Genomic DNA, 86,886 nt, shown 5'->3' on the forward strand with positions numbered 1-86,886 from the left:
CAGCGTGACGCGATTGATCGACACGCTGTTGCTCATGGTCGGTGATGCGGCGAAAGATGTGCTGCGCACCGTCACCACACGTTTGGAGTCGGTTGAAAACACCGTCTGAAGCGCGTTGCCGGCGTAGATCGGGCGTTTGAACGTGTAGGGTGACAGGACTTCTATAATCTCGGATACCTGCGCGACATCGAGAAGTGCTGCGACGCGCGGGAGCACGTTCTTGCCGCTGGACGTCGCCGCTGCAATAACAGTGTGGTAGCCGCCTGCAATCGACACAATCAGGTCAGCGAGGGGCTCGGCCAGACCGTAGTCGTGGTTGTCGTCGTCAGCGACGAGCACGCGCGATGCTCCTGCCAAATGCGCGGCCTGTTCTGCCGCAGAGTGAGCGCTTTGGCCTGCGACCAGAATATCGACTGTGGATCCGATCTGCACCGCGGCGGTCAAGGCGCGCGCCGTATGGTCTGACAGACGTCCATGATCGTGGTCTGCGATGAGGAGTGTTTTCATCATTCCAGCACCAATTCCTTCTAGAGCACGCCTGCTTCGTTCTTGAGCTTGTCGACAAGCTCGGCGACGGATTTGACCTTGATGCCGGCCTTGCGGGCTGAGGGTTCTTCGGTCTTCAGCACCTTGAGGCGCGGGGCGGTATCGACGCTGAAATCTGACGGGCTCTTCTTGTCGAGCGGCTTCTTCTTGGCCTTCATGATGTTCGGCAGCGAAGCGTAGCGCGGTTCGTTCAAGCGCAGGTCGGTGGTGACGACAGCCGGGAGCTTGACGTCGATCGTCTGCAGGCCGCCGTCGACTTCGCGGGTCACGGTTGCCTTGCCGTCGCCGATCTCGATTTTCGAGGCGAAGGTTGCCTGGGCGGTGCCAAGGAGGGCGGCAAGCATCTGGCCGGTCTGGTTACAGTCGTCATCGATTGCCTGCTTGCCGACGATGATCAGGCCGGGCTTTTCAGCGTCGGCAACGCCCTTCAGAATTTTGGCGACGGCGAGCGGCTCAACGGCATCTTCGGTCTCGACGAGAACGGCGCGGTCGGCACCCATGGCGAGCGCGGTGCGCAGCGTTTCCTCGACCTTGGCCGGACCGATCGAGACGACGACCACTTCCTCAGCCTTGCCGGCTTCCTTCAGGCGAAGCGCCTCTTCCACCGAGATCTCATCGAACGGGTTCATCGACATCTTGACGTTGGCGAGCTCAACACCCGTACCGTCAGGCTTGACGCGGATCTTAACGTTGTAATCAACCACCCGCTTCACTGGGACGAGAATTTTCAAAATGCCCTCCATTCATTTCGAATTGCGTTATTCGACATCGCGGCAGCTTACGCCTCCTCGAACTCGACGAGCGTGCCCTGGAAATCCTTCGGATGAGCGAATAGAACGGGCTTGCCGTGCGCGCCCGTCTTGATGCCGTCGCCAAGCACCCTGACACCGTTCTTTGTCAGGGCACCGGCTGCTGCATTGATATCCTCGACCTCGAAACACAGATGGTGGATACCGCCACCCGGGTTCTTTTCAAGGAATCCGGAAATCGGAGAACCCGCTCCAAGCGGAGCCATCAGCTCGACCTTGGTGTTTGGCAATTGGACAAAAATGACCCTGACACCGTGTTCGGGCAGTTCCTGGATGTCGGTCAAAATCGCGCCCAGTGACCGGTACCTATCAGCGGCAATCTCGAGATCTGGAACTGCTATAGCTACGTGATTGAGTGCACCTAGAGTCATGATCCTAACGGTTCCTCCGCTTTCCTTCGAGAATATCCAAGATCGAATTGGCCGCTTCCATGACATTGGTTCCAGGCCCGTAGACGGCGCTCACGCCGTGCTCGATCAGATAGTCGTAGTCCTGGCGGGGGATGACACCGCCTGCCACAACGACGACCTTGTCCGCTCCCTTGGCTCGCAACGCTTCGACGAGCTGCGGCGCCAAGGTTTTGTGACCGGCTGCCAGCGAGGACATGCCGACGATATGGACCTGCTCCTTGACAGCCAGATCGGCTGCCTCATCGGGGGTCTGAAAGAGCGGACCGGCGAGTACGTCGAAACCGATGTCGCCGAAGGCAGAAGCGATGATTTTTGCTCCGCGGTCATGGCCGTCTTGTCCAAGCTTGGCCACCATGATTTTCGGCGCCCTGCCCAGTTTGGCGCTGACCTCGACCATCCGATCCTTGACGCTTGCGAGCTCCGGCTGACCCTCGTAGGCATCGCCATAGATGTTCTTGATAACCTTCGGGACAGCAGCATGGTCGCCAAAGGCTTGGCGCATCGCGTCTGAAATTTCGCCGACAGTGGCGCGCGCCCGCGCTGCATCCACAGCGGCTGCAAGCAAATTGCCGTTCCCGCTTTTTGCGATCTGCGAAAGCACAGCGAGCCTCTCCGCGGCGACGGCCGGATCACGCCGACTGCGGGTGTCTTCAATCCGCTTGATCTGCGCTGCACGGACGACGGCATTGTCGATCGCCAGGATCTCGATGTCCTCTTCGTCTTCCAGACGGTATTTGTTGACGCCGACGATCACCTCGTCGCCCTTGTCGACGGCCGCCTGACGGCGCGTTGCGGCCTCCTCGATCAGCCGCTTCGGCAGGCCTTCGTTGACGGCCTTCGTCATGCCGCCAAGCGCCTCGACTTCCTCGATCAGCGCCCAGGCCTTGTCGGCAAGCTCCTTGGTCAGGCTCTCGACGTAATAGGAGCCTGCGAGCGGATCGACGACCTTGGTGACGCCGGTCTCGTGCTGCAGGATCAGCTGGGTGTTGCGGGCGATGCGGGCCGAAAATTCTGTCGGCAGGGCAATCGCCTCGTCCAGGGCATTGGTGTGCAGCGACTGCGTTCCGCCGAGCACGGCAGACATTGCCTCATACGCGGTGCGGATGATGTTGTTGTAGGGATCCTGCTCCTGCAGCGAGACGCCGGACGTCTGGCAATGCGTGCGCAGCATCAGCGACGAAGCCTTCTTCGGCTGGAACTCCTCCATGATCCTGGTCCAGAGGAGGCGGGCCGCACGCAGCTTCGCCGCCTCCATGAAGAAATTCATGCCGATCGCGAAGAAGAAGGAGAGACGTCCGGCAAAGTCGTCGACATCAAGGCCCTTGGCAATCGCCGCGCGCACATATTCGCGCCCGTCGGCCAGCGTGAAGGCCAGTTCCTGCACCAGCGTCGCACCCGCTTCCTGCATATGATAGCCGGAGATCGAGATCGAATTGAAGCGCGGCATTTCCTTTGCCGTGTATTCGATGATGTCGGCGACGATCCTCATCGATGGCTCAGGTGGGTAGATATACGTGTTGCGGACCATGAACTCCTTGAGGATATCGTTCTGGATGGTCCCCGAGAGCTCGGCGCGCGACACGCCCTGCTCCTCGCCCGCTACGATGAAGTTGGCAAGGATCGGGATGACAGCGCCGTTCATCGTCATCGAAACCGAGACCTTCTCAAGCGGAATGCCATCGAAGAGGATGTTCATGTCCTCGACGCTGTCGATCGCAACACCTGCCTTGCCGACATCGCCCTCGACACGCGGATGGTCGCTGTCATAGCCACGGTGTGTGGCAAGGTCGAAAGCGACGGACACGCCCTGCTGACCGGCGGCGAGCGCCTTGCGGTAAAAGGCATTGGAGGCTTCGGCGGTGGAAAACCCGGCATATTGCCGGATCGTCCAGGGCCTGCCGGCATACATGGTCGCCCGCGGCCCGCGAGTGAATGGTGCGAACCCCGGCAGGCTATCGAGATGGTCGACGCCAGCAAGATCGTCGCTCGTATAGAGCGGCTTGACCTTGATGCCTTCCGGGGTGTGCCAGACCAGCTTGTCGGGCGAGCTCCTGAGCTCCTTCTCCGCCAACGCTTCCCAAGCTGTGCGTGATGTTTCACCCATCTCTATACGCGCTCCTCCAATCCGTGTGGCCGCCCTCGATCGCAGACGTCACACAAATTCCATGATGAGTTCATCGACCGCGAGACTACTTCCAACCTTCGCTGCCAGGCGCTTGACCACGCCTGGACGCTCAGCCTTCAGCACATTTTCCATTTTCATGGCCTCGATCACGGCAAGGGTCTGTCCGGCCTCGACGGCAGCTCCCTCTTCCACGGCAACGTGCGTCAGGACGCCGGGCATCGGGCACTGGAGCATTTTCGACGTGTCGGCTTCCTTCTTAGCGGGCATCAGCGACGCCAATTCGGCATTGCGCGGCGACCGCACCGATACCGACGCATCGATCCCGCGCCAGCGCAGTCTGATCGACGAGGCGATCAGATCAACCTTGATGGCCTCATCTTCGCCGTTCACGTTAAAAACGGCGTGGCTGCGGCCGGGTTGCCAGTTGCTCTGCACCCGAAGCGTCGTGCTGTCCGTAAACTTCACCACGACGGCTTTGCCGTGGGTGTCGAGCGAAAGCTCCATCTGCCATCCCCCGAAGGTGACGACCCACGTATCGCCAATGACCCGGCGATGATTGCCGATTGTGCCCGAAATTTGAGCGGCTCGACTCTGTACGACCTGATTGATGGTGGCCGCCACGGCCGACAACATCCTTGCATCGCTCTCACTCGCTTCGACGCCAACGAAGCCTTCCGGAAATTCTTCGGCGATATAGGCTGTCGTTAGCTTGCCGGACCGAAAGCGGTCCTGCCGCATGACCGCTGAAAGGAACGGCAGATTGTTGCCGATGCCTTCCACTTCGAAATCGTCGAGCGCCGATGCCATGGCATCAATCGCGCCAAGGCGATCGGGGGCCCAGGTACACAGCTTGGCGATCATCGGATCGTAATAGATCGATATCTCGCCGCCCTCGAACACGCCCGTGTCATTGCGCACGATGATGTCGTTGGCTTTCTTGCCTTCCTCAGGAGGTCTATATCGTGTTAGCCGACCAATTGACGGCAGAAAGTTGCGATAAGGGTCTTCGGCATAAAGCCGGCTTTCGATCGCCCAGCCGTTCAGCTTTACCTCACGCTGTCCAAACGTCAGCGTCTCGCCGGCCGCAACCCGAATCATCTGCTCGACGATGTCGATACCGGTGATCAGCTCGGTGACCGGATGTTCGACCTGGAGGCGGGTGTTCATCTCGAGGAAGTAGAAATTGCGGCTGCCATCAACGATGAACTCGACGGTCCCGGCCGAGAAATAGCCGACAGCCTTTGCAAGCGCGACAGCCTGCTCACCCATCGCTCTGCGTGTTGCCTCATCCAGGAAGGGCGAAGGCGCTTCCTCGATGACCTTTTGGTTTCGTCGTTGGATTGAGCACTCCCGCTCACCGAGATAGAGTGTATTGCCCTGCTGGTCGCCGAGGACCTGAATTTCGATATGGCGCGGCTGGGTAACGAACTTCTCGATGAAGATGCGATCGTCGCCGAAGGATGATTTCGCCTCGTTTTTCGAAGACTGAAAGCCTTCGCGGGCCTCCGCGTCGCTCCAGGCGATCCGCATGCCCTTGCCGCCGCCGCCCGCAGACGCCTTGATCATGACCGGATAGCCGATTTCGGAGGCGATCTTTACAGCCTCGCCGGCATCCTCGATCAGCCCCATGTGACCGGGCACCGTACTGACGCCGGCGTCAGCCGCGATCTTCTTGGAGGTGATCTTGTCGCCCATCGCCTCGATGGCCTTTACCGGCGGTCCGATAAAAGCAACGCCGGCCTTTTCCAGTGCCGCAGCAAAGGCGGCATTTTCGGACAGAAAGCCATAACCAGGATGGACGGCGTCCGCGCCTGTCGTTCGGATGGCGTCGAGGATCTTGTCGATGACGATATAGGACTGGGATGACGGCGCTGGCCCGATATGTACAGCCTCATCAGCCATCTTGACATGCAAGGCATTACGGTCGGCGTCGGAATAGACCGCTACCGTTGCGATCCCCATCTTTCTTGCCGTCTTGATGACCCGGCAGGCGATTTCACCTCGGTTGGCTATCAGAATTTTCTTGAACATCAATCTCAGATCTCACAGCGGAATCGTGTCGTGCTTTTTCCAGTGGGGGCTCGCCTGCTTGTTGCGGAGCGAGGCAAACGCCCGGGCGATGCGTCGCCGCGACGAGTGCGGCATGATCACCTCGTCGATGAAGCCGCGCTCGGCAGCGACGAAGGGATTGGCAAAACGCTGCTCGTATTCCTTCGTGCGTGCTGCGATCTTTTCCGGATCGCCAAGTTCGGAACGATAGAGGATTTCGGTCGCGCCCTTGGCGCCCATCACGGCGATCTCAGCCGTGGGCCAGGCGTAATTGAAATCCGCGCCGATATGTTTGGAGGCCATGACGTCATAGGCGCCGCCATAAGCCTTGCGTGTAATGAGAGTGACCATCGGCACGGTTGCTTCGGAGTAGGCGAAGAGAAGTTTAGCGCCATGCTTGATGACGCCGCCGTATTCCTGCGCAGTGCCTGGCAGAAAACCCGGAACGTCGACCAGCGTGAGGATCGGGATCGAGAAAGCATCGCAGAAACGCACGAAGCGGGCTGCCTTGCGCGAGGAGTCGATATCTAGGCAGCCGGCCAGCACCATGGGCTGATTGGCGACGACACCGACCGTCTGGCCTTCCATGCGGATGAAGCCGGTGATGATGTTCTTTGCGAAGGCTTGCTGGATCTCGAAGAAATCGCCCTCGTCTGCCAGCGCGACGATGAGTTCTTTCATGTCATACGGTGTCGCCGCGCTGTCCGGGATCAGTGTGTCCAGCCGGTTCTCTATGCGGCCAGGATCGTCGAAGAATGGCCGGACTGGCGGCCTTTCGCGATTGTTCAGCGGCAAAAAATCGAAGAGCTGGCGTACTGCTTCAAGCGTCTCGATATCGTTGTCGTAGGCGGCATCGGCGACCGATGATTTCTGCGTATGGGTGCGAGCACCGCCAAGCTCTTCGGCCGTAACGATCTCGTTGGTGACGGTCTTTACGACATCGGGGCCGGTCACGAACATATAGGAAGTGTCGCGCACCATGAAGATGAAGTCGGTCATGGCCGGCGAGTAAACGGCGCCACCGGCGCAGGGGCCCATGATGACCGAGATCTGCGGTACAACGCCGGAGGCTTCGACATTGCGCCGGAACACCTCCGCATAGCCGGCAAGCGAGGCAACGCCTTCCTGGATGCGAGCGCCACCGCTGTCGTTCAGCCCTATCACCGGTGCGCCGACCCGCACCGCCATGTCCATGATCTTGCAGATCTTCTCGGCATGTGTTTCCGACAGCGAGCCACCGAGAACAGTGAAGTCCTGCGAGAAGACATAGACCTGGCGGCCGTTGATCGTGCCCCAGCCGGTCACGACACCATCGCCCGCCACCTTCTGGTCAGCCATGCCGAAGTCGACGGCGCGATGGGTCACGTACATGTCGAATTCTTCGAACGAGCCCTCGTCCAACAGCACTTCGATACGTTCGCGCGCTGTCAGCTTGCCCTTCGCGTGCTGGGCTTTGATACGGCTTTCGCCACCGCCCAACCGCGCTTGAGCGCGCAGATGCTCAACGTGAGCCAGTACCGCCTGCATGTAGAGATCCTCCTGATTTGGAGCGATCGTTACACCGTGTCCCCCAAGCGAAGAACCCTTGATCGGGCGTGATTGTGGAATTATAAAAGTGTAATTTGAAAATTGCGAAAGTGCGAAAATGGCGGTCGGGAAGTTGTTCATCGGACGAAAGGTCCGCGAAATCCGCGTTGCGGCAAACGCCACCCAGGTCCAATTTGCGGAACGCCTCGGAATTTCGACCAGTTACCTCAACCAAATCGAGAACAATCAGCGCTCGGTATCGGCACCGGTTCTTCTGGCGCTTGCAGACAAGTTTCACATCAATATTTCAGAACTGGGCAGTGGCGAGAGCGACCGACTGATGTCTGCATTGGCAGAGGCGCTGACCGATCCTCTTTTTGAGGCTTACTCGCCGACGATCCAGGAACTCAAACTGATCGCCCACAATGCACCTGGGTTTGCACATGCGTTGATCGACTGCCATCAGGCCTACAGGAGAAACAGCGAACAGTTGGCCAGTGTCGATGAGGAGCTCGCACGTGGCCTGAAGGACCTGACGCCTTACGAAGAAGTTCGTGATTTTTTCCATTTCCATGACAACTACGTTCATGCGCTCGATGCGTTGGCGGAGCGACTGGCCAAGACAATCGGTCCGACACGCGAGAGGCTTGGCACACTTGCCCAGTACCTGGCGCAGCGTCACGGCATCACTGTTGCCTACGCCAGCGACGATGCACTGCTCCGGCAATTTGACGATCGAACCCGCATCCTGACGATCAACACATTCGCCCCTCTGACCACACAGGTCTTTCAGGTGGCGGTTCAACTGGCCCAAATCGAAGGCGCCGACATGGTCGAAGACGAAATTCGCGATGGTGGCTTTCGCAGTGACGAGGCAAAGGAAATCTGCCGGGCAGGCCTGCATAACTATTTTGCGGGCGCTCTTCTGATGCCTTACGGAGAGTTTCTGCAGGCGGCACAAGCGCTTCGGCACGATGTCGAACTGCTATCGCTGAAGTTCGGCGTCTCCGTTGAGCAGGTCTGTCACCGGCTCTCGACACTTCAAAGGCCCGGCAACAAGGGAATTCCGATCTTTTTCGCCCGCATTGATCGCGCTGGCAATATCACCAAGCGCCATAGCGCGACGAAACTTCAATTTGCGCGCTTTGGATCGGCTTGTCCGCTATGGAACGCACATCAGGCCTTCGAGGCCCGCGGGCAGATCATTCGGCAACTGGCCGAAACCCCGGACGGCGTTCGTTATCTCTCGGTCGCCCTGCAAGTTTCGAAGGGCGGATCGGGCTTTGGTCGGGGTGAAACACGGTTCGCGCTGGCATTCGGATGCGAGGTATCCTATGCGGACTCCTTCGTTTATTCGGATGGGATCAATCTTGGCGACAAGGCGGCGTTCGAGCCCATTGGTATCTCATGCCGGATTTGCGAGCGTGTCGGCTGTCAAAGCCGGGCGCTGCCGGCGATCAAACGCAAGTTGACAATCGATCACCATCGGCGGGGCAAGTTGCCCTACGAACTCAACTAGCGCTCGGCTTGCGGTGTTCGGCACGAAAGCGTGCGAAGATCGCCGCGATAATCTGCCGCTTCGGCGTAAGATGTCCTGACGATTTAAACGAACCTTCCCTCGAATAAAAGCAATCTCCTTTGCCGGCTCGTTTTCACAAACTTACGCCGCCATTGGCTATTGTTAAGTTGAAACGCACAGCCTGATCAAATTGGGGCAGATTATCAAACAGTGCGTCGCGTGCCATATCGTAGCTAGCGGTCCACGTGGCTGAGGCGCCCGTCCTCGTCGCGTCCACGCCATGCACGATTGAATTCAACTTAAGTCCACAAGGATGTTCCGAATGTTCGCCACGCCTTCCAAACGTTGGGTACGGCTCACCGCCGCCCTCACACTTGTCGCCACTACGGCTCTTCCCGTTGCCGTGACACCGACCGCTGCCTTTGCTGCCTCCGCCACTTCCAAGGTTCATAGCGGTTCTCTGCATCAGCACGCCAAGACGCAGTTCGTCACCGTCGACGGTACCAAGCTTGCCTACCGTCGTTTCGGAAAGCAGGGCGGGGTCCCGCTGGTGTTCTTTCAACACTTCCTCGGCAATATGGACAACTGGGACCCGATGATCACCGACGGCTTCGCCAAGAATCGCGAAGTCATCATTTTCGACAATGCTGGCGTCGCCGGCTCCGAAGGCCAGGTCCCGCACACTGTCGAAGGCATGGCCAAGTATGGCATCGGTCTGATCGAGGCACTCCACATCAAGCAGGCGGATATCCTTGGCTTCTCGTTGGGAAGCCTAGTTGCGCAGGAAGTTGCCCTTGAGCGTCCGGATCTTGTTCACAAGGTCATCCTCATTGGCAGTGCGCCGCGCGGCGGCGACGGGATGGCAACCCTCACGCCGGAATTCCAGGCGATGCTCACCAAGAAGTATGAACCGGCCGATACGATCCTTCTGACGACCTTCTTCAACCCGACGCCCGAAAGCCAGGCTGCCGGTCAGAAGTTTCTCGACCGTATCCGCCTGCGCACCGTTGATCGCGACGCAAACCCCGGTCCTGACGTTTACGGGGCCCAGGTCGCCGCATTCGCAGCCTGGGGTGCACCGTCGGCCAACTCGAACGATTATCTCAAGAAGATCAAGCAGCCAGTGCTGATTGTCAGTGGCAGCAAAGATCTGATCCACTACACCAGCAACTCCTACAAGCTGGAAGACAACCTGCCGAACGCCCAATTGGTGGTCTACCCGGACACCAACCACGGTTCCTTCTACCAGTATCCGGAACTGTTCCTGCAAGAAGCAACCACCTTCCTGGATCAGAAGTAAGCCGGTGCGATACGACATGAGCCGACGGAAGCCGGCTCATGTCTCGAGGTTCAGAACCTGTTGATTTGGCCTGACGGAGGAGCAGAGGGCTCGTCTCAGCCGTATTTCGACAAGAGCCATGCCCGTCAACGGGTTGATGATCGGTCTTCTACTTCGTCATGTATCTTCCTGATCCCGGCCTTAGAAGGCAAACCCTCTGTTTAGGCGCCAATAGACGGCGCTGATTGCCAGACCAATCGCGGTGGCGAGGGGGCATTTTATCGAGCCACGCGAACAGTATCCCTGTCATCGCAGCCTATGAGCTGCATTTCGCGGAAACGACATCCAGCCATCCTGGCGTTTTGGCACCGGTCGTTTTGGAGACGATACGGACGCAGGCGCCGGGCTCCAAGACGCCGAATGTTCCGTAACTAACCCCAGGGCCGGCCCGAAGATAAACCTCCGAGTCCGCCTTTAGGATCTGGCCAGGCCGCAGGCTGTCGAACGAGGGCAAGGGGCCCGATGACATTTTTGGCGGATGCAGCTGGCTTGCCTTCGTAAGCCAGCCATCCGGACCGACTTCGTAAAAGACGGACGAGCGGAAATTCTTGATCGCCTTGTCGATAGACGTGTTCAACGTGGGGTCCTTCACCCGTTGTTTTGCGGCGAGGAGAATGTCCTTGGAGGCCGACTCCGTCGATTTCCATCCATCCTTCATATCCGCGAGGGCTTCTGCGATGCCAACCAAATATCTGTAGTTTCCGGTTGTTGTCCCGCGGACCAACTGGGCAACCAACGTGCCATCATCATCCTGAAGCACCTTCGCGAGCGCGATGCGAGCGGCATGACGCGTCGGCGTATCGTTCGATTGAAGATCGAGGACGATCTTGTGCACCTTGTCGGCGATGTCGGCCTGTATCGGGACTGGCGTGGCCGCAACGGAAAGCTGATTGGCATCGACGGAGATAACCTGATTGTTGGTCGCATTCACGACGATCACTTCATTAGCCTTTTCATCTTTGACAGCAACGGTCGCCCTCAACCGCCAGAGAGCAGAATCTTCGTTGGTCCGGAACCGAACGCTGCCCGATCGCTTGTCGGCGGAAAGACCTGGACCATCGATGATGTCTGGATATTGCTTGCAACCATCAACACAAGTGAGTTCAAGATCGTCGAAGACAGCTCCCGCAGGCAATTCCTTCGGAACCGAAATGGCGATTGCATACTCGTTGCCGTTACTGCAATTTTCGATGCAGACCCCCTTTTTCGTGCTGACGAGCTGCTCTACCTGATAAAGCTGAGCTTTTTTTCCATTTCCATTGGCGCTGACAAAGATGGGAGAAAACGTCGACGTCGCTGTTTCCGTCTTGGCTGGGACGGTCAGCGGCTTTGCCTTGGTGGGGAGCTTGAACAAAAACTTGCCGCTCTTGAAGTCCGGGTCGTCCAGCGTGCCGGATGACGGCGTTTGAGTTTCCGATGCGTTGTTCCCGAGAAAAACGTTCAACTCGTCGGAGGTCACGTAGCCGTCGTGATTGGAATCGGCTTCATCGCTCTGGCCCAAAATTGCACTCATCAGAAGCTTCAGGAACCGGCTCTGACTAGGCACCTCCTGATTTTCGCTACCAGCTGTCAGAAAGGCCCGCACTGGCGATTGAGCCGAATCGGAATAGATGAAGTCGGGCGCGACATTGCTGTCATCGTTCGCCCCCTTATTCTCGAAGATTGCACCTCCGAAACAGGCGTCGAACACGAATAGTGCGTGCTTGACCTCCAGCCATTTTGCCCATTCCAAGAACTGACTGCTAGGGAGCGCAGTGGACAGAAAGTCGGGATCGGTCGTCTTCAAGGGAGCATCGACCGGGAGGATGTAACCTATCTTTCTCGGGACGTTCCTCAAGGTGACGGTGCGTGTTGCGCCATGAGCGCTTACATAGACGAAAACCCGCGCCTTCCGGTCATCAGCGACTTTGCGGATGAAGCAGTCAATAACTTCTGAGAAGCTCCGACTGTCGAGATCGAGGTAGAGCGAGACATCGAAGGACTGGCTTTCCAGCGCAGCCTTGAGCGATTCGAGCTCACCGGGAACGTTGTCCAACCTGTTTTGCTTGTACTTCGATTCACCGATCAACAGGGCGTAGCTGTGATCGTAGATGGTGAATTTGAGGCCATCCTTGTCTGGAATGGAGAAATCCGCCGGGTTCGGCGCGGGCGTCGTGGCCTTATCTGGAGCTCTGCAAGTCTCCGCTGCGGCTTGGCCTGAAGCAAGCCATAAACACGACACCAGTGCAATGCTGAAAGCATGAAAACGCCGCAAGCCGCCCTCCACACCGCTGAGTAGTTGGACCTCTGCCCGGTCGATTGCGAATACCGATACGGTCAAACCGCAATGCAAACGGATAAAAGCCCAATATCTCTTACGATTCAATAGCTTTTATCCATAAGAGAAATATAGACGGGAGTTAAGCAATTTCTCTTTACTACCGAAGGAGTTGTATTATAGTCCGCCGAAGACAATAAAAAATTGAAGCCAATATCCATTCTTTAGGTCGTAACGCTGTTATCCAGCGAACGTATAGTTGTGCGTAAAAACAACGATTTTGTTCGGAGGTAGGCATGAGAAGACGGTGGCGACTGAAGCTTGCACTACTTGTTGCATCCGTCTTCACAGCAATTGTTCCGTTGCACGCCCTCTTAGCGGAGGAGACGAGGACGGAAAGCAGTTGGACCGATCTTCCCGACGACAAATCGGAAGATGATTCCAGAGCGGCGCTGTTTGCGGAGTATGAGATCCCAGCCTACAACCCGGACGCCCCGGAAAACAAGAACGAAACCTTAGCAATCCCAACCGATTTCGCGTTTCCAAGAGATGCAAGAAAGGATCGGTTGAATCACGACACACCACGCGTGAACAGCATTTTTGGTATCGACATCAGCCACTATACGAAGCCCGACCTCGACATGACCCTTCTGAAGCAGAAGGATGTCAGATATATCTATATCAAAGCGACTCAAGGCGTTTCTTCCAAAGACAAGCTCTTCAAGAAGTTTTGGGCGGACGCTGGCAACCTGCCGGCGAGCATCGCAATTCCGCGAGGCGCATATCATTTCCTCTCGTCTGCCTCGGACGCATCCGGCAAGGCGCAAGCGAACGCCTTTGTCGACTATGTCAATCTCCACGGCGGCCTGAAAGCCAGTGACCTTCCTCCAGTCGTCGATTTGGAATGGGATGTTTCGAAGGGTAATCCTGACCGCTGGGTTGGCCATTCCGCCGATGAGATCATTGCGAAGACTTTGGAATGCCTCAAGCAGATTGAGGCCCGCACCGGTCGGCGCCCGATTATTTATACCGCGAAGTCCTGGTTCTCGTCCAAAACCATTCCTTTGTCGCGGATCGGAGAGTTCAAGGATTATCCGATTTGGATTGCTGACTACAATCCAAAGCGAAAGTTCGACGAAACCCCCGCTGTCCTTCCAGGTACGACCACGGTCATTTGGCAATTTACTGATCGTGCGGTGATCACAGACCTGTCGGACGACGGTTTTGACAGTTCGATATTCTACGGGTCGGACGCTAAGTTCCGCGAGACGTTTGGGCTCAAATGAAAGTGGGGCGCGCACACGCCTTCTTGTCCAAGCTTTGCGCCGTCACGGCGGTGGGGTTTTCTTTTGCCTATTCCACGGCCGCGATGGCTGGAGATTGCCCGAAGTCGCTCGCAAACACTCCTTATTGTGACAAGTTTATCGTCTACAAGCCTCCAGGCTCGCCGGTCGATAAACGAATAAAGGCCTATATCCGGGATGATAGCAGCGATCTCGAGGTTAGAAGCTTCGCATTCCTGGTTTCGGTTTCGCAGTATCCCAAATTTTCGGATCCGAAACAGCGCATCCTCAGGTCTGTTCAGGCAGATCTTCCAAACATCGTCGAGTTTCTGAAGAATCAGGGATTTGATGAGATTGTCGTACTTAAAGACGAGGAGGCGACAAAAGATGCGATCAACTTTTTTCTTGAGCAATATCTCCTTACCCAGGTGACGGATTATCATCGCCGCTCAAGATTCCTTTTCATGTACGATGGCCATGGTGCGGAAGGGCCATCTCAAAATGACGCTGGCGCGCTGGCTCTGGCGATGACCACGGGCGATGCGGATGCGGATCCATCCCACAGCTACTCTCTGGATGATCTGCAAAGTCGACTTCGCAAGATATCCAACCAAGCCTATCACACGCTTGCCCTCATAGGTTCCTGCTACTCGGGCGGTATATTCCCGATCTCTACCAACAAGGGCGAAAATCTCAGCTATCCGCGAGAGCCCGGGTCGCACGCCGTTACCGCGGCGAAGGCGCACGAGCTTGCACGAGGAGCACCCGATGGCAAGGGAACAATATTTTTCGAAAAGCTCCTGGAAGCGATCAACGATCGGGCAATCGATAAGAACGGAGCCCAGTTCATATCGGCCAAGGATGGCGCGCCCCAGAAAGTCTTGGGTACGACCATTGTTCGCCTGGGCCAGGTCGTGGACGCAATGGACATAGCGTTGGAGGATCTCGAGATCCCGGACACCGATCCAACGCAATATTTTCCACAGCTCCGCGTGGGATCTTTGGTTTCCGATGATACCTTTAACGGCGCCTTCTTCTTCCTCGCTCCGATGGAAGCAGAGCAGCAGGCGAGCACCAAAGGCGATGAGCTGCCACCGCAAGCGCTGGATTTCCAAACGACCGGATCGGCCATTATCGGACAGCCCAGTGTCAAAGTGTTCTCACCGCCGGAAGACTATTCAATCCGGGGAGCAAATTTTAGCCAGGTTGACGGCGTACCTAAGATCGACGCTGCCGCTAAAAGTGGCGCGCTCAATTTCCTTTACGAGCGGGCAAGCGTTGGCTCTGACCAGAAGGACGATAACTTTCAGCGATACCGTGCTGATGCGGCCAAGGCCGAATTGCCGTTCGGGGCGATCCATGTCTTTGACTGCAGTCCAGCTGAAAGCCAAGTGAAGAACCTTCTTGAGGTTGCTCCACCGGACAAAGCCTTGCTGCCTGTGACCGTCGATCTGGAGTGGTACAAGGAGGCCGGGTCACCAACGCTCGACCCCTGCGCTTCTGACCGCAACGGTGTACGGGCCAATCTGAAGGACCTCCTGCTTCGGCTGCAGAAAGCCTACGGAAAACAACCGGTCATTTACGCCTCACGGCAGGGGATCGGCGATATTCTTCAGTCCGACTTCAGCCAATATCCTCTTTGGTATGCGGAGCGGTTGCATGACGATGCACCGGGATATCCCGGCGACAACCCTTGGACGATCTGGCAGATTACAAAGGAAGGCAAGATTGACGGGTTCGAAAAGCCCGTCGACTACAACGTGTTCTTTGGAAGCAGAACGCAATTTTCGACATTCGCCGCCACCGGCCAGAATGCCGGTCTGCAAGCGGCTATATTGCCGGAAAAGAAGTGACCAGAGATGCTGAAGGTTTCCGCCATTGCCGTCATGATCGGCCTTTGTGTAGTCAGCCACGGATATGCAGCCAGCTGTGAGGCTGTAACAGCCAAGCAGGTCGCTGCGGCGATCTCTGACGGAAACCCGCTAGATGGCTTGGAGAAGTATCTCACGAAGAAGCTTTCCAGACCGAGATATTTTGAGAATGGGAAGTGCACTGATCCAGCGAAAGACTTGAAGCTGTATCCGGGGATACCCTACCATGATTGCAGCTATGAAAATGGCGGCCTGCACGGCTGGGCGCGCGTTGCCATCATCCCTCCGTCTATCCTTGCCGGCTGGATCGATAGCGCTTGCAGATTCAAGGGGCCGAAATGCCTCTCCCAAGTCACGGCCTACAGCTGGTGCTCCAACCAGCTTTCGTTTCCTATCGCCGGAAACATCATCGAGCCTGGAAGCTCGGGCGGGGGGAGCGACGACAGCTCTCACAACTTCATTTTCCTGCACGGTATAACCGTGCCGCGCCCCGCTTGGATCGGTGCCGCTCAGGATCTCGACGCTGATGTGCAGCGGAAAAACCTCGCGCCGTTATCAGACATCGAACAGCCGACCATATTGACAGCGCAGGTGGCACGGCCAGCTGGTATCCGACGCGAGATCTATACCGAGTTCGCGCCAGGGCCAAAAATCGATGGCTTAGGAAATTCATGCCCGCCGTCAAAGAGAGGTCCGGCATGGTTCACTGCGTCACGACAAGCGCTCGTCGATGCTTGGGAGAAACCCCACAACATCATGTTTGATGCCTTGGCGAATGCCCTCGAAAAAGGCAAGAGCGCCGGCGTCGTAGCGTGCTCGCACTAGACGAGCAAGATCGTGTCGGATTGCGCCGATGAGGCGCTACGCGTTCCTCAATTGCTGTCGAGGAGCGTTTCGCGCCTACCTGCTTCAACCCGTCGCCCCGCCATCTAAAGACTTTTTATAGGAGATTAACGAGGCTCTGCGGAGGAACCCTCATCGCATCGCCTCGTGTAATCAAACGGACCAACAATCGGATAGGCTCTCTGTCCGTCGAGTGATCAAGCCGCCCGACGGAAAGCTTCGCCACCCAGCCTGCCGACCCGGAAGCGACGGATAAGGTTGAGCAAGGCTTCGGTGTCGACTGCAAGAGCTTCCGCTGACGCGGTGGTCTCCTCGGCCATAGCCGCGTTCTGCTGGGTGGCAGCATCGAGCTGATTGAGCGACGACGAGATCGAGCGGAGTGTCGTATCCTGCTCGGATGCGCTGTGGGCGATCTTCGACACAATATCGTTGGCGGCGTTAATCTGGTTCGAAATGCGCTTGAGCGCCTCGCCGGCTTCGCCGACGAGCTGTACCCCGCGGTCAACTTGGGTCGATGATCGGCCGATCTGGTCTTTGATCTCCTTTGCTGCCGCGGCCGAACGCTGTGCAAGCTCACGCACCTCCTGGGCGACGACGGCAAAACCCTTGCCACTGTCGCCGGCGCGTGCAGCCTCGACTCCGGCGTTCAACGCGAGTAGATTGGTCTGGAAAGCGATCTCGTCGATGACGACGATGATTTTTGCAATCTCGTCCGCAGACTTCTCGATGCCGCCCATTGCCGCGATCGCCTCGGAGACAATCGTGTCGCTGCGCTTTGCTTCGCTGCTGACCGCATGTACGCGCTGGCTCGCCTCACGAGCCCCTTCCGCCGTCTGTCGAACCGCGACAGTCAGCTGATCAAGCGCAGCCGAGGTTTCCTCCAGGCTTGCGGCCTGGCGCTCCGTACGCTGCGACAGCTCGTTTGAGGCCCGCCGGATTTCTTCCTTGGCGATACCGATGTCGTTGCCTTTCATATTGACCTCAGCCATGGCGACTTCAAGCTGCGACATGGCGTCGTTGAAGTTGCTGCGAAGGGTGATGTAATTCTGGCCAACATCGGCGCATCGAACCGTCAAGTCGCCTCGGGCGATATCCTCGAGCGCTCGGCCGATTGTCGTGACAACATGTCGTTGGGCGGCGGCTTCCTCCTCCTGCTGGTGAAGGTTCTGCTGGCGCTCATTATCGAGCTCTTCTTGCTGTTCCCTTTGGCGCCGCTCCAATGTATGGCGGTCGCGGATCTTGTCCTGCAGGGCAGCCGTCGCTTTCGCCATCAAGCCGACTTCGTTGCGCATCGTCAGATGCGGGACTGGGTTTTTGATGTCCTCGTTAGCCACATTTTGAAGTGCAGAGTGTATATCGGCGAGAGGCTTCGTAATGTTGCGAATGCAATAGGCGGCGACCGCAATTCCAATGAGGAAGATAAGGCCACACACAATCGATGCGTCGCGGATCGCGGCATCGATCTTGGCCTGGAGGTCATCGAGATAGACGCCTGTCCCAAGGTTGATCTTCCACGGCTCGAACGCGATCGCGTAGCTCCCCTTTTGCGATGCCTCTTCCTGGGGCCGGCCGGGCTTGTTGATATAATAGTAGACCCGCCCGCCACCGGCCCTACCCTTCTTCAATAACTCGCGCGTATAGAAAGTGCCTTGCTTGTCGACCGCATCCCATCCGCTTGTGCCGATGAGCTTGGCGTTCGGATGGATCACGTACTTGCCATCATAGTCGACCGCGAACAGATAACCGGCAGGGTCATATTTGACCGCGCTCAACATCTTAAAAGCTTCCGAAAGCGCCTGCTCATGGGTCAGTTCGCCAGCTTCCTCGCGTTGCTCATATTTCTTCAAGATCGAAATGCCCGCCTCGACCTGTGATCGCAGCATCTCGAAACGTTCTTCATATATCGCGTTCGACTGCGAGCGGATGCCAACGTAGGTCGACACGGCAAATACAGACATGAGTATGCCAACCAGCGCAAAGAGCTGGTAAGAAATCCGAAGATTTTTCACGGTGTTAGACTTTCAAAAAGTGAGTTGTCCCCCGGCCGCGGATGACTTGGCGTCGAGTATTCCGCTGCCTCTGAATGAAAGGATTTGGGGATAAGACTAATTACCGTTTAAGAGGCATGGTTCTTTTTTGGTTAATCGACGGGGGCATGAACGCGCGGGGTCACCCGCCACAGAGTTGCGAGCCCGCCCAAGCTATGTGCAATTGCGGATTCCGGCCCACTGCAGGTTTGGCTCATGTCGACGCCGCGTGCACCTATTTGAGGGCTCCATGAATGACAGTGGAGCAATGGCGCCAGGATTCACTGATCGATGATCTGTACACTTGCCGTACGACCCGCGACCAATCTAGTGTCATTGGGGACCTGATCCAACACGACGCGGACCGGCACACGTTGGGCAAGCCGTACCCAGGCAAAGGTTGGCGTTACATTCGCGAAGGTGCTTGACGTATCCGAGCGCTCCCGGTCTTCGATCCCGCCGGCAACGCCCGCAACACGGCCTTTGAGGTCGTCCTTGCTGCCCATCAGCTTGATGATGGCAGTGTCACCAACCCTGATGCGATCGAGTTTATTTTCCTCGAAGTAGCCGGCGATATAATAGGAGTCATCGTCAATCAGCGCCGTGACAGTCGCGCCCGCATTGACATAGTTGCCCGGCTGCAGCGAGAAGTTTGTAAGGATACCGTTGACCGGCGCTCGGACCGTGGCGCGGTCGAGATTGAGCTGCGCGGCATCGCGGGAGACGATGGCTTGATCGAGCGCCGACTCGCTTTGGTTGACGGCGGTCTCCGCCTGCCGAATCTTTTGGCGCGTTACGGTCCCGTCTCCGAGCTTCTGGTAGAGATCGAGATCGCTTCTTGCCATTTCAAGCGCGGCCTGGGCGCTTTTAACTTGCGCTCGTGCCTGGCGAAGAGCCAGCTCGAAGCGGGCGGTGTCGATACGGAAGATGACATCGCCTTTTTTGACGGTCTGGTTGTCACCGACCTCGACACTGCTGACGAAGCCCGAGACATCCGCAGCGACGTGGACAACATCTGCTCGAACCTTCCCATCTCGAGTCCAGGGATCGTTCATGTAGTAATCCCACAGATGCCATCCTAGGACACCTGCGAAGGCAACGACGATGCCGGTCAGCGCCAAGCGACCGAGCAAGGACAAGAGAGCTGTCATGAAAGCATCCGATTGATTGACAGCGTCGTGGCGCCGAGCAGGCAAAAGTACATCGCCGTATCAAATAACGGCTGATGGAGAACGAAGCGATAGAAGCCGATATAGCCAAGCAGCCGCTTCAATAACGCGTTGAGGAAGAAGCAGCCGAGCGCGATCACGCTCAGCGTCGGGATGTACACGCCATATATATTCACGTCGGGGTTCATGCGGCGGGCTCCTTGAGAACGACGGCATCGGCTCTTGTTGGCATCCGGTTTTCGTTCGCACCGAAGCTGGCTGCCAAGGGGAACAGATTGTATCGCAGGGCAGTTAGCGCTCGCCTTGACTTGTCGACGCCTGACTGCCCGCCCTCACCGAGAATCGTCAGGGAGCGGTCGAGGGTACACAGCAGATCAGCACCCGGCAGAGTATCGCTTTGCCGCTGCTTCTTTTGATAGAAGCTCGCGACGGCCGAAAGGACATCGTCGACGACGAGACGACTTGCATGGGAGAGATGCGGCCTCTGGCGCTGCAATTCCATTGTGTTCAGACCGTTACGCAGGTCTTTCAAGATGTCGTTTCGAGCGGCGGCGGAATGGGCCGGCAAAGTTGTCAGCCGAGGCGCAAGCAGCCCGAGCCGGTCGACCATTCGGTGAACCAGGCCATTTCCAACGGATCTGTTGGGGCCGGTCGCGGACATCGTGACATCCTTCCAACCGGCGCGCAGAAGCCGAATAGCGCTCCACTCGGCGCTGACGCCCCTGACCAGCGCTGCTACCAGAAACGCGACAAAAATCCCGATCAGGGTCGCGATATTGCCGTTGGCAAAGTTCTCAAAATCCAAGCTCGGTGTTGCCCGCAGCGACAGCATGCTCGGGATATTCGTGGCAATCCCCATCCCGATGAGAAAGGTCGAAGGCTTTGCCATGAGGTAGCCTAGCGGCAAGAACAGGAGCCCCAGTGCACAAATGAGAGGGAGGAAGCCGTCAATGAACGGGACGAGTGCGAATTGAAAGACGAAGGATGCCACCAGAGCGATGAGGGTCAGTATGAGAAATTTCTTGATGATCGGCACAGCGTTGTCGGCTGCTGCAAAGAAGCAGGTAACAATCCCAGCAATCACCGGCGCGCCGGCGCCGCTCGGCCATGCGGTAGAAATCCAGATCGCCGTCGCCAGCATAGTCGCCAGAGCGGCCGCGAATCCCGAAAAAGCCGCCATTTTAAAATCACGATGGCTCGATGGGATGAGCAGCCGCTGATCGACGAAGCGCACTCCCTCGAAACTGCCCCGCTTTCCAGAAACGATCGTTTTGTGGAGGTCGAGGCAATCGCTCCAGATCTGGGTCAAGTCGTCAATGCGGGCCGCCACGGCATCCATGAGCATTGCGCTCCACGGGGACGCCGAGGTTGCTTCATTCTGCGCCGCCGAAGTCAGTTCTCTGAGCGCGCCCTTCCTCTCACCGTCAAGCGGCTGTCGGGTGGAAAGCCATTCCGAGAGTCCCAGGAGGAGCGCTTCCAGTGCGGGCATGGGCCTATCACCCGCCGCACGTGATAGGGCGGCAAGTGCATCATGCAAGCCGGAAGCGATGGGCAGAGATGCCACCATCGTATTCTGAAGTGTTCTCGAAAAACCGACCAACTCTTTGTGTTTCGAGGCGTCGTAGAAAACATGCATGATGAGAGATCGAAGTTCGACGGCGTCGGCAGCCAGGCGTCGTTTGCTCGAGGCCAGGTGCTCGTTCTTCTCGCGTCGCAAGACGTCGAGGAACAACCCAGCTCCGTCGCGGAGCCATTTGTCAGTTCGGTCCGATAATTCGGACCCGACGTGGCGGGGAAAGATAAGACGGTTGATGATAGCCGCGCATATGATGCCGACGGCAATCTCAATCACCCTGGAAGTGGCGTAGGTAAAAGCCGTGTCCGGGCTATCGACGATCGGAAAACTCGTCAGCGCCGTCGTATAACCGGCAAGCATGAAACTGTAGCTGCGCGGTGTGCGGTCAAGCAAGCTGAGCGCCAGGCATGCTCCCACCCATAGCGAGATCGCGAGTGTGAGGAGTTCGGGCGATGTGAAAAGGTTCGGCACAAGGATCAGCGTCATCGCGCCGCCTGCGACTGTGCCGAGTACTCGATAGACCGCCTTTGACGTACTGGCGCCGGCCAGGGGATGAGCGACGATGTAGACGGTCGTCAGCGCCCAATAGGGATTGGGGAGATCAAAGCGAAACGCGATCAGCAGCGCTAAAGCGGCCGCTGCAAATGTCTTGATCGAGAAGAATACATCTGCAGCACGGAGCCCAAACCACCTACCGTCATTGACCATTGTCGACGTCTTTCCTCAGCGCGGCCGACACGGAGTGTGGCTCTTCAGTCTCGGTAGCGCAGAGGGATCCTCGCAACAGCCGCGGCCCAGGAGTCCGGATCGCTTTTTTCATACTTTGCTGCATGCTAAATTCCATTAGATGGACTATACAAGATGCGTGAGTTCGCCCGCGAATTCCGGTCAACACACATCGAAGACACTGCTTCGAGTCAACTGAGATGTTGAATTCAATTGTTTGCAGGCTTGCAATTTCCTGCGATAGTTCGTTGAGTGGACCTTTTTGGCAGGGATTCCGGATGAGTGGACCAATGGACGGACAAGGGCAAGTCATCAAGAGGGTTGCAGCGATCCTGTCGGCAATAGCCCGGCGTGGCAGCGACGGCGCTCGGTTGGTCGATCTGGCAAAAGAAACCGAGATCGCCCGACCTTCGATACACCGTATCCTGCAAGATTTGGCCGATGTCGGATATGTCCGCTATGTCGATGGCCGCCGATATGCCCTCGGCACGATGCTATATCCGCTCGGACTGGCTGCACCCTCACCCATCCTTCAGCCCGCAGCGGTCGAGGCGGTAGCGCGGCGGCTTGCCGAGAAGACAGGTGATACGATTTGCGTCGGAATACGACAATCTGATGCTATCCGGTATCTCGTGAGAGCTGACGGCAGCTATCCGATAAGAGCCCAGGTCGTTGACGTTGGCCAAGTCGTCCCGATGGGATCGACATTCAGCGGAATCGCTTTACTGGCTTGGGATCCCGCCGAAGACGTCGCGAATTGCTTGATGGCAAACGAGACTGCGCGGCTTGACGCCGACAGCGTCGAGGCACGCCATCGGTTGAAGCTGATCGAGGATCAACTTGTTCAAGTGCGCACAACAGGGTTCTGTCTCTGCCGCGATATCGTCTGGCCCGGAGTCTCAGGCATCGCAGCGCCGATTCCATCGAGAGCCGGGCGCCCTTACCTCGCTGTTGCATTAACCGCAGTCAATGAGAGGTTGCCGGACGAACGTGCCAAAAACCTTGCTCCACTTTTGACCGCGGCCGCACAGGAGATATCTCACTATTGTGTTTGATCGGACCGCGATAGGGTTTCGCTGAGGCGTCCGCGGTTCAGGCGCCTACCGGGCCGGGCTGGTTATTTTAGCCGTCAGACGCCAATTTTCTTCAGGAGGGTAGATACGAGATCGGAAACCTCACGCTGCCGGAGAATACGGGTGTCGCGATCGGTGTCTCCCCCCAATTCGAATTTTGCCACTGCGACAGCACCGTCCTTGTTGAAGCCTTCGGTGCGCTCGTCATCAACGAAGTGCTGGGCCAACAAGGCCAGGCTTTCGACGATAACCTCCTTGTGTTTGCCTTCAAGCGCTTTGATGAATTCGTCTGCGGCTGCATCGACGCCACCATCATAATGCTCGATGCAGTAGACGAGGTCGTGAGCGTCTTTTCGCTCAGCTCGCTGATTGAAAGCATAGGCCTTCAGGCATGCGAACGCTACCAGGTCAGCATAGTGGAGGTCGACCGTCGCAACGCCATCGTCCCCGAGAAGTTCGGCCGAGATCTTTCGCGTTTTATGATGATCGAAGACAATTGCCGAATGCGGGATGTTCATGGCCGATACGCTGCCTTCCGTGGGCAATTCAACGACCTTGCCGCCTGACTTGTCAGGATCATCGGCAAGGAGTTCGATTGCAACCTTCGTACCACCAGTACTGATCTCCCAGCGCCAAGAAACAGACTGCCCTTTCGTGTTTGTGCCGCGGGTCAATCCAAGCTTTTTGAAATTGTCTTCAAGACTGTGGTACGCCTCTGTCTCGTTGAGCATCTGGAGCTGGATGACGACGTCAACATCGCCGGTTCCAGCGTGCGCCGGAATTTCGGGAGGCTTCTTCTCGATAAGATAGCGAGGCGTCAAACCGCCCACCAGGAAGATGGAGTCGCGCCATGGCCCCAACCCGCGAAGAAGCGTGACCAGGACCCGTTCGCAGTTCTCGGTGACCTGATTGCTGTATCCCTCGGCGGTCGACGGTTTCGTCATCTTAGACTCCTAAAACTTCTTTTCTAAGGTGTTCGGCCATATCCTTTGATCGCCCCTCGCCTCGCAAGAGGTCCAGATAGACCTGCAGGGGGCTCGCAAGCCAAAGACCCGCCCGTTTCTCTTTGAAAAGAAACTCAGATCGGGAAGGCGTCTCAATCACGTCGAGATTTGCACCCTCCGTGACAGCTCTGACATCAAGATGCTCCAGAACGATGTCGGTCTTTTCGCCGGGCGCCATACGGCAAGCTATGCGATTGATAGATGAAAGGTAAGGCGAATATTCCTGTGCCGCCTTGTCTTGGGTAAGCACATACTCGGCGCCAAGAGCCCCGCACTCGGCTTCAAGCTTGTTTGCAATGGCGTCGGCACCTTTTCCGGGAACGTAGAAGCGCCGCCGTTTAATCCGCGACCCCTCTTCCACATGCCGCGCCCAGCTGTCGAGCAATGAGGTGGTGTCCAACAGGCGGCGCTCTTTGTTTGGACCCTGGCCGCGAGCAGACACCCATTCTAGGCGCTCCAACGCGCTTAGTGTTTCTGAAGCGGTTCCGAACGATACCTGCGCCCGCTCCGCCAGTTCGCTGACGCCGAACCAGTCTCCGTGATCCAGGATAAGGGCATGTAAGATCTGGGAGCGCTTTCCTGTAAACAGGGATCCAATCGTTCGCTCCCCAGACTTCGGGACGGGCCGCTCGACATAGAGATATGCGCCTGGCGCTGGGACAAAGAGGCTTCCGCCGTCGTCGAAGTACCCGACCTCCTCCTCTCGAAGCAACTGGCGGGCGCCGACCGATATCGAGCTCGCTGCGAGAACCGGGACGACAGTCTTCATGCCCTGTTCTTCGGCGTCCTTCTTGGCAGCCAGGAGGCGCCACATCGCCTCTCGGACATCACGCGGATATACGACCGACTTGCACTCGACGAGCAAGACAATGTCTTTGCCGGCGACTTCGGCTTCCACTGTAGCGTCGATTAAGTGGCGGCTGAGACGCGGCTCGACTTCAAAATGGGAGACCGATACCTGGGGCAGTTTCTCAAGCGTTTCAACGAGGGCGTCTATTGCTCTTCGCGCGTGGTCTCGCTCGCTTAACTCCATTTTTTTACCTTTTTCACTGCGCAGTGAAAATTCAATAAATCACCCAATCTTCAATGTCACGGCAATTTTCACTGTGCAGTGAAAATAAGTGAAACGACTCCCGGGCTGCTAGCCCCGGGGCGTCCTGCCCATCGGATAGAATTCCAGGCCTCTCCCGGAGAGCGTCACCCGATGCGACGTCAATTTTCCTTGGTGGCAACGATGTCAAAGTCGATGCCGACCGGAAGGGCAACGTATTGACCTGAATTCCATGGCCCCCGGCCGACGCCGAATTCGGTCCTGACAATGTCTGCGTGGCCAACGGCGTGGGCGATTGAAGAGTCGATCTTGACCGTGAATGGCAAGACCACCGGCTTGGTGACGCCCTTGAGGGTCAGATTTCCCGCCGCCTCGAAAGAGTCACCACCTTTGCCGGTCACGGACGTCGTCTCGAAAGTCGCCGTTGATGAGTTAGCAACGTCAAGCCAGTCGGCACCCGGGAGAGTGGCGTCGCGTTGTGGGTCTCCGGTCGAGACGCTCGAGAGGTCGACGGTGATCTTTATTTTGGCTCCCTCTGGGTGAGAAGGATCGAAGCCAATTGCTGCGTCGAAGCGGGAGAATGTGCCTTTGAAGGATGCGCCCGTCTGCTGGCCCGAAAAGCTTAGGGTGCTCTTGCCTGCGTCAACTTTCCATGTCGGCGCCTCGGCATTGGCAGTCGCTGCGGAGACCACTATGGCTGCAGCCACAACGGCTGTAGGCCATTTTAGCAACGCTTTCATGACGTCTGGTCCTTGGTGCGGGCGTTCAGTCTCCTTTCGGTCCTATCTGGAAGCATCCGGAGGAGCACGTCATCCCTGATGATGAAATGATGGCGAAGCGCTGCGACCGCATGCACACTTACAAGAGCGATGAGCGCGTATGCCGCGTAGGCGTGGACGACCTTGAGTGCGGCTTCGACAGGAGCCTTGTCGGCGAGCGCCGAGAACATTGGAAGCTCTGGCCAAGGAACGAGGCCAAACAGCACGGTCGGGATCGCGAATACGGAACTCGACACCATTGCCCATCCCGTCAGGGGCAGACCGAATAGGAAGAGATAAAGCATGACGTGTCCGCCATGGGCAGCGGCCTTTTCGAGCCTTGGCATCTCCGAAGGAAGATCTGGTGGCTGATGTGTAAGCCGCCAGATCAGGCGGAGCACCGCAGCCAGCAGTACCGTTATCCCGATGGATTTATGGAGTTGATAGATCTGGAACAGGCGCATGGGATCCAGTTTCCCATGGACCATCACCAGTCCCATGATCGCAAGGGCCGCGATTCCGAGAGCCATAACCCAGTGAAGGATGATGGCGACCGTCGTATAGCGGCTGCTGGTCCGGCGGCTCATCGGTTTAAGGCTGTTGAACGAACGCGCCGGCGATGCGCAATGTGATGTTGTCTGCCAGAACCGGAAGCGCCTGCGTGATTCCAAAGTCGCCACGCTTGAACGCGCCGGTCGCCTCGAAGCCGACGGTGGTCGACTTGTCGACCGGACTGGTACCCGCTCCAACGAGATGAGCCTTCAGCGTCACCGGCTTCGTCACACCATGCAGTGTCAAGTCGCCGACGATTGTCGCCGAGTCTTCGCCGGATTTCGTCATGGTGGTCGATACGAACCTCGCGTTCGGGTACTTGGCGGCGTCGAGCCAGTTCGCACCCTTAAGCTCCTCCGTCAGCGCCGGGACGGTTGTGAGGATCGTATCAACGGGGATGGTAACGTCGAGCTTGGCAGAGGAAGGCTTTTGGGCGTCGAGGGCAAGCGATCCAGAAGCTCCGGAGAAAAAGCCCGAAAAGTCGGTGAACCCGAAATGGGATATGGAGAAAATCACCTGCGTATGTGCCGGTTCGACGGCGTATGCGCCCGTCTTCACCTCTTTCGGATTTTTCGAGACTGTCTGCTCGGCCATAGCGCCAGATGTAAGCGATGCGACGAGGCAGCCTGTCGCGGTGGCGGCGAGGAGGTAGTTCTTCATGCTGGGTTCCTTAATGTGATTGCGGCCGTCCTTAACGCCAGGAGGGGGACCACCGAGGACGGGTTAGATCGCCCTCGATGGCGAACGGTACACTGGGTCGCGTTTTTATTGGCTCAGGCTGCGAGTTGGGCGATCTGGGCGTTTGCGTTGGCGATGGCGGCTGCCTTTGCCTCCTCGCCCATTGCCAGGCCCTCGGCGCGAATGACCGTCACGTCGGTGAGACCGATGAAGGCAAGTACACCGCGCAGATAGGTTTCGTGGTGCTCAAGGGCCGCCGCCGGGCTGTCGCCGGTGTAGACGCCGCCGCGCGATGAGGCGATGTAGACCTTCTTGCCCTGAGGGATGAGCCCTTCGGGGCCGTTCGCCCCGTATTGGAAGGTCCGACCGGCGACGCAGACGCGATCGATCCAGCCTTTGAGCTGGCTTGGGACAGAGAAGTTGTACATGGGTGCCCCGATCACAATGACGTCGGCTGCAAAGAGATCATCGATATAAGCACTGCCGGCCGCAAGATCTGCGCCGAGGCCCGGATCGGTTACCTGTCCACCCTGCAAAGCCGCCATGTGCCTGTCGGACAGATGCAAACCGGCGTCTACAACCAGGTCGCGATAGATCACGTGGGCGCCTGCGTGAAGTTCCTTCTGGCGCGTGACGACGGCTGACGAGAGCGAACGGCTGACGGAGTAGCCGCCGAGAATACTCGAGTCGATGTGGAGGATGTTCATGTGGACTGGGTCCTTCTGGTTTCCGGGCGGAGCTGATGACTTTTTTGCGAGGAATTTTTTCAAGAGGTGAAACATGACGGCGAAGCTGTCACATCGCCTCCTCCCTGGAAAGCCGAGATGTTCTGGGATATAGTATCAATAAAACTGGGAGATCGGATGGAAGGATGGATGCCAGTGCCCTTGCACGGATCTGACGTGTCGCCGCGGTCAGATGCTTCCCAGGATGGAGTTGCATCGGGTTTCCTCGGTCAGCTAGTACAGATCATGTGAGGTAAAAATGCTCGACGGAGTATCACTTGACCAGCTTCGAATGTTCCTGGCCGCAGTCGAGGAGGGTAGCTTTTCGGCTGCTGCGCGAAAGGTGTTTCGGACGCAATCTGCTGTCAGCGGCGCAGTAGCGAACCTGGAGGCGTTCATAGGCGTGCCGCTGTTTGACAGAAATGGTCGGTATCCAAAGCTGACGCCGGCTGGAAATGTCTTGCTTGTCGATGCCCGCGCGGCGATCTCTGCCGTCGATGGCTTGAAAGCGCGCGCGAAAGGCATTGCGGGAGGTCTGGAAGCGGAGCTGTCGGTCGTTGTCGATGTATTTCTCCCGCTCACAGAGATCGCTCAAGCTGCGCGAGAATTCAAAGCAATGTTTCCAAACACGCCGCTGCGGCTTTATACCGAGGCGCTGGGGGGTACGATCCAGCCAATATTGGACGGTCGTGCCACGGTCGGACTTGTGGCGTCGCATCCGATCGTTCCGAGCGGCATCGCGAAGGAGCAAGTCGCTGAAATCGCCTTTGCCATGGTGGCGGCTTCGGATCATCCGCTTGCCAAACTACACGGTGTAATTCCAGCTGAAGAGTTGGCGCGGCATACCCAGCTGGTTTTGACGGATCGGACCGACCTCTCCGAGGGTCGCGAATCCGGTATTATGTCACCTGTCACCTGGCGACTGGCCGATCTATCAGCGAAGCATGCCTTCATTCTCAGCGGACTTGGTTGGGGCGGCATGCCGCTGCATGCTGTACAAGAGGATATCGACGTAGGGCGCTTGGTTGAGCTACGCATCGAGGACGTGCCCTATGGTGGGATTGCCCTGCCGATCCACGCCATCTATCGCGAAACACATCCACCGGGTCCGGCGGGAAGATGGATAATTGAACGCATGAAAAGGTCTCTGAACGCCAAGGGAGAGATTTCTGCCGTTGCTGCTGAATAGATTTGTCAGGCATTGTCTGGCGTGCGCAATGGGCCACGGGAAGGGCGTCTGGCCGTTTGTCAGCCGTAGGATTACTGCCCATTCCTTCGGACCCTGCGGCCTCTCCGCCCTGACGCAGGTATGCTCTGATATTTGCGTCCGCGATTGGCGGTTCACGCGGGTTTTCTAGGGGATAATGTCGAGGCGCATGCAATCCCTTTTTCAGTGGGTGACGAAATCGACGGCCGGCTGATCAGGTAAAATTCCCGATGTTGACACTGTCCATCTGCGGCTTATATTGACAGTGTCCATATTCAAAGGATCGTCTTGGCTTATCATCATCGCGACCTGCGCCACGCGCTCGTGAATGCAGCGATTGAAATCGTCACCGAAGAGCAGGCATGGGAGTTCTCCCTGCGGGAAGTTGCGCGGCGTGCCGGCGTGTCGCATAATGCGCCGTATAATCATTTTCCTGACAAACGCGCGCTGCTGGCGGAGGTCGCTGCAAGTGGCTTCCGGCTCTTGCAACAGCATCTTTCTAAAGCGATAGCTGGCGAGGCGGACCCAGAACAGGCGCTGTTCCGCCTGGCCAATGCCTATGTCCGTTTTGCAAACGGCAACCCGGCTCTTTATCGTTTGATGTTCGGCCCGATGCTTGCGGACGGACCTCACCAAAGGCCGGATGTTACGATAGAAGCCGGTGCGGAGGCAAAGACGGTGTTGGTCGGCCTCTTAAAGCGCGGTGGGGCGGCGGCTGTATTTTCGTTCGACGCGGACGATGAAGAAGGATTGGAAGCCGTACATCTGACCGTATGGGCGGCGCTGCATGGCCTAGCTTCGCTCATGGTCGATCGGAAAGCGGAGACAAGGTTGCCGGAAGCCAAGTTGGCCGACTTAGTCATCACTCTTCTCTTGGACGGCCTGGCAAAAACCCCAAATTTGAGAGCATCAAGATAATGGCTGAAACCCTTTCAGGAATGGAACTGCGCTCGACCATCACGTCGGACGCCTGGTTGGAACTCGCTTTAATCACACAAGAGGCGACCCTTCCGGAGGCTGGCGAGGTACTGGTGCGGATCGACGCTGCGCCAATCAACCCGGCAGATCTCCTTGTGATGTTCGGTCCTGCGGATCCCGCCTCCTTTGAGTTTCTGGAACGAGACGGGAAGGCGCTCGTCAGGGCCAAAGTCCCAACGGAAAAGTTGGCGAGCGTGGCCGCAAGGCTTGATCAACCCCTCGCGGTTGGCAATGAAGGCGCCGGCGTCGTCGTCCAGGCCGGGGCCGGGGCCGAGCATCTGTTAGGCCGCTCGGTCGCCCTACGAGACCGCATGTTTGCCGAATATCGCACGACAAAGCTAAGCGATTGTGTCGTGCTGCCAACCGGATTGGCCCCTCGGGATGGTGCGTCCGCATCGATCAACCCAATGACCGCTCTTTGCATGGTCGACACCATGAAACGCGAAGGACATTCCGCAATTGTTCATACGGCAGCCGCATCCAGCCTTGGTCAGATGCTCAACCGCCTATGCGTGGCCGATGGCATTCCGCTCGTCAACATCGTTCGCAGTGACGAGCAAGTGGTGCTGCTTCAAGAGGCGGGCGCCACCCATGTCGTGAGTTCCGCGTGGAACGACTTCCCTGCCCGATTGCTTGAGGCGATCGAACAGACGAACGCCACTCTTGCCTTCGATGCGATCGGCGGCGGCACGATGGCGTCCGATATCCTTCATGCGATGGAGATCGCGCAATCACGCAAATCGGCACATTTCAGCCGGTACGGATCGCCCGTTCATAAGCAAGTCTACGTTTACGGCATGCTTGATCCCAGTGATCGAGTGTTGAGACCCAACATCGGCACAGCGTGGAGCGTTGGTGGATGGCTGATGAGCTGGCATATCGAGAAGATCGGCGCGAACGCCACCGATGCGCTGCGTTCGCGTATGTTGGGCGAGTTGACGACTACATTCCGGACGGACTACGCGGCGGAGATTGCGCTTGCAGATATATTGAACCAGAGCGAGATCGCTCGATACCGGCGGCCGGCTACCGGCAAAAAATTTCTCGTCGTTTAAGGAGATACTGATCTTCGTTAACCGGAGTAGCAACCTCATCATAGGTCGTTTCGCGTTCTGAGCGAGATAGCAATCATCGCGGCACGTCGATGGCAAACGCGCCAATCCGCGGTGCCATAGGCAACGAAGTGATTGGCTGGCGATCGCGCGTAAGCGAAAGTCGGCCGACTTGCCAGTGCCTCAACCCCTTACGATACTGGGCGTCCCGGATGTGGAGGTGGTTGGATCATTCCGTCGTATCCGTGGCAGCCGCTTGAGTCTACGTCTTGAACATAGGAAGATCTACCCTGCGAAACCCGTGACGCGGGGACCATCTGTCGACCGCAGAGCGAATTTAATGCACACTAAAATGCCGCTCGCGGACGTCACCATGCGCTCTTGCTGGAATTCGAGCAGAGAACACCCTAGTCACCAATCATATCAATGAAAATTCCTGCTCTTCACCTTCAACGTATCGATATGAAGGTCAGGCACGAACATGTCGCGTGGGGTTACAACCGGCTTCGGTTTATCCCGTGGATCCGGACCTGCCCCATGGGAAAACTCATCGCCGCGCCCGGTCGGCAGCCTGAACTCCGTATCCCTATCGGCCAGCCCGACGAGATCACCTGAGAGGTCGAACAGTTGATGTGCGACGAGATGGACAACCTCCCCTTCCCGCTGGATGCGGCCGTTGATCGCCATCATCGACGATCCCAGCACGATGCGCCTGCGCTTCTCGAATAATGTCGGCCACACAACGACGTTGGCCGGTCCCGTCTCGTCCTCGATGGTGATGAACATCACACCCTTGGCCGACCCTGGCTTTTGCCGCACCAGCACGAGCCCCGCCGTGTAAACCCACCGGCCGTCCCGAGCACTCATAGCCTCTGCACAAGTGATGATGTTTCGCTCCGAGAGATCCTTGCGCAGGAAGGCAACAGGATGCTGGCGCAGCGTCAGCCCGGTATGGCTGTAGTCCTCTATGACGTTGTGTCCGTCGGTCATTTGCCGAAGCGCCACCTCTGGCTCCTGCTGCTCCGCAATCGCCGTCGCTTCGCGCTCGGCCGCGGCGGCAAACAGGGGCAAGGGCTCGTCGCGCAGCGCCTTGATCGCCCAGAGCGCATCGCGTCGTTCGAGTTTCAGCGAGGCTAAAAACGCATCGGCCTCTGCCAGCTGGACAAGCGCTTCCGTCGGAACACTGGACCGCCGCCACATGTCATCGACAGAGGCGAACGGGCTGTTCATGCGGGCCGCGACGATGCGAGCTGCATCCGCGGCCGCCAGCCCCTTGACCTGGCGAAACCCAAGTCGCACGGCATGCCGATCACTGCTGCCGATCCTTTCCAGCGTGCAGTCCCAGCGCGAGCGGTTGACACACACCGGCCGCACCTCAACGCCATGCTTGATCGCATCGCCAACAATCTGGGCAGGCGCATAAAAACCCATGGGCTGACTGTTGAGAAGGGCTACGCAAAACACATCCGGATAGTGGCACTTGATGTAGTTCGAGGCATAGGCAATCAGCGCGAAGGAGGCGGCATGGCTTTCCGGAAAGCCGTAGGAGCCAAAACCTTCGAGTTGCGAGAAGGTCTTTTCGGCGAACTCGGGCGAATATCCGTTCTTGACCATCCCCGAAACCAGCTTGTCCTTGAAGCGCGAGACGCCGCCAGTGAACTTGAAGGTCGCCATGGATTTGCGCAGCTGGTCGGCCTCGCCACCGGAAAAGCCGGCGCAGACCATGGCGACGCGCATCGCCGACTCTTGAAACAGCGGCACGCCGAGCGTCTTGCCAAGCACCGCCTCCAGCTCCGGCGTCGGATAGACGACGTCTTCCTTGCCCTCACGCCGGCGGAGATAGGGATGCACCATGTCACCCTGGATTGGGCCCGGCCGCACGATCGCCACCTGCACGACGAGATCGTAGAAGGTGCGTGGCTTTAACCGCGGCAGCATCGCCATCTGCGCGCGGCTTTCGATCTGGAAGGTACCAAGCGTGTCCGCCTTGCGGATCATCTCGTAGGTGGCGGGATCCTCTTGGCGGATCGTCGCAAGATCGATCGCCTCGCCTTTATGCTCCCGGATGAGATCAAAGGCTTTGGCCATGCAGGTGAGCATGCCGAGCGCTAGGACATCCACCTTCATGAATTTCAGTGCCTCGACGTCATCCTTGTCCCATTCGATGATCTGCCGGTCTTTCATCGTCGCCGGTTCGATCGGCACGAGGTCATCAAGCCTATCGTGGGTCAAGACAAAGCCGCCGGGGTGCTGACCGAGATGGCGCGGCGCCCCCATCAGCTGCTGCGCCAGTTTCAGGGTGAGCGCTAAGCGCCGGTCGTCAGGGTTGAGATTGAGCTCGCGGATATTCTGATCCGGGACCTCCTCCGACCAGGACCACATTCCTGACGATAGCGCTTTGATGACATCCTCCGGCAGGCCGAGCGCCTTGCCGACATCGCGGATTGCGCCCTTGGCCCGGTAACGGGTGACGGTCGCGCAGAGTGCCGCCTTGTCCTTGGTATAGGTTTTGTAGATCCACTGTATAACCTCCTCGCGCCGTTCATGCTCGAAGTCGACATCGATGTCAGGCGGCTCGTCGCGTTCCTGGCTGACGAAACGCTCGAAGAGGAGATCATTGGTCGAGGGATCGATCGATGTGATGCCGAGAATATAGCAGACGGCGCTGTTGGCGGCCGATCCCCTGCCCTGACAGAGAATGCCCTGGCTTCTGGCAAAGCGCACGATCGAAAACACGGTCAAAAAGTAAGGTGCATATTTCATGGTGCGGATGAGATCGAGCTCATGCCGCACAGTCTTCAACACATCCAGCGGCAGTCCCTCTGGATAGCGATCCGGCACGCATTCCCAGACATAATGCTCCAACGAGGCCTGGGCATCCTTGCCAGGTACGATGGCTTCCTCCGGATATTGGTAGGTCAGTTCCTCGAGACTAAATTTGCAGCGCCGGACGATCTCCATCGTTCGCGCCAGGGCTTGCTGGTGGCGCGGGAACAGACGCTCCATTTCTTCGGGCGGCTTCAGATAACGATCGGCATGGCGCTCGCGCTCGAAACCGACATCGTCGATCGAGGTGTTGTGCCTGATGCAGGTGACGATGTCCTGCAATTGCCGCCGGCCCGGCTCATGAAACAGCACGTCGTTGGTGACGACGGTCTTCACCTTGAACCGCGCCGCCATGTTGGAAATCTCGTGCAGGCGCATCTGGTCGTTCGGTCGTCGGCGCAGGCAGAGTGAGACATAGGCGCGATCGCCAAACAACCCCGCCATCTTGCGAAGCTGCGCCGCGCATGTGGCATCCGGCAGATCCGGCACGAGAATGCCGATCATGCCGTCGGAATAGGCGATGACGTCATCCCAGTGCAGAATGCAGTTGTTCTTGCCGCCGCGCGACTTGCCGAGCGTGATCAGCCGCGTCAGACGCGAATAGGCGGAACGGTCCGTCGGATAGACCAGCAGAGACATGCCGTCAGCCAGATCGAGACGACAGCCGACGACAAGCCTGACGCCTGTCGCACGCGAGGCTTCCAGTGCCCGGACGATCCCGGCCAGCGAATTGCGATCAACGACGCCGAGTGCCTCGATCCCCAAGATCTTGGCGGTCTCGAACAGCTCTTGCGCCGAGGATGCGCCCCGCAGGAACGAGAAATGGGTCGTGACCTGAAGCTCGGCATAGCTCATGCGAAGATCCCATGCAGGTACCATTGCCGATCGCCCGTCTCTGGATCGACGCCGTCCCCGGAACGGAAAATCCAGTAGCGCTCGCCCGCTTCGTTCTCGACGACATAATAATCGCGGACGGCTTCGAACTCGCTGTCGCGCTTCCACCACTCCCCGAATATGCGCTCTGGCCCATCAGCGCGCACGACATTGTGCCGGCGGCCGCGCCAGGTGATGCTTCGTGGCGGATAGTCGGGCATCAGGGCGATCGCCGTAATGCGGTCGGGCCTGTCGAGCAGTCGAACGGGTCGTTGCCAGTGATGCGTCCAGATCTCACCGAGCGGCTCAGAGGCAGCAGCGACACGCCGGACGCTGCGCTCGGGGACATCCGACGCGACGGGCGTCAAGCGGTAGACGCGCTGGCCGCGGTTTCCAAGGACATCGATAAGAGGCGTGATGTCCGTCGTCTCTTCCTCGACCAATGACGACGAGCGCTGTTCCTCGTCCAGTGCTTCGGACATGACGGCAACGAGCGTTAGCTTCTCGATCCCGAAACCCGGCTCGATCTTCTCCGTCCGATCGCGAAACAGTTTTGTCAGCCATGCGACATCCCGGGCAGGCTTGGCTGTTCCGGCACGGATCGCCTGACGCGTGCCGTCGACCTTGTCAACGATCAGGTCCGTGCGGCGAACGCCGAGGCCACGGCGCTGAAGTTCGCCGACAAGCTGCGTGACGAGCCTTCCAACATATTTGTTGATCGTCTCGGCCGCACCGATTGGCTCGGCGAATGACCGCGACACCTCGATCCACTCGGGCGCTCTTGCCGGCTCGATCGGTTCGGACATGCGGTCAAACATCTGGTCCAGACGGCGCCCGATCTCGGGTCCGAAACGCAATGCCAGCGGGGCACGAGCCGTGTTCGCCAGTTCGCCGATCGTCTGGAAGCCCAGCGTCCTCAAGTCGGCGACGATCTTTTCCGGAAGGCGCAGCAGCGAAAGCGGAAGCTTCTCGACGGCGCGGACCGTGCCGCCCCTCGGCACGATGACGGTCTCCCTCTTGATCGCCCGCGCGCAGGCATGAGCGGCGCCCCAGCTGTCGGCGACGGCGACGCGGGCAGTCAGCTTCCTTCCTAAGAACTGGTTTGCGATCTTCGTCGCCATGGCGAGTTCTCCGCCCTGAAGGTGATCGGCGCCCTCGGTATCCATGACGATGCCATCGATCCCGTCGATGGCGACGATCGGCGAATACACGGTCAATGCCCAAAGGGTGATCCGTTCAAGAGCAGCAGCGTCCGCCGCAGGGTCGGCCTCGACCATCATCAAGTCGCGGAAAATCGCCTGCGCTTTCGCGGCAGGCATCCCTGGCCTCACCCCCGCTTTGCGAGCGGCCGCATCGGCGGCAGCGACCCATCGCTTCGACCCCGACTTGGCGATCACGGCAATGGCCTGTTCAGGCGGAATGGAGGGATCCGCGCGCCGTATTCGATCCGTCGGCAGATCGGGAAGATAAATGGATACGACCCTTGTCATCACACGCTCTCACGAGAAACTCAGCACACTCACCCGCTTTCACGCGCATCAATTCCAGAAACCATTGAGCCCTGCCCACCCCCGGTACCGGCAGTGCCTCCGACGGCATGACGCTGACGCGCCATCTCGTCGTTGACGCCGTCGGCTGGCCAAAATCATTCGCCTCCGTCTGCCGTCTCCAGCGGCGGACGGCGATGGCCATGGTTCCGGTCTTTTCCGCGACGAGCTGGAGACGCCGCGAGGCCGTCATCGGCAGTCGAACGAGTTCTCCGACGACGACGCCTAGGCCGCCGAAGGACAGGCACTCCTCCATGCTCGCCAGGACGTCTTCCTCCTTGTCCCCCTCGACAAACACGACCCGGTCGGGATGAAGGCCGACCTGTGCCAGCGCTGGCATGAAGAGGTCTGGTCTCGTCAGGCACCATGCCACCTGCCCCTTTGTCCGGGAGGCTATTCCAGCGACGAAGAGCGCGGCCGCCGCCCCATCGACGGTGCCTGAGCCGCCACCGGCAAACTCGTGTAGCGCTCCATAAGCAAGGCCACCGCCCGGCAAGACCGCATCGATCTCTGGCACGCCGAAGGGAAGACATCCGGCACGTCTGCCCTGCGCGCCCTCCATCGACGCGATGCGTTCGCGCAAATCACAGATCACCCTCTCGCGGGCAGCAGTCATCATTCACGGCTCCCTTCAAGGTCGCGTTGGCGGTTTCGACATCATGTCGGGCGGCGATATGTTCACTATCTGTTCCGTCAGTGATAAAGAGTCAAGCGGTCCCCGGCCTAGGAATATTTCCCCACCATTAGCGATCCTGAAGATTCCAAACGGAATCAATCGTGTAGAGCTAAAAATTATTTTGACTCATGTTTCTGAGTGCTTAGGCCCTGCCGGTGGATAGCGGGGACAGTCTTCAGATCGTCGTCATGTTCTTAAGCTTTCTGTGCTGCACTCCAAGGCATGATAAAGCCACCCAGATCAAAACCGCTCCTACGTGACAGCGAAGCTCCTCTCCGCTCGAAGCCGCGCAGGAAACGCAATCCGGCGCAGCCACAGCTCCTCTTCGATCCGATGCCCGACCGCGTCGAGCCGGCGCTTGCTGAGCTGAAGGCGAAGCCCCCAAGCGGCGATCAATGGAGCTGGGAGCTGAAATGGGACGGCTATCGCCTGGCGGTCCATATCGAGCCGACAGGGATCCGCATCCTCACTCGCGGCGGCCATGACTGGACGCACCGGTTCCCGGCGATTGCAGAGGGAGCTCACGCGCTCGGGCCGGCAACCATGATCATCGATGGCGAGGCAGTTGTGCTCGACGAAGAAGGCCGGCCGGATTTCGGGTTGCTGCAGCAGTCACTCGGCGTTTCCGGCAAGGCAGCTGGCAATCGTGCCTCCAACGCCGTTCTCTACGCCTTCGATCTTATCTATCTGGACGGCCACGATCTGCGCGGGGTCGAATACCGGTCGCGCCGCCATCTTCTTGAGGACACGTTGAGCGGCTCAGCGGGTGACGTGAATGGAGCCATTCGTCTTTCAGAGACGTTCGACGCAGATCCCACTGTCTTGCTGGAGAACGTCTGTCGCCTCGGCCTCGAAGGCATCGTCGGCAAGCATCTGGATCAGCCCTATCGCTCCGGCCGCACCGGCGACTGGGTAAAGGTCAAATGCGTGCAGAGCGAAGCGTTCATGGTCGTCGGCTATGAGCCTTCTGCGGCTTCACCGGGCGGTTTTGGCTCGCTCGTGCTCGCCGCCTACCGGGACCATGATCTCGTCCATGTCGGGAGCGTTGGCACGGGCTTTAAGGGAGCCGAGGCTATCCGCCTGCGCAAGATGCTGGACAAGCTGCGCTGGAGGCGAAAACAGCCGCCCGTTCCCTATCCCGGGAAAGCCGACATTGTCTGGGTGGAGCCGACGCTGATCGCCGAGATCGAGTTTCGGGCGTGGACCGGCGATGGCAAACTGCGCCATCCATCCTACAAGGGCTTGCGGGAACGTCAGGACAATTCCGACGTTTACAAGCTCGATTAGAGAGCCGGCGCAACACGCCGGTACAAACTGCATTCGGTCGCAACGGAGGGGATTGCTGCCATGTGTAATCTTTATCGGATGGAAGACAAGGACTGGGTCGCGAAATGGGCCCAGGATGCCGAAAGCCTGATCAACCTGATGCCGGCCTATCAGATGAACCCTGACCAGATGGGGCCGATCGTCCGCAACACGGCTAACGGAAAGAAGCAGCTTGTGCATGCGCGATGGGGCCTGCCCTCTCCCCGCTTCGCACTCGAGAAAGGCGCTAAAGCCAAGGCCGAAAAGCTCGCAGCCAAGGGCAAACCCTTCGACCTTGAAGAACTGATCCGCATGGAACCCGACCGCGGCACGACCAACGTCCGCAAGCTGAATTTCCCGCATTGGACGCGGTGGTTCGGTGTCGAAAACAGGTGCTTGGTCCCGGTGACGAGTTTTGCCGAACCGGATCCGACAAGCCAGGAAGCTGGCGGCAAGGTGCCGAATGCGTGGTTTGCCCGGGACGAGGCGAAATCGCTTATGTTCTTCGCCGGCATCCATGTGCCGCAGTGGACGAGCGTCCGCAAAGTCCGGGACGGGCTCACAACCGACGACCTCTATGGCTTTCTGACTACGGATCCCAACGATCTCGTGAAGCCGATCCACGAGAAGGCCATGCCGGTATTGTTGCTGACAAAGGACGAAACCGACATCTGGATGCGGGCGCCATGGGACGAGGCAAGGGAGCTTGCTCGACCACTTCCAAACGATGCGCTGATAATCTTGTCGCGTGAACCGTATGGATCATCGATCGTGTCGAAATCCGGCGAACCGGTGGCGCAAGACAGTCTGTTGTGATTCGCTGGCATTCCAGGCCCCTCTCACTTACTCTTCCGCTTCTTCAACGGTTCGTCTGACAGTTCGATCCATACAGGGGCATGATCGCTTGTGTGCTCCCACCCGCGCACGTGCCGGTCGACCTCTGCCTTCGACAGCCGTGATGCCGCCTCGGGACTCAGCAGGAAGTGGTCGATCCGCAATCCAGCATCGCGGGCATAGGCATTACGAAAATAGTCCCAGAAGGTATAGATGCGTTCGTTTGGATGCAGGTGGCGCAGAGCATCGGTCCAGCCTTGGTCGACAAGGTTCTTATAGGCCTCGCGGACTTCCACGCGAAACAGCGCGTCGTTCGTCCAGCGTTCCGGCTTGTAGACATCGATCTCCGTCGGCATGACATTGTAGTCGCCCGCGAGCACGACCGGAACTTCAAGCTCGAGCAGCTCCGCCGCATAGTCGTGCAGCCTCTTGAACCAGCGGAGTTTGTAATCGAATTTCGGGCCGGGATAAGGATTGCCGTTCGGCAGATAGAGCCCGCCGATGACGATGCCGTCGACGATCGCCTCGATGTAGCGGCTGTGTTCGTCTTCCGGTTCGCTGGGCAGAGCTTTTCTCGTGAGATGAGGCTCCTGACCCTTGGCAAGGATCGCGACGCCGTTCCAGGACTTCTGGCCCTGCCAGACGGCACCATAACCGGCTGCTTCGATCGCCTTTATTGGAAACTTTTCCTGCGGCGCTTTCAGCTCCTGCAGGCAGACGACGTCCGGCACGGCCTCCTCAAGCCATCGGAGGAGGACTTCGAGCCGGCCGTTGACACCGTTGACGTTATAGGTGGCGAGCTTCACGGCCTAGTGTCGGGCGATTTCCGCTTCGACCTTCTTGCGAGAGTTCCCGGCGTTTTTCACGGTCTTCTTCACCGTGTCCTTCGAGACAGCTTCCTTCTTTGCCTCGTAACGGACTTCATGATCCTGTCCGGCCGCGACCTTGGCTCGATCCTGCGCTCTGCCTCGGGATGTGGTTGCCATTTGCAGTCCTCCTAGTAATTTCGGTCACCGGAAAACGAACGCCGATTCAAGAAGTTCCGGCCGCCCGCGGTGCGAACAAGTCAACCATCAAGCCTATATGCTGTCCGCAGCAACGATCGATCCCGCGAAATCGGCAAACGCGCGTGCCTTTGCACCTGCCAGCCTGCCGGTGGCGAACACCGCCCAAAGATCGATCGTCGGAAGTTCCAGTCTTCTAGGACGCGCTGCACCGTGCCCATCGGCCAGTTCCGGCGCAAACATCCAGTCGGAGGCAACCGCGAGGCCTATATGCGACAGGACGGCGGTGCGAACCCGCGGACATGAATTTACGGATGGATAGTGTGCAGCGGTTCCATCGGCGGCGCCTGTTCATTCAGGCACTCTACAAACGGGGCTCTCCAACCTCCAAGAATATCTTCAGAGCTTAGCTTGTTCGACGAAACTAAAACGCAATGCTCTGCCGTCTGCCGCGACTATGGCATCCATCTCCTCTACGAGCGCATCGCGATCATCGACACCGCGCAAGAGACGGCCAGCCAGAGTATCGAAACGTCCGGCAGCGATGTCGGCAATCAACAGCGCAGCCCGTGACGGTTCGATGTTGACACCATCCTCAAAAAGCTTCTGGATTCCGGGCAAGTACGTTTTCCCGGCCTCCGACGATAGCTGCAACTCGGTCATTGCCGTGCGAACAAGACCGGGATCGACGGCGAATGCGCGCACGTCGTTGCCAATGGTTGTGTCGTTCAGACACTCGGTGAGACGCATGATGGCGGCCTTGCTGGACGCGTAGCCAGAGCCGTGAGGAAAGCTGTTGCCCGTTCCGCCACCAACGAGGTTTACGATCCGACCGTTCCCCCGCGCCAACATCATGGGGGCGACCGTGCGGCAGGTGTTGAATGTACCACGAAGATTGATCTCGACATCCCGCCACCAAACAAGGGGATCACAGTCCCAAATAGGACCAAAGCCCTGAAATGAGCCGTGGTTGTTGATGAGAATGTCGATCGGGCCCAATTCGCTCGCAACGCGAGCAAAGGCACTTTCAACGGCGGCAAGGTCAATCAGGTCCGTCGAAACAGCGATCGCTTCACCGCCCGCTTCCTCAATGAGAGAGACTGTTTCCTCAATCTCGGTGGCCGTTCGCGCCAACACGGCGACCTTCGCCCCTTCCCTAGCCTGCTGTAGAGCGATCTCTCGACCTATTCCTCTGCCGCCGCCTGTTACGACGGCGACCATGTTTGAAAGGCGGGCCATGTTTACTCCTACTGCGTTTTAAAAAATCGATCTGGATACACAAAAATATGTGTGCCTCGGCGGCTGATGGCAATGACGGCGGCTCGACTTCGATTTCGCGGTAACGGCCAATTTCAAGGCATCGTATCAGGAGCCGCTGGACGACGCGCTGGCGCATGACCTTCGTCGCTTTCCTTTGCAGTAGATGGAGAAAACATGGAAAATGTGGCAGGTGACGTGAGATGTCTAGTCAAGAAAGCCCGCGAGGTTCCATGTCCGAAGCCGATTGGTTGAGTCATCTCCTGCAAATCGTCAGCGTCACCGGCCAACTCGAGGTCCGGTGTTCATATGGCGCACCATGGCGAGTTGCATGGCCGCGGGCTGCGGCGAATGAGATCCCTTACCACGTGATCGTCAAGGGTCGGGCCATCTTCGAGCATCCGGAGACCAAATCGACGAAAGAACTTTGCGCCGGAGATATCCTATTGCTGCCTCGCGGCGCGGCGCACGTGCTCCATGATGGCAGCGGGGAAACACCCATAGCAACGCGACAGCACCGAGGAACTGCCGGCTGGATGCTGAGCGAGAACGATAGCCACGACGAGCAACTCGATCTTTTGTGCGGCCGATTTTTCATCGCGCCGCCCCATGACCGGCTGATGCGCACGTACCTGCCTACAGATGTGGTGGCGCATGCAATCGACCGTCGTGAAGTGGACGGTGGGGGCTCCGCGGCTGATCAACTGACCAGTCTGGTCGGGTTGATGCGCATGGAGGCGGCCGGCGACCGGGCGGGTGGCCGCGCGGTTTTGAACGCCCTGTCGTCAGTTTTGTTTACCCTTGTGCTCAGAGCGGCAAGTGAATCGGAGAAAGCTCCCGAGGGTCTGTTGGCACTCGCCGGTCATCCAAGACTGGCGCCCGCAGTCACCGCGATGCTCGCCGATCCGGCAAAGCCTTGGAAATTGCCCGATCTGGCAGATCTGTGCGGCATGTCGCGCGCCACGTTCATGCGGCACTTTCAGGACAGGCTGGGCTGTTCCGCGCTAGACCTGTTGACGGATCTGCGCATGAGTCTGGCGGCCAACGAGCTCAAGAAGCCGACGATCAGCACCGAGGCAATCGCCGAAACGGTCGGCTATCAATCCGTTTCGGCATTCCGGCGCGTCTTCGCCGAGAAGATGGGAATGACGCCGGGCGAGTGGCGCCGACTGGCGCAAACCGGTGAAAAGCGCGCCGGGTAGATACGAAATACACGAATGATCCTTTTGAGCATCATATCGAGCTAAATCAGTCTCGATAATATCGCCGTTGCCCGTAAATTGGTTCCCGTTATCACTTGATGAGGGAGCCACCCAATGAACGACATCAACAACGCAATCACCCAGACCGCGCCAACCAACGCCGTCATCGAAAACATCCTGAGCCGCAGTGCCGCAAAGTATTACGACGCCACCGCGACGTTGAGTGACGACAAAATCCGCGATCTGGTGCGCATCGGCACATCGGCGCCGACATCCTTCCACCTGCAGAACTGGCGGTTCATCGCCGTCCGTACACCTGAAGCCAAGGCCCGGCTCCATCCGATCGCGTGGAAGCAGCCCGCGATCCTCGATGCCGCCGTAACTTTTATCATCATCGGCCAGCTTGCCGACGCCAGCACCGTGCCCCAGCGCCTGGCGCCGGTCGTGGAAGCCGGCATCATGCCGGCCCACCTGGTGCCGGAATGGGAAGCGCCCGCCCGCAGCCTCTATGACCATCAGCCGCAGCGGCAACGTGACGAGGCGGTGCGCTCCGCAACCTTCGGCACGGCGGCGATCATCTATGCGGCGCGCTCGCTCGGCCTCGGTTCGACGCCGATGATCGGTTTCGACGCGGAGGCCGTGCATCGCGAATTCGGCCTCGCCGACGATGAAATCCCGGTGATGCTCCTAACCGTCGGGCCCGAGCGGTCCGGCAACTGGCCGCAGAAGCCACGCCTGCCCGTGGCCGACGTCCTGTCCTTCGCATAACCGAAAACTCAATCAACATTTATGGAGACTACCATGACCAGAACCACTGTTCTGACGCCGGAACAGGTGCCGGCTGCATCCAAGGAAACTCTTGATGCCTTCACGAGAAATATCGGCTTCACCCCGAACATGATGGCGGCCTTCGCGCAAAGCCCGATCGCCTTCAACGCATGGGCTGCCTTGCTTGGCTCGCTCAGCAAGACGCTTGACGTGAGGACCCGGGACAGCATCGGCCTTGCTGTCTCCGAAGTGAATGGCTGCAACTATTGTCTCACGGTTCACAGCTTCACCGCCGAACATATGGCCAAGCTGCCAGCCGACGAGATCATTTTGGCTCGCAAGGGCCACGCCACTGACCCGAAGCGGGATGCGGCGGTGCAGTTCGCGCGCAAGGTTATCGAAAGCCGAGGACAAGTCAGCGATGCCGATCTGAAGGTTGTCCGCGATGCCGGGTTCACCGAGGCGAACATCATCGAGATCGTCGCTCTGGTCGCCATGTACACGCTGACGAACCTGTTCAACAACGTTTTCGATCCGGACAAAGATTTCCCCGCCGTGACCCCGGCCGGCGCGATCTGAGTCTCGTCTCTCGCAACCTCATGAAGCTGTTGGGATCAATCCCATGAACATTCTCCACATCGATAGCAGTCCGCGCCAGCAATCACATAGCCGTCAGCTTTCGGCGGCCATCGTCGAAAAGCTTCTTGAGGTTGCGCCTGGCGCGGATATCATCCGGCGTGACCTTGGCGCCGATCCCCTACCTCAGACCGTAGCCCTTTATGCCGCCGCACTGGCGTCGCCGGCTACTTTGGCGGCCCCGCCGGCCGGGTCGCTCGATCTTTCCGAACAGCTTATCCGGGAACTCGAAGCGGCGGATGCGGTCGTCATCGGAACGCCGATGCACAATCTGACCATTCCCTCGGTCCTCAAGGCCTGGATCGACCAAATCCTGCGCGTCGGCCGCACGATGAAATCGACTCCGGCGGGAAAGGTCGGACTGCTCAATGACCGTCCTGTGTTTGTCGGGGTCGCTTCAGGCGCCTTCTACACCGGCGAGCGCGCCAACCAACCGGATTTTCTGACACCCTACCTGTCCCTGTCGCTGAGCTCGATCGGCCTGAAGACGCAGCAATTCTTTCCGCTGCAAGGCACCGCGTTCCTCGACTGGGAGCACGCGGCAGCGGCCCGGCAGGCGCTTCTCGCCGCCCTCGATTTGTCAGTCTTGCCGGGTCCCGGAGTCATCCAAACGAAGATTGTGCTGCCAGCGGAAGCCGACGGACGATAGCCGAAGTTGCGTTCCTCGTCAGCACGCTGGCGGCCCGGACATCTCAACCATTCCGCCCCGACGGGGCACCGAGGAGGCCTTTAGATGCGTGAAACAACACTACCCCTTCCGCAAATCGGTGACAGGATCACCGAACGAACGGCTCCACCGGACGACGCCGCTCTCCGTGCGTGGATCGGACCAGAGGGGTTCGCCCGTTGGTCCGAGCTACGGACCTGGATCGACGAATTCTACCCGGGCGTTTTTGTCCCGGACTGGCTTTACGGTGGCAAGAACCGCGGCTGGTCCTTGCGCTACAAGAAAGCCAAGGCCTTCACCACTCTTGTCCCGGAGTACAAACGGCTTTCGGCCCTCGTGGTCATGGGCCGGGCGGAGCGAGAGAAATTCGAGGAGCGGCGCTATGCCTGGCGGCCTGAACTGGTCACCCTCTACGACAACGCCAAAACCTATATCGACGGAAAATGGCTGACGCTTCCCATCTCGGATGGAAGCGATCTGCAGGATGTCAAAGATCTCCTGCTGATGAAGCGCCCGCCGGTATCGAACGTGTGATTTCCAAATATCGCGGCTCGTCCGTCGGCATCCAATCAAGCAAGCCACAGTCGAGCGGCAGCTGCCTGCACGAGGCCGATATTGGCTCGTGGTCCCCAATTCATCTTCCAACGCAACGGAAATAAGGAGTAGGTCCCATGAAAGCGATTGTAGCAACCAACCCGGAGACAGGGCTTGCCGGTTTAAGACTGGTGGAACGTCCTGAGCCGACGGCCGCCATCAACGATGTCGTTGTCAGGGTTCATGCGGCGGGGTTCGTCAATACCGAACTCGAATGGCCGTCCACCTGGACCGATCGCACCGCGCATGATCGGACGCCGGCAATCCTTGGTCATGAGGTGGCTGGCGTGGTCACGGCTTTGGGTTATGGCACCACGGGACTGTCGATCGGCCAGCGGGTATTCGGCCTGGCGGACTGGTATCGCGACGGCACACTCGCCGAGTATGTCTCCATGGAAGCGCGCAATCTGGCGCCGCTGCCGGGCGATGTCGATTTCACCGTCGGTGCCAGCCTGCCGATTTCCGGGCTGACAGCATGGCAGGGTCTGTTCCAGCATGGCCGACTTCAAGCGGCGCAAACTGTTCTGGCGCATGGCGCCGCCGGCGCCGTCGGCGCGATCGTGACGCAGCTTGCAAAAGAAGCCGGCGCCTATGTCATCGGTACCGGGCGCACTGCCGACCGTCAAAAGGTTCTCGACTTTGGGGCGAAAGAATTCGTCGATCTTGCAAACGACAGGCTCGAGGACATAGGCGGCGTGGACTTGGTCTTCGACGTCATCGGCGGCGAGATCCAGAAGCGGTCAGCGGCGCTGCTTCGGGCCGGCGGAACGCTTGTGACCGCCGTCGGGCCAACCGATGTTCGGCCTGCAAACGGATCCACGGTTGATTTCGTGGTAGAGGCAGATCGAAACCAACTGTTCGAGATCGTTCAGCGGGTCCGCGATGGCAGACTACGTACAAATGTCGGCAAGATCACAACTTTGACCGATGCTGTCGCCGCGCTGACCTCAACAGAACGGCGCGCAGGGAAAACCGTCATCCGCGTTCTGGCCTGATCGATGCCGCGTCTGGGGCGGCCAGCAATTCTGAGCGCCCCAGTCGCCTGGAAGGGTATCGGACCGGCCGCGCCCTAATCGCCAAGCCAAAATGCGCTGAATACTATTTCGGCGGTTGTAATTCGGTCGCCGCCCTTTGCGGTGTTGCAGCCTGCCTTTGAAGGTTGGGCCAGTTCCGATCAAACTCAACCACTGGACGGAATTGACTTGATCGCCCAGTCTACGAAAGCCCGCAACTTCGGAAGCCGTATCCGTTGGCCGGGATAAACGATGTGCATAGGCCGATCGCCCGATGCAAACTCTCTCAGGATCGGAACGAGCCGACCGGTTTCAAGATAGCGCGCAACCGCTAACTCGCTCGCCCGGATGATCCCGCCGCCGGCAAGTGCAGCTTCGACAAGGGCGTGACCGTTGTTAACAGTCAGTCGGGTATTAGGCTGGACCTGCCGTTCTTCGCCATTTGCTTCTGTAAACGTCCAATTGGAGGGCGCCGGGTAGTTATGAAATTCGTAATCGACGCAGGTGTGATGAAGCAGATCGTCCAGGACCCGCGGCACGCCGTACCTTTCGAGATAATCGGGCGAAGCGCATGTGACGAGGCGAAACGGCGTCAGCGGCCGCGCGATAAGCCCCGAATCCGGCAGCTTCCCGATCCGGATGCATACATCGAAATTTTCGGCCACGAGGTCGACAACCCTGTCATCAAGCACCAGTTCGATCGTGACCTCGGGGTACATCGTTAGGAATTCCGGCAGCTTGGGCGTCAGCACGGCGGCGCCGATCTCGACAGGGGCTGTTATCCGAAGCGTTCCTCGGGGATCCCGCGCCGTCTCGGCGACGATCGCGTCGGCTGCGTCCACGGCTTCCACCGCACGCTTGCACCCTTCGAGATAAAGTCGTCCGGCCTCGGTCAGTGTTTGAGCACGGGTTGTTCGTGTGAGCAGTGGCACGCCGAGAGATTGCTCCAGTTCTCCAACGTGGCGCCCGATCATCTGAGACGACACCGCCAGCGCCGCACCGGCTGCTGAAAATGAGCCAAGCTCCGCCGTTTTGACGAAAGCAATCATCTTTGTCAGCCGATCGGCCATCTTCTAAATCCCCGGAAACAGGCCCTCTCTGCGAGCACAGGCGATCGTGGCAAAGCGCACGGCCGCCTCCTCTTGCTGATGTTTCATATCGAGCAAGGAGGCGCCCGTGAAGCGGCTTCAGGCGGCACACGCTCCACCAGTCTTCAGGATCGCCTCAATCCGGCGGGTCAACCTCAGGGCCTCGGCAAAGCCGGCGACATGGGACGTCGAGTTCCGGATGTCGTCACGAAGCGCGGCATAGACGCCACCGACATTCACGGCTGATGACGGCAAGCTTAACAGCTCTCTCTCGTCCACGTCCATTTCCTTCCCGTTGATGTGCAGGCTGAGCCGGCGAGACTGGAAGCCTCGCGCCGCACCCCCCTGCAAGTTGAGCGTACCTTTTTCGCCGACGACCTCAAATCGGAACGGCGCTTCGGGATTGCGGCCGCCGGCGACCTCTATGCATACGGAAACGCCTTTAGCCGTGGCGCCCTGGAACAGAAGATGGTCATACGTCGTCCGCTGTTGTTCCTGTCCATGTTGGCCAACGGTGATGGAAGGATACTGGCGCGACACCATGCTGTTGAAGGCAACGGGCTCGTCTAAAAGGTTGAATGCCAGATCGAGCGTATGAGCGCCCTGTATGGTCACGAGGTTGGCGAAGTTTTGCGGGTTTTCCAGATAAACATATGGGTCTGGAACCTCTGGTCCAAAGCCAGTGGTCGATGAATAGATGTTCGCGCTCAGCAGGCGGCCGATGACGCCGCCTTCGATCAGCTCGCGAGCGCGTTTGACGGTGGGGCTGCCTCGCAATTGCAACCCGATCGCCGTGTGAACGTTCGCAGCGTCTGCAGCCTTGCAAAGCTCTTCCGTTTCCCGTTCGCCCGCACCAAGCGGCCATTCGCTGTAAACGTGCTTTCCGCTCTCAAGCGCCGCGAGGATCATGTTTCGATGATCTGGGACCCGCGTGGCAACGGTGACGATGTCGACATCTGTAGCGCGGGCAAGATCAAGTCCATTATCGTATGCCCTGACGCCATAGGCTTTCTCCGCTTCATTGGCCGTCTCCCGAGATCTGGTGGCGACGGAGACCAGCTCCAATCCCGATAGTCCCTGAAGCGCCGGTATGTGGGATTCTCTTGCCCAACCGGATTTCGCATTCGCTCCAATGACGCCAACTCTCAGCGCTCTCATCGCATTCCTCCTAGATGAAAATCCCGTTCGCATGGACTAATGCCGATCAGTCCCGGAAATCGGTGCTGCGGGTGACGTCCTCCCACGCATCGGTCTCCGCACGCACGTCATCGAGTTTCTGGCGCAGCTGGTCGAGCGCGTCGCCGCCGATCAGCAGATGAACCGGCGGATGCTCGGCTTCGACGGCTTTGATGATCGCTTCCGCGCCACGGGCCGGATCGCCGATCTGTTTGCGGTGGCCGGCAGCCGTCCCTTCTCGGGATTTCCCGGCCGTGTCGTTGTAGTCGTCGATGACGATCGACGAAAATTTCATCGACTCCGGCCCACGAAAGTCCGTTCGAAAAGCACCTGGCGCAACCACGGTGACGCCAATGCCGAGCCCCGCGACTTCCTTTGCCAGCGTGTCCGACATGGCTTCCAGGCCGAATTTGACCATGTGGTAGTAACCGACGCCCGGATAGGTAACGAGGCCGCCGATCGAACTGACATTGACAATGTGCCCTTGCCGGCGCTTACGCATGCCAGGCAGGACTTTTTTGATCAGGTTGACCGGGGCGAACAGATCGGTCTCGAAGAGTGCCCGCATTTCAGCTTCCTCGCCCTCCTCGATCGCGGCCAGGTAACCGTAACCAGCATTGTTGACGAGGACGTCGACGCGTCCGAACTTGTCGATTGCGGCCGCGTAAGCTCTGTCGATCTGGTCTTGCTGCGTGACATCGAGAGACGTGATGAGAACCGCATCGCCATGCTTGTCAGCGAGGTCGCGAAGCTGGTCCGGGTTCCGAGCCGTCAACGCCGCTCGGTATCCGGCCTGAAGAACCTTTTCTGCGATCGCTCGACCCAGGCCTCTGGATGAACCGGTAACCAGCCATACAGCGTTTTTATCGATCATGACGAATTCTCCATTGATTATGCGTTAGATCGCGCAGTCCCGGCTTTCTCAGCCAGAACCAATGCAGACAGGAGCAATTCACTTAAGTCGACTCGGCGCTGGATGTAGCCGCCTCGCCTGAAGAGGAGTTCCAACTTTTGGTTTCAAATCCTGCGATGGGAGTGCGGAGCCCCTGCGCATCAGGGCGAAGAGGCGACACAGGGCGCGGAAAATACCTTCAGGTTGGGAACTCTCCGAGCCACAGACTTCAAATTTCAGCGAACCCGTTCTTCATTCTACGGCGCGACTAGGCTAGCAAGGCAAAAGAATGATCCGACAGTCCAGGCGCAATCTCAGACTGGGCGACTGAGGGCCGGTTTGATCTCAAGATCGTCGGATCAATATCGCTAACGGCATCATGACAGGTGAAACATGGTCGACATCTCCCTCGAAACACCCGATCAGACGGACGCGCGCCTCAGGCGTCTTTTCCCTCGCACAACCTTGCGCGAGTTCGATCAACCCTACGGCTTTGTCGAATTCGGTTTGGACGAATTCCCTTCGCACGTGTTCGCTGATGCTCTTGCCCTGATCCGGAACGAACATTGCTGGAGCCAGCTCGTCCCGACGTCGAAGGGAGGCGAGCAGTTCAAGATCTTCAGCTTTCATTTTCCGCCGGACGAAGACAATAGCGGCTTCGTCGGCTGGCTCGCATCGCACTTGAAGAACAAGTTTGGCACCGGCGTCTTCGTCATCTGCGGGCAGGATACTGGCCACGGCGGCATCTATGACTATTGGGGTTGCCCGATATCGCTTGCTGACGAAGTCTCTACCGAGTTAGCGTCCCTCAGAGCGTCGGGCGCCTGAGGACTGATATGTGTTTAAAACGAGACGCTCGAATGGTGGGATTTCTTCCGACCTTCGATATGGCGAGGGACTAAATGGATCGGCTTTCCGAGCTCGAGATGTTCCTTGCGGTCGTCGAGACGGGCGGCTTCACGGCAGCCGCCCGGCGAGCCGGCACGTCACAGCCGGCAGTGAGCAAAGCGATCGGTACGCTTGAAGATCGCCTCGGCGTTGCGCTTTTCAATCGCAGCACCCGAAACGTCACCCTGACCGACCAGGGGCGAAGATATTTCGACCGAATGAAACCTCTGCTCGAGGAGATTGAAGACGTCAATCGAGAAGCCATCGGCAGCCGCGCCGATATGTCGGGATCGATCCGCATCGCGGTACCCACCACGTTCGGTCGACTACACATTCTGCCCATCATTCCGAAGTTGCTGGCCGCATATCCCGATCTCCGAGTGGACCTGGTTTTGTCAGATCTTCGACGGGACATGGTCGAGGATCGGGTCGATCTGGTGATAAGAGTGGGGGCTGTCGAGGAGCCCGATGCCATCGTCAAGCGCGTAGCAACGACCCCCCTCGTGTGCGTCGGCTCGCGGCAATATTTCGAAAAGCACGGAGTCCCCTCAGAGCCCGCCGAACTGGCGCATCACAATTGTCTCGTATACGGCGGCTTCGAGGAGGCAGCGAATTGGCCGTTCGTCGGCCCGAAAGGTCATTTTAGCGTCGCTGTGCGCGGTAACCTGACCTCCAACAGTGTGGAGACGATCCGGGCAGGTGTGCTCGCCGGCGTCGGAATTGCCCTGTTCACAAAGGCGTCGCTTGTCGGCGAGCTTTCGCATGCTGATGTGGTGACTATCCTCAACGAATATGTCCAGGCCACCAGAGACATCAGCTTTGTCTGGCCCAAACGTAGGTTGGTCTCCGCCCGGGTCCGACGCGTGACAGACTTCTTGGCCGGGTCCCTCGAAGGGCAGTTCTGACTCATCAAACGTTTGGCAACGCGGGATTGGTCGCCCTTGGACCTAGTAGCTATTTATTCCATCCGAATATGAATATCATACTGATTTCATTGGTTATCGCTGTTTTCGGCATGCGCTATGAAAAATGATCGTCGCAATCAGAAGGAACGATCATGAACATTTCACTTACGGGCCGTAGCGCAGTCGTGACCGGGTCCACCGCAGGCATTGGCCGGGCGATCGCACAAGGTTTGGCGCGCGCCGGTGCCTCAGTCGTTATCAACGGCCGCAGCGAGGGCCGGGTCGCCACCGCGGTCGCTGAGATCAAGGCGCTCTTCCCAAACGTCGGGATCACCGGAGTCGTTGCGGACGTGGCAACGAAGGAAGGCATTGCGATCCTCGCGTCCGAGGCCCCAAATGCGGATATCCTGATCAACAACGCCGGCACAGCCAATCCCAAGCCGTTCTACGATCTCACGGACGAAGACTGGCTGAGCCTGTTTCAGCTCAACGTCATGAGCAGCGTTCGTGCAGCGCGTCATTATCTGCCTAAGATGACGGAGCGCGGCTGGGGCCGGGTCGTGTTCATCAGCAGCGAATCAGCGCTCGCAATCCCGAAGGACATGATCGACTACGGGATGACAAAGACAGCGCAGCTGGCGATTTCGCGAGGGCTTGCCGAAACTGTTGCCGGAACGGGCGTGACGGTCAACTCGGTGCTTCCCGGTCCGACGAGTTCAGAAATCATGTCGAACTGGATGAAAGCAACGGCCGCCTCAGAAGGCATTACTCAAGAACAGGCTGAGCTGAACTTCGTGAAGACCATGCGGCCAACCTCGCTGCTGCAACGGTTCACGACGACGGAAGAAGTGGCCAACATGGTCGTCTATCTGTGCTCCGAGCAGGCATCCGGCACGACCGGGTCCGCCATGCGCGTCGACGGCGGCGTGCTCAGGCAGATCGCCTGAACCGTCCATAACCGTAGCTGTTAGGAACAAGACTATGGCCACATCACAGAACGAACTGAAGCGTCCAGATTCACTACCTACCCATGACCTCACCGGACAACACGTGGTTGTTGTCGGCGGGAAAACAGGAATAGGGCTCGGCATGGCTCAGGCTGCTCACGCGGCGGGAGCGAGGGTGACGGTCGCCAGCCGGCGCTCGGCCTCTGTCGCAGACCATCCGGAGCTAGCACCTTTCGAGCAACTGGTGCTCGACATCAGTGATGAGGACGCCGTCCGGGCAGCCTTCAACGCCATCGGTAGTCTGGATCATCTGCTCGTCGCCGCAGGTCCGACCGACGGCAGTTGGGGTGCCTTCATGGACGAAGACATGCGGGGCGTGCGCAGCTATCTCAACAGCAAGTTTCTTGGCTCCTGGGCATGCGCACGCTATGCGGCTCCAAACCTTTCCTCCAATGGGTCCATCACCTTTCTGACTGGAGGGATCGCGGCGCGTTCGAAGATAGGCATGACGGCCGTCACGTCGACGTTTGCCGCCGTCGAAGCACTGGCGCGCTCGCTGGCACTCGAACTCGGACCGATCAGGGTGAATGCTATTCGGCCCGGGTTCATCGACACCGATCTGTGGAACTTCTTGTCTCCGACAGATGCTGCGGACGTCCGTGAGAAGGTGCGGACCAATTTCCCGGCGCGCACGATCGGCTATCCGGCCGATATCGGCCATGCTGCCATATTCCTGATGACCAATCCGTATGTAACCGGCACTGTCCTTGAGGTCTCTGGCGGCGAGACGCTGGTCGACTGGTTGTTCTAGGCGCCTGCAACCCGGCTCGTCTCAGCTCCAGCACGGCGGGGTCCCGATGTTATTTTTCAGCGCCTGCGTGAATGCCTTGACCTTGGCAGGCGGTGCCTGGAGGGCGCGCAGGAGGTAGATACCAGAGGGCTTCTCATTCCATGCCTCTCCCGATATCGGCAGGCGTACAAGATCGCGTGCTTTGACCGACGGTCCGGAAACCCAGCTTGGCATAAACGCAATGCCCATCCCGGCCAAGGCTGCCCCGTTCAACGCTTCAAAATCGTCGGACCGGAAGACGACTTGTGCACAAGCCTCTCCCGTTGGCGCGCCGAGAACTGCAGACCATCCCAGAAGATCGTTGCCATGCAGCTTGTCGAGAAGGCGATGATTGCGAAGGGCTGCTTCAGTTTCCGGCACGCCATGCTGCTCAAGATAGGCAGGGCTTGCAACGAGGATGCGATCGTGCGGTGCCAGTTTGGTGGCGATCAGCGTGCTGTCCGATAGCTCGCCCATTCTCACCACAAGATCCAGACGCTCCGCGACCGGGTCGGCCAGCCTTTCCGTCAGATCCAGCTCGACATGTAAGTCTGGATATTGCCGTGAAAGCGACGCCAGAACGGGAATGACATATCGCTTTCCGAAGGTCGGGAAGCAGGCGATCCGTAACGTACCGCTGACCGCGCCATCGAAAGCTGCCACCTCGGCATGCGTATCGGCCAGGTCATCGAGCAGGCGCTGGGCTCGCTCAAAAAGGTGACGCCCCGCATCCGTCAACGACAGTGCCCTTGTCGAGCGGACAAGGAGCGGGACGCCCAAGTCCTGCTCAAGCGCATCGATCTGTCGAACGATAGCCGAGGGCGTGACAGCCCGGCGCCGCGATGCGGCCGAAAAGCTACCAGCCCGAACGACATCGACGTAAACCGCCAGATGTTCAGCGAAGCGTGGATCCCTCATCTTTGCCTACGACGCAAAACCGTTCCGACCATTCAGTTGGTTATCATCCACGGTCATCAGGCGCACATTCCTTCTCGTCAACGGGCAATTTGCTCACCAAACAGAAGGAACACTCCGATGGTCAAGGTCCTCGATACAATTCTCTCACAATCCGCCTATTCCGCAGAGATCGACGTTCCGCTCGAAAAGGTCAACATCGCCGATTGGCTCTTCACCCTGCCGGAAGCGGAATATCTGCGCTGCTGCCCACCCGACCACATTGCAGCCGGCGTCACTTGGACCGATGACGGCCGTAGGATGTCGATCAATGTCGAACAGATCGGCTCGGGCCTGGTGGTACAGCACTATGTCGCCGAGGTCGCCGAACCAGCCTATTGCCGGATGAACTCGATCTCCGACGTCTTCACCGCCAGCGGCAGAACCCAGGTCAATGTCGTCTGGGAACTGATCGCGGAGAAGATCGACGACAGCAGGACGCGCTACACCAACAAGGTCACTGCTCATCCGACTGAGGCCTTCATGAGCTTCATTCAAGAGCATGGGGTCACTTACGAAGACGCTGCAGCTGCCCGTCAGGCCGCAGGTGGAGACCATAACCGTCGCGAAACGCCGCTGTTTGCCGCGAGCATCGCCCGTCGCGCACTTTCGAAGTAAGGGGCCTTGCGATGAAAGCGATTATATTCGATGACTTCGGAAGTGCCGACGTGTTGCGGCTAGCGGATGTCCCTATGCCCGAAATACGCCCGGACGATCTCCTGGTGAAGGTGATGGCGGCAGGCGTCAACCGGGCTGACCTTCTTCAGCGGGAAGGCGTCTACGGCTCTCAGACTTACGGCGATAGCAGCATTCTCGGCCTTGAGGTCGCAGGAGAGGTGATCGCAGTCGGAAGCGCCGTCAGCGGCTTTGCCATTGGTGACCGCGCCATGGGGATTGTCGGTGGCGGCGCGTATGCCCAGTATGCGCGGCTCGACAGCGGCATGGCTGCTGCCATCCCGCATGGCATGTCCTTCACTGATGCGGCCGCCGTCATGGAAAGCTTTGTAACCGCCTGGGAAGCGCTAGCACATCTCGGGAGGATCGCGGCGGGAGAGACCGCCCTCGTGCATGCTGCCGCAGGCGGTATCGGATCGGCCGCGGTCCAGCTTGCTAAGTCGAATGGCGCCACGGTGCTCGCCACCGCATCCGGCAACAACATCGAGAACGTCCTGAACCTCGGCGCGGATGCGGTGTTCGATTACAGGAAGGTCGACTTCGAGGCTGAGATCGTTGACGTGACAGCCTCACGCGGTGTGGACCTGATCATCGACTTTGTCGGCGGGTCCTATCTCGCCCGCAACATCCGAAGTCTGGCGCCTGGCGGCCGGCTTGTTCAGGTCGGACTGTTGGGGCGTGACGACAACGCCATCATTCCCCTCGCTACCCTTCTTCACAACCACCTGCAAGTACTGGGGACGGTGATGAAATCCAGATCGCGCGATGGGAAGAGAGCGATGGTTCGGCGGTTCAGGGACCAGGTTCTGCCTATGATGGGGAAGGACTTCCGCCCCGTTGTGGGCGCGCTCTGTCCGCTCGCGACTGCCTCGGATGCCCATCGTCGGATGGAAGCCGGCGGCGTATTCGGCAAGATCGTTCTCTGTGATTTTCATGAGTAATGCCGGAATCCGGTGCCTTAGAGCTCTTGATGGGAGCTGGACGCACGACCCGTAAAGCAGTTGACACCAAGGCGCTGAAAATACGTGATAACGTCCTGTATCCCATATAGGACCAGCCAAATGAACGACGTTACTGAAGTTAAAAAGATGCCGCCCTTTCCGTCAAGAGGGTTGCTGATCGCTTCCGCGAACATGTTGAAATTCGTCGGACACTCCGGCTTTGAAGCATTGCGATTAGAATGGGATCTGCAAGATTCCGACGCCGGAGCGGGAAATAGTTTGATGGCTAGGGCCACGTCGCTCGCAAGCTATGCCCTGAAAAATCCGGAGCTCCGTACGCCCGATGGTAATTACATTCAGTCCGAAATTGTCGCGAAAGCAGGCGAGATCTACCGCAACGGTTGGATGACGAATATCAGCGAAAAAGAGCGATCCGCTTTCAAGATGGCCTCCTCAAATGCGGGTTCGATGAACGACGTTTCAGAGTCTGGCGTCATTGCTGTGCCGGCAGGGGATTTGTTGTCAACTACCCCGGCAATTTCCCCCGTGGTATCGCCTCAAAGCAGCCCCTTGAAACGCAAGATCTTCATTGTGCACGGGCACGACGAGGGGGCGCGGGAAACCGTCGCGCGCTTTCTAGAAAAGCTGGAATTCGAAGTGATTATCCTTCACGAACAGGCTAATCGCGGGCGAACGGTGATGGAAAAAATAGAGGCGCATGGTGATGTGGGCTTTGCCGTCGTGCTTCTCACACCAGATGATGAAGGCCGAAAGATCGATGGAACCCTGCAATTCAGAGCACGTCAGAATGTCATGCTCGAACTAGGCTATTTCATAGGTCGTCTCGGAAGATCAAACGTCTGCGCGCTTACACGTGGTAGCGTTGAGCTGCCGTCTGATTTCGCTGGTATCGTTTACCAACCTATGGAAGATGGTTGGCGGGCAGCCGTCGCGCGCGAGCTTGCGGATGCAGGCTTCGAAATCGACTGGGAAAAAGTTTCCCGATCCTGACCTCGCAACTATTCATAGAAACCACTGTTGTCGACGCGAACGTTGACGCTGTCGCGAATTATCAGCTGCGGCTCAATGACACGTGCCTTCATTGTTGCTGTATAAGGATAGGCGTCAGACAAAATGGCACCCATATCGTTTCGAATATCCGATCTGGAGCCATACTGAAGCTCGACGTAAACGGTGCCATCCACAGCAAGCTCGATGAATTCATCATCAACAATGGTGATTGTGTATTTGTTTACCTCATGGCCGTCGACCGACGTGTGCGTTGACAGCTCATCGAGCTCTTGCAAGGTCTCCGAGAGCAGCGTGTCCAAGACAGCATCGAATACCTCTGCCCTCAACGAGCGATGCACCTCTTCGCGGCAGGCTCGAGCCGCCTCATAGATGTCCAGCAGACCATCAAGGGAGTCGTCGACGAGCACGCGGATATTTTCATCGTCGTCGAGAATAGTGTTTTCTCGCACGTGCGTTGAACGGTTGAGGCGGTCAATGGAGTTTAGCAGTGGGCGAGCGATCTTACTGACATCGAGTTTCAAGACATTCTCTACGAAGTCTGCTGGCAAAGCGCCTTGCACGATATAGGTGACCCGCTGCATTCGGGTCGGTCCTTTAGTATCCTTGACGAGCTCGTACCAGTTGCACGCAGTCACGCGTCGATCGGGAGCCATTGAATGAAGCACGTGACCTGTTAGCTCACGAATGGCCGCCGCACAAAGATTGCCTCGGATTGGATTGTCACTTTCACCGACAAGGAAAGCCCCCTCAAGCACGGTCCTCATGAAAGCGTCGTCGGGATGTTCGGCGGACAGCAATTCCCCTTTCGCACGAATCTCCAACCAGTCTGGGACTTTGTAGGGCATAGCAATATCGCCTGTTCATCTTTTCGTGCTGTGGAAGAGCACCGTCAATTAAATTTGCAGATGCTCGGCTTTGCGAAATGAGGCCAGCACATCCGACGAAAACCAGAATACAGGGGATCGGAGACCAAACCCTCTGTCGCTCTGCTCACATCTATTAATGCGTCACCGTGCGCACGATCCGGCTGGTGGGGAAAGGCACGACCATGCGTTTGCCCAACTCTGCGGAGGCGTGGATGAGGATGAAACTGTTAAACGGTGTTCCAAAACCTTCGGCGATAAACTCAACGATATCGCCGTTTTTGTCTTCCAGCCGCAACGTTCCAGGGCGCGACATACGTCTGCCGCCAAGGGGCACAAATTCCGCAAGCGGGCTCAATCGATCAATCTGGTCGGGCAATTTCAACGAACCGAAGCGCTTCTGAAAAAGGGGGGAAAGCTCGGCTCGGCGAACGGCGGAGCGCATCCCTAGGACAGGACATATCTCAACCGGATTGAGAACGATGACAGCGCAAGCGCGCTCGTTGCGCCGGACGTATTCCCGCATGGAGGCATAGGCGGACGCGCCAAATTTCTTGCCGAGCGCAAGGGGAACCTTGATACTGAATGCACTATCCGCAGCCATTTCAGAAAAGCGCTTATCCTGGAACAGCACGACAGACGCGAAAATATTCGCCTCGCGTTCGAACTGGTCGGAAACGTCAGGTGACAGCGACTTGTCGCAGTCCTGGATCCAGCGAAAAAGCCTTGATTGATGCGGAATGTGCTTGTGGCCCGCCTCGTGCAGCTTGAGGAAATTCTGTTTAGATTCGGCGACCGTCTCATCGATATGGATCAGGTCTTCTTGGACGTCGAAGATACCTCGAACCTTCTCGATCGCAGATTTGATGAGGCCTGCCGCCCGCTCTCCGAACTCGCGGGCATGCCGGATGAGCGAACGTGGATCGAACGCGCTCATCGGCGCGACGCGAAGCTGCGCGGCGCCAAGCAGGTCAGGGACCGGCGTGGGTAGCCGGTCCCATGCGCTTGCCTTGTTCAACAGATCGGTCGCTGCACGATGAATTGCTACATACTCACTCGCAGTGAGCGAACTGTCGTCAGGCTTCAAATGGTCAATCCTTCTTCGAACGCAAATAACCAAGGTATTTCAACAGTTCGGACTCTTCGGCTTGCGTCAGGTTCAATTCAGCAAAAGTCGCAGCCCTCCCGTGGCGCTCAAAATCGGTACGCGTCGTAGTTATATAACCTGCTAACTCCATCAGTTTGTCGTAGTCCACGCCATAAAGGTTCGCGAGGGCATAAAGGATGTTTGGGGACGGCTTCTGAATCTTTCCGTTCTCAATCTGGCTTAGATAAGCATTTGAGACTTCTTTATTTGTCGCCTCTTCGACTCCGCGAAGAGTAAGCTTTCTATCTGTGCGGATTGACCCGAGATATTCTCCAAGGGTGACTTTCACGGCTCTCCTCTTTCGATGACAGCGCTTCGGGCGCCAGCGCTGCCAGTGGATTTCGCGGCGCAAGTCATTTTATCTCGAATGCTTGATAAGTCAAGCATGCGTCTCATTTGCTATCTTTATCAAGCATGCTATTTTATTGCTTGACATACTTAGCACGCTTGAACGATGATGCACGTACTGACCAGCCGCGGTGGATTGGTCAGCCAAACCACAAACCCACGAGGGTAAAATGCACATCAACGGAAATGAAAGCCCGATCTCTCGCATTGAGGATCTTCTCGAAGACATCCTGGATGAGATCGTCGAACTGGAAGCCTACGCGAAGGATGGCAAGCGCCCGCCGCTGGCAAAGGGCTACCGCTTCAAGATCAACGACAAGTCGTTCGTCTGGGACAAGCCGCACATCACCGGTCGCGAGGTCCTTATCCTCGCTGGCCTGACGCCTCCGGAGAACTACACGCTCCGCGTGAAGCTCGCCGGCCATAAGCCGCAGAAGGTGACGCTCGATGAAAAGATCGACCTTCGCCATCCGGGCACCGAAAAGTTCCGCGCTATCCGCAAGGAACAGACCGACGGAGAAGTTCAGGGGCGGCGCGATGCGCCGCTCCTGGGCGCCGACATGGCGTTTCTGGAGGCCTACGGGCATCCCTTCGACATCGTCAAGGATGGCTCGACCTGGGTTATTCTCCATGATTTCCCGGTTCCCGCATGCTTCAACCACAAGAGTGTTTCGCTCGCGATCCGGATCGAACAGGGATACCCGATGACGCAGCTCGACATGCTGTATGTCTTTCCCAAGCTCAGCCGCACCGACGGCCGCGCAATCCCTCAGACGCAGGTCGAGCAGCCGATCGAGGGCAGGATCTTCCAGCGCTGGTCACGTCACCGTTCCGGCTCGAACATCTGGGTGCCCGGCGTCGACTGCCTTGAAACCCATGTGATCCTCATTGAGGAGATTTTCGAGCAGGAGGCATCCCGATGAACGTCACCCTCAGCATGTCGGTCGATCAGCATGCCCTGCTGGCGGCCCATCTTTTCCCTGGCGACGGCCTTGAGGCTGCTGCCCTCCTTCTATGCGGTGGCACCAGTCATCAGGGACGCTATCGCCTTTCGGTTCGCGAAGTCATCCCCCTCAATCACGACAAATGCACCCGAAAGATCGACCGCATCTCCTGGCCGACCGACCTTATCACCCCTCACCTTGACCATGCCGAGGAGCTCGGTCTCAGCGTCATCAAGGTCCATTGCCACCCTGGTGACCACCCGTATTTTTCCGAGGTCGACGATGTCGGCGATGCTGAGTTGCTGCCGGTCATCCGGGCTTGGGCTGGCGCAGCGGTTCCTCACGCCAGCATCGTCATGCAGCCAGGTGGTCGCCTGTTCGGCCGCTACCTCTATAAGGGGGACGATATGCTGCCGATCGACATGATCAGCGTCGCAGGGCCGGACATCAGGCTTTTCCCTGCCTTGGCGGAAAAAGCTGCAATTCCATTCGGGCAGTCGCAGGATCAGGCGTTTGGCGACGGCACGACAGCCACGCTTGGCAAGCTGCGCGCGGGCATCGTCGGACTGTCGGGCACCGGTAGCCCTCTGCTCGAGCAACTCATCCGGCTGGGCTTCGGGGAGGTCGTCATCATCGATCCAGATATCATCGAGGATCGCAACCTGAACCGGATCCTCAGCAGCAGCGTCGCCGATGCTCAAGCCAAACGACTGAAGGTCGACGTGGCAGATACCGCCGTTATCGCCACGGGGCTTCCGACCGCCATCATCAAGGTGCCGGCCGACCTGATGTCACCGGCGGCAATCCACGCGCTGTCGGTCTGCGATGTAATTTTCGGTTGTGTCGACACCCACACGGGACGCTTCGCAATGAACCTCGTTTCGACATATCACATCATCCCCTATTTCGATGTCGGCGTGATGATCGACGCCGCGGGACACGGTGATATGAAGGGGCGGATCCGAGACATCCTGGGGACGGTTCACTATGTCGTTCCGGGGCGCTCCAGCCTGATCTCGCGAGATGTCATCTCCCTTCAGAAGGTCGCTCAGGAAGGCCTAGCTGCCTCCGACCCAGACGCCGAAGCACAACAGGTGCGCGACAAATACTTCCGCGGCCTCGCGGTCAGCAGGCCGGCAGTTATCAGCATCAACATGTTCGCGGCAGCGCTCGCGGTGAATGACTTCCTCGCCAGGATCCATCCCTATCGGGATGCCCCAAATAGCGAGGTCGCGTCCGTTGAATTCAGCCTCGGCCAGATTCGCCTGACGCCCGACGAGGAACAAGAGGACTGCGCTCTCCTTCGCCCTTGGCTCGGCCACGGCAAAATCTCGCCTCTTCTCGGCTTGCCCGAACTGTCGGAGCCGCGCTCATGACGTGGCTTTCAGACGCCGGTCAATACGTTGCAGGAACATTCCGTGCATTGCTACGCCGCCCCTACCGCGCCGTGATCCGCGAAGGCAGCATGCCCAGGTACGTTGCCCCGAAAACCCTCTATATTCTAAACGAGGATGGCGACCCATGGCAGGCGACGATGATATGCCCTTGCGGATGCAACGCTGTGCTCGAAATGAACCTGGTGCCTGATGAAAAGGCAGTCTGGCTTGCGAAGGTGGAAAAGGATGGAACTGGCACGCTCCACCCATCCGTGTGGCGGCAGGTCGGCTGCCGCTCTCATTTTTTCATTCGCAACGGCAGGATCCGTTGGTGCGATTGATGCGCTTCATCGACGGATCGGAATCTCCACAACTGGACGCAGCGGCTCGAGCTGCGTCTGGTAGCGCCGAACGATTTGATCGTAGAGATCGGCGACGCGCTTCGCCTTGACGCTAACAACCAGCGCATAGCGCAATTCGTCGTCCGGCTCGAAATCCCGACTTTCGAGGCGCGCATTGTAGTGGATGTCAAAAGCTGGGTTGTGCAAGCTCTTACCCAGGAACCCGACAGACGCGTGCAGAGTATTTTCCCACTTCCAGGCGTCACGCCGAAGATCACCTTCCGTCAACCCCTTGTGCGCTTTGCCGAAGAAGCTCTGCGTATCCGCATGCAGCTTGCTGTCATCCTTCCGCTTGTCATCTCGTGGTCGGAACGCGATCTCAAGTCCAGCGCGCGTGTAATTCCCGGGATGATGAGGATCTGTCAGCGTCTTGTAGCAGATCGTCGCCGTGATCTGGACTTTGCCCGTCATGTCCTCAAGGGGAACCGGTATCGGTGCTCGCACGTAGCTCCGTGCCGAAATGGTGCCCTGATAGATGACGCGCACGGTGTCGTCATCGCATAACAAAATATCATCCATCGTCCTGGCGACCCGACCCCGTCCCACTTCTTCAGCAGCGATCGGAGACTCCTCGGCTGTATGGACGAGCAAAGCGCGCACAGCGAGCATGTCAATATTGGCGCCAAGGTGCGCCTTTATGCCGGCGGCCACCCGCAACAGGCTTGGCGATGCAAATGACGTACCGCCGGTGACCTCAAGCTGTGGTCGCCCATCCAAGCTTGCAACAAGAAATGGGCGCTGCAGTGAACCGCCAAACTCAACGAGATCAGGTTTGATCAAGCCCGGGCTTCGACCCGGCCCGACCGAACTGTATGGCGCTCGTGCCCAGGCAACGTCAGGGCTGTCGGCGGCGCCAACCGCCATTGCGTTCACGCAATCGGAGGGCACCTGGATCCTGTTGAAGCCGAGCGCCGCATCGCGCTCACCATCGTTTCCAACGGCAATCGTTGCCAGAGTATCGTTCCTCGCAAAGCGATCATCGAGTACCGCCGTCCAGGCATGAACGTCGTCATCCTCGATGGGGAGGTGCGGTCCAAGGCTGATATTGACGAGATCGAACTGTCGATTGAGCAGTGTCTGATCGATCCGGTAAAGCACCTCGTATAGCCCTTCAGGATCCTGGCTGGGGTCGGTGTCGAGGACACGATAATGTTCAACCGGGGCGTAAGGTCTCGCTATCGGCTTGGTCGGGTCGATATGACCGAACAAGAAGGCGGACGTGACATGCACGCCGTGACGGCGAAGATCCTCATGTGAACTGCCAACGCCGGTCGTATCGATCGGTGTTGTCCAGGCCGTTAGTGGATGGTTGTCGGGAACACCACCGTCGAAGATGGCAACTCTGATGCCAGGATCCAGCGCTGGCTCCGATGGATATCGAATTTGCGGTGAAGGCGTCGCCGCTGCCCGTATCGTTGGCCGCAACACGCGAAGGGTGGGCATCTGTCGGAGCGCTCGGACGGCCGCAAAAGTCGCAATGTCTTCTGCACGCTCGCTCGGCGCAGTCAGCTCAACAAAGCAAAGACCACCCGCGTAAAATCGATTCTCCATGGGAGCGTCGATTCCAAGCTCCGCAAGATAGCTGCGGAACGCGCCAACGATTTTCTGCTCGCCGAGAAGCTCGTCCGTGTGAAGCACCGCCTCAAAGGTCACTTTTCCCGTGTCAGGCAGATGTCCCTTTAGCTTGTCCTCTGCGTCAGGAGCACCGATTTCCTCGATGGAGATGATGCCGTTCGTTGCGGGGGACAAATTGTTCCACTGTGGAAGCGCAGAGCTCCAGTTGCGTAAAGATGCCCTCGGACCCATCACGAAGATTTCCGTGGTCAAGGTCTCTTCAGCCGGTCGCCCAAGCGATCGCTTTTGGGGAGTGATCGATCGTGTACGGCTCCCAACCGCCTCGACGCCGACCTGCCGAAACAGCTCCTTCGGATAGAATGATTTGGCGATATATTCTGGATTGAGAACAACCGACAAAACAGCCTTATCGTCCGGGCATGCCGCCGCTGGCAGCCGGTCAACGAAGGAGACCGCGCGAGTGAGCATTGGCGCAAGGCGAGACCGGGATTCTGCAAACGTGTAGGGATGCTGTTTGGGAGCCCCGCCCCTGACGCCAGTGACCGAGGATACGAGGCGCTCGCCTTTTCCGAGTAGGAAATTCTGTTTTGCCATTATGTACCTCTGCGTTTGCGTGCGGTTGTTTCTGGCTGCGAATGGCTGCGCAGCGTGTCCCGGGCGACCCCTGTCAACTTTTGCACATTTCGCTGGGAAAGCCCTGCATCGACCAGCATTGTTGCGAGACTGATGCGCTCAGCCTTGGGAAGCTCCTCGGGCGAAATCAGAGACTCGAGATGGACGTCGAGCGCATCCCCTGAGATAGCTGCTGCCCGGCGGGCGCGCTCAACGGACTGCCTGACATCGCTAAACGATTGCCCGTGGAGTGCAACCGATAGGATCTTCGCCCAGTGGTCGGCTTTGCTCTCGTAGGGCTGAAGCAGGCCATTGACGAGTTCAAAGATCGCCTGGCGTTCAGGCATAGGAAATTCGACCTTCATCTCGAAACGTCGCCAAACGGCGGGATCGAGCAAATCTGGATGATTGGTAGCAGCGAGCAAAAGTCCGGAGGCCGGCCAGTCGTCAATCTGCTGCAACAGCACAGTGACGAGCCTCTTCAGTTCACCGACTTCATCGCGGTCGTCGCGACGTTTCGCGATCGCGTCCAACTCATCGAGCAATAGCACGCAATCTGCTTGCTTGGCGTAATCGAGGACCTGTCGGAGATTTGCACCGGTACGGCCGAGATAGCTGCTCATGACCGCGGCAAGGTCAAGTATCATGAGGGGCTTGCCAAGGCGCTTGGCCAACCATCTTGCAGCAAGCGTCTTGCCGACCCCGGGCGGGCCGACGAAGAGAGCGGTCCGGGTCGGATCCAGTCCGGCCGCGTCCAGCGCTTCGAGGCGACCACGCTCGGCGATCAGCTGGTCGAGCGCGGCCGATACGTCTGCGGCTAGAACTGGAGAGTGGTCGATCTCGATCACCTCTTCAATCTTCAAAAGATGGAGACGAGAGTCGGAGTCGACCGGCATCGGAATCTCCGCCATTCGACGAAGGGGAGTGTCTTTCGAAGGCGCCTCACGAAGCAGAGCAGTCAATGAATTGGAGAGCTCTGGCTTTTCCCCACGTGTCTTGCGCGCGATGCGCTGCACCAGCATTTGGATATCCTGAGCCCGACCTGCGAGCGCAAGGCGCGCAAGGCTGATGATGTCGGAGTCGAGATCCGCTTTTGCCGTCGTCATGTATGGAAATCCTCGTATGCCTGAAACCAGTCTCGTCTAAAGTGGACGAAATTTCAATAACAGACGGTAAATTTCTTCCACATATATATCAACCTATTGCAAATGCTGTAATTTATGATGGACTAGCGTTGTCGCGTTTTTAATTTTTTCTTTATGGGGTCCCGCATGCTCTATTTCGCCTACGGTTCCAATATGGATCCGGCTCAGATGATTGAGCGTTGCCCAAATGCGAGGCTGGGAGGTCTTGGCTTCCTACCGGATCATATCCTCTGCTTTCCGCGTCGATCAATGAAGCGTGGCTGCGGTGTGTCATCCATCCAGCCGCAAACAGGTCATGACACTTGGGGTGTTTTGTGGGAGCTGGATGACAAGGATCTCGCGGCTCTTGACAAGAACGAGGGGTACCGTCCCGATCGGGACCCGCTGGCAAACGCCTATAATCGGGTCACCGTCACGATCAATCATGGGGGCAGCTGGATCGAAGCAGATACCTATATCGCATCCCCACAGCAAGGCACGCATCTGCCCAATATTGCTTACCTCAAGCATCTACGCGATGGCGCGAGCCATCATGCGCTGCCAAACGCCTACCGGACATTTCTTGCTGGCCTGCTTGATGACGGGTCAGGTTAAACCGGCTCCGGTTGTGATTTTGATCAAACGCCCTCCCCCGCCCTAATAGGTATCCATACGGCGATCGCCTGCCAGATCCGTTGGATTTTCGGGCTTGTGAATGTAGGGGCCCCTTATTCCCGAAACGATCTTGATAAAGAAATAAATGCAGTACGTAAAAATCACGCGCACACAGCACCCAGTCGGCCATGGCGGCTTTCATTCCGGACTGATCTCGACAGTCGAGGGAGCTCCCGACGGCATCCACACAGCAAACGAACCTCCCATCGCAAATTTTTCCTACGTGTACGATTGTGGCTCGGAGCGAAGCGATGCCTTCAACAGCGAACTATCGCTCTATCGTGCAGCATCTTCCGGGAAAACGGACATCCTTTTTGTTTCGCACCTGCACGCCGATCACATCAATGGCATCGATCGCCTGCAGGCGATGGCGCCGGCCAGAACCGTCGTTGTCCCTTATCTCGATACCGTAGAGCGCCTCTTGTTCGTGCTTTCAGATTTTGTGCAGGGGACAGCTTCCAGGTCCTCACTCGATTATTTTGAAGATCCTGGAGCCTGGTGGCGTTCGAGAGGTGCGGAGCGAGTTATTTTTCTGCAACCGGGCACGCCCAATGATGCCCCACCTCCCCGAGGCGGAGAACCGGATGGCCCATTAGATGGTCCTCGACGCGGTCGCCAGATAGAGCTCGATGATGCGCCGAAAAAGGAAAACCCTGCAAGCCGTTTAGCAACTCACTTCCGCCCGCCGCATGGCGCGACCGGCGCGAAGCTCGTCCGCGGCAACCCGGCATCCGATCAAAACGGAAATGGTGCCTTCATCGCTGCGTCGGGCACCTATCTGCAGCTGGAGTGGCAAGACTTCCCGGGCGCATGGCACCGCGCCGATTGGATCCTTTTGCCTTACGTTCATCCGGTCGTCGATACTTCCCGCAAGCGGTTTCTAACGGATCTCAAAAAGGCACTCGGCGTCCGCGGAAACGACGAGGTCAAGCTTGCCTACCGGCTGCTGGAAAAATTGCGCGACCTCGAAAGTGCGAAGGTGCTGATAGATATCTATAACCAGCATTTTCCCGGAGGACACAATGCGGTTTCGATGTCCCTTTACTCCGGGCCACTGTCAAGGCGCGACGGAGAAAGCGGTGATCGTGTCTTCACGTCGAGACAATGGCAATCCTATCTGGACGAGCCAGCCTTCGGCCGATACCTGTGGCGTCGGGACGGTATCGGTTGGCTAAGCACCGGCGACGCAGCACTGCGGCAGCATAAATGGCGGCAACCTTGGCAAGACTTCTTCGCGGATTTCGGCGACCGGATCGCGGTTATGACTTTGCCGCACCATGGCTCAGCCAACAATTTTCACCTGGACATTCTAGGCTTCGAAGCCCTGCTATTTGCCCTTGCGACCACTGTGGAATCTCGAAACCGTGTCGCTCGGCTCAGAGAAACGCTTGGCGCGGTGGAAAGCAAGGGCATCCAGACACGTGTCGTCGATGACGAACGATTGGCTCGCTTCACCGTCAACTGCGAGCGCAACATGTCCTGATTATCATGCACCATGCCAAACCGACCGCTGGCCAGGGGCGTGATGACTACATGCGCGCTGCATTCGGTCAAAGGTTGATAGCTGCCACTAAATCACGCCCCACGCCCGAAACCTCCCCCTCCCGGTCATCTCCCTCAAGCCCAGCTCCAAAACAATCCGCCGCGCCGCCTGCGGTGTGACGTCGAGCGTTTTCGCCACCATGCCGGCCGACACCAACGGTTTTGCCATCACCAACTCGACCAGCTCCGGCAGTTTTGAAGACGTCCGCCGCCCCTCCATTTTTCGATCGAACAGCGTCCGAGCCAGCGTCAGTCGATCATGCTCTTTTTTTCCGATCTCGGCGGCCGCGAGAAGCCCCTGGGTGATGGCGAGGAGCCGGATCTCCCGATCGCGATGCCGGCGGCGGTCTACGGGAATGGTTTTGAGACCGAGATTGATGGCGGCGAGGTGAGCGCCTGACGTGATGCCGGCCTGGCGGAGGATCGAAGCGCAAAACAGCCGGCCAAGCCAGGGAGCGTGCTGGAGCACGGACAGTTCGTTCCAGGCGTCGAGGGCAATGATGGTCTGCAGCATCGCCGGCAGGTGTTCGGCCTGGCGCAGCACACCACGCCATTCGTCGAGCCGGGCATCCTCGTCCCAGTCGAGATCATAGATCATCGGATCTTTTTCGGCACGGCCAGCCGTGGCGCGGTTGGCGTCGGCGCCGCTAGCCCGCGTGGCGTCCTCAATGGCTGCCGACGATCGCGCCAGCGTCGCATCGATGGCGGCGATATCGATACCCGGGAGACTGACGCCATCACCGTCGTCTTCCCCCTCCCCTTCCTGATCCATTTCCGCGACGGCGCGACGCATGACGCCGGCCGGCTGGAGCGATTGAGGGTCGACGGGATTAATGTCTGACGTCTGTCGCAGAATTCTGATACCCTCTGGGGACAAAGCCCAGTTCGGCGACTGCGCGGCAATGCGCCGGCGGGTCCTCAACACGTCGCGGGCGATGGTCAGTTCGTGGGTCGGGGTGCGGGTATCGCGAAAGGCGTCGTGGAGAACGAGGTCTTCGAGATGCACGAGTTCGCCGTCGATCCACAGCGAGGCGCAGGCGTCGGCGAAATGCATCCTCTCGAACCAGCCGGATCCGACGCCTGAGCGGGCGATGCGCTCGTCGAGACGGGTGAGCGCGATGCCGGCGTCAAAAGCTGGCCCGATCAAGTTTGAGATGGGCAATTTCGCGAGGTCGTAAGCCATTGATATTATGGTAAATGATTTGCTAAAGGAACTCTATCAGAATTTTGCGGTTCCTCACATCGTATGATTGATAGTTGAGGCTATAACCATCGATAACCACCGTTTATCGATGGTAGATTGATTTCGCGCCGCAAATCAGAAAAACAGTGTCTGTGGACGGCTGCATCGCCAGCCACATCCCTGTTTCGGAGACCGCCGTGACGTCGACCACCTCGAAATCCGCCGTCGAACGCCGATCGGAAGAACTCGACGCCATCGCCGCCGTCTTGCCGATCGAGCGCCGCGACGAACTCGCCGAGCTGCTGACTGACCAGGATGTCGAGACCCTCAAGCACCTCGTCGAACGCGGTATGGGCGACAATACCCTGCGGGCACTCACCTCCGATCTCGCCTATCTCGAAGCCTGGGGACTCGCCGCGACCGGAAAATCTCTTCCCTGGCCGGCGCCCGAGGCGCTGCTGCTAAAGTTTGTGGTGCACCACCTCTGGGATCCGGAGAAACGTGCGGCCGATCCGGATCACGGCATGCCTGATGACGTCGACGACAACCTTCGGCGACAGGGCTTTCTGAAATCTACAGGCCCACACGCGCCGGCCACCGTGCGTAGGCGGCTAGCCAACTGGTCGACCCTGACGAAATGGCGTGGGCTCGACGGCGCCTTCGCCTCCCCTGCCCTCAAATCCGCCATTCGTCTAGCCGTGCGTGCCGTGCCCCGGACGCGTCGCCGTAAGAGCGCTAAGGCGGTGACCGGCGACGTGCTGGCAAAACTGCTGGCGACCTGCGCGACCGACAGCTTGCGCGATCTCCGTGACCGGGCGATCCTGATGGTCGCCTTTGCCTCCGGCGGCCGGAGGCGCAGCGAAATCGCTGGACTGCGACGCGAACAGCTGACCGACGAGCCACCGATCGAGGTGCCCGACTGCCCTCCCCTCCCCTCCTTCGCCATCCATCTCGGCCGCACCAAAACGACATCAGGCGAGCAGGACGACGTCGTCTATCTCACAGGCCGACCAGTTGAGGCATTGAATGCCTGGCTGGTGGCAGCGAAGATCGACAAGGGCAGCGTTTTTCGGGCGATCGGCAGGTGGGGGACCGTGTCGCGGCGGGCGCTCGATCCGCAGTCGGTCAATGCGATCATCAAGCAGCGGGCACAGATGGCAGGGTTGGACAGCGGGGATTTTTCGGCGCACGGCCTGCGATCGGGATATCTCACCGAGGCGGCCAATCGCGGTATTCCGCTCCCCGAAGCGATGGAGCAATCTCGCCATCGATCGCTGCAGCAGGCGTCGAGCTATTACAACAACGCCACACGGCGAAGCGGACGCGCTGCCAGAATGCTGTAAGACTCACCTATATGACTGAACATATCTGGTTTCCGGCCTTTCAAGGTTAGCTTGATCCACATTGTTCTCGAGACGAGAAGATCGTGGTGATTCTATTGCTGTTTCCCCAACTGATGTGTCGTGATTGTCGTGCTATACTCCAGCATGTTCCGAACTTTATCCTGGCATTTGCTAATATAGGCGATAATTTCAATCGGGCTCGAACTGCATTGTGCAGCCAGGCACCTGGGGGAAGCGAAACATGGCGAGCGTGGAGGAGCGAAAGCTGCCGACAAAGTGGTCATCCACAGCGAAAATTCGTGTCGGTATAATGGTTGGTCTGGCGCTAGTAGTTGCAGTTGTCGCTTACCTTAGCCTCCGTAAGCCCGACGTAGTCGTGCTGCCAGGTTTTCCCCCTCAATATCCACCATTTCAGACATGGCCAACTCCCAGAACGTTCGATGGTCCCGGTACACTTTTCTCATTGGAAGAAGGAAACTTCAGCTTCCTCGGCAACCTGAAGATCAAACCCGTAGATGCCGGTGACGAAACGTTTCCGAGTTTTGACGGTGTAGTCGACTGGGGCGGCTCTGTTTTGGCGCATTTCATTGGCATCGGAAACGGTGCTCTAAGTTCAAGTTCTTCAATTCAAGTCTCCCTTGCCTTGCGCGGCGCACATCGCTGGCGCCTGGACCCAGACCAGCAGGCGAACGCCCTTGCGGGATGGTTCCGCAAGAACAAGGATAAGTCGCCGTACCTGGTGGTCGAGAGTGTGTCGGTGACCGGAATTTCATATCAACTTGGATCGACGCAAGATTTCACTGGTAAAGCCGGCTCAGCTTGGGAGACCGGGGACGCGACCGCCACCGCAACGAGGGATTCGTCGGGCCACTGGGTGATCGACGTCAACTATGCCAAACCCCACTACCTGTTCTATCGTGTCAAAAAGGTGGAGGCACTGCTTGGCCTTAATGAGCCACAGATTGTGCAGCACGACATCGAAGGGCCTTTGAAATGGTCGACCGAACCCGCTCAATCTGGCGACAATCAGGTTTCCAATTAACACCTTTCATTGCATCTGCATTATTGTCTTTTGGCTTGTCCGTCGGCGCGTTCGCAGAGGATGACGTGACCACATTGTCGCTAAAAGACCCTCGTTACGGCCGACTGGCCGAAATCCAGCGCTCAATATGTGAAGGACATCCTACGCACGCCTGCGACGTCGATCGGTCGACATGCATTGCGACTCTCAATGGCCACAGCATCGAAGTCAGCACTGACGACAGGGCGAAACTTCACGAGCTCTTTGGGGAGGTCTGTAGCACGCGGGCGACCCCCTATGAAATTACTGGACTCCACTGGCTTCTACAGCAGCGGCTCGCGAAAATTACAAAAGGCGCAACTTCACTCGGAATTCGCCTCCCCGACAACATCGTGTTTGGTGCTCTGCCGATAAAAGAGGTTGGCGCTGAGGTGGCTGGTGGTTCGACGAACGGCGATCCCGTCATTCTGATAAACGTCAGGTTTATCGAATTCGCCGCAATGATGTCCGATCTGGCCTTTCAAACCGTTCCATACGTATCGTCAGGCCCCGAAAGCCAGTCCTTCGACCTCTCGGAAGAAGCCAACGTAAAGAACCTGGAAGCTCATCCGGAGTTTGCGGAGCGGCTTTTTGCTATCTTGAATTTGTTCCGAAAAGACGAACTGCCAGAGAGCAACGATTTTACGTCTTCTCAGGCTGGCAAGAACCTCTCGCGGTTCATGATGCCGGTCTATGCTGAGGGGATGGAAAGTTTCGCAATGGCCCATGAAATTGGACATGTGTATTATAATCATGGCGCTTCCGGCCTGAATCTAGCGAATCTGCCGACCTACCTAATGGATTATTTTGGTTGGAAAGACAGACCGGTCAGTCAAATGATTGCCGAGCTCGAGGCAGATTCGTTCGGCATAAAAATAGTGCAAGAGCTCGAGGACGAGGCGTTGAAAGCTGAGGGGGAAACAAGTCCCTATGGATGCAGTTTGAGTGCCGTTCGCTTTTATTTCGTTGCACGGAGAATTCTTGGAGAGGCTGCGATCAGTGCGAACCAATCTGAGCCTGAAGGACCAAAAGAGATCGAGACAAACAACGATCTAATAAGGGCAACAGAATGTGCCCAAACGGCCGGATGCCGAGTTCGCGATCTCCCAGACTTGAGCGACGGCCTTCGCGATGCTGATCAACATCCATCCGACAGCTTCAGAAGAAAGGTCGTCGAACAAGTCCTATTTCAGCGTGCTGCCAAGGGCCTGCTTCAATGGGAGCTCGTTTGCGAGATGGCTAGCGCAAACGTCGAAATGTTGTGGAATCTATCTAAAGACGAGTACTACTCAAGAAAGCCGTGGAACGAGTGATGCGGGTTGAGCGTCGATCTAACGGTCCAGAAAGACCGCGTTTATCTTCATCTTCGTCCATAATCGTGTATCGATATTTCCTAAAGAGGTTAGGCGCAGACGTGGGGATAAAGACCAGAGAAGCCATATTGGGCGAAGCTCGGCTCATGGCTCAAAGCCATGGATATGCCGGCCTCAACATGCGCGCTGTCGCGGACGCTGTCGGTATCAAAGCAGCCAGCATCTATCACCACTATCCGAGCAAAGCCGATTTGGCGGTTGCAATCGCCGAACGATACGCGCAGGACATGGGAACATGGCTCAAAGGTATCGAAACCGATAAATCCGATCCATTCGATAGTTTACGCGAATATCCGTCGGCTTTCAGAGCCACCTTGCAAAACGGGAATCGGCTTTGCCTGGCGAGCTTCATGGGGATCGAATATGCCGACGTGCCACAAGCCGTAAGCCTGCAGGTTCGCGCCTTTGTAGACATCAACGTCAAGTGGCTCCAAAGGCGTCTGATGGCCGCCAATTGTGAGACGGTCGAAGTCTGCGGAAAATGGGCGCTTGGAATCTTCGCGGCGGTTTCCGGAGCCCAGCTCCTGGCACGCAGTTGCGCAGACGTTTCACTGTTTGACACATTGATCGAAAGCTATCGGGCGGCAGGCCTACTCCCGGCGTAAACGCGTCCTGATGGCATCGATCCCAGTTACCAGGCAATAGCAACGCTGCCTGGCGATAATCTTGCGGGCCGCCAGTATTCGGCGGGCCGCATCTTCCTCTCAGCCCTTCTCCGGGCTTTTGCTATACCAGTTCGGACAATTTTGCTGGGTCAAACCCCTTGAGACCGGCTGTGTCCCCGGTCCGAACCTTCGTTGGCCAGTCAGCGTCGCTGATCAGCGCACGCCCGACTGCAATGAGGTCGAATTCGTCGCGCTCCATCCGGGCAAGAAGTCGATCGATCCCGGTGCTAGTTGACGTTTCTCCACCAAACGACTTGATGAATTCGCCAGATAATCCGACAGAACCTACGCTGATGGTGGCTGCCCCGGTTAATTTCTTTGCCCAACCGGCGAAGTTCAGACCGCTCTCACCATCAATCTCCGGGAACTCCGGTTCCCAAAAGCGCCGCTGCGAGCAATGAAGGATGTCAACACCCGCATCGACGAGTGGCTGCAGCCAATCGGCCATCACTTCAGGGGTTTCCGCAAGACGGGTTGAAAAGTCCTGTTGCTTCCACTGGCTGATGCGCAAGATGATCGGAAAGTCCTCGCCAACGGCTGCGCGGATCGCCTTCACAGTCTCGACGGCAAAACGCGATCTCTCCTTAATCGTGGCGCCTCCCCAACGATCGGCTCGCAAGTTTGTGCCTTGCCAGAAAAATTGGTCGATCAAATATCCGTGGGCGCCATGAATTTCCACGACGTCAAAACCCGTTCGTTTTGCATCTGCTGCTGCCTTGGCGAAAGCGGCGATCGTATCGGCAATGTCGCTTTCTGTCATTTCGACACCACGGGGTTGATCCGGCGCCACCAGCCCGGACGGGCTTTCTACCGGGCTTTCAGGAGCCCAGTCGGCGGTACCGACGGTCGAACCCGTATGCCAGATCTGGGGTCCCATTCGCCCACCGGCTTCGTGGACCGCATCGATCACACCTTTCCACCCGGCAAGCGCAGCGTCTCCGTGGAAGAACGGGATCCCAGGCAGGTTGCGCGACGCTGGACGATTTATAACCGTCCCTTCAGACAGAATAAGACCAACACCGCCCGCGGCTCTGCGACGATAATATACCGCGTTGGTCGCGCCGGGTATTCCCTCGGCCGCTTGCCCTCGGGTCATGGGCGCCATCACGATCCGGTTCGACAACCTCAAAGACTTCAGATGGAAGGGACGAAAAAGAGTATCTGTTGACGCGGTCACTGCGCAGCTCCGTTGTTCTCTGGAGCACCTGAGGTATAAACCGGAAACCTAGTCGTCAATGAGGTACTTTGAATAGCCTAGGTTGCCTTGAGGATACCTTAATGTTTAATCCAGAAACCCAAACCTTCACGGTCGATTGCCCCAGCCGCGTATTGTTCGAGCAGATAGCGGACAAGTGGTCGATGATGATCATAACCGTGCTCGACGCCGGCGCCGTCCGGTTCAATTCAATAAAACGGCGACTCGAAGGCGTGACGCAAAAGGCGCTCACACAATCGCTGCGTCGGCTCGAGCGCAACGGGCTGATCACCCGTAGAGTGCTCCCGCTCTCCCCCGTCGCGGTGGAATACGAACTCACGGAGCTTGGCCGTAGCATTCAACCGCTATTACTCGCGGTCTACGATTGGACGCTCGAAAAGATGGCTGAGGTCGATGCCGCACGGCATCGTTTCGACAACAAAATAGGCGCGTAACTGAGTCGCGGATGCAGCACAGGAGCAGTCCTAACTTGTAATCTGCGCAGAAACTGGGGTTTCTGCAATGTTTTCGCCAGAAGTTTATGAACAGGTTTTTCCCGGCGTTTGGTGCCGCAAAAGCCCGTAACATAAGGAAATATGAGCGCCTGCGTGTGAGTAGAGCAAATCCGATTAAGGGTCTGTTAACCTAAAATATCTTGCTGTCCTCCGAGAATCGATGCTTATTGTCAGCATCGGAGCAAACGCAAAATTCCGCTCGTGAGCGACACTAAGACTGATCAAGGTTAGAGATGGCCAAAATTGCTAATAGCGTGCCTGATGCCCAAGAGGACCTCATGGGCCTTATTACGAGGCATTCGCATGCGCTTGCGGGGCAACTGCAGTCTCATCATATCAGCGTTTTCCCGCCGCATGCCGAGAAAACTATCCGCTATTTCCAGCCGTCAGAAGCGTCGAAGCTCCTTGGGGTAAAGGAGGTCCACCTCCGGAATATCGCCAACGACTTGGCTGACGATCTGGACGTGAACACCGGTCCAGCCGGTCGGCGAAGCTATTCAGTGCTTGATATTCACAAGATTAGAAGCCACCTCGACAAAACAGGGCGCGGAAATCGACGTTATCTGCCTCATCGTCGCGACAATGAACAACTGCAAGTCATCTCTGTGATGAACTTCAAAGGCGGCTCCGGCAAGACGACAACTTCCGCCCACCTTGCGCAATATCTGGCGTTGCGCGGCTATCGCGTCCTTGCAATTGACCTTGATCCGCAAGCGAGCCTATCCAGCCTTTTCGGGGTCCAGCCCGAGACAGATGTAGGCGAGAATGAGACCCTCTATGGGGCTATTCAGTACGAGAACGCTCGCCAGATGGGGGAGATCATTTCGGCGACCTACATACCGGATCTGCATCTGATCCCGGGAAACCTTGAACTCATGGAATTTGAGCACGAGACGCCAAGGGCGCTTTTGTCGCGCAAGGGCGACGGTACGATGTTCTTTGATCGCATCAGCGCCGCGCTCGATCAGGTCGCGCACGGCTACGACGTCGTGGTGATCGACTGCCCTCCCCAGCTTGGCTACCTGACGCTATCCGCCCTCACCGCAGCGACGTCGGTGTTAATCACCGTGCATCCACAGATGCTGGACGTCATGTCGATGAATCAGTTCCTCGCGATGACATCTGACCTGCTGCGCGAGATCTCGAAGGCGGGGGCGAGATTCGACTTCAACTGGATGCGCTATTTGATCACACGCTACGAGCCGGGCGACGGTCCTCAAAACCAGATGGTCGCTTACCTGCGTTCCATATTTGGCGAGAACGTATTGAATTATCCGATGCTGAAGACGACCGCTGTCTCCGATGCTGGCCTTACAAACCAGACCCTCTTTGAGGTGGAACGAAGTCAGTTTACCCGCGCCACCTATGACCGCGCGCTAGAATCGATGAATAGCGTCAACGGCGAAATTGAGACGTTGATCAAGAGAGCTTGGGGGAGGACATGAGCAGAAAAGATCTCCTGCGCACGCCGCAGGCATCGACCACGCCGGCGCCAGAGCGTTTGGCCAAAACTAAAGTGCTCCCCATGCTCCACTCAGCGCCGCCAGAACAGACGGCAGCGAACAGATTGACGCGCCAGGTCGGCGACAATCTTCGTGACGTCAGGATTCGCGCGGAACGAGCCGAGGAAATTGAACGACGTTTGGCGGAGGGCCAGGCCGTTGTAGAGATTGACACCGACGATATAGACCCCTCCTTCATTCAAGATCGGATGGAAGGAGATATCGAGGGGCTCCTTGCGTCGATCCGCGAACAGGGCCAGCAGGTGCCTGTGTTGGTTCGCCCTCACCCGCAAACCGCGGGCCGATATCAAGTGGCCTTCGGCCACCGACGCCTCCGGGCACTGAAGGAACTTGGCTTAAAAGCTAGGGCGGTCGTCCGCGAACTCACCGATGAGCAGTTGGTGATCGCGCAGGGTCAAGAGAACAACGAGCGACAGGATCTAACCTTCATTGAAAAGGCGCGGTTTGCATCTCGCCTCCGCGAGCGCTTTCCTCGTGAAGTGATTGTGTCGTCAATGTCGATCGACAAGGGTAACCTGTCGAAGATGCTTTCGATCGTCGATGCTCTTCCAGCGGAACTTATCGATGCAATTGGGGCGGCGCCCGGCGTCGGCGGGCCGAGCTGGCAACAGATGGCGGATCTGTTCGAAACGGCTTCGGACCCCGATGGTCTTGTCCGCTACGCAAACTCTGCTGAGGTGAGAGCTCTATCGTCTGCGGATCGCTTCAAAGCAGTCCTTATGCTGAAGCCCCGCAAAGAGCCGCGCGGGCTTCCCGCTGTGGTATCCACACCGAACGGAGAGCGTTTGGCCGTAGTGAAGCAGAGCAAGACAAAGGTGGACATCACGTTCGACAGGAAGGCGACGCCAGAATTCGCGGCCTTCGTGCTCGAGCGGTTGCCAGGGCTCTATATGGAGCACCAGACAAAGCAATCGAAGACCAAGGAGTGATAATCGCAAAAAGAAAAGGCCCCAAACGTCGCCGTCCGGAAGCCCAATCTCTTATCTAGCAATTTGAGAATCGCATTTTCCGGAATCATCGTCAAGAGTCTTTGGCATCGTTTTGGTGAGCGCTTTTCTGTTGCCTTTTGAAGGGTGAGAGAAATGCAGACGGGAAATGTGACGACGCCTTTCGGGCGGCGGCCGATGACACTTGCGCTTGTGCGCCGGCAACAGGCCACCGCCGAGATCCGGCCTGGCAAATCTGTAGACAAGTGGAAGGTCTTTCGAGATGTTTCGACCGCCTATAATCGGTTGGGCGTACAATCGAATAGCCTGGCCGTATTGCATGCGCTCCTCGGCTTCCATCCCGACGGCGAGCTTCGCCAAGACGCTCAATTGGTTGTCTTCCCTTCCAACGCCCAGCTTTGCCTCCGAGCTCATAGTATGGCCGGAGCGACGCTTCGGCGTCACATAGCGGTCCTCGTCGATGCTGGATTGATTGTTCGCAAGGACAGCGCCAATGGGAAGCGGTATGCGCGCAAGGATGCATCTGGCGAGATCGAGACCGCGTTCGGTTTCGATCTGTCTCCCTTGCTCGCTCGGTCGGAAGAGCTCGCAAACCTTGCTCAGCAGGTCGCGATGGAGCAATCGGCCTTCAGGAAAGCGAAGGAGAACTTGACGATCTGCCGTCGCGACGTACGTAAACTTATAAGTGCCGCGCTGGAAGAGGGCGCAGAGGGCGACTGGCAGTCGGTCGAGGATGTTTACGTCGAATTGGTAGGGAGAATTCCGCGCGCGCCGTCTATCGATCAGATAGCATCGATCCTTGATGAGATGGAGATGTTGCAGGAAGAAGTGCTAAGCAGATTGAATATCCAGACAAATTCCAAGAATCCTAGCACCAATGATGCTCATACCGAGCGCCACATACAGAATTCAAATCCCGAATCCATCAATGAATCTGAACCGTGCTCTCGAACAGAGCAGGGGGCGACGCCGAGCGAAACAATCAGGCGTCCTGCGGATCCGGTGAAGGCGTTTCCCTTGGCTGTGGTTTTGAAGGCCTGCCCGACCATCGCTGACTTCGGGCCTGGTGGCGCGATCGGAAGTTGGCGCGATATGATGGCCGCTGCAGTGGTGGTCCGGTCGATGTTGGGAATCAGCCCGTCGGCGTACCAGGAAGCGTGCGATGTCATGGGGCCAGAGAATGCAGCCGTTGCTGTTGGTTGCATCTTGGAGCGGACTAATTTCATTAACTCAGCGGGTGGATACTTGCGCGATCTCACAAGAAGAGCCCAACGCGGCGAATTCTCGCTCGGCCCTGCGATCATGGCGCTCCTGAAAGCCAATTCTCCTGCATTTCGGATAACCGGATAGGAGTTGTAAGCTTACAACTGGATTAAGCACCTGAAAACAAACATGTTTTGGACGTGGCGCAATTATGAACTTCTTCTTGTGGGTCAATTGGTCGGTTGAGCCCGATAAGGGGTCCTTTCGACTCCCATACGCGGGCAATGGTTTCCTTGCGGCCCTGGTACCCTTGCGACAGATCTGCAAGAATCAAGTCCTTCGGGTGTGTGCCTTAGCAAAAGGCGTAACATTCCAACGCAATCATTGGCGTTGTTTAAACGTATGCTCAATGCCGTGGAAACGCCGTGCACGAACACCGGCGGCATAGTCAGCGGCCGCTGCAGCAGCACCCTTGCCCAGATTGTCGTAGCATTTGAGGAAGTGCGGTTTGAACTCGTCGAAGAGACCCAGCGTATCATCCGATACAAGAATTTGGCATCGCAAGCAGGTGAGGCGCCAATGCCGATCGTCGGCGCATGAATGGTAGCGGTGACCCCTCGTGCCAACGTTTTCACGGTTCCCTCAACGACGATGCCGAAGGCGCCAGAACCGCCGACGGCATGCACATCTCGGCGGATTTTCGACGTCTTTCCCACGGAGCGGCCAACCGAGCGATAACCCTCTGCCGTATGGACCTGCTGCGACATCAACCCGATACGTCCAAGGACCGGAATGCCGCGCGCCGTCAGGAAGGCGATGGTCTCGACTATCTCGGCTCCGCCTTCAAGCTTGACGGCGTCGCAGCCCGTCTCCTGCAAAATGCGGACTGCATTCCGAAACGCCGCTTCTTTCGACCCCTGATAGGTTCCGAACGGCATGTCGACGGCGACACAGGCGTGCCGGACGCCGGGCATCACCGCTTTTCATGAGCGATCATCATGTCGAGGGTGACCGACGTCGTCGTTTCCAGTCCATAGAGGACCATTCTCACAAAATCTCCGACCAGCAGAAGGTCACAATGCTCGTCAAGCAGACGGCGATCAGCGTTGTATAGGCGGTCAGGCAGCCAATCGGAGTCGTGCTTTTCATGCTGGCGATGCGGGAAGGCGTCAGCCGCTTCTCAAAACCAGTGGCACTCATCGGTCCGATCCTTTGCCTGTCTGCGTTTTCACGCCGATCACCTGGTTTCGAGCAAGCATGTGCTTCCGATCCGAACGAAAAGGGCCACCACTACCGGGTCGTTGACCTCAACAATCGGCTTCAGTGTGCCAGCATCCCTGACGGTCACCACTTCGGGGTTGGCCAGAGGTTCGCTGCGGAGGAATTCGGTCAATCCGCCATCCAGGTCGGAGGCGCCGGTGAGGCCCCGTCCAAAGCCGTTCGGCCTCGCAAAGCGCGCGAGGAACCGCCGCCGCCGCATGCCGCTCGGCTTCGCTCACATAGACATTCCGGGAAGGGAGAGCGAGGCCCTCTTTGTCACGGAACGGATAACACCCGCAGGCAGCGCCAGGTCCGCGAGCATACGTTCGTTGAGGACGTCCTGCTGGTAGTCTTTCTTGCCGAGATAGCCGGCCTGTGGCTGTACGATGTTGAAGAGCTTGCAGACAACGGTAGCCACGCCGGCAAAATGGCCGGGAAGGACAACCACCTTGAGTTCGCGCGCTAGGTCGGGAAGTTCGATGACCGCCACCATCGGTTGCGGATACATGTTCTCGCGCCGGAGGCAGGGCAGGGGGTTAACCCTCCCGAAGTTGGCCTTCGGCATTAAAATGCACCTGTTGAGACGCTCGCAGCCAGTCATCGCGACAGGGCGGAGCTTGTCTAGGATGCTAGGAAACCGCCGTCGACGGGTAGCGTCACCCCGGTCACATATTCCGACAGTGACGAGGCAAGAAAGAGGCAGGGTCCGACCAGCTCCTCCGGCTGACCAGCGCGTCCAAGTGCAACCCTGCTCAAAAGGGCTTTTAAACGCTCGGGATTTTGACGAGTGGATTCAGTCATCGGTGTCTCGAAAACGCCGGGCGCGACCGCATTGACACGGACCCCATCGGAGGCCAGATCCCGAGCCATTGCTTGTGTCAGCGTTCTGATACCACCCTTGGAGGCGGAATAGCCGAGTGCGTTGTCGACACCGATAAACGAGGCAATCGAGCCGACATTGATGATCACGCCTTTCGTTGCTCGAAGATCGTCGAGGAAAGCCATTATCATATTGAAGCTACCGTCCAGGTTGACTCCCAGAACTCGTCGCCATGTTTCCGAAGCTCTGGGGCTATCCACTCCTTCGCGCACGACAATGCCTGCATTGTTCACGAGGATGTTGATTGGGCCGGCCAGGCGGAGCTCGGCCGATGCTGTCCGGCAGGCAGTTTCACTGGAAACGTCAAGCTCAAGGCACACGGCCCTGCCTCCCGCGTCATTGATGATTTCCGCTGTCTCTCGAGCGGTTGCCTCTCGAATATCTGTTGCGATTACACGGGCGCCGGCCATTGCAAAACCGATTGCAATCGCTCGCCCGTTTCCTTGACCCGCACCCGTGATAAGCGCCGTCTTGCCATGAAGCAGTCCTTGCACGTCAGTCATAACGAAGCCCTCAACTGTGATGGCACACCTGTTTGTGGGCAACGTAGTCGATTGGTCATTGTAATCGTCCTGTCGGCACGCGCTGGGCGGCATCCAGCACGGCTTGGCGAGCCGGATGCCGTTGCGCTCGCTATTGTCCGAGACGAGCGATGTCGCCAGGCAAGATCTCTTTCGCCCGTCGGTTCTTGACTTCAGGAAGCTCATCGACCTTTTTCCGCCACGCGGCCAGCGTGGTCAGTTCAGGCGAGAAGGGCAGGCCGGCGATCTCACCGAACAGCAGGCTGATGTAGAGCGTAATGTCAGCCATCGAAAACGTGTCGACGGCGACATAGGGCTTGTCCTTCAGGAGGTTGTCGAAATAGGCGAGCCCGCGGACGGCTTCCTCGCCCCGACGCAGTCCCCATTCCTTGCGGTTCGGCCACTCCGGCATGCGCCACGGCCCAAGGGTCTTGCCAAGGCCGGCCGTCCCGTAATGGAAGAAGTCATCGAGAGGTTCGAGCAGCAGCTGTTCGACGCGGCGCTGCATCATGAGGATGGTGGCTTTTTCGCGCGAATTCTTGCCTGTGAAGATCGGATTTCCGTCGAGATTATCGAGGTATTCGGTGATTGCCGTCGACTCGGAGAGGATGAAACCGTCATCCAGCTCCAGGAGCGGGATCTTTCCGATGGGGTTTTTCGCGAGGAATTCCGGCTGCTTCTGCGCAGCGGAAATGAGGTCGACGCTTTCGTACTCGATTTTGTCTTCAAGACCCTTTGCGGCCAGGACAATGCGGATACGGGCGGCGTTGGGCGCACCGTTGCGATCATGGAGTTTCATGAGAAGTTTCCTTTTTAAGAGCCTTGCGGCCTAAACTTAGCGGACCCCCTTTGTATTTTTAATATGCCTGAATCTGCTCAGGCTGTTTAGTTTGACTAAACACTCTGATGCCCATCATAGGAATTTGCCCAGGAAGAGTGTCTGCCTTGCTCGAGTTGGCGGGAGAAGGTTCATCGGAAGCTGTTGCCGGATTTTCGATCGACTTGTCGCCGAGACGAGCGGGACCGCTTGGCGTTTGGATGCCGGATGGCCGATTGGCGATGACACGATGATTTGCCCGGCGCAACCGATTCCGCTTACGGCGCGCCCTCCTGCGCTGAAAGCGCCAGACGTCTACAGATGACAGCCAGACAGATTGGCCGTCGCCACCAACGCCCCGACATCGTGGATGTTAGAAGAACGCGAACGCAATACCTGTCGCGCGTCGAATGTCTATCCTGAGAACGTCAACAATGAATGAAGCCTTACCAATGACCGGCAAGCCCAGTCCGGTGTCGAAGGACCAAGCAATCCATCACAGGCTTCCCAATTCTCCGGATGCGATGATCCTTGTGTGTCCGCCGATCCGGAAGCGCTGGTCGAAAAATGGTCCGGCAGCAAAGATCCGGGCGTTCCGGCCAAGTTTCTGGCCCTGTGTCGCGACATAGTCGACAAGCCCGCCGCCGTTGGCGAGTGAGGCCGCGACACAGGCATTGCCTCCTCCGCAGGCAGCATCCTCCAGCACACCGATGCGCGGTGCAAATGACCTCACAACGTAATCTGCGTCGCTCTCAGGGTATTCGGCAAATATCGTCATTCCCGACACGTCATGTTCGAGGCTCAATTCCAGAATTGACTGGAGCTCCGGATCGGCCTTCAGAACCATCGATGCCTTCTCAAGGCGGATGATGATCCACTGGGCGCCTGCACTGACCCGCTCGCATGTAACAGCTTTGACCTTAGGTGCCAGGCAAGCGAGAGCCGCAAACGTATCTTCGGCGCCAAGTTTCTCGATCTCGGCGCGGGCGGGCGTGTAAACGCTGATGACGGGATCACCGTCAGCATCGGACAGGTCGAGATTGACCAAGCCCGCTTTGCAGTGCTGGACGAAATGAGATTTGGTTTTTAACGTCGGGTTTCGCTTCAACCGGGCTGCCAGCGCGCCAATCGAGGGATGACCGGCGAATGGAAGCTCGCAACGCGGCGAGAAGATGCGAAGACTATAGTCGCCAGTTCCCGGTCGCGGTTCGGTGACGAAAGCGGTTTCCGGAAGACCCAGCCACGATGCCATCTTCTGCATCTTATGTTCATCGAGGCCGTCAGCGTCATGAACAATTGCGACCGGATTGCCATCCCCTGCAATGGCGGAAAAGACGTCGACAATATCGAATTTGAACATGGTCTCCAGCTTCCCGGGGACTCCGGGCACCATGCGGGCGTCCTCCCCACGCTGATACTGACGGACACCCGACGACGCGAACAGGCACAGAAAGCCGATTTGGTACCCTGTACAGCGGTCGCCGTAGTGCTGGCCCTGGCGGATGGGCACTTCCGCCAGCGCCGATAAGCTCTTTGTCGCTGATTGACAGCATGACACTGGACAGCCATCTTCAATGGTCGACAGTGGCTATACAGTGATCTCATCACATGAACGGAAATGGGCGTGGCGGGGGTGGCGACCCACTCTATCGTAAGATCGCTGCGGAGATTGCAGACGCAATCCATTCCGGAACCTTGAAATATGGCGATCGCCTCCCTTCGATCCGGGAGCTGAAGAGGATCAAGCGAGTTTCAATTCCAACGATACAGGAAGCGTTGCGTTTGCTCGAGGATCAGAGCCTCGTGGAAGCGCGCCAAAAGTCCGGTTATTTCGTCCGCTTTCCGCCCAGCAAACTGAAAACGCCCACGCCGGGACGAGTAACCGGCCGTCCGGCGGCTGTCGACGTGATGCAGATATCGGCGCCCATCATCGATGCTTCTTCCAAACCCGGATTGTTGCCGTTTGGTGCAGCTGTACCAAGTGCGGAGCTCTTTCAAACGGAACGGCTGAGAAATGCAGTTGCCTCCTACCTGCGCAAGAACAGTGCAGCGATCGGCCACTATGGATTTGCTCCGGGCGCAGCGTCTCTTCGCAGCGAAGTCGCCAAGCGCGCTTTGCTTTGGGACTGCCAGCTCGATCCTTCAAACATTGTCATCACCAATGGCTGTGTCGAGGCGGTGGGGCTTGCGCTTCGAGCCGTTACCAAGCCGGGCGACATCGTGGCCGTGGAGACACCCGGTTATTACGGCTTCATCCAGATGCTGGAGATGCTACATTTGCGCGTGCTCGAAATTCCGAGCGATGTCGAGGGCGGGATATCGCTTGCCCATCTTTGCGACGCGGTTGAATACCATGACGTCAGGGCTTGCCTCGTCTCGACAACCGTGACCAATCCGTCGGGTGCTACGATGAGCCTGGAAGCAAAGCGCAGCCTTGTTGCGATGCTATCCGAGCGCCGAATTCCGTTGATCGAAGACGCGACCTTCGCAGATCTGCATTATACGGGCCAAACCACGGCGGCGAAGTCTTTTGATAGCCAAGGCAATGTCATCTTATGCGCCTCGCTGACGAAGACGATCGCCCCTGGTCTCCGCATCGGCTGGATCGATGCGGGTCGCTATTCCGATCAGGTCTCGCTGTTAAAGCGCATCTCAAGCATCGGCCAGCCGCCAATCATCGAGGGAGGATTGGTGGAGTATCTTGCAGACGGTGGTGTCGATCGGCATCTAAGAACCCTGCGTCGTCGGCTGAGTGATCAGCTCAATCAGCATCTGCAAGCGATCGAGCACTACTTGCCGGCAGGTATCAAAGCTCGCAGGCCTTCTGGTGGCTTCCTGCTCTGGCTGGAATGGCCAGAACATATCGACGTTCTGAAACTGCATGCGGCAGCGTTGGACGTTGGTATCGGCCTCGCTCCCGGACCGTTGTTTTCCGCAAGCGGCCAGTTCCGCAATCATATGCGTATCAATTGCGGCCAGGTTTGGCGGCCGGAGGTCGAACGCGGATATCAAAGCCTTGCCCGTCTTGCAACGCAGCTCTGACTCGGACGTCCGAACACAGGGTGACCGCGCCTTATCGGTGCAGCCCCTGCATAGCGGGTCGCGCACCGAAGTGGTGCACACATCTGTACAGGTCTGATTTCAGACTTCCTGTCGCTGTGCAACGACACATTGATAGCAGAGGATATTCCAGACATTTCCGGAGAACCCGATGAAATCTTACCCCAGGTTCAAGGCTGCGGCATGCCATGTGGCGCCGATTTACTTCGATGTTGACGCAACCGTTTCAAAGGCGATCTCTTTGATCGCTGAGGCTGCGGACAATGGTGCTGCCCTTGTGGCATTCCCGGAGGCCTTTATCTGTGCCTTTCCGGTGTGGTCCGGCCTTCGTTCGCCCGTTCACAACCACGATTTTTTCACCCGCATGGCAAGCTCGACGGTCGAGATCCCGGGGCTGGAAATCAGGCGCCTCTGCGACGCTGCGCGACACTATAACGTCGTCGTTTCCATGGGACTGAACGAGGGGACCAGGAACAGTGTCGGCTGCATCTGGGATACCAACATTGTCATCGGCAGCGACGGTAGGATCCTCAACCGGCACCGTAAACTCGTTCCGACCTATTGGGAAAAGCTGACCTGGGCGAACGGTGATGGAAGCGGGCTCCGGGTCGTCGACAGCGCGGTTGGCAGAATCGGTGCTCTTATCTGCGGCGAAAACACCAATCCGCTGGCACGCTACTCCCTTATTGCCCAGGGGGAACAGATCCATGTCGCCTCCTATTCTCCCCGCTGGCCCACTCATCCCGTTGGCGATGCCGGTGGCTATGATCTCGACGCGGCCATTCGTATTCGTTCGGGAGCGCATGCATTCGAAGGGAAACTGTTCAACATCGTTGCTTCCGGTTTCCTGAGCGATGCTGCAGCCGATCTCGTTTGCCGCGGGGAAAAGGAGGCCCGCGATCTTTTGGAAAGTGCCCCCAGAAGCGTGTCGATGATCCTTGGACCCGCAGGCACGCCGATCAGCCAGACGCTTAGGGATGAAGAGGGTGTCGTCTATGGTGATGTCGATATCAGCCAGACAATCGTCCCCAAGCAATTTCACGACATCGTCGGCTACTACAATCGCTTCGACGTATTCGATCTGCGGGTCAATAACGCGTCGCATGATCCCTTGAAGTTCGCCAAGCCGTTCGGGGATGGTGAAACTTTGTTTAATAGTCAGCCGGGATCTGCCGACGACGTTGCTCTGTCTTGGCCTCCCGGCCTTGATCTCGCATAGGCGGGGCGGTTTCCATGAAAATCATCAATGTGATGAGCGACACGCAGACCAAGCCGACGGACGGGATGCGACGTGCTATTGCGCAGGCGGACGTCGGCGACGAGCAGGGCGGGCTCGATCCGACGGTCAATCGGCTTTGCCGGCGGGTGGCGGAGATGCTGGGTTTCGAGGATGCGCTCTTTGCTCCGTCCGGGACGATGTGCAACCAGATCGCCATCCTTGTTCATTGCGCGGCCGGTGACGAAATCATCTGTGACGCCAGCTCGCATATCGTCAATACCGAAGGGGCGGGAGCGGCAGCTCTCGGTGGCGTTGCCATTCGCCCGCTTCATACCCCGACCGGAATTTTTTCCGGCATCGACGTGCGAACCGCTGTTCGCACCAAAACGCGCACCAGCCCCCAGTCGCGGATGGTGGTTGCCGAGCAGACAGCGAATTTTCTTGGCGGTCGCGTCTGGAGTGTTCCGCAGCTTGCGGAGGTGACCGCCGCAGCGAACGCCAATGGCCTGACAGCTTTTCTTGATGGCGCACGCCTGTTCAACGCAGTGATTGCCACCGGAACGGCGCCGGCGGACCATTGCGCCGGAGCGGGTTTCGACAGCGCATGGATCGATTTGAGCAAAGGTCTGGGCTGCCCGGTCGGTGCTGTCCTTTGTGGGTCAAAGCACTTCATCGAGGACGCGTGGCGATGGAAATACCGGCTTGGCGGTGGGATGCGTCAGGCCGGCATCCTGGCCGCGGCGGGACTCTATGCCATCGACCACCATATCGAGCGTCTGGCTGACGATCATGAGAGAGCACAATTGATTGCCCACGCACTCGGTGCAAGAGA

Annotated in this window: 77 protein-coding genes and 3 pseudogenes (1 of these 80 running past the window's edge); 39 read left to right on the top strand and 41 right to left on the bottom strand. The window is 58.0% G+C overall.

What is annotated here, in order from left to right; genetic code table 11:
• The 6 genes in view from AC13RC_RS25215 to AC13RC_RS25240 are tightly spaced (at most 48 nt apart) and all read right to left on the bottom strand, a layout consistent with a single transcriptional unit that may run on beyond the window.
• Positions 1–507, bottom strand: partial view of an electron transfer flavoprotein subunit alpha/FixB family protein gene (locus AC13RC_RS25215; protein WP_488558886.1) — the 5' portion only. 426 nt of this gene lie to the left of the window's left edge; only the first 507 of its 933 coding nucleotides appear in the window; its start codon is at positions 505–507; the stop codon falls past the left edge of the window.
• A gap of 20 nt (positions 508–527) precedes the next feature.
• Positions 528–1,277 (bottom strand): electron transfer flavoprotein subunit beta/FixA family protein, encoded by a 750-nt coding sequence (locus AC13RC_RS25220; RefSeq protein ID WP_488558806.1) that lies wholly within the window; start codon positions 1,275–1,277, stop codon positions 528–530.
• Positions 1,278–1,324: 47 nt separating this feature from the next.
• Entirely contained in the window at positions 1,325–1,726 is a 402-nt protein-coding gene (gene mce, locus AC13RC_RS25225; RefSeq protein ID WP_488558807.1) for a methylmalonyl-CoA epimerase, read from the bottom strand.
• A 4-nt stretch (positions 1,727–1,730) separates the two neighbouring features.
• Complete coding sequence (gene scpA, locus AC13RC_RS25230) at positions 1,731–3,869, bottom strand: methylmalonyl-CoA mutase (RefSeq protein WP_488558808.1); 2,139 nt, start codon at positions 3,867–3,869, stop codon at positions 1,731–1,733.
• Between the two features lie 48 nt (positions 3,870–3,917).
• Positions 3,918–5,921, bottom strand: coding sequence for an acetyl-CoA carboxylase biotin carboxylase subunit (locus AC13RC_RS25235; protein ID WP_488558809.1), 2,004 nt, complete (start codon positions 5,919–5,921; stop codon positions 3,918–3,920).
• Positions 5,922–5,933: 12 nt separating this feature from the next.
• Entirely contained in the window at positions 5,934–7,466 is a 1,533-nt protein-coding gene (locus AC13RC_RS25240; protein ID WP_488558810.1) for an acyl-CoA carboxylase subunit beta, read from the bottom strand.
• Positions 7,467–7,584: 118 nt separating this feature from the next.
• On the opposite strand from AC13RC_RS25240, the gene AC13RC_RS25245 reads away from it, so the two are divergent.
• A complete protein-coding gene (locus AC13RC_RS25245; protein WP_488558811.1) occupies positions 7,585–8,985 on the top strand; it encodes a helix-turn-helix domain-containing protein in 1,401 nt (466 codons plus the stop codon).
• 322 nt (positions 8,986–9,307) lie between these two features.
• Positions 9,308–10,285 (top strand): alpha/beta fold hydrolase, encoded by a 978-nt coding sequence (locus AC13RC_RS25250; RefSeq protein WP_488558812.1) that lies wholly within the window; start codon positions 9,308–9,310, stop codon positions 10,283–10,285.
• A 295-nt stretch (positions 10,286–10,580) separates the two neighbouring features.
• Here the strand turns inward: AC13RC_RS25250 and AC13RC_RS25255 are convergent, their stop codons facing one another.
• Positions 10,581–12,689, bottom strand: coding sequence for a caspase family protein (locus tag AC13RC_RS25255; RefSeq protein WP_488558813.1), 2,109 nt, complete (start codon positions 12,687–12,689; stop codon positions 10,581–10,583).
• A gap of 188 nt (positions 12,690–12,877) precedes the next feature.
• Between AC13RC_RS25255 and AC13RC_RS25260 the strand changes: the two genes are divergently transcribed.
• From AC13RC_RS25260 to AC13RC_RS25270, 3 genes are read left to right on the top strand one after another with little or no spacing between them, the layout of a single operon-like run.
• The gene (locus AC13RC_RS25260; RefSeq protein WP_488558814.1) at positions 12,878–13,867 is read left to right on the top strand and encodes a GH25 family lysozyme; all 990 of its coding nucleotides are present in this window, start codon (positions 12,878–12,880) and stop codon (positions 13,865–13,867) included.
• The gene (locus AC13RC_RS25265) at positions 13,864–15,717 is read left to right on the top strand and encodes a glycoside hydrolase family 25 protein (RefSeq protein WP_488558815.1); all 1,854 of its coding nucleotides are present in this window, start codon (positions 13,864–13,866) and stop codon (positions 15,715–15,717) included. Before AC13RC_RS25260 ends, AC13RC_RS25265 begins: the two co-directional genes overlap by 4 nt.
• A 6-nt stretch (positions 15,718–15,723) precedes the next feature.
• Positions 15,724–16,560 carry a hypothetical protein gene (locus AC13RC_RS25270; RefSeq protein WP_488558816.1) on the top strand — a complete coding sequence of 279 codons (837 nt, stop codon included), beginning with the start codon at positions 15,724–15,726 and terminating at the stop codon, positions 16,558–16,560.
• A gap of 215 nt (positions 16,561–16,775) precedes the next feature.
• Here AC13RC_RS25270 and AC13RC_RS25275 read toward each other — a convergent pair whose 3' ends face one another.
• From AC13RC_RS25275 to AC13RC_RS25290, 4 genes are all read right to left on the bottom strand, one after another.
• Positions 16,776–18,587: a methyl-accepting chemotaxis protein gene (locus AC13RC_RS25275; protein ID WP_488558817.1), complete on the bottom strand. Its 1,812-nt coding sequence runs from the start codon at positions 18,585–18,587 to the stop codon at positions 16,776–16,778.
• Between the two features lie 299 nt (positions 18,588–18,886).
• On the bottom strand, positions 18,887–19,756 hold the full coding sequence (locus AC13RC_RS25280; RefSeq protein WP_488558818.1) for an efflux RND transporter periplasmic adaptor subunit: 870 nt from the start codon (positions 19,754–19,756) through the stop codon (positions 18,887–18,889).
• The gene (locus AC13RC_RS25285) at positions 19,753–19,962 is read right to left on the bottom strand and encodes a DUF1656 domain-containing protein (RefSeq protein ID WP_488558819.1); all 210 of its coding nucleotides are present in this window, start codon (positions 19,960–19,962) and stop codon (positions 19,753–19,755) included. Before AC13RC_RS25285 ends, AC13RC_RS25280 begins: the two co-directional genes overlap by 4 nt.
• On the bottom strand, positions 19,959–22,058 hold the full coding sequence (locus AC13RC_RS25290; protein ID WP_488558820.1) for an FUSC family protein: 2,100 nt from the start codon (positions 22,056–22,058) through the stop codon (positions 19,959–19,961). Before AC13RC_RS25290 ends, AC13RC_RS25285 begins: the two co-directional genes overlap by 4 nt.
• 308 nt (positions 22,059–22,366) lie before the next feature.
• Here AC13RC_RS25290 and AC13RC_RS25295 point away from each other — a divergent pair, with 308 nt between their 5' ends.
• On the top strand, positions 22,367–23,131 hold the full coding sequence (locus tag AC13RC_RS25295; protein ID WP_488558821.1) for an IclR family transcriptional regulator: 765 nt from the start codon (positions 22,367–22,369) through the stop codon (positions 23,129–23,131).
• A 74-nt stretch (positions 23,132–23,205) separates the two neighbouring features.
• On the opposite strand, the gene AC13RC_RS25300 is transcribed toward AC13RC_RS25295, so the two are convergent.
• The 6 genes from AC13RC_RS25300 to AC13RC_RS25325 form a co-directional block, all read right to left on the bottom strand.
• On the bottom strand, positions 23,206–24,093 hold the full coding sequence (locus AC13RC_RS25300; protein WP_488558822.1) for an antitoxin: 888 nt from the start codon (positions 24,091–24,093) through the stop codon (positions 23,206–23,208).
• A 1-nt stretch (position 24,094) separates the two neighbouring features.
• Entirely contained in the window at positions 24,095–25,186 is a 1,092-nt protein-coding gene (locus tag AC13RC_RS25305; protein ID WP_488558823.1) for a type IV toxin-antitoxin system AbiEi family antitoxin, read from the bottom strand.
• Between the two features lie 179 nt (positions 25,187–25,365).
• Positions 25,366–25,944: a YceI family protein gene (locus tag AC13RC_RS25310; protein ID WP_488558824.1), complete on the bottom strand. Its 579-nt coding sequence runs from the start codon at positions 25,942–25,944 to the stop codon at positions 25,366–25,368.
• The gene (locus tag AC13RC_RS25315; RefSeq protein ID WP_488558825.1) at positions 25,941–26,549 is read right to left on the bottom strand and encodes a cytochrome b; all 609 of its coding nucleotides are present in this window, start codon (positions 26,547–26,549) and stop codon (positions 25,941–25,943) included. The genes AC13RC_RS25310 and AC13RC_RS25315 overlap by 4 nt, the downstream gene beginning before the upstream one ends.
• A 4-nt stretch (positions 26,550–26,553) precedes the next feature.
• Entirely contained in the window at positions 26,554–27,174 is a 621-nt protein-coding gene (locus AC13RC_RS25320; protein WP_488558826.1) for a YceI family protein, read from the bottom strand.
• A 113-nt stretch (positions 27,175–27,287) separates the two neighbouring features.
• Complete coding sequence (locus tag AC13RC_RS25325) at positions 27,288–27,899, bottom strand: FMN-dependent NADH-azoreductase (protein ID WP_488558827.1); 612 nt, start codon at positions 27,897–27,899, stop codon at positions 27,288–27,290.
• A gap of 277 nt (positions 27,900–28,176) precedes the next feature.
• Between AC13RC_RS25325 and AC13RC_RS25330 the strand changes: the two genes are divergently transcribed.
• Together AC13RC_RS25330 and AC13RC_RS25335 are read left to right on the top strand one after the other, a co-directional pair.
• A complete protein-coding gene (locus AC13RC_RS25330; RefSeq protein ID WP_488558828.1) occupies positions 28,177–29,106 on the top strand; it encodes a LysR family transcriptional regulator in 930 nt (309 codons plus the stop codon).
• Between the two features lie 306 nt (positions 29,107–29,412).
• Positions 29,413–30,042: a TetR/AcrR family transcriptional regulator gene (locus AC13RC_RS25335; RefSeq protein ID WP_488558829.1), complete on the top strand. Its 630-nt coding sequence runs from the start codon at positions 29,413–29,415 to the stop codon at positions 30,040–30,042.
• 1,535 nt (positions 30,043–31,577) lie between these two features.
• On the opposite strand, the gene AC13RC_RS25340 is transcribed toward AC13RC_RS25335, so the two are convergent.
• Genes AC13RC_RS25340 through AC13RC_RS25350 form a run of 3 tightly spaced genes read right to left on the bottom strand, consistent with a single transcriptional unit; the run spans position 31,578 to position 37,016 of the window.
• Positions 31,578–34,835, bottom strand: a complete 3,258-nt coding sequence (locus tag AC13RC_RS25340; protein WP_488558830.1) for an error-prone DNA polymerase — start codon at positions 34,833–34,835, stop codon at positions 31,578–31,580.
• Complete coding sequence (locus tag AC13RC_RS25345) at positions 34,832–36,343, bottom strand: Y-family DNA polymerase (RefSeq protein WP_488558831.1); 1,512 nt, start codon at positions 36,341–36,343, stop codon at positions 34,832–34,834. Before AC13RC_RS25345 ends, AC13RC_RS25340 begins: the two co-directional genes overlap by 4 nt.
• Positions 36,264–37,016 carry an ImuA family protein gene (locus AC13RC_RS25350; RefSeq protein ID WP_488558887.1) on the bottom strand — a complete coding sequence of 251 codons (753 nt, stop codon included), beginning with the start codon at positions 37,014–37,016 and terminating at the stop codon, positions 36,264–36,266. Before AC13RC_RS25350 ends, AC13RC_RS25345 begins: the two co-directional genes overlap by 80 nt.
• A gap of 282 nt (positions 37,017–37,298) precedes the next feature.
• On the opposite strand from AC13RC_RS25350, the gene ligD reads away from it, so the two are divergent.
• Positions 37,299–38,363, top strand: a complete 1,065-nt coding sequence (gene ligD / locus AC13RC_RS25355) for a non-homologous end-joining DNA ligase (RefSeq protein ID WP_488558832.1) — start codon at positions 37,299–37,301, stop codon at positions 38,361–38,363.
• Positions 38,364–38,423: 60 nt separating this feature from the next.
• Positions 38,424–39,197 (top strand): SOS response-associated peptidase family protein, encoded by a 774-nt coding sequence (locus tag AC13RC_RS25360; RefSeq protein ID WP_488558833.1) that lies wholly within the window; start codon positions 38,424–38,426, stop codon positions 39,195–39,197.
• Positions 39,198–39,220: 23 nt separating this feature from the next.
• Here AC13RC_RS25360 and xth read toward each other — a convergent pair whose 3' ends face one another.
• From xth to AC13RC_RS25380, 4 genes and pseudogenes are all read right to left on the bottom strand, one after another.
• Positions 39,221–40,021, bottom strand: coding sequence for an exodeoxyribonuclease III (gene xth, locus AC13RC_RS25365; protein ID WP_488558834.1), 801 nt, complete (start codon positions 40,019–40,021; stop codon positions 39,221–39,223).
• Positions 40,022–40,024: 3 nt separating this feature from the next.
• Positions 40,025–40,201: a DUF3606 domain-containing protein gene (locus tag AC13RC_RS25370; protein WP_488558835.1), complete on the bottom strand. Its 177-nt coding sequence runs from the start codon at positions 40,199–40,201 to the stop codon at positions 40,025–40,027.
• Between the two features lie 93 nt (positions 40,202–40,294).
• Positions 40,295–40,531: pseudogene (locus tag AC13RC_RS25375) on the bottom strand (LysR substrate-binding domain-containing protein); the annotation flags it as partial.
• Between the two features lie 87 nt (positions 40,532–40,618).
• The gene (locus AC13RC_RS25380) at positions 40,619–41,458 is read right to left on the bottom strand and encodes an SDR family NAD(P)-dependent oxidoreductase (protein ID WP_488558836.1); all 840 of its coding nucleotides are present in this window, start codon (positions 41,456–41,458) and stop codon (positions 40,619–40,621) included.
• Positions 41,459–41,709: 251 nt separating this feature from the next.
• On the opposite strand from AC13RC_RS25380, the gene AC13RC_RS25385 reads away from it, so the two are divergent.
• From AC13RC_RS25385 to AC13RC_RS25410, 6 genes are all read left to right on the top strand, one after another.
• Positions 41,710–42,678: an AraC family transcriptional regulator gene (locus AC13RC_RS25385; protein ID WP_488558837.1), complete on the top strand. Its 969-nt coding sequence runs from the start codon at positions 41,710–41,712 to the stop codon at positions 42,676–42,678.
• A gap of 114 nt (positions 42,679–42,792) precedes the next feature.
• Positions 42,793–43,446 (top strand): nitroreductase family protein, encoded by a 654-nt coding sequence (locus tag AC13RC_RS25390; RefSeq protein WP_488558838.1) that lies wholly within the window; start codon positions 42,793–42,795, stop codon positions 43,444–43,446.
• A gap of 33 nt (positions 43,447–43,479) precedes the next feature.
• Positions 43,480–44,025: a carboxymuconolactone decarboxylase family protein gene (locus tag AC13RC_RS25395; RefSeq protein WP_488558839.1), complete on the top strand. Its 546-nt coding sequence runs from the start codon at positions 43,480–43,482 to the stop codon at positions 44,023–44,025.
• 43 nt (positions 44,026–44,068) lie between these two features.
• Entirely contained in the window at positions 44,069–44,731 is a 663-nt protein-coding gene (locus AC13RC_RS25400; RefSeq protein WP_488558840.1) for an FMN-dependent NADH-azoreductase, read from the top strand.
• 84 nt (positions 44,732–44,815) lie between these two features.
• Positions 44,816–45,283 carry a DUF3788 domain-containing protein gene (locus AC13RC_RS25405; protein WP_488558841.1) on the top strand — a complete coding sequence of 156 codons (468 nt, stop codon included), beginning with the start codon at positions 44,816–44,818 and terminating at the stop codon, positions 45,281–45,283.
• A gap of 137 nt (positions 45,284–45,420) precedes the next feature.
• Positions 45,421–46,338, top strand: coding sequence for an NADP-dependent oxidoreductase (locus AC13RC_RS25410; RefSeq protein ID WP_488558842.1), 918 nt, complete (start codon positions 45,421–45,423; stop codon positions 46,336–46,338).
• A 185-nt stretch (positions 46,339–46,523) separates the two neighbouring features.
• Here the strand turns inward: AC13RC_RS25410 and AC13RC_RS25415 are convergent, their stop codons facing one another.
• From AC13RC_RS25415 to AC13RC_RS25425, 3 genes are all read right to left on the bottom strand, one after another.
• Positions 46,524–47,426 carry a LysR family transcriptional regulator gene (locus tag AC13RC_RS25415; protein ID WP_488558843.1) on the bottom strand — a complete coding sequence of 301 codons (903 nt, stop codon included), beginning with the start codon at positions 47,424–47,426 and terminating at the stop codon, positions 46,524–46,526.
• Positions 47,427–47,543: 117 nt separating this feature from the next.
• Positions 47,544–48,635, bottom strand: coding sequence for a Gfo/Idh/MocA family protein (locus AC13RC_RS25420; protein ID WP_488558844.1), 1,092 nt, complete (start codon positions 48,633–48,635; stop codon positions 47,544–47,546).
• Between the two features lie 13 nt (positions 48,636–48,648).
• Positions 48,649–49,494 (bottom strand): oxidoreductase, encoded by an 846-nt coding sequence (locus tag AC13RC_RS25425; protein ID WP_488558845.1) that lies wholly within the window; start codon positions 49,492–49,494, stop codon positions 48,649–48,651.
• Positions 49,495–49,905: 411 nt separating this feature from the next.
• Here AC13RC_RS25425 and AC13RC_RS25430 point away from each other — a divergent pair, with 411 nt between their 5' ends.
• The 4 genes from AC13RC_RS25430 (at position 49,906) to AC13RC_RS25445 (ending at position 53,063) form a co-directional block, all read left to right on the top strand.
• Positions 49,906–50,340, top strand: coding sequence for a DUF6196 family protein (locus AC13RC_RS25430; RefSeq protein WP_488558846.1), 435 nt, complete (start codon positions 49,906–49,908; stop codon positions 50,338–50,340).
• A gap of 74 nt (positions 50,341–50,414) precedes the next feature.
• A complete protein-coding gene (locus AC13RC_RS25435; RefSeq protein ID WP_488558847.1) occupies positions 50,415–51,305 on the top strand; it encodes a LysR family transcriptional regulator in 891 nt (296 codons plus the stop codon).
• 152 nt (positions 51,306–51,457) lie between these two features.
• Positions 51,458–52,252 carry an SDR family NAD(P)-dependent oxidoreductase gene (locus AC13RC_RS25440; RefSeq protein WP_488558848.1) on the top strand — a complete coding sequence of 265 codons (795 nt, stop codon included), beginning with the start codon at positions 51,458–51,460 and terminating at the stop codon, positions 52,250–52,252.
• Positions 52,253–52,286: 34 nt separating this feature from the next.
• Entirely contained in the window at positions 52,287–53,063 is a 777-nt protein-coding gene (locus AC13RC_RS25445; RefSeq protein ID WP_488558849.1) for an SDR family oxidoreductase, read from the top strand.
• Positions 53,064–53,084: 21 nt separating this feature from the next.
• Here the strand turns inward: AC13RC_RS25445 and AC13RC_RS25450 are convergent, their stop codons facing one another.
• On the bottom strand, positions 53,085–53,999 hold the full coding sequence (locus AC13RC_RS25450) for a LysR family transcriptional regulator (protein WP_488558850.1): 915 nt from the start codon (positions 53,997–53,999) through the stop codon (positions 53,085–53,087).
• A 117-nt stretch (positions 54,000–54,116) separates the two neighbouring features.
• Here AC13RC_RS25450 and AC13RC_RS25455 point away from each other — a divergent pair, with 117 nt between their 5' ends.
• From AC13RC_RS25455 to AC13RC_RS25465, 3 genes are all read left to right on the top strand, one after another.
• On the top strand, positions 54,117–54,653 hold the full coding sequence (locus AC13RC_RS25455; RefSeq protein ID WP_488558851.1) for a hypothetical protein: 537 nt from the start codon (positions 54,117–54,119) through the stop codon (positions 54,651–54,653).
• An 11-nt stretch (positions 54,654–54,664) separates the two neighbouring features.
• Positions 54,665–55,651, top strand: coding sequence for an NAD(P)H-quinone oxidoreductase (locus AC13RC_RS25460; protein WP_488558852.1), 987 nt, complete (start codon positions 54,665–54,667; stop codon positions 55,649–55,651).
• Between the two features lie 120 nt (positions 55,652–55,771).
• The gene (locus tag AC13RC_RS25465; RefSeq protein ID WP_488558853.1) at positions 55,772–56,662 is read left to right on the top strand and encodes a TIR domain-containing protein; all 891 of its coding nucleotides are present in this window, start codon (positions 55,772–55,774) and stop codon (positions 56,660–56,662) included.
• An 8-nt stretch (positions 56,663–56,670) separates the two neighbouring features.
• On the opposite strand, the gene AC13RC_RS25470 is transcribed toward AC13RC_RS25465, so the two are convergent.
• From AC13RC_RS25470 to AC13RC_RS25480, 3 genes are all read right to left on the bottom strand, one after another.
• The gene (locus tag AC13RC_RS25470; RefSeq protein WP_488558854.1) at positions 56,671–57,528 is read right to left on the bottom strand and encodes a pPIWI-associating nuclease domain-containing protein; all 858 of its coding nucleotides are present in this window, start codon (positions 57,526–57,528) and stop codon (positions 56,671–56,673) included.
• Positions 57,529–57,682: 154 nt separating this feature from the next.
• Positions 57,683–58,633, bottom strand: coding sequence for an ImmA/IrrE family metallo-endopeptidase (locus AC13RC_RS25475; protein WP_488558855.1), 951 nt, complete (start codon positions 58,631–58,633; stop codon positions 57,683–57,685).
• 4 nt (positions 58,634–58,637) lie between these two features.
• Positions 58,638–58,982: a helix-turn-helix domain-containing protein gene (locus AC13RC_RS25480; RefSeq protein WP_488558856.1), complete on the bottom strand. Its 345-nt coding sequence runs from the start codon at positions 58,980–58,982 to the stop codon at positions 58,638–58,640.
• Between the two features lie 229 nt (positions 58,983–59,211).
• Between AC13RC_RS25480 and AC13RC_RS25485 the strand changes: the two genes are divergently transcribed.
• The 3 genes from AC13RC_RS25485 to AC13RC_RS25495 are packed head-to-tail and all read left to right on the top strand — an operon-like array spanning position 59,212 to position 61,702.
• A complete protein-coding gene (locus AC13RC_RS25485) occupies positions 59,212–59,964 on the top strand; it encodes a multiubiquitin domain-containing protein (protein WP_488558857.1) in 753 nt (250 codons plus the stop codon).
• The gene (locus AC13RC_RS25490; protein WP_488558858.1) at positions 59,961–61,361 is read left to right on the top strand and encodes a ThiF family adenylyltransferase; all 1,401 of its coding nucleotides are present in this window, start codon (positions 59,961–59,963) and stop codon (positions 61,359–61,361) included. Before AC13RC_RS25485 ends, AC13RC_RS25490 begins: the two co-directional genes overlap by 4 nt.
• Positions 61,358–61,702: a ubiquitination-like system serine protease family protein gene (locus tag AC13RC_RS25495; RefSeq protein WP_488558859.1), complete on the top strand. Its 345-nt coding sequence runs from the start codon at positions 61,358–61,360 to the stop codon at positions 61,700–61,702. Before AC13RC_RS25490 ends, AC13RC_RS25495 begins: the two co-directional genes overlap by 4 nt.
• Positions 61,703–61,708: 6 nt before the next feature.
• On the opposite strand, the gene AC13RC_RS25500 is transcribed toward AC13RC_RS25495, so the two are convergent.
• Both AC13RC_RS25500 and AC13RC_RS25505 read right to left on the bottom strand, forming a co-directional pair.
• Entirely contained in the window at positions 61,709–63,589 is a 1,881-nt protein-coding gene (locus tag AC13RC_RS25500) for a S8 family peptidase (protein ID WP_488558860.1), read from the bottom strand.
• A 341-nt stretch (positions 63,590–63,930) separates the two neighbouring features.
• Positions 63,931–65,055, bottom strand: coding sequence for an AAA family ATPase (locus AC13RC_RS25505; RefSeq protein WP_488558861.1), 1,125 nt, complete (start codon positions 65,053–65,055; stop codon positions 63,931–63,933).
• A gap of 165 nt (positions 65,056–65,220) precedes the next feature.
• Here AC13RC_RS25505 and AC13RC_RS25510 point away from each other — a divergent pair, with 165 nt between their 5' ends.
• Together AC13RC_RS25510 and AC13RC_RS25515 are read left to right on the top strand one after the other, a co-directional pair.
• On the top strand, positions 65,221–65,688 hold the full coding sequence (locus AC13RC_RS25510) for a gamma-glutamylcyclotransferase family protein (protein WP_488558862.1): 468 nt from the start codon (positions 65,221–65,223) through the stop codon (positions 65,686–65,688).
• Between the two features lie 145 nt (positions 65,689–65,833).
• Positions 65,834–67,231 (top strand): MBL fold metallo-hydrolase, encoded by a 1,398-nt coding sequence (locus tag AC13RC_RS25515; protein WP_488558863.1) that lies wholly within the window; start codon positions 65,834–65,836, stop codon positions 67,229–67,231.
• An 87-nt stretch (positions 67,232–67,318) separates the two neighbouring features.
• Here AC13RC_RS25515 and AC13RC_RS25520 read toward each other — a convergent pair whose 3' ends face one another.
• Complete coding sequence (locus AC13RC_RS25520; protein ID WP_488558864.1) at positions 67,319–68,473, bottom strand: RHE_PE00001 family protein; 1,155 nt, start codon at positions 68,471–68,473, stop codon at positions 67,319–67,321.
• Between the two features lie 197 nt (positions 68,474–68,670).
• Between AC13RC_RS25520 and AC13RC_RS25525 the strand changes: the two genes are divergently transcribed.
• From AC13RC_RS25525 to AC13RC_RS25540, 4 genes are all read left to right on the top strand, one after another.
• Positions 68,671–69,816: a site-specific integrase gene (locus AC13RC_RS25525; protein ID WP_488558865.1), complete on the top strand. Its 1,146-nt coding sequence runs from the start codon at positions 68,671–68,673 to the stop codon at positions 69,814–69,816.
• Between the two features lie 241 nt (positions 69,817–70,057).
• Positions 70,058–70,858, top strand: a complete 801-nt coding sequence (locus AC13RC_RS25530; RefSeq protein WP_488558866.1) for a hypothetical protein — start codon at positions 70,058–70,060, stop codon at positions 70,856–70,858.
• Positions 70,810–72,189, top strand: coding sequence for a hypothetical protein (locus tag AC13RC_RS25535; protein ID WP_488558867.1), 1,380 nt, complete (start codon positions 70,810–70,812; stop codon positions 72,187–72,189). The genes AC13RC_RS25530 and AC13RC_RS25535 overlap by 49 nt, the downstream gene beginning before the upstream one ends.
• On the top strand, positions 72,189–72,854 hold the full coding sequence (locus AC13RC_RS25540) for a TetR/AcrR family transcriptional regulator (protein ID WP_488558868.1): 666 nt from the start codon (positions 72,189–72,191) through the stop codon (positions 72,852–72,854). The genes AC13RC_RS25535 and AC13RC_RS25540 overlap by 1 nt, the downstream gene beginning before the upstream one ends.
• Before the next feature lie 121 nt (positions 72,855–72,975).
• Here the strand turns inward: AC13RC_RS25540 and AC13RC_RS25545 are convergent, their stop codons facing one another.
• Positions 72,976–74,091, bottom strand: coding sequence for an NADH:flavin oxidoreductase (locus AC13RC_RS25545; RefSeq protein WP_488558869.1), 1,116 nt, complete (start codon positions 74,089–74,091; stop codon positions 72,976–72,978).
• Positions 74,092–74,192: 101 nt separating this feature from the next.
• Here AC13RC_RS25545 and AC13RC_RS25550 point away from each other — a divergent pair, with 101 nt between their 5' ends.
• The 4 genes from AC13RC_RS25550 to repC all read left to right on the top strand — a co-directional run bounded on the left by AC13RC_RS25550 (position 74,193) and on the right by repC (position 78,444).
• The gene (locus AC13RC_RS25550) at positions 74,193–74,564 is read left to right on the top strand and encodes a winged helix-turn-helix transcriptional regulator (RefSeq protein WP_488558870.1); all 372 of its coding nucleotides are present in this window, start codon (positions 74,193–74,195) and stop codon (positions 74,562–74,564) included.
• Positions 74,565–74,857: 293 nt separating this feature from the next.
• Positions 74,858–76,069 carry a plasmid partitioning protein RepA gene (gene repA, locus AC13RC_RS25555; RefSeq protein ID WP_488558871.1) on the top strand — a complete coding sequence of 404 codons (1,212 nt, stop codon included), beginning with the start codon at positions 74,858–74,860 and terminating at the stop codon, positions 76,067–76,069.
• The gene (gene repB, locus AC13RC_RS25560; RefSeq protein ID WP_488558872.1) at positions 76,066–77,076 is read left to right on the top strand and encodes a plasmid partitioning protein RepB; all 1,011 of its coding nucleotides are present in this window, start codon (positions 76,066–76,068) and stop codon (positions 77,074–77,076) included. Before repA ends, repB begins: the two co-directional genes overlap by 4 nt.
• A 153-nt stretch (positions 77,077–77,229) precedes the next feature.
• On the top strand, positions 77,230–78,444 hold the full coding sequence (gene repC / locus AC13RC_RS25565; protein ID WP_488558873.1) for a plasmid replication protein RepC: 1,215 nt from the start codon (positions 77,230–77,232) through the stop codon (positions 78,442–78,444).
• A 234-nt stretch (positions 78,445–78,678) separates the two neighbouring features.
• Here the strand turns inward: repC and panB are convergent.
• The 6 genes and pseudogenes from panB to AC13RC_RS25595 form a co-directional block, all read right to left on the bottom strand.
• Positions 78,679–79,497: pseudogene (gene panB / locus AC13RC_RS25570) on the bottom strand (3-methyl-2-oxobutanoate hydroxymethyltransferase).
• Positions 79,498–79,534: 37 nt separating this feature from the next.
• Positions 79,535–79,690: a hypothetical protein gene (locus AC13RC_RS25575; protein WP_488558888.1), complete on the bottom strand. Its 156-nt coding sequence runs from the start codon at positions 79,688–79,690 to the stop codon at positions 79,535–79,537.
• A gap of 103 nt (positions 79,691–79,793) precedes the next feature.
• Positions 79,794–80,158: pseudogene (locus AC13RC_RS25580) on the bottom strand (pantoate--beta-alanine ligase); the annotation flags it as partial.
• A 20-nt stretch (positions 80,159–80,178) separates the two neighbouring features.
• Entirely contained in the window at positions 80,179–80,940 is a 762-nt protein-coding gene (locus AC13RC_RS25585; protein WP_488558874.1) for an SDR family NAD(P)-dependent oxidoreductase, read from the bottom strand.
• A 130-nt stretch (positions 80,941–81,070) separates the two neighbouring features.
• Positions 81,071–81,757: a glutathione S-transferase family protein gene (locus AC13RC_RS25590; RefSeq protein WP_488558875.1), complete on the bottom strand. Its 687-nt coding sequence runs from the start codon at positions 81,755–81,757 to the stop codon at positions 81,071–81,073.
• Positions 81,758–82,271: 514 nt separating this feature from the next.
• Positions 82,272–83,135, bottom strand: coding sequence for a PhzF family phenazine biosynthesis protein (locus AC13RC_RS25595; RefSeq protein WP_488558876.1), 864 nt, complete (start codon positions 83,133–83,135; stop codon positions 82,272–82,274).
• Positions 83,136–83,383: 248 nt separating this feature from the next.
• Here AC13RC_RS25595 and AC13RC_RS25600 point away from each other — a divergent pair, with 248 nt between their 5' ends.
• From AC13RC_RS25600 to AC13RC_RS25610, 3 genes are all read left to right on the top strand, one after another.
• Positions 83,384–84,817: an aminotransferase-like domain-containing protein gene (locus AC13RC_RS25600; RefSeq protein WP_488558877.1), complete on the top strand. Its 1,434-nt coding sequence runs from the start codon at positions 83,384–83,386 to the stop codon at positions 84,815–84,817.
• A 169-nt stretch (positions 84,818–84,986) separates the two neighbouring features.
• On the top strand, positions 84,987–86,054 hold the full coding sequence (locus AC13RC_RS25605) for a carbon-nitrogen hydrolase family protein (RefSeq protein WP_488558878.1): 1,068 nt from the start codon (positions 84,987–84,989) through the stop codon (positions 86,052–86,054).
• Positions 86,055–86,068: 14 nt separating this feature from the next.
• Positions 86,069–86,886, top strand: an 818-nt coding sequence (locus AC13RC_RS25610) for a threonine aldolase family protein (protein ID WP_488558879.1), incomplete at its 3' end; no start/stop codon positions are given.

This window comes from Martinezella sp. CNPSo 3890 (genome assembly GCF_057784455.1).

Excerpts from the sequence above, each read along its gene's own strand:
- AC13RC_RS25310 (WP_488558824.1), bottom strand. The coding sequence starts at position 25,944 with ATGAAAGCGTTGCTAAAATGGCCTACAGCCGTTGTGGCTGCAGCCATA.
- AC13RC_RS25395 (WP_488558839.1), top strand. The coding sequence starts at position 43,480 with ATGACCAGAACCACTGTTCTGACGCCGGAACAGGTGCCGGCTGCATCC.
- AC13RC_RS25370 (WP_488558835.1), bottom strand. The coding sequence starts at position 40,201 with ATGGCAACCACATCCCGAGGCAGAGCGCAGGATCGAGCCAAGGTCGCG.
- AC13RC_RS25470 (WP_488558854.1), bottom strand. The coding sequence starts at position 57,528 with ATGCCCTACAAAGTCCCAGACTGGTTGGAGATTCGTGCGAAAGGGGAA.
- AC13RC_RS25260 (WP_488558814.1), top strand. The coding sequence starts at position 12,878 with ATGAGAAGACGGTGGCGACTGAAGCTTGCACTACTTGTTGCATCCGTC.
- AC13RC_RS25445 (WP_488558849.1), top strand. The coding sequence starts at position 52,287 with ATGGCCACATCACAGAACGAACTGAAGCGTCCAGATTCACTACCTACC.
- AC13RC_RS25550 (WP_488558870.1), top strand. The coding sequence starts at position 74,193 with ATGTTTAATCCAGAAACCCAAACCTTCACGGTCGATTGCCCCAGCCGC.
- AC13RC_RS25595 (WP_488558876.1), bottom strand. The coding sequence starts at position 83,135 with ATGTTCAAATTCGATATTGTCGACGTCTTTTCCGCCATTGCAGGGGAT.
- AC13RC_RS25380 (WP_488558836.1), bottom strand. The coding sequence starts at position 41,458 with ATGGCCCGCCTTTCAAACATGGTCGCCGTCGTAACAGGCGGCGGCAGA.
- AC13RC_RS25485 (WP_488558857.1), top strand. The coding sequence starts at position 59,212 with ATGCACATCAACGGAAATGAAAGCCCGATCTCTCGCATTGAGGATCTT.
- AC13RC_RS25350 (WP_488558887.1), bottom strand. The coding sequence starts at position 37,016 with ATGACTGCTGCCCGCGAGAGGGTGATCTGTGATTTGCGCGAACGCATC.
- AC13RC_RS25415 (WP_488558843.1), bottom strand. The coding sequence starts at position 47,426 with ATGGCCGATCGGCTGACAAAGATGATTGCTTTCGTCAAAACGGCGGAG.
- AC13RC_RS25420 (WP_488558844.1), bottom strand. The coding sequence starts at position 48,635 with ATGCGAACGGGATTTTCATCTAGGAGGAATGCGATGAGAGCGCTGAGA.
- AC13RC_RS25235 (WP_488558809.1), bottom strand. The coding sequence starts at position 5,921 with ATGTTCAAGAAAATTCTGATAGCCAACCGAGGTGAAATCGCCTGCCGG.
- AC13RC_RS25535 (WP_488558867.1), top strand. The coding sequence starts at position 70,810 with ATGGTCGACCGAACCCGCTCAATCTGGCGACAATCAGGTTTCCAATTA.
- AC13RC_RS25405 (WP_488558841.1), top strand. The coding sequence starts at position 44,816 with ATGCGTGAAACAACACTACCCCTTCCGCAAATCGGTGACAGGATCACC.
- mce (WP_488558807.1), bottom strand. The coding sequence starts at position 1,726 with ATGACTCTAGGTGCACTCAATCACGTAGCTATAGCAGTTCCAGATCTC.
- AC13RC_RS25270 (WP_488558816.1), top strand. The coding sequence starts at position 15,724 with ATGCTGAAGGTTTCCGCCATTGCCGTCATGATCGGCCTTTGTGTAGTC.
- AC13RC_RS25515 (WP_488558863.1), top strand. The coding sequence starts at position 65,834 with ATGCAGTACGTAAAAATCACGCGCACACAGCACCCAGTCGGCCATGGC.
- AC13RC_RS25315 (WP_488558825.1), bottom strand. The coding sequence starts at position 26,549 with ATGAGCCGCCGGACCAGCAGCCGCTATACGACGGTCGCCATCATCCTT.
- AC13RC_RS25540 (WP_488558868.1), top strand. The coding sequence starts at position 72,189 with ATGCGGGTTGAGCGTCGATCTAACGGTCCAGAAAGACCGCGTTTATCT.
- AC13RC_RS25435 (WP_488558847.1), top strand. The coding sequence starts at position 50,415 with ATGGATCGGCTTTCCGAGCTCGAGATGTTCCTTGCGGTCGTCGAGACG.
- AC13RC_RS25440 (WP_488558848.1), top strand. The coding sequence starts at position 51,458 with ATGAACATTTCACTTACGGGCCGTAGCGCAGTCGTGACCGGGTCCACC.
- AC13RC_RS25410 (WP_488558842.1), top strand. The coding sequence starts at position 45,421 with ATGAAAGCGATTGTAGCAACCAACCCGGAGACAGGGCTTGCCGGTTTA.
- AC13RC_RS25495 (WP_488558859.1), top strand. The coding sequence starts at position 61,358 with ATGACGTGGCTTTCAGACGCCGGTCAATACGTTGCAGGAACATTCCGT.
- AC13RC_RS25600 (WP_488558877.1), top strand. The coding sequence starts at position 83,384 with ATGAACGGAAATGGGCGTGGCGGGGGTGGCGACCCACTCTATCGTAAG.
- AC13RC_RS25320 (WP_488558826.1), bottom strand. The coding sequence starts at position 27,174 with ATGAAGAACTACCTCCTCGCCGCCACCGCGACAGGCTGCCTCGTCGCA.
- scpA (WP_488558808.1), bottom strand. The coding sequence starts at position 3,869 with ATGGGTGAAACATCACGCACAGCTTGGGAAGCGTTGGCGGAGAAGGAG.
- AC13RC_RS25430 (WP_488558846.1), top strand. The coding sequence starts at position 49,906 with ATGGTCGACATCTCCCTCGAAACACCCGATCAGACGGACGCGCGCCTC.
- AC13RC_RS25305 (WP_488558823.1), bottom strand. The coding sequence starts at position 25,186 with ATGGAGTTAAGCGAGCGAGACCACGCGCGAAGAGCAATAGACGCCCTC.
- AC13RC_RS25330 (WP_488558828.1), top strand. The coding sequence starts at position 28,177 with ATGCTCGACGGAGTATCACTTGACCAGCTTCGAATGTTCCTGGCCGCA.
- AC13RC_RS25455 (WP_488558851.1), top strand. The coding sequence starts at position 54,117 with ATGGTCAAGGTCCTCGATACAATTCTCTCACAATCCGCCTATTCCGCA.
- AC13RC_RS25450 (WP_488558850.1), bottom strand. The coding sequence starts at position 53,999 with ATGAGGGATCCACGCTTCGCTGAACATCTGGCGGTTTACGTCGATGTC.
- AC13RC_RS25245 (WP_488558811.1), top strand. The coding sequence starts at position 7,585 with ATGGCGGTCGGGAAGTTGTTCATCGGACGAAAGGTCCGCGAAATCCGC.
- AC13RC_RS25605 (WP_488558878.1), top strand. The coding sequence starts at position 84,987 with ATGAAATCTTACCCCAGGTTCAAGGCTGCGGCATGCCATGTGGCGCCG.
- AC13RC_RS25490 (WP_488558858.1), top strand. The coding sequence starts at position 59,961 with ATGAACGTCACCCTCAGCATGTCGGTCGATCAGCATGCCCTGCTGGCG.
- AC13RC_RS25345 (WP_488558831.1), bottom strand. The coding sequence starts at position 36,343 with ATGACAAGGGTCGTATCCATTTATCTTCCCGATCTGCCGACGGATCGA.
- AC13RC_RS25325 (WP_488558827.1), bottom strand. The coding sequence starts at position 27,899 with ATGAACATCCTCCACATCGACTCGAGTATTCTCGGCGGCTACTCCGTC.
- AC13RC_RS25460 (WP_488558852.1), top strand. The coding sequence starts at position 54,665 with ATGAAAGCGATTATATTCGATGACTTCGGAAGTGCCGACGTGTTGCGG.
- AC13RC_RS25250 (WP_488558812.1), top strand. The coding sequence starts at position 9,308 with ATGTTCGCCACGCCTTCCAAACGTTGGGTACGGCTCACCGCCGCCCTC.
- repB (WP_488558872.1), top strand. The coding sequence starts at position 76,066 with ATGAGCAGAAAAGATCTCCTGCGCACGCCGCAGGCATCGACCACGCCG.
- AC13RC_RS25530 (WP_488558866.1), top strand. The coding sequence starts at position 70,058 with ATGGCGAGCGTGGAGGAGCGAAAGCTGCCGACAAAGTGGTCATCCACA.
- AC13RC_RS25510 (WP_488558862.1), top strand. The coding sequence starts at position 65,221 with ATGCTCTATTTCGCCTACGGTTCCAATATGGATCCGGCTCAGATGATT.
- ligD (WP_488558832.1), top strand. The coding sequence starts at position 37,299 with ATGATAAAGCCACCCAGATCAAAACCGCTCCTACGTGACAGCGAAGCT.
- AC13RC_RS25585 (WP_488558874.1), bottom strand. The coding sequence starts at position 80,940 with ATGACTGACGTGCAAGGACTGCTTCATGGCAAGACGGCGCTTATCACG.
- AC13RC_RS25400 (WP_488558840.1), top strand. The coding sequence starts at position 44,069 with ATGAACATTCTCCACATCGATAGCAGTCCGCGCCAGCAATCACATAGC.
- AC13RC_RS25265 (WP_488558815.1), top strand. The coding sequence starts at position 13,864 with ATGAAAGTGGGGCGCGCACACGCCTTCTTGTCCAAGCTTTGCGCCGTC.
- AC13RC_RS25240 (WP_488558810.1), bottom strand. The coding sequence starts at position 7,466 with ATGCAGGCGGTACTGGCTCACGTTGAGCATCTGCGCGCTCAAGCGCGG.
- AC13RC_RS25465 (WP_488558853.1), top strand. The coding sequence starts at position 55,772 with ATGAACGACGTTACTGAAGTTAAAAAGATGCCGCCCTTTCCGTCAAGA.
- AC13RC_RS25390 (WP_488558838.1), top strand. The coding sequence starts at position 42,793 with ATGAACGACATCAACAACGCAATCACCCAGACCGCGCCAACCAACGCC.
- AC13RC_RS25290 (WP_488558820.1), bottom strand. The coding sequence starts at position 22,058 with ATGGTCAATGACGGTAGGTGGTTTGGGCTCCGTGCTGCAGATGTATTC.
- AC13RC_RS25300 (WP_488558822.1), bottom strand. The coding sequence starts at position 24,093 with ATGACGAAACCGTCGACCGCCGAGGGATACAGCAATCAGGTCACCGAG.
- AC13RC_RS25505 (WP_488558861.1), bottom strand. The coding sequence starts at position 65,055 with ATGACGACGGCAAAAGCGGATCTCGACTCCGACATCATCAGCCTTGCG.
- AC13RC_RS25425 (WP_488558845.1), bottom strand. The coding sequence starts at position 49,494 with ATGATCGATAAAAACGCTGTATGGCTGGTTACCGGTTCATCCAGAGGC.
- AC13RC_RS25385 (WP_488558837.1), top strand. The coding sequence starts at position 41,710 with ATGTCCGAAGCCGATTGGTTGAGTCATCTCCTGCAAATCGTCAGCGTC.
- AC13RC_RS25360 (WP_488558833.1), top strand. The coding sequence starts at position 38,424 with ATGTGTAATCTTTATCGGATGGAAGACAAGGACTGGGTCGCGAAATGG.
- repA (WP_488558871.1), top strand. The coding sequence starts at position 74,858 with ATGGCCAAAATTGCTAATAGCGTGCCTGATGCCCAAGAGGACCTCATG.
- AC13RC_RS25295 (WP_488558821.1), top strand. The coding sequence starts at position 22,367 with ATGGACGGACAAGGGCAAGTCATCAAGAGGGTTGCAGCGATCCTGTCG.
- AC13RC_RS25285 (WP_488558819.1), bottom strand. The coding sequence starts at position 19,962 with ATGAACCCCGACGTGAATATATATGGCGTGTACATCCCGACGCTGAGC.
- AC13RC_RS25340 (WP_488558830.1), bottom strand. The coding sequence starts at position 34,835 with ATGAGCTATGCCGAGCTTCAGGTCACGACCCATTTCTCGTTCCTGCGG.
- AC13RC_RS25590 (WP_488558875.1), bottom strand. The coding sequence starts at position 81,757 with ATGAAACTCCATGATCGCAACGGTGCGCCCAACGCCGCCCGTATCCGC.
- repC (WP_488558873.1), top strand. The coding sequence starts at position 77,230 with ATGCAGACGGGAAATGTGACGACGCCTTTCGGGCGGCGGCCGATGACA.
- AC13RC_RS25280 (WP_488558818.1), bottom strand. The coding sequence starts at position 19,756 with ATGACAGCTCTCTTGTCCTTGCTCGGTCGCTTGGCGCTGACCGGCATC.
- AC13RC_RS25520 (WP_488558864.1), bottom strand. The coding sequence starts at position 68,473 with ATGGCTTACGACCTCGCGAAATTGCCCATCTCAAACTTGATCGGGCCA.